The organism is Pseudomonas sp. HP_01, assembly GCF_055284355.1.
This window is the reverse complement of the sequence record NZ_JBTOPV010000006.1, coordinates 1-113,886: the sequence shown is the minus strand read 5'-3', so window position 1 is coordinate 113,886 and position 113,886 is coordinate 1. Positions and strand designations below refer to the sequence as shown.

Annotated in this window: 100 protein-coding genes, 3 tRNA genes, 4 pseudogenes and 1 riboswitch (1 of these 108 only partly in view); of the genes and pseudogenes, 64 read left to right on the top strand and 43 right to left on the bottom strand. The window is 61.9% G+C overall.

What is annotated here, in order from left to right; translation table 11 throughout:
- On the bottom strand, window positions 1-245 hold the start of the coding sequence (locus ACYAR8_RS05905) for a LysR family transcriptional regulator (RefSeq protein ID WP_463579346.1). Its footprint begins 685 nt before the window's first position; the window shows 245 of its 930 coding nt (coding positions 1-245); its start codon is at window positions 243-245; its stop codon lies off the left edge, out of view.
- Window positions 246-371: 126 nt separating this feature from the next.
- On the opposite strand from ACYAR8_RS05905, the gene ACYAR8_RS05900 reads away from it, so the two are divergent.
- Complete coding sequence (locus tag ACYAR8_RS05900; RefSeq protein WP_463579345.1) at window positions 372-1,367, top strand: aldo/keto reductase; 996 nt, start codon at window positions 372-374, stop codon at window positions 1,365-1,367.
- Between the two features lie 123 nt (window positions 1,368-1,490).
- Here ACYAR8_RS05900 and ACYAR8_RS05895 read toward each other — a convergent pair whose 3' ends face one another.
- The 3 genes from ACYAR8_RS05895 to ACYAR8_RS05885 form a co-directional block, all read right to left on the bottom strand.
- Complete coding sequence (locus tag ACYAR8_RS05895) at window positions 1,491-5,165, bottom strand: translocation/assembly module TamB domain-containing protein (RefSeq protein WP_463579353.1); 3,675 nt, start codon at window positions 5,163-5,165, stop codon at window positions 1,491-1,493.
- Window positions 5,166-5,179: 14 nt separating this feature from the next.
- Window positions 5,180-6,910 (bottom strand): autotransporter assembly complex protein TamA, encoded by a 1,731-nt coding sequence (locus tag ACYAR8_RS05890; RefSeq protein ID WP_463579344.1) that lies wholly within the window; start codon window positions 6,908-6,910, stop codon window positions 5,180-5,182.
- A gap of 66 nt (window positions 6,911-6,976) precedes the next feature.
- Complete coding sequence (locus ACYAR8_RS05885; RefSeq protein ID WP_463579343.1) at window positions 6,977-7,627, bottom strand: GNAT family N-acetyltransferase; 651 nt, start codon at window positions 7,625-7,627, stop codon at window positions 6,977-6,979.
- A gap of 222 nt (window positions 7,628-7,849) precedes the next feature.
- On the opposite strand from ACYAR8_RS05885, the gene xthA reads away from it, so the two are divergent.
- Together xthA and ACYAR8_RS05875 are read left to right on the top strand one after the other, a co-directional pair.
- Window positions 7,850-8,662, top strand: coding sequence for an exodeoxyribonuclease III (gene xthA, locus ACYAR8_RS05880; protein ID WP_108119321.1), 813 nt, complete (start codon window positions 7,850-7,852; stop codon window positions 8,660-8,662).
- Between the two features lie 140 nt (window positions 8,663-8,802).
- Window positions 8,803-10,149, top strand: a complete 1,347-nt coding sequence (locus ACYAR8_RS05875; protein ID WP_463579342.1) for a substrate-binding domain-containing protein — start codon at window positions 8,803-8,805, stop codon at window positions 10,147-10,149.
- A 51-nt stretch (window positions 10,150-10,200) separates the two neighbouring features.
- Here the strand turns inward: ACYAR8_RS05875 and ACYAR8_RS05870 are convergent, their stop codons facing one another.
- The gene (locus ACYAR8_RS05870) at window positions 10,201-11,433 is read right to left on the bottom strand and encodes an acyl-CoA dehydrogenase (protein WP_074883255.1); all 1,233 of its coding nucleotides are present in this window, start codon (window positions 11,431-11,433) and stop codon (window positions 10,201-10,203) included.
- Between the two features lie 156 nt (window positions 11,434-11,589).
- On the opposite strand from ACYAR8_RS05870, the gene ACYAR8_RS05865 reads away from it, so the two are divergent.
- The 7 genes from ACYAR8_RS05865 to ACYAR8_RS05835 all read left to right on the top strand — a co-directional run bounded on the left by ACYAR8_RS05865 (window position 11,590) and on the right by ACYAR8_RS05835 (window position 20,564).
- Window positions 11,590-12,537 carry a LysR family transcriptional regulator gene (locus ACYAR8_RS05865; RefSeq protein WP_074883252.1) on the top strand — a complete coding sequence of 316 codons (948 nt, stop codon included), beginning with the start codon at window positions 11,590-11,592 and terminating at the stop codon, window positions 12,535-12,537.
- Between the two features lie 371 nt (window positions 12,538-12,908).
- Window positions 12,909-13,289: a MerR family transcriptional regulator gene (locus ACYAR8_RS05860; RefSeq protein WP_108119323.1), complete on the top strand. Its 381-nt coding sequence runs from the start codon at window positions 12,909-12,911 to the stop codon at window positions 13,287-13,289.
- Between the two features lie 54 nt (window positions 13,290-13,343).
- Window positions 13,344-14,243, top strand: coding sequence for a hydroxymethylglutaryl-CoA lyase (locus ACYAR8_RS05855; protein WP_463579341.1), 900 nt, complete (start codon window positions 13,344-13,346; stop codon window positions 14,241-14,243).
- Between the two features lie 688 nt (window positions 14,244-14,931).
- Entirely contained in the window at window positions 14,932-16,095 is a 1,164-nt protein-coding gene (locus ACYAR8_RS05850; protein ID WP_463579340.1) for an isovaleryl-CoA dehydrogenase, read from the top strand.
- A 16-nt stretch (window positions 16,096-16,111) separates the two neighbouring features.
- Window positions 16,112-17,719 (top strand): carboxyl transferase domain-containing protein, encoded by a 1,608-nt coding sequence (locus tag ACYAR8_RS05845; RefSeq protein WP_463579339.1) that lies wholly within the window; start codon window positions 16,112-16,114, stop codon window positions 17,717-17,719.
- Between the two features lie 17 nt (window positions 17,720-17,736).
- Entirely contained in the window at window positions 17,737-18,588 is an 852-nt protein-coding gene (locus ACYAR8_RS05840; RefSeq protein WP_463579338.1) for a gamma-carboxygeranoyl-CoA hydratase, read from the top strand.
- Window positions 18,588-20,564 carry an acetyl/propionyl/methylcrotonyl-CoA carboxylase subunit alpha gene (locus ACYAR8_RS05835; protein WP_463579337.1) on the top strand — a complete coding sequence of 659 codons (1,977 nt, stop codon included), beginning with the start codon at window positions 18,588-18,590 and terminating at the stop codon, window positions 20,562-20,564. Before ACYAR8_RS05840 ends, ACYAR8_RS05835 begins: the two co-directional genes overlap by 1 nt.
- Before the next feature lie 315 nt (window positions 20,565-20,879).
- On the opposite strand, the gene ACYAR8_RS05830 is transcribed toward ACYAR8_RS05835, so the two are convergent.
- Complete coding sequence (locus ACYAR8_RS05830) at window positions 20,880-24,365, bottom strand: indolepyruvate ferredoxin oxidoreductase family protein (RefSeq protein WP_463579336.1); 3,486 nt, start codon at window positions 24,363-24,365, stop codon at window positions 20,880-20,882.
- Window positions 24,366-24,576: 211 nt separating this feature from the next.
- On the opposite strand from ACYAR8_RS05830, the gene ACYAR8_RS05825 reads away from it, so the two are divergent.
- The 3 genes from ACYAR8_RS05825 (at window position 24,577) to ACYAR8_RS05815 (ending at window position 27,326) form a co-directional block, all read left to right on the top strand.
- On the top strand, window positions 24,577-25,044 hold the full coding sequence (locus ACYAR8_RS05825; RefSeq protein ID WP_074883228.1) for an Lrp/AsnC family transcriptional regulator: 468 nt from the start codon (window positions 24,577-24,579) through the stop codon (window positions 25,042-25,044).
- A 442-nt stretch (window positions 25,045-25,486) separates the two neighbouring features.
- On the top strand, window positions 25,487-26,026 hold the full coding sequence (locus tag ACYAR8_RS05820) for a DUF4880 domain-containing protein (protein ID WP_463579335.1): 540 nt from the start codon (window positions 25,487-25,489) through the stop codon (window positions 26,024-26,026).
- 157 nt (window positions 26,027-26,183) lie between these two features.
- Window positions 26,184-27,326, top strand: coding sequence for a M14 family metallopeptidase (locus tag ACYAR8_RS05815; RefSeq protein ID WP_463579334.1), 1,143 nt, complete (start codon window positions 26,184-26,186; stop codon window positions 27,324-27,326).
- 112 nt (window positions 27,327-27,438) lie between these two features.
- Here ACYAR8_RS05815 and ACYAR8_RS05810 read toward each other — a convergent pair whose 3' ends face one another.
- From ACYAR8_RS05810 to ACYAR8_RS05800, 3 genes are all read right to left on the bottom strand, one after another.
- On the bottom strand, window positions 27,439-27,984 hold the full coding sequence (locus ACYAR8_RS05810; protein ID WP_463579333.1) for a cytochrome b: 546 nt from the start codon (window positions 27,982-27,984) through the stop codon (window positions 27,439-27,441).
- Complete coding sequence (locus ACYAR8_RS05805; RefSeq protein WP_463579332.1) at window positions 27,981-29,066, bottom strand: catalase family peroxidase; 1,086 nt, start codon at window positions 29,064-29,066, stop codon at window positions 27,981-27,983. Before ACYAR8_RS05805 ends, ACYAR8_RS05810 begins: the two co-directional genes overlap by 4 nt.
- Before the next feature lie 301 nt (window positions 29,067-29,367).
- Entirely contained in the window at window positions 29,368-30,963 is a 1,596-nt protein-coding gene (locus ACYAR8_RS05800; RefSeq protein ID WP_463579331.1) for a lactate dehydrogenase, read from the bottom strand.
- A gap of 303 nt (window positions 30,964-31,266) precedes the next feature.
- Between ACYAR8_RS05800 and ACYAR8_RS05795 the strand changes: the two genes are divergently transcribed.
- A complete protein-coding gene (locus ACYAR8_RS05795) occupies window positions 31,267-31,509 on the top strand; it encodes a hypothetical protein (protein WP_074883214.1) in 243 nt (80 codons plus the stop codon).
- A 38-nt stretch (window positions 31,510-31,547) separates the two neighbouring features.
- Here ACYAR8_RS05795 and ACYAR8_RS05790 read toward each other — a convergent pair whose 3' ends face one another.
- Window positions 31,548-31,997, bottom strand: a complete 450-nt coding sequence (locus tag ACYAR8_RS05790; protein WP_463579330.1) for a winged helix-turn-helix transcriptional regulator — start codon at window positions 31,995-31,997, stop codon at window positions 31,548-31,550.
- 47 nt (window positions 31,998-32,044) lie between these two features.
- Here ACYAR8_RS05790 and ACYAR8_RS05785 point away from each other — a divergent pair, with 47 nt between their 5' ends.
- Both ACYAR8_RS05785 and tspO read left to right on the top strand, forming a co-directional pair.
- Entirely contained in the window at window positions 32,045-32,980 is a 936-nt protein-coding gene (locus ACYAR8_RS05785) for an aromatic alcohol reductase (RefSeq protein WP_463579329.1), read from the top strand.
- 96 nt (window positions 32,981-33,076) lie between these two features.
- Entirely contained in the window at window positions 33,077-33,517 is a 441-nt protein-coding gene (gene tspO / locus ACYAR8_RS05780; RefSeq protein ID WP_074883205.1) for a tryptophan-rich sensory protein TspO, read from the top strand.
- Between the two features lie 6 nt (window positions 33,518-33,523).
- Here the strand turns inward: tspO and ACYAR8_RS05775 are convergent, their stop codons facing one another.
- A complete protein-coding gene (locus tag ACYAR8_RS05775; protein WP_463579328.1) occupies window positions 33,524-34,729 on the bottom strand; it encodes an MFS transporter in 1,206 nt (401 codons plus the stop codon).
- Between the two features lie 105 nt (window positions 34,730-34,834).
- On the opposite strand from ACYAR8_RS05775, the gene ACYAR8_RS05770 reads away from it, so the two are divergent.
- Both ACYAR8_RS05770 and ACYAR8_RS05765 read left to right on the top strand, forming a co-directional pair.
- Window positions 34,835-35,383 (top strand): TetR/AcrR family transcriptional regulator, encoded by a 549-nt coding sequence (locus ACYAR8_RS05770; RefSeq protein ID WP_074883200.1) that lies wholly within the window; start codon window positions 34,835-34,837, stop codon window positions 35,381-35,383.
- Window positions 35,384-35,474: 91 nt separating this feature from the next.
- Window positions 35,475-36,758, top strand: coding sequence for a leucine-rich repeat-containing protein kinase family protein (locus ACYAR8_RS05765; RefSeq protein WP_463579327.1), 1,284 nt, complete (start codon window positions 35,475-35,477; stop codon window positions 36,756-36,758).
- A gap of 575 nt (window positions 36,759-37,333) precedes the next feature.
- On the opposite strand, the gene ACYAR8_RS05760 is transcribed toward ACYAR8_RS05765, so the two are convergent.
- From ACYAR8_RS05760 to ACYAR8_RS05740, 5 genes are all read right to left on the bottom strand, one after another.
- A complete protein-coding gene (locus ACYAR8_RS05760) occupies window positions 37,334-38,038 on the bottom strand; it encodes a YebC/PmpR family DNA-binding transcriptional regulator (RefSeq protein ID WP_463579326.1) in 705 nt (234 codons plus the stop codon).
- A 192-nt stretch (window positions 38,039-38,230) separates the two neighbouring features.
- A complete protein-coding gene (locus ACYAR8_RS05755; protein WP_074883191.1) occupies window positions 38,231-39,004 on the bottom strand; it encodes an enoyl-CoA hydratase in 774 nt (257 codons plus the stop codon).
- Between the two features lie 84 nt (window positions 39,005-39,088).
- Entirely contained in the window at window positions 39,089-40,300 is a 1,212-nt protein-coding gene (locus ACYAR8_RS05750) for an acetyl-CoA C-acyltransferase (RefSeq protein WP_463579325.1), read from the bottom strand.
- 16 nt (window positions 40,301-40,316) lie between these two features.
- A complete protein-coding gene (locus ACYAR8_RS05745; protein ID WP_463579324.1) occupies window positions 40,317-41,084 on the bottom strand; it encodes a 3-hydroxyacyl-CoA dehydrogenase in 768 nt (255 codons plus the stop codon).
- A 178-nt stretch (window positions 41,085-41,262) separates the two neighbouring features.
- Complete coding sequence (locus ACYAR8_RS05740) at window positions 41,263-41,946, bottom strand: TetR/AcrR family transcriptional regulator (protein ID WP_463579323.1); 684 nt, start codon at window positions 41,944-41,946, stop codon at window positions 41,263-41,265.
- 332 nt (window positions 41,947-42,278) lie between these two features.
- Here ACYAR8_RS05740 and ACYAR8_RS05735 point away from each other — a divergent pair, with 332 nt between their 5' ends.
- Window positions 42,279-43,562 carry an MFS transporter gene (locus ACYAR8_RS05735; RefSeq protein WP_178086305.1) on the top strand — a complete coding sequence of 428 codons (1,284 nt, stop codon included), beginning with the start codon at window positions 42,279-42,281 and terminating at the stop codon, window positions 43,560-43,562.
- Between the two features lie 137 nt (window positions 43,563-43,699).
- On the opposite strand, the gene ACYAR8_RS05730 is transcribed toward ACYAR8_RS05735, so the two are convergent.
- Window positions 43,700-44,587: a DMT family transporter gene (locus ACYAR8_RS05730; RefSeq protein ID WP_074883175.1), complete on the bottom strand. Its 888-nt coding sequence runs from the start codon at window positions 44,585-44,587 to the stop codon at window positions 43,700-43,702.
- A 222-nt stretch (window positions 44,588-44,809) separates the two neighbouring features.
- Between ACYAR8_RS05730 and ACYAR8_RS05725 the strand changes: the two genes are divergently transcribed.
- Window positions 44,810-45,721, top strand: a complete 912-nt coding sequence (locus ACYAR8_RS05725) for a LysR family transcriptional regulator (protein WP_463579322.1) — start codon at window positions 44,810-44,812, stop codon at window positions 45,719-45,721.
- Window positions 45,722-45,860: 139 nt separating this feature from the next.
- Window positions 45,861-46,625, top strand: a complete 765-nt coding sequence (locus ACYAR8_RS05720) for a 2-keto-4-pentenoate hydratase (protein WP_463579321.1) — start codon at window positions 45,861-45,863, stop codon at window positions 46,623-46,625.
- A 229-nt stretch (window positions 46,626-46,854) separates the two neighbouring features.
- Here the strand turns inward: ACYAR8_RS05720 and ACYAR8_RS05715 are convergent, their stop codons facing one another.
- Entirely contained in the window at window positions 46,855-47,763 is a 909-nt protein-coding gene (locus ACYAR8_RS05715; protein ID WP_463579320.1) for a LysR family transcriptional regulator, read from the bottom strand.
- 108 nt (window positions 47,764-47,871) lie between these two features.
- Between ACYAR8_RS05715 and gcl the strand changes: the two genes are divergently transcribed.
- The 3 genes from gcl (at window position 47,872) to ACYAR8_RS05700 (ending at window position 51,570) form a co-directional block, all read left to right on the top strand.
- Window positions 47,872-49,647, top strand: coding sequence for a glyoxylate carboligase (gene gcl / locus ACYAR8_RS05710; RefSeq protein ID WP_463579319.1), 1,776 nt, complete (start codon window positions 47,872-47,874; stop codon window positions 49,645-49,647).
- 79 nt (window positions 49,648-49,726) lie between these two features.
- Window positions 49,727-50,509 (top strand): hydroxypyruvate isomerase, encoded by a 783-nt coding sequence (gene hyi, locus ACYAR8_RS05705; protein WP_463579318.1) that lies wholly within the window; start codon window positions 49,727-49,729, stop codon window positions 50,507-50,509.
- 158 nt (window positions 50,510-50,667) lie between these two features.
- Window positions 50,668-51,570 (top strand): 2-hydroxy-3-oxopropionate reductase, encoded by a 903-nt coding sequence (locus tag ACYAR8_RS05700; RefSeq protein ID WP_463579317.1) that lies wholly within the window; start codon window positions 50,668-50,670, stop codon window positions 51,568-51,570.
- A 219-nt stretch (window positions 51,571-51,789) separates the two neighbouring features.
- Here ACYAR8_RS05700 and ACYAR8_RS05695 read toward each other — a convergent pair whose 3' ends face one another.
- Complete coding sequence (locus tag ACYAR8_RS05695; protein ID WP_463579316.1) at window positions 51,790-53,112, bottom strand: OprD family porin; 1,323 nt, start codon at window positions 53,110-53,112, stop codon at window positions 51,790-51,792.
- An 18-nt stretch (window positions 53,113-53,130) separates the two neighbouring features.
- On the bottom strand, window positions 53,131-53,490 hold the full coding sequence (locus ACYAR8_RS05690; protein ID WP_463579315.1) for a hypothetical protein: 360 nt from the start codon (window positions 53,488-53,490) through the stop codon (window positions 53,131-53,133).
- Between the two features lie 257 nt (window positions 53,491-53,747).
- Between ACYAR8_RS05690 and ACYAR8_RS05685 the strand changes: the two are divergent.
- Together ACYAR8_RS05685 and ACYAR8_RS05680 are read left to right on the top strand one after the other, a co-directional pair.
- A pseudogene (locus ACYAR8_RS05685) lies at window positions 53,748-54,257 on the top strand (MCP four helix bundle domain-containing protein); the annotation flags it as partial.
- Window positions 54,258-54,887: 630 nt separating this feature from the next.
- A pseudogene (locus ACYAR8_RS05680) lies at window positions 54,888-55,385 on the top strand (methyl-accepting chemotaxis protein); the annotation flags it as partial.
- A 476-nt stretch (window positions 55,386-55,861) separates the two neighbouring features.
- Here ACYAR8_RS05680 and ACYAR8_RS05675 read toward each other — a convergent pair.
- Window positions 55,862-56,050, bottom strand: a pseudogene (locus tag ACYAR8_RS05675) (RidA family protein); the annotation flags it as partial.
- A 130-nt stretch (window positions 56,051-56,180) separates the two neighbouring features.
- Between ACYAR8_RS05675 and copC the strand changes: the two are divergent.
- The 5 genes from copC to ACYAR8_RS05650 all read left to right on the top strand — a co-directional run bounded on the left by copC (window position 56,181) and on the right by ACYAR8_RS05650 (window position 59,701).
- Window positions 56,181-56,567: a copper homeostasis periplasmic binding protein CopC gene (copC, locus tag ACYAR8_RS05670; RefSeq protein WP_463579314.1), complete on the top strand. Its 387-nt coding sequence runs from the start codon at window positions 56,181-56,183 to the stop codon at window positions 56,565-56,567.
- A gap of 4 nt (window positions 56,568-56,571) precedes the next feature.
- On the top strand, window positions 56,572-57,435 hold the full coding sequence (gene copD / locus ACYAR8_RS05665) for a copper homeostasis membrane protein CopD (RefSeq protein ID WP_463579313.1): 864 nt from the start codon (window positions 56,572-56,574) through the stop codon (window positions 57,433-57,435).
- Between the two features lie 106 nt (window positions 57,436-57,541).
- Complete coding sequence (gene ada / locus ACYAR8_RS05660) at window positions 57,542-58,663, top strand: bifunctional DNA-binding transcriptional regulator/O6-methylguanine-DNA methyltransferase Ada (RefSeq protein ID WP_463579312.1); 1,122 nt, start codon at window positions 57,542-57,544, stop codon at window positions 58,661-58,663.
- A gap of 145 nt (window positions 58,664-58,808) precedes the next feature.
- Window positions 58,809-59,258: an antitoxin Xre/MbcA/ParS toxin-binding domain-containing protein gene (locus ACYAR8_RS05655; protein ID WP_463579311.1), complete on the top strand. Its 450-nt coding sequence runs from the start codon at window positions 58,809-58,811 to the stop codon at window positions 59,256-59,258.
- On the top strand, window positions 59,258-59,701 hold the full coding sequence (locus ACYAR8_RS05650; protein ID WP_463579310.1) for an RES family NAD+ phosphorylase: 444 nt from the start codon (window positions 59,258-59,260) through the stop codon (window positions 59,699-59,701). The genes ACYAR8_RS05655 and ACYAR8_RS05650 overlap by 1 nt, the downstream gene beginning before the upstream one ends.
- Here ACYAR8_RS05650 and acuI read toward each other — a convergent pair whose 3' ends face one another.
- Both acuI and acuR read right to left on the bottom strand, forming a co-directional pair.
- A complete protein-coding gene (gene acuI / locus ACYAR8_RS05645) occupies window positions 59,702-60,685 on the bottom strand; it encodes an acrylyl-CoA reductase (NADPH) (RefSeq protein WP_463579309.1) in 984 nt (327 codons plus the stop codon).
- 48 nt (window positions 60,686-60,733) lie between these two features.
- Complete coding sequence (gene acuR, locus ACYAR8_RS05640; protein ID WP_074883136.1) at window positions 60,734-61,372, bottom strand: acrylate utilization transcriptional regulator AcuR; 639 nt, start codon at window positions 61,370-61,372, stop codon at window positions 60,734-60,736.
- 79 nt (window positions 61,373-61,451) lie between these two features.
- Between acuR and ACYAR8_RS05635 the strand changes: the two genes are divergently transcribed.
- The 7 genes from ACYAR8_RS05635 (at window position 61,452) to ACYAR8_RS05605 (ending at window position 69,251) form a co-directional block, all read left to right on the top strand.
- Window positions 61,452-62,528 (top strand): NAD(P)H-dependent flavin oxidoreductase, encoded by a 1,077-nt coding sequence (locus ACYAR8_RS05635; protein ID WP_463579308.1) that lies wholly within the window; start codon window positions 61,452-61,454, stop codon window positions 62,526-62,528.
- Between the two features lie 138 nt (window positions 62,529-62,666).
- The gene (modA, locus tag ACYAR8_RS05630; RefSeq protein ID WP_463579307.1) at window positions 62,667-63,434 is read left to right on the top strand and encodes a molybdate ABC transporter substrate-binding protein; all 768 of its coding nucleotides are present in this window, start codon (window positions 62,667-62,669) and stop codon (window positions 63,432-63,434) included.
- On the top strand, window positions 63,435-64,121 hold the full coding sequence (gene modB / locus ACYAR8_RS05625; protein WP_463579306.1) for a molybdate ABC transporter permease subunit: 687 nt from the start codon (window positions 63,435-63,437) through the stop codon (window positions 64,119-64,121).
- A complete protein-coding gene (gene modC / locus ACYAR8_RS05620) occupies window positions 64,118-65,206 on the top strand; it encodes a molybdenum ABC transporter ATP-binding protein (RefSeq protein WP_463579305.1) in 1,089 nt (362 codons plus the stop codon). Before modB ends, modC begins: the two co-directional genes overlap by 4 nt.
- Window positions 65,207-65,306: 100 nt before the next feature.
- Complete coding sequence (locus tag ACYAR8_RS05615; RefSeq protein WP_108119358.1) at window positions 65,307-66,377, top strand: DNA topoisomerase IB; 1,071 nt, start codon at window positions 65,307-65,309, stop codon at window positions 66,375-66,377.
- The gene (locus ACYAR8_RS05610) at window positions 66,374-66,547 is read left to right on the top strand and encodes a hypothetical protein (protein ID WP_175514128.1); all 174 of its coding nucleotides are present in this window, start codon (window positions 66,374-66,376) and stop codon (window positions 66,545-66,547) included. The genes ACYAR8_RS05615 and ACYAR8_RS05610 overlap by 4 nt, the downstream gene beginning before the upstream one ends.
- A 37-nt stretch (window positions 66,548-66,584) precedes the next feature.
- Window positions 66,585-69,251, top strand: coding sequence for an excinuclease ABC subunit UvrA (locus ACYAR8_RS05605; protein WP_463579304.1), 2,667 nt, complete (start codon window positions 66,585-66,587; stop codon window positions 69,249-69,251).
- A gap of 47 nt (window positions 69,252-69,298) precedes the next feature.
- On the opposite strand, the gene ACYAR8_RS05600 is transcribed toward ACYAR8_RS05605, so the two are convergent.
- Window positions 69,299-69,385 (bottom strand) — tRNA-Leu (locus ACYAR8_RS05600).
- Between the two features lie 232 nt (window positions 69,386-69,617).
- Here ACYAR8_RS05600 and sodC point away from each other — a divergent pair.
- Window positions 69,618-70,136 (top strand): superoxide dismutase [Cu-Zn] SodC, encoded by a 519-nt coding sequence (sodC, locus tag ACYAR8_RS05595; RefSeq protein ID WP_463579303.1) that lies wholly within the window; start codon window positions 69,618-69,620, stop codon window positions 70,134-70,136.
- A 174-nt stretch (window positions 70,137-70,310) separates the two neighbouring features.
- Here sodC and ACYAR8_RS05590 read toward each other — a convergent pair.
- The 6 genes from ACYAR8_RS05590 to ACYAR8_RS05565 all read right to left on the bottom strand — a co-directional run bounded on the left by ACYAR8_RS05590 (window position 70,311) and on the right by ACYAR8_RS05565 (window position 74,166).
- A tRNA-Cys gene (locus ACYAR8_RS05590) sits at window positions 70,311-70,384 on the bottom strand.
- Window positions 70,385-70,429: 45 nt separating this feature from the next.
- Window positions 70,430-70,505 (bottom strand) — tRNA-Gly (locus ACYAR8_RS05585).
- 61 nt (window positions 70,506-70,566) lie between these two features.
- The gene (gene pgsA, locus ACYAR8_RS05580; RefSeq protein WP_065990459.1) at window positions 70,567-71,127 is read right to left on the bottom strand and encodes a CDP-diacylglycerol--glycerol-3-phosphate 3-phosphatidyltransferase; all 561 of its coding nucleotides are present in this window, start codon (window positions 71,125-71,127) and stop codon (window positions 70,567-70,569) included.
- 32 nt (window positions 71,128-71,159) lie between these two features.
- Window positions 71,160-72,983: an excinuclease ABC subunit UvrC gene (gene uvrC / locus ACYAR8_RS05575; RefSeq protein WP_133774984.1), complete on the bottom strand. Its 1,824-nt coding sequence runs from the start codon at window positions 72,981-72,983 to the stop codon at window positions 71,160-71,162.
- On the bottom strand, window positions 72,984-73,628 hold the full coding sequence (gacA, locus tag ACYAR8_RS05570) for a response regulator transcription factor GacA (protein WP_065990451.1): 645 nt from the start codon (window positions 73,626-73,628) through the stop codon (window positions 72,984-72,986). It abuts the gene before it with no gap.
- A 187-nt stretch (window positions 73,629-73,815) separates the two neighbouring features.
- Entirely contained in the window at window positions 73,816-74,166 is a 351-nt protein-coding gene (locus ACYAR8_RS05565) for a helix-turn-helix domain-containing protein (RefSeq protein WP_074883115.1), read from the bottom strand.
- A gap of 81 nt (window positions 74,167-74,247) precedes the next feature.
- Here ACYAR8_RS05565 and ACYAR8_RS05560 point away from each other — a divergent pair, with 81 nt between their 5' ends.
- From ACYAR8_RS05560 to ACYAR8_RS05510, 11 genes are all read left to right on the top strand, one after another.
- On the top strand, window positions 74,248-74,478 hold the full coding sequence (locus ACYAR8_RS05560) for a DNA-binding protein (protein WP_463579302.1): 231 nt from the start codon (window positions 74,248-74,250) through the stop codon (window positions 74,476-74,478).
- Between the two features lie 587 nt (window positions 74,479-75,065).
- Window positions 75,066-76,151 (top strand): 3-deoxy-7-phosphoheptulonate synthase, encoded by a 1,086-nt coding sequence (locus tag ACYAR8_RS05555; protein ID WP_463579301.1) that lies wholly within the window; start codon window positions 75,066-75,068, stop codon window positions 76,149-76,151.
- A gap of 336 nt (window positions 76,152-76,487) precedes the next feature.
- Window positions 76,488-77,369, top strand: coding sequence for an esterase/lipase family protein (locus ACYAR8_RS05550; RefSeq protein ID WP_463579300.1), 882 nt, complete (start codon window positions 76,488-76,490; stop codon window positions 77,367-77,369).
- A 106-nt stretch (window positions 77,370-77,475) separates the two neighbouring features.
- Window positions 77,476-77,757: a peptidylprolyl isomerase gene (locus ACYAR8_RS05545; RefSeq protein ID WP_027898593.1), complete on the top strand. Its 282-nt coding sequence runs from the start codon at window positions 77,476-77,478 to the stop codon at window positions 77,755-77,757.
- Window positions 77,758-77,969: 212 nt separating this feature from the next.
- On the top strand, window positions 77,970-79,838 hold the full coding sequence (locus tag ACYAR8_RS05540) for an extracellular solute-binding protein (protein WP_074883103.1): 1,869 nt from the start codon (window positions 77,970-77,972) through the stop codon (window positions 79,836-79,838).
- On the top strand, window positions 79,838-80,902 hold the full coding sequence (locus ACYAR8_RS05535; protein ID WP_065990438.1) for a microcin C ABC transporter permease YejB: 1,065 nt from the start codon (window positions 79,838-79,840) through the stop codon (window positions 80,900-80,902). Before ACYAR8_RS05540 ends, ACYAR8_RS05535 begins: the two co-directional genes overlap by 1 nt.
- Window positions 80,902-81,924 (top strand): ABC transporter permease, encoded by a 1,023-nt coding sequence (locus ACYAR8_RS05530; RefSeq protein WP_463579299.1) that lies wholly within the window; start codon window positions 80,902-80,904, stop codon window positions 81,922-81,924. The genes ACYAR8_RS05535 and ACYAR8_RS05530 overlap by 1 nt, the downstream gene beginning before the upstream one ends.
- A gap of 1 nt (window position 81,925) precedes the next feature.
- Window positions 81,926-83,509, top strand: coding sequence for an ABC transporter ATP-binding protein (locus ACYAR8_RS05525; protein WP_463579298.1), 1,584 nt, complete (start codon window positions 81,926-81,928; stop codon window positions 83,507-83,509).
- A gap of 63 nt (window positions 83,510-83,572) precedes the next feature.
- Window positions 83,573-84,988, top strand: coding sequence for a sigma-54 interaction domain-containing protein (locus ACYAR8_RS05520; RefSeq protein ID WP_463579297.1), 1,416 nt, complete (start codon window positions 83,573-83,575; stop codon window positions 84,986-84,988).
- Window positions 84,989-85,246: 258 nt separating this feature from the next.
- On the top strand, window positions 85,247-86,638 hold the full coding sequence (locus ACYAR8_RS05515; protein ID WP_463579296.1) for a GntP family permease: 1,392 nt from the start codon (window positions 85,247-85,249) through the stop codon (window positions 86,636-86,638).
- A 10-nt stretch (window positions 86,639-86,648) separates the two neighbouring features.
- A complete protein-coding gene (locus tag ACYAR8_RS05510) occupies window positions 86,649-87,419 on the top strand; it encodes a 3-hydroxybutyrate dehydrogenase (protein WP_463579295.1) in 771 nt (256 codons plus the stop codon).
- A gap of 259 nt (window positions 87,420-87,678) precedes the next feature.
- On the opposite strand, the gene ACYAR8_RS05505 is transcribed toward ACYAR8_RS05510, so the two are convergent.
- Window positions 87,679-88,845: a PilT/PilU family type 4a pilus ATPase gene (locus ACYAR8_RS05505; RefSeq protein ID WP_463579294.1), complete on the bottom strand. Its 1,167-nt coding sequence runs from the start codon at window positions 88,843-88,845 to the stop codon at window positions 87,679-87,681.
- 211 nt (window positions 88,846-89,056) lie between these two features.
- Between ACYAR8_RS05505 and ACYAR8_RS05500 the strand changes: the two genes are divergently transcribed.
- Complete coding sequence (locus tag ACYAR8_RS05500) at window positions 89,057-89,332, top strand: peptidylprolyl isomerase (RefSeq protein ID WP_037009819.1); 276 nt, start codon at window positions 89,057-89,059, stop codon at window positions 89,330-89,332.
- Window positions 89,333-89,580: 248 nt separating this feature from the next.
- On the opposite strand, the gene kdgK is transcribed toward ACYAR8_RS05500, so the two are convergent.
- The 8 genes from kdgK to ACYAR8_RS05460 form a co-directional block, all read right to left on the bottom strand.
- Window positions 89,581-90,522: a 2-dehydro-3-deoxygluconokinase gene (gene kdgK, locus ACYAR8_RS05495; RefSeq protein WP_463579293.1), complete on the bottom strand. Its 942-nt coding sequence runs from the start codon at window positions 90,520-90,522 to the stop codon at window positions 89,581-89,583.
- 12 nt (window positions 90,523-90,534) lie between these two features.
- Entirely contained in the window at window positions 90,535-91,752 is a 1,218-nt protein-coding gene (locus ACYAR8_RS05490) for an amino acid deaminase (RefSeq protein ID WP_463579292.1), read from the bottom strand.
- Between the two features lie 40 nt (window positions 91,753-91,792).
- Window positions 91,793-92,557, bottom strand: coding sequence for an IclR family transcriptional regulator (locus ACYAR8_RS05485; RefSeq protein WP_108119373.1), 765 nt, complete (start codon window positions 92,555-92,557; stop codon window positions 91,793-91,795).
- Window positions 92,558-92,661: 104 nt separating this feature from the next.
- Window positions 92,662-93,048, bottom strand: a complete 387-nt coding sequence (locus ACYAR8_RS05480) for a RidA family protein (protein ID WP_074883073.1) — start codon at window positions 93,046-93,048, stop codon at window positions 92,662-92,664.
- 24 nt (window positions 93,049-93,072) lie between these two features.
- Window positions 93,073-93,864, bottom strand: a complete 792-nt coding sequence (locus ACYAR8_RS05475; protein ID WP_108119374.1) for an amino acid ABC transporter ATP-binding protein — start codon at window positions 93,862-93,864, stop codon at window positions 93,073-93,075.
- On the bottom strand, window positions 93,861-94,523 hold the full coding sequence (locus ACYAR8_RS05470) for an amino acid ABC transporter permease (RefSeq protein ID WP_074883069.1): 663 nt from the start codon (window positions 94,521-94,523) through the stop codon (window positions 93,861-93,863). The genes ACYAR8_RS05475 and ACYAR8_RS05470 overlap by 4 nt, the downstream gene beginning before the upstream one ends.
- 12 nt (window positions 94,524-94,535) lie before the next feature.
- A complete protein-coding gene (locus tag ACYAR8_RS05465; protein ID WP_108119375.1) occupies window positions 94,536-95,198 on the bottom strand; it encodes an amino acid ABC transporter permease in 663 nt (220 codons plus the stop codon).
- A 75-nt stretch (window positions 95,199-95,273) separates the two neighbouring features.
- The gene (locus ACYAR8_RS05460; protein ID WP_074883062.1) at window positions 95,274-96,122 is read right to left on the bottom strand and encodes a transporter substrate-binding domain-containing protein; all 849 of its coding nucleotides are present in this window, start codon (window positions 96,120-96,122) and stop codon (window positions 95,274-95,276) included.
- A gap of 583 nt (window positions 96,123-96,705) precedes the next feature.
- Here ACYAR8_RS05460 and ACYAR8_RS05455 point away from each other — a divergent pair.
- A complete protein-coding gene (locus tag ACYAR8_RS05455) occupies window positions 96,706-97,074 on the top strand; it encodes an NUDIX hydrolase (protein WP_074883059.1) in 369 nt (122 codons plus the stop codon).
- Window positions 97,075-97,091: 17 nt separating this feature from the next.
- Here the strand turns inward: ACYAR8_RS05455 and ACYAR8_RS05450 are convergent, their stop codons facing one another.
- A complete protein-coding gene (locus ACYAR8_RS05450) occupies window positions 97,092-97,376 on the bottom strand; it encodes a hypothetical protein (RefSeq protein ID WP_463579356.1) in 285 nt (94 codons plus the stop codon).
- Here ACYAR8_RS05450 and ACYAR8_RS05445 point away from each other — a divergent pair.
- From ACYAR8_RS05445 to ACYAR8_RS05420, 6 genes and pseudogenes are all read left to right on the top strand, one after another.
- Window positions 97,305-98,081, top strand: a pseudogene (locus ACYAR8_RS05445) (PAS domain-containing protein); the annotation flags it as partial. The gene ACYAR8_RS05450 and the pseudogene ACYAR8_RS05445 sit on opposite strands and share 72 nt — an antisense overlap.
- Window positions 98,061-98,615 carry a methyl-accepting chemotaxis protein gene (locus ACYAR8_RS05440; RefSeq protein WP_463579352.1) on the top strand — a complete coding sequence of 185 codons (555 nt, stop codon included), beginning with the start codon at window positions 98,061-98,063 and terminating at the stop codon, window positions 98,613-98,615. The pseudogene ACYAR8_RS05445 and the gene ACYAR8_RS05440, both read left to right, overlap by 21 nt.
- Before the next feature lie 151 nt (window positions 98,616-98,766).
- On the top strand, window positions 98,767-99,297 hold the full coding sequence (locus ACYAR8_RS05435) for a GAF domain-containing protein (RefSeq protein ID WP_463579291.1): 531 nt from the start codon (window positions 98,767-98,769) through the stop codon (window positions 99,295-99,297).
- A gap of 332 nt (window positions 99,298-99,629) precedes the next feature.
- Window positions 99,630-101,216, top strand: coding sequence for an ABC-F family ATPase (locus ACYAR8_RS05430; protein WP_074883050.1), 1,587 nt, complete (start codon window positions 99,630-99,632; stop codon window positions 101,214-101,216).
- A gap of 321 nt (window positions 101,217-101,537) precedes the next feature.
- Window positions 101,538-102,764, top strand: a complete 1,227-nt coding sequence (locus ACYAR8_RS05425; protein WP_463579290.1) for an MFS transporter — start codon at window positions 101,538-101,540, stop codon at window positions 102,762-102,764.
- A gap of 264 nt (window positions 102,765-103,028) precedes the next feature.
- Window positions 103,029-103,778, top strand: coding sequence for an endonuclease/exonuclease/phosphatase family protein (locus ACYAR8_RS05420; RefSeq protein ID WP_197985933.1), 750 nt, complete (start codon window positions 103,029-103,031; stop codon window positions 103,776-103,778).
- Between the two features lie 12 nt (window positions 103,779-103,790).
- Here ACYAR8_RS05420 and ACYAR8_RS05415 read toward each other — a convergent pair whose 3' ends face one another.
- A complete protein-coding gene (locus tag ACYAR8_RS05415; protein ID WP_175514125.1) occupies window positions 103,791-103,955 on the bottom strand; it encodes a hypothetical protein in 165 nt (54 codons plus the stop codon).
- Window positions 103,956-104,180: 225 nt separating this feature from the next.
- Here ACYAR8_RS05415 and ACYAR8_RS05410 point away from each other — a divergent pair, with 225 nt between their 5' ends.
- The 5 genes from ACYAR8_RS05410 to ACYAR8_RS05390 all read left to right on the top strand — a co-directional run bounded on the left by ACYAR8_RS05410 (window position 104,181) and on the right by ACYAR8_RS05390 (window position 109,336).
- The gene (locus tag ACYAR8_RS05410) at window positions 104,181-105,176 is read left to right on the top strand and encodes an aldo/keto reductase (protein WP_463579289.1); all 996 of its coding nucleotides are present in this window, start codon (window positions 104,181-104,183) and stop codon (window positions 105,174-105,176) included.
- Between the two features lie 60 nt (window positions 105,177-105,236).
- Window positions 105,237-105,959 (top strand): aspartate/glutamate racemase family protein, encoded by a 723-nt coding sequence (locus ACYAR8_RS05405; RefSeq protein WP_463579288.1) that lies wholly within the window; start codon window positions 105,237-105,239, stop codon window positions 105,957-105,959.
- 189 nt (window positions 105,960-106,148) lie between these two features.
- A riboswitch (cobalamin riboswitch) is annotated at window positions 106,149-106,345 on the top strand.
- 143 nt (window positions 106,346-106,488) lie between these two features.
- Window positions 106,489-107,490, top strand: a complete 1,002-nt coding sequence (locus ACYAR8_RS05400) for an ABC transporter substrate-binding protein (protein ID WP_463579287.1) — start codon at window positions 106,489-106,491, stop codon at window positions 107,488-107,490.
- A gap of 11 nt (window positions 107,491-107,501) precedes the next feature.
- Window positions 107,502-108,533: a FecCD family ABC transporter permease gene (locus ACYAR8_RS05395; RefSeq protein WP_463579286.1), complete on the top strand. Its 1,032-nt coding sequence runs from the start codon at window positions 107,502-107,504 to the stop codon at window positions 108,531-108,533.
- Window positions 108,530-109,336, top strand: coding sequence for an ABC transporter ATP-binding protein (locus ACYAR8_RS05390; RefSeq protein ID WP_463579285.1), 807 nt, complete (start codon window positions 108,530-108,532; stop codon window positions 109,334-109,336). Before ACYAR8_RS05395 ends, ACYAR8_RS05390 begins: the two co-directional genes overlap by 4 nt.
- A 542-nt stretch (window positions 109,337-109,878) precedes the next feature.
- Here the strand turns inward: ACYAR8_RS05390 and ACYAR8_RS05385 are convergent.
- Together ACYAR8_RS05385 and ACYAR8_RS05380 are read right to left on the bottom strand one after the other, a co-directional pair.
- Window positions 109,879-111,153 (bottom strand): glucarate dehydratase family protein, encoded by a 1,275-nt coding sequence (locus tag ACYAR8_RS05385; protein WP_463579284.1) that lies wholly within the window; start codon window positions 111,151-111,153, stop codon window positions 109,879-109,881.
- A gap of 31 nt (window positions 111,154-111,184) precedes the next feature.
- Window positions 111,185-112,471, bottom strand: a complete 1,287-nt coding sequence (locus ACYAR8_RS05380) for an MFS transporter (RefSeq protein ID WP_463579351.1) — start codon at window positions 112,469-112,471, stop codon at window positions 111,185-111,187.
- Between the two features lie 238 nt (window positions 112,472-112,709).
- On the opposite strand from ACYAR8_RS05380, the gene ACYAR8_RS05375 reads away from it, so the two are divergent.
- Window positions 112,710-113,618: a LysR family transcriptional regulator gene (locus ACYAR8_RS05375; protein ID WP_463579283.1), complete on the top strand. Its 909-nt coding sequence runs from the start codon at window positions 112,710-112,712 to the stop codon at window positions 113,616-113,618.
- The last annotated feature ends 268 nt before the right edge of the window (window positions 113,619-113,886 follow it).

Genomic DNA, 113,886 nt, shown 5'->3' with positions numbered 1-113,886 from the left:
ACCGATTCGGCCGCTGCCAGTTCGTTCAGCACGTTGACGCAACGGTGGTAATAGGCTTGACCGTCCGCCGTTGGAGTCACCTGCCGCGTGGTGCGCATCAACAATTGCACACCGAGCTGAGCCTCCAGCTGCTTGATCAAAATGGTCACCGACGCCCGGGGCATGTGCAGGCTGTCGGCGGCCCTGGCGAAACCGCCCAGCTCGACGATGCGCGTGAAGGCGCGCATCGCATTGAATTTATCCATGGTTAGTCACGGTTCCGCTGAGAGATTGTTTAGAAATAACCAATAGTGAAAGCACTTTTAGCCGGTTTATCCCGACGCTGTCGAGGCGCAAGAATGGTGATCCTCTTGATCGACAAGGCATCCATCATGCAAACGCGTCAACTTGGCAAAAATGGACCGCAGGTCTCGGCTATGGGCCTGGGCTGCATGGGCATGACTGACTTCTACACGACGGGCAACAACGCCGACGAAGCCATCGCCACCCTTCACCGGGCGCTGGAGCTGGGCGTCACCCTGCTCGACACCGCTGATATGTACGGGCCCCACACCAACGAAGAACTGCTGGGCAAGGCGCTGGCCGGCAAGCGTGACCAGGTGTTCATCGCCAGCAAGTTCGGCATCGTGCGCACACCAGGTGACGCCGGCGCACGCGGGGTCAATGGCAGTCCCGAATACATCCGCGCCGCGATCGATGGCACGTTGCAGCGTCTGAAAATCGACACCCTGGACCTTTACTACCAACACCGCATCGATCCGGGCGTAGCGATCGAAGAGTCGGTTGGCGCCATGGCCGAGCTGGTCAAGGCGGGCAAGGTGCGTTTTCTCGGTTTGAGTGAAGCGTCGGCCAGTACCCTCGAACGGGCGCACAAGGTGCATCCCATTGCCGCCTTGCAGACCGAATACTCCCTGTGGAGCCGCGACCCGGAAGAAAACGGCGTACTCGACACCTGCCGCCGTCTGGGCATCGCGTTCGTGCCGTACAGCCCGTTGGGACGCGGTTTTCTGACTGGCGCACTGAAAAGCCCGGACGACTTCGCTGCCGATGACTATCGCCGCAGCAGCCCAAGGTTCCAGGGCGAGAACTTCGCCAAAAACCTGCTGCTGGTGCAGAAGGTGGAACAACTGGCGGCCGCTAAAGGCATCACTGCCGGCCAACTGGCGTTGGCCTGGGTGCTCGCTCAGGGCAATGACGTCATTCCGATTCCTGGCACCAAGCAACGCAAATACCTGGAGGAGAACGTCGCTGCCCTGGACGTAACCCTCGAAGCGGCGGAATTACAGGCGCTGAAAGACCTGTTTCCGGTAAACGCTGTCGCAGGTGGCCGTTATCCCGATGCGGCGATGAAGCTGGTCAACGGGTGAGGCGGGTTGCTCGACAGCCGCTCAAATGGCGGCTGTTGAGTGGCTTCCTGGAACCGGCTGGTTGGCGGATACGCTTTCCCGCGAGCAAGCCGGCTTCCCACGACTCAGGTCGGCCGCGTGGGATCAAAAATCCCGCTTGTAGAAGATATCCAGCGAACTCGCCACGCCGCCCGCGACCTCCAGGTACACCTTTTTGCTCAGCAGATAGCGCAAGGTCAGCGTATTGGCCGGTTCGAACACCCCCACGCCGTAACGCAGGCTGAGCTTGTCGGTGATCTTGCCGCTGGCGACCACGGCGGTCTTGTCCCCGCTGCCCGAGGTGTCCAGATCGAAATCCTGAATCCCCAGCCCGGACGCCAGCTTGCCCGCCGTCGATGAACCGCCGGCCAGGCCCAGTGCCAGCGCCGCTTGGGCGACCATGTTGCTGTCTTCGCCGTTGGTGCTCAGCGGGCGACCCAGCACCAGATAGGACAGCGCCTGTTCCTGACTCATGGCCGGTTCGGAGAACACCGTGGTGGTCGGTTGCTCGGCGCTGCCGCTCAGGCGAATGCCGGCAATCACGTCGTCGGTCTGGCGAATGGCTTCGATGTCCAGATACGGCTGATCGACCGGCCCGGCGAACAACAGGCGAGCCTTGCGAATGGTCAGGCGCTGGCCGTAAGCGCGGTAGCGGCCGTCGTTGAGATTCAGCTCGCCGCGCGTGTCCATGTTGTCGCCGATGTGCACGTGCCCGACGAGATTGGCGGTCAAGCCAAAGCCGCTGAAACTCAAGGTTTCCTGGCCCACTTCGACGTTCACGTCCATGGCGATGGCCAGCGGGGTTTTGCCCTGTTTGGTCTGCTGGCCGACGATCACCGTGTCATCAGAGACTTTCACGGTAGAGGGCGGTAGCTGGCGCACGGTGATCTCGCCTTTCGGGATCAAGACCTTGCCCGACACCGCGAGCCGGTCGCCCTGCAGTGTGATCTTCAGGTCCGGCGCGGCCTCAAGCTTGGCGTAAGGCTCAACGGTGATCGGCAGGTGCGTGCCCTTCAGGGCAACGTCGACATCCAGCGCATCGGCCCAGGCCACATGCCCGCCAATGCTGCCCTGGCCCGCCGGGCCGCTGCGCCAGTTGCCGGTCAGATCAACGCGCTCGCCGGCGATCAGTGCCTGCACGTTGAGTTTCTCAAGACTCACCGGCAATTCGGGACCGGACACTTCAGCATCGTTGAGCGTGACAGTGCCGTTCACCTGGGGCGCCAGCAGGCTGCCGGAGATCCGCCCGCTGCCGTTGAGTTTGCCGTTGAGCTTTTCCACCATTGGCACGAAGGGCCGTGCGACCGACACATCCAGGCCGCGCAGAGTAAAGTCGCCGGTTACAGGCTTGCTCCTGGCGATGGGGTCGATGCTCAACCGGGCCAGCAACTCGCCGAGCTTGCCGCCCCGAAAATCGAGGCTGGTGTCGACTTTCTTCGGTGTCAGGCTGCTGGTCAGCTTCAGCGTGTCGTAAGGGAAGTCCAGCCACTGGTTCTTGTCCTTGACCCGCAGTGTTCCGCCACTGGCGTCGATGACCACCTGACCATTGGGGCCGGCAGCAGGCACGTCCAGCTGGATGTCCGCATTCAATGCGCCCCTCCAGGCGAAATCCTTGGGCAGCCATTGCGCCAGACTGTCCAGCGGGAAGCGCTTGAGGTGATAGCGCAGCCGTGGCTCCGGCAGCAGACGCTGGTCTTCGCCGCACAGGCTCGCAGGACCCGATACCCAGCAATGGGCACCGAAGTTGACCTTGCCGTCAGCCAGGCGCTCCAGCTTGGCCGGCTGTTGCAGCTTCCAGTCCTGCCCGCCGCTCTGGATGTCGCCGCTGGCCAGACGCCCGCGCCAGTTGCCTTTGTCCAGATTGCCATCCAGCGCGAGGGCCAGTTTGAGCAGCGGCCCCTGTAGGTCGAGTTTCACCTGCTGGCGTTTGATGTCGCCCTGGCCGTTGACGGTCAGCGCGCCCAGTGCGGTGTCGCCGGCTCGAATGCCGGTGGTCTTCAGGTCAACCGTCGCGCGCTGGGTGTTGTCGAGTTTCGCCGCCAGGGAGAGGGTTTGCAGCGTGTTTGCCTGAAAAGCCAGTTGGGTTCCCGTCAAGGCCAGTTGGCCTTGGGGCGCCTGGACCGTGCCGGCAACGTCGACGCGTCCTTTCATCTGGCCTTGCAAACCGGGCCACAGTTGACCCAGTCGAGCAAGATTGATGTCCAGTTGTCCGGCGATTTTCTGCTGGAGGCTGCCGGTGCCTTGAATCCGGTTGTCGCCCAGACGAATGTCCAGAGCGTTGAGACTCCATTTGTTGTCGGCGCCATCGGCCTTGGCCTGCAACACCGCAGGCTGGCCGCGCAGGCGCCCCTTCAGATCCAGATCGGCGTTCAGCGTCAGTTGTTCATTGCGCATCGAGCCCTTGCTGCGCAGCGGACCGGCCAGGGAGCCCGGCAATTCCGCGACCCAGTAAGCGGGATCGATGGCGCTGAGATCCAGTGCCGTGTCCCAGGCGATGCCATCGGCAAATTGCAGGTTGAGGTGACCGCTTGCCTTGCCCTGCCCGGCTGCCAGCTCAAGTTGAGGCAGGAAGATCTCCTGCAGATCACCGCTGAACGGGCTTTGAAGAGTGAACGGGCCGGCCGGGCCTTTGAAGTCGCCGGCGAAATGGCCGAGGTACTTGCCGTCGGTGTAGGACACCTCGCCGGTGAACGTATGCACGCTGACCTGCGGCTCGTCGATCAAGGGGTACAAGCGATGCCAGGGGAAGTCGAGCCAGTCAATCTTCGCATCGGCGCGCAGGCCCTGCTGCCAGTCCACCTTGCCACTTGCCTTGAGGCGCTGGTTGTCACTCGCCGTCAGGTCCAGGGCCGCAATGTCCGCGCCCTTGGCATCGACCCGGCCTTGTAATGCCAGCGCCACCGGGCCTTTTTCAGCGGGGAGGCTGGCGCTGCCGGTGATGGCGTAGCCCTGGGCGAGATCGCCCTTCGCGTTGAGAATCAGCTGATTGAGCTGCAGCGTGTCCGGCAGATCAGCGCTCGGCTTGAAGTTGTCGCTGGTGATGGCGATGTCTGCCGGCAGGTTCTCCACCAGCGGTTGCAACTGTCCCACGAGGCTCGCGTCGAGGTAGCCCTTGCTCTGCGCGTTCAGCTTCAATGTCTTGAGCAGGTCCCCTTGAATGTTCAGCGCCATGGACAGCGGCTGACCACTGACGTCTGGCAGCTTCAACTGCCCCTCAGCGGTCAGCGGCCAGTCACCCTCGGGTTTGAGCAGGCCCGACAGATCAAGCGCGATGTCATCGCGACCGGCGTGGAGCGAGTCAATCTTCAGCCCGTCAGCGGTCCAGTGGGCTGCCAGCTGCAGGTCGCGAACCTGTTCGGTGCCGTCCAGGTGCAGGCTGCCGATCTGTACGCGACCCAGCTGCAACGCCAGCGGCAGCTTGAGGTCCGGCAGCGTGATCGGGCCGCTGGCAGCCGCGTCGCTGGAGGGTGCAAATTGCAGCCTGATGTCGCCTGTCTGCAGGTTGTCGATGCACAGCGTCATGCGCGCCAGGCACGCCGGTGACCAGTCGAATATCGGTGCGTCCACTTCGACCTTGCTCTGGCCTTGCTGCCAGATCAGGTGATCCGCCTGCCATGCGCCGCCAAGGCGACCGGAAAACCCTTCGACCGAGAGGCCCGGAACAAGACCGAGGGCCCAACGGCTGCCGCTTTGCGTGCCGAGAAGAATGCTCGCCGTCAGCACCAGCAAAATGATCAGCGACAGCAGCGTAATCGCCGTTATGGCCGCTGCACGTTTCAACAAAGCCACATTCGTCACAGTTCAGGTCCCATCGAGAAGTGCAGACGAATGCCGCCGTCTTCATCCAGTGCGTGGGCGAGGTCAAGGCGCAGCGGCCCGACCGGCGATACCCAGCGCACGCCAATGCCGACGCCGGTCTTCAGGCTGGGCAAGTCCAGCGAATTGAACGAGTTGCCCTGATCGACAAACGCGGCCACGCGCCATTTTTCGGCGATGGAGTATTGGTACTCGGCGCTGCCGGCGATCATGTAACGGCCGCCGATCTTGTCGCCTTCGGAGTTTTCCGGAGACAGCGATTGATAGTCATACCCGCGCACACTCTGGTCGCCACCGGCGAAAAAGCGCAGGGATGGCGGGATCGATTTGTAGCCGTTGGTGGCACTGCCACCGACCTGCACCCGCCCAAGGAAACGGTGATTCTGCGCCACGGTGGTCAGCCCTTTGAGCATCACCGTGCCGTGCACGAGGTTGGCGTCCGAGCCCAGTCCTTCCTTGGCGACCTGGGTGTCGAACTGCAGACGGTAGCCATTGTGCGGGTCGATGCGGTTATCGCTGCGCAGGTACGAATAGCTGACGCCGGGCATGAGCAAGGTGCTGAGGCCTGCGTCGTTGCCCAGCCGGTATTCTTCGCGCTGCCATTTCAACGAAATCACCCGCTCCCAGCCGCTGGGCAGTTTGCTGTGCCATTCGGGCCCGACGGTCAGCAGTTTGCTGAGGCTGTCGGTGTCGGCGATTTCTTCGTATTGATAGCCGCCGGCGAAGCGCAGTTTGTCGGTCAGCGGCGGGTCCAGCGGGATGTCGTAGAACAGGCCGACGTTTTGCCGAGGGGCGGAGATCTCGGCTTCAGCGCCATAACTGTGGCCTTGGGGATTGACCCAGTGCCGCGTCCAGTTGGCTTTTACCCGCGGGCCGACGTCGGTCGAATAGCCGACGCCCAGCCCCATGGTCCGCGGTTTTCGGGTCTGCAACTGCACGTCGACCGGAATGACCTGGGCCTGGGCGTCGGTGGGCGATGCATTGACCCGCACGCCTTCGAAATAGCCGCTCGACTGCATGGCCTGGTTGAGCTCGGCGATCAGTTCGGAGTCGTAGGGCGTGTCCTGTTTGAACGGCACCATGCGCCGCAGCAGGTCTTCATCGAATGGCGCGTCGCCGCTGAAGGTCACTTTGCCAAGGGAGAAGCGCGGCCCGCTGTCGTAGACCAGTTCGATGTCGGCGACACCGGCGCGCGGATCAACGGACAGGCGCTGGGTCACGAACCGGCCATTGAAGAAGCCGTAGCGGGCGGCCTGGGTTTCGATGAGGTGCTTGGCGTCCTCATAGACGCCATGATTGAGCACTGCGCCGGGTTTCAGGGCGTCACCCATCGGCACCCGAAAGCGTCTGAGCTGGGCCGCCTGCCCGGTCACACGAATGGACACATTGCGCAGGTGCACAGGCTCGCCGGCCTTGACCTTCAGCAGCAGTTGCAGGTTGTTGTCGATGTGGCGGACTTCGCTGTCAATCTGCGCCTGATAGTACCCAAGGGCCTGAGCGGCCTTTTGCGCCTGCTCGACGGCCCCCACGCTGAAGCGTTCGAGCGCCGGCTCGTCGCGCTCGCCGAGGCTTCCCACATACCCTTCGATGTTGGATTTGAGCGCGGCATTGGACGGCTTGATCCGGACTTCCAACTGCGCATCGGCAAACGCCGTGCAGCTGGACAACATCAGGAGAAAGCCACTGGTGTATCGATGGGGAAACTTCATAGGCGCGAATGCTACACGAGCGACGCGGGCTGCTGAAACCCGCTCAAATTGGGAAGCTTGCGTAGCTCAAGCCACAGAGCCCAATGAAACCTGGGGGTTTGGGCGGAAAAATATGCGTTCTCGGACGGGTCCTACTTCCACTTCGCCGATTTCTTGATAACCGTGTCGATTGTAGAAATCCAGATAATGGCCATTTCCCGTGTCGAGGACGATGCCTTCCGAGTTTTTATCCTGACCGCACCAGTCATGCAACGCCAGAAGCAACTGCTCACCATAATGCTGGCCCTGAAAATCAGGATGGACGCCGAGCAGCGGAAGCACATGAACCGCTTCCGACGGCGCACAGGCCAGCACGTCATGGTAATACTCCAGGTAGCGCTGGGTCCCGCGCAGGCCGGTGCTTATCAACATGCGAATCCGCCAGGCCCAGCTTTCGGTAATGCCCAGCCGCCGCTGGGGAGGTGCAATCAGCGCAACGCCGACCAGACGGTCCGCCATGAACAGCCCCAACGCCGGCAAGTCCTGAAGAAAGTGCTGTTTGACCAGCGCACGGATGGTCGCCTTGACCCGGTGCTCGTAGCCGGAGCGGCCGGATTCGAACAGGTACGCGAAACTCGGCTCCTGACGGTAGGCGAGGTACAGCAGCGAGCGGGTTTCGCGGGAGTAGCCGCTGTCGAGCTGACGGATCTGCGCCGTTTCGCTAGGCAGTTCAGGCATGGTGTTCGTCCTTTTGATGAGCCCCGGGGCGGCCCCTCGGGTGCGCTCTGGGTGGTGGTCTTCAAGGCTTCGAGTCGCCGCCCGCCAGCGCAGTTCCCACGACTTGGCCGCCGACTCCAAATGCGCGCAGCCCAACCGCTGTCTCACAGAGCGCCTCTGACGCTGGCCGTCGCCGGACAGGTCGGCTAGCATCGCCGTTTGTTTTTGCCAGGACCGCCGCCCATGAAACTTGTGTCTTTTAATATCAACGGCCTTCGCGCCCGACCCCATCAACTGGCGGCGTTGATCGAGAAGCATCAGCCCGACGTCATTGGCCTGCAGGAAACCAAGGTCTCCGACGAGCAGTTTCCCCAGGCCGATATCGAAGCGCTGGGTTACCACGTGCACTTCCACGGCCAGAAAGGTCACTACGGCGTTGCCCTGCTCTCGCGTCAGCCGCCGCTGTCGATTCACAAGGGCTTCGACAACGACGATGAAGACGCCCAGCGCCGTTTCATCTGGGGCACCTTCGCCGATCGCAACGGCAATCCGGTGACGGTCATGAATGGCTATTTCCCACAGGGCGAGAGCCGCGATCACCCGACCAAATTCCCGGCCAAGCTGCGCTTCTACGCGGACCTGCAGAATCTGCTGGAAACGAAATTCAGTAATGACCAGCCGCTGGTGGTGATGGGTGACGTCAATATTTCCCCGGAGGACAGCGACATCGGCATTGGCGCCGACAACGCCAAGCGCTGGCTGAAAACCGGCAAGTGCAGCTTTCTCCCGGAAGAGCGCGAGTGGCTCGGCAAACTCAAGAACTGGGGCCTGGTGGACAGCTTCCGCCATCTGTACCCGGAAGTGGTCGATCAGTTCAGCTGGTTCGACTACCGCAGTCGTGGCTTTGAAGACGAGCCCAAGCGTGGCCTGCGCATCGACCTGATCCTCGCGTCCCACGGCCTGCAACCGCGCATCAAGGCAGCGGGCGTGGATTACCATTTGCGGTCGATGGACAAGCCTTCCGACCACGCGCCGATCTGGCTTGAGCTGGAATAACCGATCCATTGAATGATGAGCCGCACGGCGCCCTGCCTGCGGCTTGCTCCTCCCACGCGCACAAACCCGCGATCTGTCATCTGGCCGTCATCGGCCTGTCTTACTCTCCGGCCACCTCACCTCCTATAAAGATGCCGCACATGCTGCGCACCCTCGTTTACCTACTGCTGTCTTCAGTGCTCGCGGTGGCCACATCCGCGAACGCGGCTGCCCTGCCCGCGCCCACTGACGGCTCGCCGGCCTTGCGCATTCAGGGCTCGAATACGATTGGCGCACAGCTGGGGCCAGCCTTGGTCAGAGGCTTGCTGATGCAGCAAGGCGCACTGTCGATTCAGGAACAACCCGGCGCGCACCCCAACGAGCTGCGTATGACCGCCCAGGTGCCCTCGGGCCAGAACGTCAGCATCGACATCGCGGCCCACGGATCGAGCACCGGGTTCGTGGCTTTAAAGGAAGGCGTGGCGGATGTAGCGGCCTCCTCCCGCCCCATCAAAAAGACCGAAGCCACCGAACTGGCGGCCTTGGGTGACCTGCGCAGTCATGAGGCCGAGCAGGTCATCGCCATCGACGGCGTGGCAGTGATCCTTCACCCCGGCAACCCGCTGCGGGAGCTGAGCACGGTGCAACTGGCGAAGATCTTTTCCGGAGAGGTCCGCGACTGGGAGCAACTGGGCGGTACTGCCGGGACCATTCATTTATATGCGCGGGATCAGCAGTCCGGCACCTTCGACACCTTCAACGAGCTGGTGCTGGCCAAGTCCGGGAAAACCTTGTCAAAGGAGGCCAGGCGGTTCGAGTCCAGCGAAGAGCTGTCCGATCAGGTCAGCCAGGACCGCCAGGGCATCGGTTTTATCGGCCTGCCCTACGTCCGGCAGGCCAAGGCCGTGGCGATCATCGATGGAGATTCCAAACCGATGCTGCCCACGGTCAGTCTGATCGCCACCGAAGATTACCCGCTGTCACGCCGCCTGTATTTTTACCTCCCTCCCGAGTCGAGGCAGCGCTGGGCCAAGGCGCTGGTGCGATTCGCCCAGAGTCCACAGGGCCAGTCCATCGTGGCGCAGAACGGGTTCGTGGCGCAGACGGTTCAGGCGGTGAAAGTGCGGACGACGACGCAGATGCCACTGGCGTACCAGGATCTGGCCCGTGAGGCGGAGCGGCTGTCGGTGAATTTCCGTTTCGCCCAAGGCAGCGCGACCCTCGACACCAAGGCGATGGTCGATCTCAAGCGCGTGGTCGAGTACCTGAAGGCCCATGACAAACTGGATAAGAAGGTCACGCTGGTAGGATTTGGCGATGCCAAGAGCGACCCGGCGCGGGCGCAATTGCTGTCCAAACTGCGCGCCATGGCGGTACGCCGGGAATTGCTGAAACATCAGGTGGTACTGCGTGACGTGCGCGGGTTTGGCGACGAAATGCCCGTGGCGGCCAATGATGGCGATGAAGGCCGGATCAAAAACCGCCGGGTCGAGGTGTGGGTGGAATGAGGCGGTTCAGCCCTCCAGCAATGCACGGCTTACCGGCGACGTCGTGGTCGGTCACCGATGTTCGCTGCGCATCATTTCCTTCGGCACGTACTTGCCAATCTCGAACTTGCCAATCGCCGCGCGATGGACTTCGTCCGGCCCGTCGGCCAGGCGCAGGGTGCGCTGCATGGCGTACATGTAGGCCAGCGGGAAATCGCCGGACACTCCCGCGCCGCCGTGCATCTGGATCGCCCTGTCGATCACCCGCAGGGCGACGTTCGGCGCGACCACTTTGATCTGCGCGATCTCGCTTCTCGCCACCTTGTTGCCCACGGTGTCCATCATGTAAGCGGCCTTCAGGGTCAACAGGCGGGCCATGTCGATTTCCATGCGCGAGTCGGCAATCTTGTCGATGTTGCCGCCCAGTCGTGCCAAAGGCCGGCCAAACGCGGTGCGCTGCACGGAGCGTTTGCACATCAATTCCAGCGCGCGCTCCGCCATGCCGACCGAGCGCATGCAGTGGTGAATCCTGCCTGGGCCAAGGCGTCCCTGGGCAATCTCGAAGCCGCGTCCTTCACCCAACAGCACGTTTTCGTACGGCACGCGCACGTTCTCGAACAGCACTTCGGCATGACCGTGGGGCGCATCGTCGTAGCCGAACACCGGCAGCGGTCGTACGATTTTCACGCCGGCCGCGTCAGTCGGCACCAGAATCATCGAATGCTGCTGGTGACGGGGGCCGTCCGGGTTGCTCAGGCCCATGAAGACCATGATCTTGCAGCGCGGGTCACAGGCGCCGGAGGTCCACCATTTGCGGCCATTGATGACCCACTCATCGCCATCGCGCACCGCTGTCGCGGCCATGTTGGTGGCATCCGAAGAGGCGACATCGGGTTCGGTCATGGCGAAGGCCGAGCGAATCTCGCCGCGCAGCAAGGGTTCCAGCCACTGTTCCTTCTGCGCTTCACTGGCGTAGCGCACCAGCACTTCCATGTTGCCGGTGTCCGGCGCGGAACAGTTGAAGGGCTCCGGGCCCAGCAGCGAGCGACCCATGATTTCCGCCAGCGGCGCGTATTCGAGGTTCGACAGCCCTGCCCCGCGTTCGGATTCCGGGAGGAAGAGGTTCCACAGCCCCTCGGCCTTTGCCTTCGCCTTGAGCTCCTCCATGATCGCCGTCGGTTGCCAGCGGTCGCCTTCGGCCACCTGGCGCTCGAACACCGGCTCTGCCGGGTACACGTAGGTGTCCATGAAGGCAGTCACGCGCTCGCGCAGTTCCTGAACCTTGGGGGAGTAAGCGAAATCCATGGGCTGCTGCCTTCTGTGAGGTGTTATCAGGTCGTGATCCGATGCTAGAACAGCGCCCCCCATTTATCTAACCTATTCTCGGCGTGTATAAACATTCATAACCGATATATGATTCGGCGCATTCCAAACAACAAGAACTGCACGAGGCGCACAGCAATGAACCTGAGCAAGGTCGATCTCAATCTCTTTATTGTGTTTGACGCCATCTACACCGAAGCCAATCTGACCCGCGCCGGTCAGATCGTCGGCATCACCCAGCCTGCCGTGTCCAACGCCCTTGCACGCCTGCGCGAAACCTTCAACGATCCGCTGTTCGTGCGCACCGCTCAGGGCATGGTGCCCACGCCGATGGCGCAGAACATCATCGGCCCGGTGCGCAACGCCCTGTCGCTGCTGCGGGTGTCTGTGCAGGAGAGCAGGATTTTCAATCCGCTGCAGGCCAACAAGAATTACCGCATCAGCATGACCGACCTCACCGAAGCGGTGATTCTGCCGGCGCTGTTTCAGCGGTTGCGGCGTCTGGCGCCCACCGTGACCATCGAAAGCTTTCTGTCCAAGCGCCGGGAGACCACCAAGGAACTCGCGGCGGGCCGCCTGGATTTCGCCGTCGACGCGCCGCTCAATACTGATCCCCAGGTGCGCCACGTCAAGCTGATGGAAGACCGCTACGTGTGCGCCATGCGCCGCGGCCACCCGCTGGCAAACAAGGAGGCCATCAGCCTGGATGACTACCTCGGCGTTGCGCACATTCACATATCCAGTCGGCGCAGCGGCTTGGGCTATGTGGATCTCGCGCTGGGGAAAATGGGGATCCAGCGCAAGGTCGCGTTGCGTTCGCAGCATTACCTGATGGCCTCGCAAGTGCTGCAGCAGACCGACATGGTGATGACCGTTCCCGAGCGCTTCGCCCGCCGCAACGACCTGCATTTCGTGTACTTGCCGGTGAACGACGTGCCAACCGTGGAAACCCATCTTTACTGGCACGAAAGCACCGATCAGGACCCGGCGAACCGCTGGATGCGTGAGCAGATCATCGAACTTTGCCAGTTGGTGACGGCGCAGGAACGCAAGTTGGGCAAGACCCTTGAAGCAGCGGTGAAGTAGGTCTTGTGTTCCAGCCAGTACCTCGGGTGCATGCGGTCCTGCGATTTGATGCTCCATCCATCGCCATCGGTTGCACGCGGGCTTTTAGTGGGACCGGCTTTAGCCGGGAAGAGGCTGGTCTGAACACCATCAGTTTTGATGCGTGGCTGCAGACGCGGCTTTTGTAGGACCGGCTTCAGCCGGGATGAGGCCCCTGTGGACACCATCAATTGTGCGGTGTGGCTGCTGGCCCTTTCCCGGCTGAAGCCGGTCCTACATTCAAAACGCGGTCCTGCGATTGGCAAAAGCTGTCCAGTGCTTGATAACGCCACTTGACGTTAACGTAAAGCCCCACTTACGTTACGCCCAGGCCTTCCGTATCGAGCACTGCCATGACCGCCACCACGTACAGCATTTCCGACCTCGCCCGCGAGCTGGACATCACTACCCGGACCATCCGCTTCTACGAAGAGCAAGGCATGCTCACCCCCGAACGGCGCGGGCTGGAGCGTGTTTATTCGGCCCGTGACAAAGTCACCCTCAAGCTGATTCTGCGCGGCAAGCGCATCGGCTTCTCCCTCGCCGAGTGCCGCGATCTTATCGGTCTGTACGACCCCGCCGGCGGCAACCACAAGCAACTGAGCACCATGCTGGAGAAGATCGCCGAGCGTCGCGCCCAGCTGGATCAGCAGCTCCTGGACATCCAGCAGATGCAGCTGGAGCTCGACACAGCCGAAGAACGCTGCAAGGCAGCACTGGAAATATCCAGCTGATTCAGTCCCATAGAACAACAACCTAAAGCCAAATCTTTCAGGAACGATGCCGCTATGTCTCTCCCTCAACGTGTGCGTCTGGTCGAAGTCGGCCCCCGGGATGGCCTGCAGAACGAATCCCGCCCCGTCAGCGTCAGCGACAAACTGCAATTGGTGCATGACCTCGCCGACGCCGGCGTCAGCTACATCGAAGCGGGCAGTTTCGTTTCGCCGAAATGGGTGCCGCAGATGGCCGGCTCCGCTGAACTGTTCACCGGCATTCAGCGCAAGGACGGCGTGACCTACGCCGCGCTGGCGCCCAACCTGCGCGGGTTCGAGGACGCGCTGGCCGCCGGCGTGAAGGAAATCGCCGTGTTCGCTGCCGCCTCGGAGTCGTTCTCCCAGCGCAACATCAACTGCTCGATCAGCGAGAGCCTGGACCGGTTCCTGCCAATCATGGAAGCCGCACGCCTGCGCGGCATCAGCGTTCGCGGCTATGTGTCCTGCGTGCTGGGTTGCCCCTATGAAGGTGACATTGCGCCGAGGCAAGTGGCGGCAGTCGCCAACGAGCTGTATGCCATGGGCTGCTACGAGGTTTCCTTGGGCGACACCATCGGCACCGGCACGCCGGGCGCCACCCGCACCCTGTTCGACGTGGTGGCCGGGCAGATCCCGCGCGGCAAACTGGCCGGGCATTTCCACGACACCTATGGCCAGGCGCTGGCAAACATCTATGCCAGCCTGCTGGAAGGTATTCAGGTGTTCGACAGCTCCGTGGCTGGCCTCGGCGGATGCCCCTACGCCAAAGGCGCGACGGGCAACGTGGCCAGTGAGGACGTGGTTTACCTGCTGAACGGCCTCGGCATCGACACCGGCATCGACCTGGACAAACTGATCGCAGCCGGTCAGCGCATCAGCGACATCCTCGGTCGGGCAAACGGCTCACGGGTGGCGAAGGCACGTCTGTCGGCCTGATGTGCGACAAGTTGTCACACAGTGTTACCCTGCCCACCATCGCGTTAAGGGAAACGGGTAACACGGAAACACCTGGCGACAGATTCAGCCCTGAATCCACGCGGGTGAAACCCGCAAAGCCCCGGAATCCGGGAATTTTGAAAAGTTGGCATGGCTTCTGCTATCTCTTACGCACAACAAAAATAACAAATGCAATAACCCAATAAAAACAAGACGTATCGGCTCTGACATAACAAGAACAACACGGACAGAGACGCAGCTAACTGATTTTTTTGGAGTGGATCGCTCTACTTGAGGCCTTGGCCTCATGACCGGACTGAGAACAATAAAACTGCGTTCAGGCAGCTACCAGACCAGTCGGATCGAAAGATCGAAGCGGATCAGCGCTCAAAAAAATACGTTTGCTCTTGGCCCCGTTTGGGGGTCGCTCAAAAAAGCAAAAAAGGCTGGTCGCCAAAAACAACAACAGGCCACCTAACAATAAAAACGAGCATGCAATCGAACTTGAAGGGGAGCCCAGGCTCCCCTTCGTGCTATCCGGCATTTGTAAACCTCTCCCCCTTCCGTAACTCCCTGCCCTACGCGTTGTTCCCGTTGACATCACCACGACCGCAGGCTTACGTTAACGTAAAGGTGACACACATTTTTACCCCTGACAGCCCTCCAATAACAATACGGGATGCAGTCCATGAATTACCCCACGCTTAATTTCGGCCTCGGCGAAACCCTCGACATGCTGCGCGACCAGGTGCGCGCCTTCGTTGCTGCCGAGCTGGCTCCGCGCGCTGCACAGATCGACAAGGACAACCTCTTCCCCGCCGACATGTGGCGCAAGTTCGGCGACATGGGCCTGCTGGGCATTACCGTGGATGAGGAATATGGCGGCGCGGGCCTCGGCTACCTCGCCCACGTGATCGCCATGGAAGAGATCAGCCGGGGCTCTGCTTCTGCGGCGCTGTCCTACGGCGCCCATTCGAATCTCTGCGTCAACCAGATCAACCGCAACGGCACGGCCGAACAGAAGGCACGCTACCTGCCCAAACTGATCAGCGGCGAGCACGTGGGCGCCCTGGCCATGAGCGAACCCAATGCCGGTTCCGACGTGGTCTCGATGAAGCTGCGCGCCGACCGCCGCGGCGACCGCTTCGTCCTCAACGGCAGCAAGACCTGGATCACCAACGGGCCTGACGCCAATACTTACGTGATCTACGCCAAGACCGACCTGGAAAAAGGGGCCCACGGCATCAGCGCGTTCATCGTCGAGCGCGACTGGCACGGCTTCTCTCGCGGCAACAAGTTCGACAAGCTCGGCATGCGCGGCTCCAATACCTGCGAGCTGTTCTTCGATGACGTCGAAGTGCCGGAAGAAAACCTGCTCGGTGCGCTCAACGGTGGCGTGAAGGTGCTGATGAGCGGCCTGGATTACGAACGCGTCGTGCTCTCGGGCGGGCCGGTCGGGATCATGCAGGCGTGCATGGATGTGGTGCTGCCGTACATTCACGACCGCAAACAGTTCGGCCAGAGCATCGGCGAGTTCCAGCTGATCCAGGGCAAGGTTGCCGACATGTACACCCAGCTCAACGCCAGCCGTGCCTATCTGTATGCCGTGGCCCAGGCCTGCGAGCGCGGCGAGACCACGCGCAAGGACGCCGCCGGGGTGATCCTCTACACCGCCGAACGGGCGACCCAGTTCGGCCTGGACACCATCCAGATCCTTGGCGGCAACGGCTACATCAACGAATTCCCGGCCGGGCGACTGCTGCGGGACGCCAAGCTCTACGAGATCGGCGCCGGCACCAGCGAGATTCGCCGGATGCTGATCGGGCGCGAGCTGTTCAACGAAACCCGCTGACAGCGCCGGAGGCTCCATGACCACTCTGCACACCCTGATCAACCCGCGCTCGCCGGAATTCGCCACCAACAGCGAGGCCATGCGCAAGCAACTTGACGCGCTGCACGGCCTGCTCGACCACGTCCAGCGCGGTGGCGGTGCCAAGGCGCAGGAACGCCACACCTCCCGGGGCAAGCTGCTGCCGCGGGAGCGAATCAATCGCCTGCTGGACCTGGGTTCGCCTTTCCTCGAACTCAGCCAGCTCGCCGCCCATGACGTGTACGGTGAAGACGTCCCGGCCGCAGGGCTCATTGCGGGCATTGGCCGGGTCGAAGGCGTCGAATGCATGATCATCGCCAACGATGCGACGGTGAAAGGCGGCACCTACTACCCGCTCACCGTGAAAAAACACCTGCGCGCCCAGACCATCGCCCAGCAAAACCGCCTGCCGTGCATCTACCTGGTGGATTCCGGCGGCGCCAACCTGCCCCGTCAGGATGAAGTGTTCCCGGACCGCGAGCACTTCGGCAGGATCTTCTTCAATCAGGCCAACATGAGCGCCGAGGGCATTGCGCAGATCGCGGTGGTCATGGGCTCCTGCACCGCCGGCGGCGCCTACGTGCCGGCCATGGCCGACGAAACCATCATGGTCCGCGAACAAGCGACCATCTTTCTCGCCGGGCCGCCGTTGGTGAAAGCCGCCACGGGCGAATTGGTCAGCGCCGAAGACCTTGGCGGGGCCGATGTGCACTGCAGGGTTTCCGGGGTCGCCGATCACTACGCCGATAGCGATGATCACGCACTGGCGCTGGCACGGCGCTGCGTGGCCAACCTGAACTGGCGCAAGCTCGGCCAGTTGCAGACCCGCCCGCCCCAGGCGCCTTTGTATGGCGATGACGAGCTGTACGGCGTGATCCCGGCGGACGCCAAGCAGCCGTTCGATGTGCGCGAAGTCATCGCGCGGCTGGTGGACGGTTCGGTGTTCGATGAATTCAAGGCGCTGTTCGGCACCACGCTGGTGTGCGGCTTCGCCCATCTGCATGGCTACCCGATCGCTATCCTCGCCAACAACGGCATCCTCTTCGCCGAAGCCGCGCAAAAAGGCGCGCACTTCATCGAACTGGCCTGCCAGCGCGGCATTCCGCTGTTGTTCCTGCAAAACATCACCGGCTTCATGGTCGGCCAGAAGTACGAGGCCGGCGGCATCGCCAAGCACGGCGCCAAGCTGGTGACTGCCGTGGCCTGTGCGAACGTACCGAAATTCACGGTGATCATTGGCGGCAGCTTTGGCGCGGGCAACTACGGCATGTGTGGCCGCGCCTACGACCCGCGCTTTCTGTGGATGTGGCCCAACGCGCGCATTGGCGTCATGGGCGGCGAACAGGCCGCCGGCGTGCTGGTGCAGGTCAAGCGCGAACAGGCCGAACGCAGCGGCCAGACCTTCAGCGCCGAGGAAGAAGCCGCGTTGCGCCAGCCGATCCTCGATCAGTACGAGCATCAGGGCCACCCCTGGTATTCCAGCGCCCGATTGTGGGACGACGGTGTCATCGACCCCGCCCAGACCCGCGACATTCTCGGCCTGGCCATCAGCGCCTCGCTCAACGCCGCCATCGAACCGACCCGCTTCGGCGTGTTCCGGATGTGACCCGAGAGAATCGCCCCATGAATGATTTCGCCACCCTCGACATCGTCCTCGACCCTCGTGGGTTCGCCACGCTCTGGCTCAATCGGCCGGAGAAAAACAACGCCTTCAACGCGCAGATGATTCGCGAGCTGATCATTGCTCTGGATCAGCTGCAGAAGGACGACAGCCTTCGCTTTCTGCTGTTGCGCGGACGCGGCCGACACTTCAGCGCCGGTGCCGACCTGGCCTGGATGCAGGAGTCGGCCAACCTCGACTACAACACCAACCTGGGCGACGCCCGCGAGCTGGGCGAGTTGATGTACAACCTCGCCAAGTTCAAGGCGCCGACCTTGGCCGTGGTGCAAGGCGCGGCCTATGGCGGCGCACTGGGCCTGATCAGTTGCTGCGACATGGCCATCGGCGCTGAAGACGCGCAGTTCTGTCTGTCGGAAGTGAAGATCGGCCTCGCCCCGGCAGTGATCAGCCCGTTCGTGGTGCAAGCCATCGGCGAACGTCACGCGCGACGCTATGCGTTGACCGCTGAACGTTTCGACGGCAACCGGGCGCGGGAAATCGGCCTGCTGGCCGAGTGTTACCCGGCCGCCGAGCTGGAGCAGCACCTGGAACACTGGATCGCCAACCTGCTGCTCAACAGCCCCCAGGCCATGCGCGTCAGCAAAGACCTGCTGCGCGAAGTCGCCGACGGTGAGCTGACCCCTGCCCTGCGCCGCTATTGCGAGAACGCCATTGCCCGCATCCGCGTCAGCGCCGAAGGCCAGGAAGGTCTGCGCGCGTTTCTGCAGAAGCGCGAACCTGCCTGGCGCGGCGAGCCCGGAACGCTATCTCAAACACTACAAGCCCTGCGTGCCCCACAAGGAGAGTCGCACTGATGAGCGTTCCGCACACACCACCGCTGAATTCGGTGCTGATTGCCAACCGCGGCGAAATCGCTTGCCGGGTCATGCGCACGGCCAAGGCCATGGGTCTGACCACCGTCGCCGTGCACAGCGCCACCGACAGCAACGCGCGGCACGTCCGCGAGGCCGACATCGCAGTGAATCTCGGGGGCAGCAAGGCCAGCGAAAGCTATCTGCAAATCGACAAGCTGATAGAGGCTGCCAAGGCCAGTGGCGCCCAGGCCATTCACCCCGGTTACGGTTTTCTCTCGGAAAACGCAGGCTTTGCCCGCGCGGTGGAACAGGCCGGCCTGATTTTCCTCGGCCCGCCCGCCTCGGCCATTGACGCCATGGGCAGCAAATCGGCCGCCAAATCGCTGATGGAAACCGCTGGCGTGCCGTTGGTGCCCGGCTATCACGGTGATGCCCAGGACGCCGCGACCTTCCGCGAAGCGTCCGCCCGTATCGGCTACCCGGTGCTACTCAAGGCCACCGCCGGCGGTGGCGGCAAGGGCATGAAGGTGGTCGAGCGCGACGAGGACCTGGCCGAAGCACTGGCGTCGGCGCAACGTGAGGCTCAGTCGTCGTTCGGCGATTCGCGCATGCTTGTCGAAAAGTACGTGCTCAAGCCGCGCCATGTGGAGATTCAGGTGTTTGCCGACCAGCACGGCCACTGCTTGTACCTCAACGAGCGCGACTGCTCGATTCAGCGCCGTCACCAGAAGGTCGTCGAAGAAGCCCCGGCGCCGGGCCTGACCCCACAGATGCGTCAGGCCATGGGCGAAGCGGCCGTGCGTGCGGCCCAGGCGATCGGCTACGTCGGCGCGGGGACGGTGGAGTTTCTGCTGGACGCGCGAGGCGAGTTCTTTTTCATGGAAATGAACACGCGCTTGCAGGTCGAGCACCCGGTGACCGAGGCAATTACCGGGCTGGACCTGGTGGCCTGGCAGATTCGCGTGGCCCAGGGCGAGCCGCTGCCGATCACCCAAGCCGAAGTGCCGCTGAACGGCCATGCGATTGAGGTGCGGCTGTATGCGGAAGATCCGGCCAACGACTTTCTGCCCGCCACCGGGACGCTGGCGCTGTATCGCGAATCGTCTGCGGGGCCGGGACGCCGCGTTGACAGCGGCGTCGCGGAAGGTGACGAAGTTTCGCCGTTCTACGACCCGATGCTCGGCAAACTGATCGCCTGGGGCCAGACCCGTGAAGAAGCGCGCTTGCGGCTGCTGGCGATGCTGGATGAATTTGCCATCGGCGGTTTGCGCACCAACCTCGCGTTCTTGCGTCGCATCATCGCCCACCCGGCCTTCGCCGACGCCGAGCTGGACACAGGTTTTATCCCTCGCTATCAGGATGAACTGCTGCCAGCGGCCGAGGGTTTGACGGCGGACTTCTGGCAGTTGGCGGCCCAGGCTTACCTGAGCACTGCACCGGTGACGGCCAGAACGGACGATGCCCATTCGCCCTGGTCGACCCGCTCTGGCCTGCGCCTCGGCGGCCCTTGCGAAGTGACGTTGCGCCTGGCGTGTGGCGCAGAGTCTCGAAGCATTGTGCTGCCGAGTGACTCCCGGCAGGGCGTTCGGCTGAACGGCGAGCATTTGCTGATCGAACAGGACGGCGTGCGCCGGCAGACGATTGCGATCCGTCGGGCCGACACTTTGTACCTGCGCTGGCAGGGCGACGTGCACGCGGTCCGCGCGGTTGACCCGATTGCTGAGGTGGATTCGAGCCACGGCCATCAAGGCGGCCTCACCGCCCCCATGAACGGCAGCATCGTTCGAGTGTTGGTCAGCGTGGGCGAACAGGTGCAAGTCGGCACACCGCTGGTGGTGCTGGAAGCCATGAAAATGGAACACAGCATCCGCGCGAACACCGCCGGCACCGTTGCAGCGCTGTATTGCGCCGAAGGCGAGATGGTCAAGGAAGGGGTGGTGCTGGTGGAGCTGGAAGCTATGGTACAGGCCGAATGATCGACTGCTGGCTGGCTGCAATCTAATGTGGGACCGGCTTTAGCCGGGAAGACGTCGGTCATGACACCGCTAGATTGAGGGTGTTAACACGGGCCTCTTCCCGGCTGAAGCCGGTCCCACTAGAAGCATCTCGTGCAGTCAGTGAGATCGGAGTGAACTCGACGTGTGGGACCGGCTTTAGCCGGGAAAGCGTCAGTGGTCACACCGCAAACCTAGGGGTGTTAACACGGGCCTCTTCCCGGCTGAAGCCGGTCCTACCAAGATATCGCGTGCAGCCAGTGAAATGAGGAGGCCTGAACGACCTCCTCCTGGTTTTTACGCCGCTACTTCATACAACTTCAGCACTTCCACCTCGCCACTGACCAGACTCTGGCGCATCCGCGCCGCCTGCAGTGCCGCCGCTTTCATCGCGCTTTCCTTGACGTGACCATAACCGCGAATGCGTTCCGGTAGCCGCGCCAGGTTCAAGACGGTATGCCGGTTGCTGGCACTCAGGTGGCCGAGGATCAACTCGATGTCGCCCACGTAAGCGTCGATCAACTCGCGTTCCTGCCGACGCTCGACGCTGCGGCCGAACGGGTCGAGCACCGTGCCGCGCAGGAATTTGAATCGCGCCAGGACATCAAACGCCTTCAGCATCCACGGCCCGAAACTGCGTTTGCGCGGCACTCCACTCTTCGGATCACGCTTGGCCAGCCAGGACGGTGCCAGGTGAAACTCGATGCGGTAATCGCCTTCGAACTGCGCTTCCAACTGACGGGTGAAGTCGCCATTGCTGTACAGCCGCGCCACTTCGTACTCGTCCTTGTAGGCCAGGAGCTTGAAGTAGTTGAACGCCACCGCCTCGGTCAACGCCGGTGGCTGGCCCGGGAACAGCCGCGCTTCGGCATCCCGCACACGATTCACCAGCGTCAGGTAACGCTCGCTCAACGCGCCATTCTGATAGGCGATCAAGCCGTGGACGTTGCGCGTGACGCGCTCTTCCAGGGTCAGGTGTTCAGGGTCCGGCGTGGGCTGGCTCTGCGGATTGGCCGCCGCTTGCACCGCCGGCAGGTCAAACGCCGCACGACGCCCCCACAGGAACGCCTGCTGATTCAGATTGACCGCCACCCCGTTAAGCTCGATGGCTTTTTCGATGGCCGCAGAAGTCAACGGAATCAGCCCCAACTGAAAGGCATAACCCAGCATGAAGAGGTTGCTGGCAATGCTGTCGCCCATCAGTTTGGTCGCCAGATCCGTCGCCTGCACAAAGTGGGTTTTTTCAGCGCCGACGGCTTCGCGGATGGTTTGCATCATCGCTTCGGCCGGGAACTCGGCGTCGGGATTGCGGGTGAATTCAGCGGTCGGCGTCTGCTGGCTGTTGATCACCGCATGGGTCTTCGCGCTGTTGAGCTTGGCGATGGCATCGGGGCCTGACGCCACCAACAGGTCACAACCCAGCAGCAGATGCGCCTCACCGGCGGCAATCCGCACGGCGAACAGATCTTCCTGCCGCGCGGCGATACGAATGTGACTGACCACTGGCCCAAACTTCTGCGCCAGACCGGCCTGGTCGAGCACGCTGCAGCCCTTGCCTTCCAGGTTGGCGGCGTAACCGAGCATTGCACCGACGGTGGTCACGCCCGTGCCGCCCACACCCGGCAGCAGAATGTTGTACGGCTGGGCGAGGCTCGGCAGCGTCGGCTGCGGCAGTTCAGCGAACGCCTGGGCCTGCTTGGGCAACTGCGGCTTGCGCAGCTTGCCGCCATGCACGGTCACGAAACTCGGGCAGAAGCCCTCGACGCAACTGAAGTCCTTGTTGCACGCGCTCTGGTCGATCTCGCGCTTGCGCCCTTCAGGGGTTTCTTTCGGCAGCACCGACAGGCAACCCGACTTGACGCCGCAATCGCCGCAGCCTTCGCACACGGCCGGGTTGATGATGGCGCGCTTGTCCAGATCAACCATCGTGCCGCGCTTGCGGCGACGGCGTTTTTCAGTGGCGCAGGTCTGGTCGTAGATGATCACCGACACGCCTTTGAACTCACGCAGCTCGCGCTGCACGGCGTCAAGGTCGCTGCGGTGGTGGAAGGTGGTGATCGGCGCAAACTGCTCGCGGCTCGGGTATTTCTCCGGCTCATCGGAGACCAGCGCAATGCGCTGAACGCCTTCGTTGAACACCTGCCGGCTGAGCTGATCGACGCGCAGGACGCCGTCGATGGGCTGGCCGCCCGTCATGGCGACGGCGTCGTTGTAGAGAATCTTGTAGGTGATGTTGACCTTGGAGGCGACCGCCGCCCGAAGCGCCAGGTGCCCGGAGTGGAAGTACGTGCCGTCGCCGAGGTTCTGGAACACGTGGGGCGTTTCGGTGAAAGGCGCCTGGCCAATCCAGGTCACGCCTTCGCCGCCCATTTGGGTGAAGGTCTCGGTTTCCCGGTCCATCCAGATGGTCATGTAATGACAGCCGATGCCGGCCAGGGCGCGACTGCCTTCCGGTACGCGGGTCGAGGTGTTGTGCGGGCAGCCCGAGCAGAAATGCGGTGTGCGCAGGGTGCTGAACAACGGCGCAGCAAGGGCTTTTTCCTTGTCGGCCAGAAACTGCAGGCGTGCCTCGATTTTCGGACTGCTGTAGATCGGCGCAAGGCGTTTGGCGATGACCCGGGCGATCATCGCCGGCGTCAGTTCAGCCAGATTGGGCAACAGCGAACGGCCCTCTTCATCGAATTCACCGACGACGCGAGGGCGCTGATCCACCGGCCAGTTGTACAGCTGACCGGTGAGCTGATCCTCGATCACGCTGCGTTTTTCCTCAACCACGAGGATTTCGTCCAATCCCTCAGCAAAGCCATGCACCGACACCGGCTCCAGCGGCCAGCTCATGCCGACCTTGAGCACACGAATGCCCACCGAAGCGCACAGGTCTTCGTCGATGCCCAGCTCTTCCAGGGCCTGACGCACGTCGAGGTACGACTTGCCGGTGGTGATGATGCCCAGGCGCGGCTGTGGCGAATCGATCACCACTTTGTTGAGATTGTTGGCCCGGGCGAATGCGCGGGCGGCGTAGATTTTGTAGGTATTAAGCCGGGCTTCCTGAGCCAGGGGCGGATCGGGCCAGCGAATGTGCAGGCCGCCTTCGGGAATCTGGAAGTCTTCCGGGATATGCGTCTGGATGCGCAGCGGATCGACCTCGACCACGGCCGAGGAATCGACGTTTTCGGCGATGGTTTTCATTGCCACCCAGCACCCGCTGTAGCGCGAAAGCTCCCAGCCGATGATGCCGTAATCGAGGATTTCCTGGACGTTGCTCGGATTTAGTACCGGGATCATCGAAGCGATGAAGGCGTGCTCGCTCTGGTGCGCGATGGTCGAAGATTTGCAGCCATGGTCGTCGCCAGCGAGGATCAGTACGCCGCCATTTTCGGCGACGCCGGCGGAGTTGCCGTGCTTGAACACGTCGCCGCAGCGGTCAACGCCCGGACCCTTGCCGTACCAGAGGGCGAAGACGCCGTCGTATTTGCCGTGGGGGAACAGGTTGACTTGCTGACTGCCCCAGACCGCCGTCGCGGCGAGCTCTTCGTTGACGCCGGGCTGGAAATGAATGGCGTTCTGCTGGAGATAATCCTTGGCGTCCCAGAGGCTCTTGTCGAGATTCCCCAATGGCGAGCCGCGATAGCCCGAGATGAACCCGGCTGTGTTGAGCCCGCGGGCTTCGTCGCGCTGCTTCTGCAGCATCGGCAGGCGGGTCAGCGCCTGGGTTCCGGTCAGGTACAGATTGCCGGTTGCGAGTCGGTACTTATCGTCCAGACGAATATCAGCCAGGGACATTCAGGCACTCCTTTGTTTTTATTAGTGCGTTTTGAATGCGGCGCCAGCGGCGTTTGCAGCCTTGCCGGCGCCTCGCCGTCAGGACGGTTCAGCCCGACGGTCACAGACAAAATACTGCCTGCCCGGCACAGGCTTTTTCTTCCTAAATCGGCGCGAATCTGCTCATATCGTGCATGGCCGTTCCCGTTCAAGAATAAAAAAGGGTCAATTCATGCAGGTCAAGCTCAGCCCCATCGATCGCAAGATCCTTCGTCTGTTGCAGCACGACGCCGATCTCTCCGCCGCCGAGATCGCCGAGCGCGTCGAACTCTCGCAATCGCCCTGCTGGCGGCGCATCAATCGTCTGGAAGAAGAAGGCGTTATCGAGCGCAAGGTCGCCCTGCTCAACCCGGCCAAGCTAGGGCTGACCATGACCGTGTTCGTCGACGTCAAGCTGTCCGGACACGGGCGCAAGTACCTGACGGAGTTCGAGGAAGCGATCACCGGATTTCGCGAAGTCCTGGAGTGCTACACCATGGCCGGCGACATGGATTTCCTGCTCAAGGTGGTGGTGCAGGACATCGCCAGCTACGAGCGTTTTCTGCGCGACCACCTGCTGCAAAGCCCCCATGTGCAGGAGGCGCATTCGAATATCGCGATGAGTGTGGTGAAGCGCACGACAGAATTGCCGATTGACTAGGCTGCCGATGGGTGGCTCAGAGGCGAAGACAAAATCCGCCCACGGGCAAAACTCTTTTCACAGGGGCGCGAAAAAAGGATTGACTCTCAAATGGGAATGATTATTATTGAGCGCAACCGGTCGCGAGACTGGTTGGTAACCCAGAAGCCTTAGGTCGGCTTCCGGATTATCTCCTCATCAGGCTAATCACGGTTTTTGACCCGGCTTATAGCCGGGTCTTTTTTTTTATGCCCTTTTCGGGTCTGGGTTCGGTCGGGTGCTGCGTCTTCAGGCTAATGAAGAGGATTCGACAGTGATCTGTCTTTCGATGGCGCGCATCATAGCAAATGGAGCGAGCGATGGGCCGATGCTGCTGTCAAAAACTGACACATTCAGTAAAAGATTCCGAATTCACGACGTTGTTTTCCGCGACCGCCGCTATTCAAACAGTGAGCAAGACGCAATGACGCAGCTCCTCGACTCGTTGATAACCAACTCTCCCGTGTCGCCCGCCCTGGGCGCGAGCGCCGAAACCGACCTGTACCGACGCCGTCTGCAGCGGCTGCCGCGCAGAGTTCTGCAGGTCTTTCTGCTGAGCCGCCTCGACGATTTTTCCTACACCGATATCGCCCAGTTGCTTGACGTGGACGCTGCCACCGTCGAGCGCTGCATGACCGCAGCGCTTGAACGTTGCGTCAGCGAATCCGCCGAACATGACCCTGCCCGAGCCATTTTGCTTCAGGCCCTGCGCTGGTACGTGCACCTGCAAAGCCCCCAGGCCACCGCCAGTCAGCGCATCGAGTTCCGTCACTGGCTCGACGCCGATCCCCGGCACCTGGCGGCGTTTCAGAACAGCGAGCAGTTCTGGCGCACGTTGCAGGGTCCGGCCGAAATTCTGGGCGCCAGCGGCTGGCATCGACGCAAACCCCGTGTCTATTTCGGCTGGGTGCTGGTGACGATGCTGATGTGCGGCCTGCTGGTCACCGCCGAGGCTTACAGCTGAGTCCTCACCCTGACTCTTTGGCGAACTATTCTGTCGCTGTCGTTCAACCTGATGCGTGTAAAGTAATTGTCATAACAGCCCAGTGGGGCGATCAGGCCCGGCCTGGATTGCCTCCCGATGGCCTCGTAATGGCAGATCATGCAATCAGGACGCTCCCGTGACTCAAACCGCCCTTAATATCTCCGCCGATTTCGACAGCGGCAACATCGTCGTTCTGGATGCCAGCAACCCGAAAGCGGTGCAACTGGCGATTCGCCCCGACACCCGCAGCGCGCATTTCCAGTGGTTCCACTTCAAGGTCGACGGCCTGCAGATCGGCGAGACCCACGGCTTCAGCCTGACCAACGCGGGCCAGTCGAGCTACAACCGTGCCTGGACCGGCTACAACGCAGTAGCCTCCTACGATCAGAAAACCTGGTTCCGCGTGCCGAGCCAGTTCGATGGCAAGGCGTTGAACTTCGAGCTGACGGCAAGCGAATCCCAGGTGTGGTTCGCCTACTTCGAACCCTACAGCCGCGAGCGCCACGACTGGCTGGTGGATGAGGCGCTGAACAAGGCCGGCACCGAGCTGCTGGCCACCGGCAAGAGCGTCGAGGGCCGGGACATTCCGCTGCTGCGCAAGGGCGACGGCGCTGCGGGCAAACGCAACATCTGGATCATCGCGCAACAGCACCCCGGCGAGCACATGGCCGAGTGGTTCATGGAAGGCGTCATTGAACGGCTTCAGGAAGACGACCCCGAGCTGCAGGCCTTGCTGGCCTCGGCAGACCTGTATCTGGTGCCGCACATGAACCCGGACGGCTCGTTTCACGGCCATCTGCGCACCAACGCTCAAGGCAAGGACCTCAACCGTGCCTGGCAGGACACGACACCCGAGCTCAGCCCGGAAGTGTTCTTCGTCAAAGAGCAGATGGAAAAATACGGCGTGGACATGTTCCTCGACGTCCACGGCGATGAGGAAATCCCCTACGTCTTCACCGCCGCCTGCGAAGGCAATCCCGGGTACACCGACAAGCAGGCGCAACTGGAAGCGGATTTCCGCGCGCGGCTGAGCGGCTTGACCCGGGACTTTCAAAGCAAATACGGCTATCCGCTGTCGGCGCCGGGCCAGGCCAACATGAACCTGGCGTGCAACAGCGTCGGTGAGCGTTACAAGTGTCTGTCGCTGACCCTGGAAATGCCGTTCAAGGACAACGATGACGCCCCCGATGTCGTCACCGGCTGGTCGGGCCAGCGCTCGAAACAGCTGGCCCGCGATGTGCTGACCACCCTGGGGCAGATGGTTTCCGTCTTGCGCTGAATCGCAGCCTGATTCGGATACGCTGACCGGAGCCCGGAAACAACATCGCCAGCGGGGTTAAGCCCACTGGCGATGTCGTCTGCCTTATTCACAGCAGGCAATCACTGCAAGATCAACCCCGCGATTTCCCCCGCAGCATGCTGTCCAGCACTTCATCCCTCCTCACCCAGCCGTGAAACAGCGCGGCGGCCAGATGCGCCAGAATCGTCAGGAAGAACAGGTACGCCAGGTAGGCGTGGGCCTTGCGCAGCAGCGCGAAGGTGTCCGGGTTCGCCGTGACGATGGAGGGCAGCCGCACTGAGCTGCCGAGCATGACCGGATCTCCGGCGGCGGAAATCATCGCCCAGCCAATCAGCGGCATCGCCAGCATCAACCCATACAGCACGTAATGGGACAGCTTGGCGGCGAGCGCCTGAACGGCGGGCAAGTCGGCCGGTAGCGGCGGCGTTCGAGTGGTGACACGCACGATGATCCTGACGATGACCAGCAGCAGAATCGCAATGCCCAAGGGCTTGTGCAGGTTCAGCAGCCACTCGTGCCGCTCCGACACCGAGGCCACCATGCCGGCGCCGATGAACAGCATGGCGATGACCATCAGCGCCATCAGCCAGTGCAGCAGGCGCGCCAACGGGGCGAAATGCTTGACGGGCGTACTCATGGCTGTTTCTCCTGGGCGGGCTCGGCTTTCAACTGATCCACTTCACTGGTGCGGCGCCTATAAGACGCGGCATAGGCGGCTGACCGTGCGGCGAGCAACGGGTCATCCGAGCCCTCGATGCCACTGGGCAGGATCAGCGGATCGTAATTGATGTCGCGGCAGTCGCCATTCAGTTGCGGGCTGTCGGCGTTGATCACCAGCGTCCCGGCATCCACGGTCTTGTGTTCACCGGACCAGGCTTTGGATGCGTCGTTGGTCGGGTCCTGGGGGTTGGCCAGGGTCAGAATCAACTTCCAGCGCTGGGGACCGCTGGCCAGTCTTTCGGTGAGGTCCTTGTCCAGATAGTCCTTGGCGTCGGGCGCAGGTGCGGCATCGCTCGCTTCCGGCACCAGACTCCAGCGCACGGGTTGACGCTTGCCGTTGGCATCCACCAGCACGAACGCGTTGACGCTGTTGTAGGTCTCGGTGACGAAACTGGCCGAAGGCTTGGCCGTTTTGACCCAGGCCAGAAACGGCTGGGCTTCCGGGTGCGCGGCAAAGAACGCCGGGGGTTTCGCAGGGTCGGGCTTGCCGGTCTTGGGGTCAGGCCCGGTCGCGATTTGCAGATCAATGAAGGCCTCGGGCGTGCCGACCGGAAACACCGGCATGCTGTTCATGCCCGTGCGCCATTGCTGACCGTTGGGCTGGGTGAACTGGACGGCAAAACTGCGCAGGGGCGCGGCGCTGTCGGGGGAATACGGATTGCCGGTGGGCACAGCCAGACGACCGATCACCGGTGTGCGGCCGCTGGCGAAGACTTCGGCTTTGGACAAACTGGCAGCAGCACCGTTGCTCTCGAAGTAGCCGGCGACGCAGATGCCTTTGGGGTGATTACGGCGATAGCCGGGATGCACACCGTTGTTGCGTTCGAACACGTCAACCACCCGGGCAGGCGTCAGCCGCTGTGGGTCGAGGCTGCCATTGACGTAGGCGAAGGCGCCAGCGGCGACCAGTACGACCAGGCCAATGCCGGCCAGGCGCACCATTTTTTCGGAATTACTGAGCGGGGGTTTACGGGGATACGGTGGCTCGCGGTCAATCATCGATAACACTCCGGGCTTCTAGCCTCTGGGAACAGCAACGTGCTTGGCACGTTTGTGTATAGCCGGATGCTTGAGGTTTGTCAGGTTCAGGGCGGGGAGCGGTGAGCCGCCGGAGCACGGCCAGAATCTGCGGCTGATCACACTGGGCCCTTCCCGGCTGAAGCCGGTCCCACTAAAAGCATCGTGCGCGGCCAATGGTTCTGGCAGTGTCCCAATGTCAGGAACGGCGCGCCCTTGGTGGAACCGGCTTTAGCCGGGAAAGCGGCGGACGGCGCGCTGCAAAACTGAGGCTATACCGCTATCAGCCGTTCAGCTTCGACGGCTCGCTCTGCAGCAACACCTTGGCGTGAATGCCGGCCAGCGTGTCTTTCAGGGTCGACGTGCCACGGCCCTGCTTCGCCTCTTTGTCCTGTTGCAAGGCCTGCTGCAGTACGCTGAGGAAACTCTGGGTCCTGGAGGTGGACACCGGCGTGTGGGTGTCTTTTTCCAGGCGACCCATCACGTACTTGGCAATGCGCGTCGACTGGCTGGCGGACTGGCTCAGCGTCGCATCGACCAGTTCGCCTTTTTTATAGCCGATGCTGGCTTTGCTGCTCGCCTGGTCGCTGATCTGGTAATACAGGTAATTCTGCGTGGTGGGGTCGGTGCTCAACGCCAGCTTCTGCCCGCCTGGCAGCGGTTTGTGATAGCTGGCAGTCAGCTGGGATTGCTGATCCTGGACAATAGTCCGGTTCATCTGGTCGCGGCCTTTGGACTGGGTCGTCTGCGACAGGGTGTAGGCGAAGCTGTCCAGCTCGCCTGGGCGGCCCGGATTGCCCTCCACGCTCTTCTCGCTGACCGATGCGCTGAAGTCGCCGAGGCCGGTCAACAGGCCGTGATCGGTGTCCGTCAGTTCGATCGAGCTCACCGTCTGCGCCGCCGTGGAGACGCGGGTGTCCGGGTAGTTGGAGTGCAGCGTTTTGAACGCGTCCTCGAACATCGACAGCAACTGTGCGTCGCCGTCGCCACGCTTGCGCGCCGCCTCGATCTGGCTGACATAGCCGTCCAGCGCTTTCGCCTGCTGAGCACTGTCACCCCGAATGGCCGCGTTTTTCAGGTCCACCGAAAGGTCGAGATTACCCAGCGCGCCACTCATGCGCACCGAACGCTGGTCGGCGTCGGCGTGCAGTTCAAGGGTCTGGGCGCTGCCGTCTTCGAGTTTAAAACTGCTTTTCAAATCAACGGAAGCGAAGGCCTTGGCGTAGAAATGGGTCAGGGCGTCGAGTTTCAGGGTCGGCGGTTTGGAGGTCAGGCCGTCGATGGCTGACTGAAAACCGTCCGCCATGGCATTCAGCGCGTTGAGCTCGTCGTCGCTGAGGTCGCCGCCGCTCACTTGGGCCTGCACCGCCAGGCCGTCGTCCTGACTCGAGAGGCTCAGCTCGATGGTTTTGCCGCTGGCGGTTTTCAGGGTCAGGCTGATGCTGTTGGCCGGATTGCTGTGCAGGCGGTCCTGGGCGGCAGCGAGCTCTGCAGGCTCCAATGCTTTGCCGGTCGTCGAGCGCAGCACCGATTGGGAAATATTCTGGCCGGTCTGGGCCAACTGACTGAGCAGCGTCGCGCCCAGGCCCTGGAAGCGACCCGCTGTGGAGGAGGTGCCGAAATTACCCATCATCGCCAGGGAGACTTTGTCCTGGCGGGTGTACTCCCAGGCGGGCGGTACGCTGGCGTCAGGCATCAGCCCACGGACGTTGTAGATCAACGGGGCGCTGACCTTGTCGTCCTGGCCGAGCATCACGACGGACGACGGCGTGGCGGTGGTGATGCCAGCAGCGGCATTGTCATTGAGCGCGACGGTGGCCGCCGGTTTGATCACCGGCATCAACTGCGCGGCTGAGCTGACCGAAGAAATCGCTGACATGGCACTTCCCTGTTCAAGTGAGTAATAGACTTCCTGAACAGGGTGTCGGCGGACGCCTTTGTAACTTGAGCGATACAAACCCGAGGCATTCGGGCTACCAAGGGATAAAAATCAATCGCCTTTGGTGACGCTGTTGAACGCAGCATGGGTTAAAAGCGACAAGGACAAGGCGTGCCATTTCACTATTTTGTTTCCGCTGGTGGGATCTGCGCCGTAACTCGGCCACAATACGCCCCGATCCCAGGCTCCAGGGCTTTATGCCTTTCGGTTCGCCGCATAACCCGACACCCCCAGGACTGAGCAATGCCCCAAGAGCGAATCGCTGCACTTCGGCTTCCCAAACCCATTCAAGGTGCGATCGACGATCTGGTGCGTGCGTTGAACGCCGCCACCACCAAGGAGGACCTCGAACGGGAGGCCGCCATGGAGATCAGTTTCATTCTTAGCCTGGAGACGAGCAGACGTCTGCGCCCGGCCGATGTTGAAACCCTGTACATGATCTTCGACGACGCCGTGCAAGAACGGCTCAGCCAATTGGCCAACTGATCCTGACCCGACTGCTCGCCGACTCCCTCACTCGAACCTCACGCGGGTGCTCCGTCATACCGTCGGCGCGCCGCTGTAAAACCTTCCGCCTGCTCGACCACCCAGGTCCATAACGGGATCATCTGCACCAGCAAGCCCATGCCCAGCTCCGTCAGTGCATATTCCACCCGCAGCGGTTTCTCGCCGAAGTCATGGCGACTGATCAGCCCGTCGCGCTCCAGCTGGCGCAGGGTGTGGGTGAGCATGCGCTGGGTGACGCCGTGCAGCTGGCGACGCAGCTCGGCGTGGCGCAACGGGCTGGTCACGCCCAGCGCATGCACCACACCCAGTGACCATCGGTTGCCGGAGTGGCCGAGAATATCGCGCTTGAGGCCGTCTTCATCGTCGCTGAGTGCCCGACAGGCGCTCTGCGAACGCCGCACGATTTCCTGCGCATCCAGCCCGCTCGGTATCACCGCTGTGCCTACTTTTTGCCCGCTGATGTCCATGACAAGATCCCCAGCCTCACGTTAAGTGCGTCAAACAGGGGTTCACCATGCAGGCTGATATTTCAAACGTCAAACAACACATTCTGGTCCTTGGCGCCGGCGAACTGGGGCTCGCGGTGCTGCGCGGCCTCGGGGCCCGGTCTGCCGAATCGGCGGGCGTGAGCGTGCTGTTGCGTCAGGCCAGCGTCGAAAATGGCTGCCCGGAAAAGCAAAAGGAAATAGCTGCGATCAAGTCCCTGGGTGTGGCCATTGAGGTGGCGGACATCGCCGTGGCGTCGGTGGCGGAACTTGCTGCGGTACTCAGCCGCTACGACACGGTGATCAGTTGCGTGGGCTTTGGCGCCGGCCGAGGTACCCAGCGCAAGCTGACGCAGGCCGCCCTCGCCTCAGGTGTCAAACGCTACATTCCCTGGCAGTTCGGCGTCGACTACGACGTGATCGGGCGTGGCAGCCCCCAGGACCTGTTCGACGAGCAACTGGATGTGCGCGACCTGCTGCGCACTCAGTCCCGAACCGAATGGCTGATCATTTCCACCGGCATGTTCACCAGCTTCCTGTTCGATCCGGCGTTCGGAGTCGTTGATCTGCCTGGCGGCCGGGTCAATGCACTGGGCAGCCTGGACACGGCGGTCACGGTGACAACGCCGGAAGACATCGGCAACCTCACCGCCGCCATCGTGCTTCACCGCCCGCATTTCATCAATCAAGTGGTGTATACCGCTGGCGATACCCTCACCTACGGCGACCTGGCTGACCTGCTTGAGCGCGTCACCGGACGGACATTCGAGCGCCGAGCCTCCAGCGTGCAGCAGTTACGGGCGGCCCTTGAGGAAATGCCCGACGACAACCTGCGCAAGTACCGGGCGGTGTTCGCCCTGGGGCAAGGCGTGGCGTGGAACGTGGCGCAGACCTTCAATGGCCAGCAGGCTATCGCGGTCACTGATGCCGAGGGTTGGGCACGCGCGCACCTGCCGCGAAGTTAATCTGTGCACACAGGCAGGATTTTTCCGGCGCATAAGCATCCAATGCCGAGACGGCCCCACGGCCCGCACTTTAATGGTTTCAGCAAAGGACCCCACATGACCTTCTATATTTTTCTTATCGCCTGCTGCGCGGCGGCCAGCACCGGCATCATTTTCAAACCCGGCAGCTGGTACGAGTCGCTGCAAAAGCCACGTTTCACCCCGCCCAACTGGCTGTTTCCGGTGGCCTGGACAACGATTTATCTGCTGCTGGCCTGGGCCGGTTATCGCCTGACTCTGATCCCTGGCAGCCAGACCGTGCTGGCGTTGTGGGCCGCGCAGATTGCCCTGAACACCCTGTGGACGCCCGTATTCTTCGGCGCTCGCCGTCTGATGGCGGGCATGATCATCATCTCGCTGCTGTGGCTGGTGGTGGCCGCCATGGTCGTGCTGGGGATCCAGCTGGACCTCATCACCGGGCTGATCCTGTTTCCGTATCTGGTCTGGCTGACCGTGGCGGCGGCCCTGAACTTCTCGATCCTGCGTCATAACCGGTAAGGCGAATCAGCCAGCCCTGGCCCGGCCGGCTTGCTGAATCAGCAGACCGGCCAGCGCCGACACCGCCAGCAAGACCACCACTCCACCGTAGACATTGGTGGTGGTCACCAGCCCAGCCGTCTTGATCGACACACCGGCCAGCAGCGCCGGAATGCAGAACGCCAGGTAACTCAGGGCCAGGAAGGCCGCCATCAACGCGCCCCGCTCGTGGGCGTGGGCCAGCGGCAGCAACAGGCGCAGGGCGCCGAGGAAACTCGCCCCGAAGCCGATCCCCGCCACCACCGCGCCGGTAAAGAACAGCCACAACCAGCCCAGATTCACCGCCGCCAGAATCACTGAAACCCCGACCGCGAGAAAACTGCAGCCCACCAACAAGGCCAGACGGGGCGCGCGCAGACGCAGGTTATGGATCGAAATCGCGCCACTGAGGGTCAGCGCTGCAACGGCAAAACCACCGTTGAGGACTGAGCTCGACCCGGTCGCAGCCGTCAGCAGCGACGGTGCCAGCGACAGGAAGAATCCGCCCAGCGCCCAGGCGGCGATGTCGGCCGGCAGCACCAGCAACAACGTCCCCCTCGCCTGCGCAGGTACGCCGAGCCGCGGCCGCAGGGTTTTCAGCACGCCCGGCTGCGGCGTCACCGTTTCAGCGATCCGCAACAGATACATCGCCTGACCCACAAACGCCGCGAGAAGCACGCCATAGGCGAGGCCCATGGGCAGCGGCGCGTACTCCACCAGTGCGCTGGTGCCGAGGGCGCCCAGCGCCATGCCGAACATCGGTGTGATGCTGTTGAGCAGCGGACCCTGCTGCGCATCGCTGTCGAGCATTGCAGCACCCAGCGCGCTGGTCGCAATGCCCGTCGCCACGCCTTGCAGCACTCGCGCGACGATCAGCCAGATGACGTCGGTGGCGGCGATGAACAGCAGCATCGAGACGATCTCCAGCAGCAGCCCGATAAAGATCACCGGGCGGCGGCCGAGGTAATCCGACAGGGAGCCGAACACCAGCAGCGTCGCCAGCAGGCTCAGGGCATACACCGAGAAAATCACCGTCAACAGGGCCGAGGAAAAACCCCACGCTTGTTGATAGAGGTGGTAAAGCGGCGTGGGCGCACTGGACGCGGCGAAGAAACACAGCAGCACAAAAGCCAGAAAACCCAAGTGGCTCCGCCCCCGACCATCGACTTGCGGGTTCTGCAAAGAATCAGACACGAGTACACTCTCCCGAAAAAGCACACCACAAAAGCTATTAATTAGCTTTAGCAGTGTGCGAGCAGCGTCTGCTTAAAGCAAATACTTTGTGTTAGGGTCCGCAGCATGGCTATCAAAGAAGGCATTCGCACCGGCGGCCGCAGTGCCCGGGTGCAGACATCGATTCACGCGGCGGTTCGCGATCTGCTTCAGGAGCAGGAGCGTTCGGCCCTCAGCGTGCCCATGATTGCGGCCCGGGCCGGTGTGACGCCGTCCACCATTTACCGGCGCTGGGGCGACCTGACTTCCCTGCTGGCCGACGCCGCTGTCGAGCGTCTGCGCCCCGACGAGCCGGTGGATTGCGGCAACCTGCGCGACGATCTGCGCACTTGGGTCGAGGTCTATCTCGAAGAAACCAATTCGGCGCCCGGCCGCGAGATGATGCGCGACGTGGTTTCCAGTAGCGCGACCCTCTGCTCGGGCAAGTGCCTGAACATGGTCCGCGATCAACTGCAGATCATCATCGACCGCGCCCGGGACCGCGGTGAACAGAGTCCTTCAGCGGATGAACTGGTCGATGCCGTTGTCGCGCCCATGGTCTATCGCATTCTGTACGCCGAATCGGCACCGTCCCTTGAGCGCATGCATCAGTTGCTGGATCGCTGCCTGAGCTGATCCTTCGCCACTTGTGCTCGCGGCCGAACGAGCATCGGCCGCGACGACTGGGTATCATGGACGGCCATCGATCACAGGCGCCCTTCCCCCCATGCACACCCTTGCAGACCTGCGTGCCGGCAAACTGGCAGGCATCACGCGGCTCAACCTCAGCGCCGACCTCGTTGAATTCCCCGAGGAGATATTCAGCCTCGCCGATTCGCTGGAAGTGCTGGACCTCAGCGGCAACCGGCTGACCGAATTGCCCGCCGACCTGCACCGTCTCAAGCGCCTGAAGATCCTGTTCTGCTCCAACAATCCTTTTACCCGCCTGCCGGAATGCCTAGGCCTGTGCGAGCAGCTGTTCTTCGTCGGCTTCAAGGCCTGTGAGATCGTGGATGTTCCCGCCAGCGCGTTGCCACCCTCGCTGCGCTCGCTGGTGCTGACCGACAACTGCATCGAGAACCTGCCTGAAGCCATCGGCGACTGTGCGCACTTGCAGAAGGTCATGCTTGCGGGCAACCGGCTGCGGCAACTGCCGCAATCACTGGCCCGCTGCCAGCGCCTGGAATTGGTGCGGATCGCGGTCAACGACCTCCATGAACTACCGCGCTGGTTGCTGGAAATGCCGGCGCTCGCGTGGCTGGCTTTTGCCGGCAATCCGCTGAACGACATCCACACCGAAGCGCCGATCCGGCAGATTCCGTGGCCGCAACTGGCGCTGCAACAGGTGCTGGGCGAAGGGGCTTCCGGAGTGATTCAGCAAGCGCAGTGGCGCCCGAATGCCGACGCGTCGGCGCTGGACGTTGCCGTGAAGCTGTACAAAGGCGACGTCACCAGCGACGGCTCGCCGTTGAACGAGATGCAGGCCTGCATTGCGGCGGGCCGTCATGCTCATCTGATTCCGGTGCTCGGGCAAATTCAGGACCATCCGCAGGGCGCTCGCGGCCTGGTGATGGAGCTGATTTCGCCTTCTTTCGTGACCCTCGCACGCCCGCCGACCCTAGAAACCTGCACCCGTGACACCTATGCCGGCACGCGGCTGAGCGTTTCGACCGTGAAGCGAATGGCTGCCGGAATTGCAGCGGCGTGCGCCCATTTGCACGCCCATGGCATCAACCACGGCGACCTGTACGGTCACAACATCCTCTGGAACGAGGATGGGGATAGCCTGCTGGGGGATTTCGGCGCGGCGGCGTTTTACCCGGATGAAGAAACCGGACGAAGGCTGGAACGCATTGAAGTCCGGGCGTTCGGGGTATTGCTGGGAGAATTGCTGGATTGCTGCCCGGAGAGCGATTCGCAGACTGCAGCGCTACGGGCGCTGGAGCAGCGTTGCGTGCAGGCGCAGGTGATGCTGCGACCCGGGTTTGCGGAGATAGACAGGCAGTTTTAAACCCTGAAGACTTGGGTGTGACGACCGGCCCCTTCCCGGCTAAAGCCGGTCCCACTAAAAGCCCGCGGTGTGCCAGTCAGCCACATACAACGCACCCGGTGTGCCAGTCAGCCACACACAACGCCCGCGGTGTGCCAGTCAGAACCATGCATGCATGGAGGCGTGTCAGCGAGACCCGATCCAGAGGACGCCGCACAACCTGTGGGACCGGCTTCAGCCGGGAAGAGGCCAGCATCGACGCCCTGGATTTCTCCGTGTGCCCACCGACGCATTCCCGGCTAAAGCCGGTCCCACTAGAAGCCCGCGGTGTGCCAGTCAGCCACATACAACGCACCCGGTGTGCCAGTCAGAACCGCGCAACGCACGGGGTGTGCCAGTCAGAACCATGCAATGCATGGGGGCGTGTCAGCGAGACCCGATCCAGAGGACGCCGCACAACCTGTGGGACCGGCTTCAGCCGGGAAGAGGCCAGCATCGACGCCCTAGATTTCTCAGTGTGCCCATCGACGCATTCCCGGCTAAAGCCGGTCCCACTAAAAGCCCGCGGTGTGCCACTGGGACCGGGTCAGTCAGCCTTATCCGGCCAGACCGACGTACACGTTTTGCACGTCATCGTGGCTGTCGATCGCTTCGAGGAAGGCTTCGACCTCGGCCATCTGCTCTTCGCTCAGGCCTTCAACCGGGTTTTTCGGGCGGTAGCCGATTTTGGCGGATTCAACGGTGAAACCAAACTCAGGCAGTGCCTTGCATACGGCGTCGAGGTCGGTGGTGTCGGTGTAAAACGTCGCAACGCCCTCTTCGCCTTGCTCAACGTCCTGGGCGCCGGCTTCGATGGCGGCTTCCTCGGCGTCCGCTTCGGGTGATGCGGCAGCCGCATCGATCATGCCCAGGTGATCAAAATCCCAGGTAATCGAACCCTCGGCACCAAGCTGGCCCTTGCGGAACAGCACGCGGATCTCGGACACGGTACGGTTGATGTTGTCAGTCAGGCACTCAACGATGACTGGCACTTTGTGCGGCGCGAAGCCTTCGTAGGTGAGTTTCTCGAAGTGAACGTGCTCGCCGAGCAAACCGGCGCCTTTCTTGATGGCGCGTTCGAGGGTTTCGCGGGGCATCGAAGCCTTCCTGGCCTGCTCGACCACCAGACGCAGGCGCGCGTTCATGTCGGGGTCAGCGCCGGAGCGCGCGGCAATCATGATTTCCTTGGACAGCTTGCCGAAAATACGCCCCTTGGCGTTGGCTGCCGCTTCTTTGTGTTTGACCTTCCACTGTGCGCCCATGATTGCTCTCTTGTTCCGGTGGCGATAAATCGCTCGGATCCGACGCATCCTGCACGCCGGGCCGATGACGATAAACGCTGAAAATAGGGGGATCGATAATGACAGGCCGGGGCTGAACCGCGGCGACCGGCGCATTTTATACACGCTGGCGTAAGAAGACACCCCTGAGACGCGCCACCGCCCTGACCTGAATCAGCGATGCTTGAACGCCGGCTCGCGCTTCTCGATGAACGCCGCCATGCCTTCCTTCTGGTCCTCGCTGGCAAACGCCGCATGGAACACCCGGCGCTCGAAGCGAATCCCCTCGGCCAGGCTGACTTCAAAGGCGCGATTCACGCTTTCCTTGACCATCATGGCCACCGGCAACGACTTCGCCGCAATGCCGGCTGCCACTTTAAGCGCCTCATCCAGCAACTGCTCTTGCGGCACGATGCGCGCCACCAGCCCGGCACGCTCTGCTTCGACGGCGTCGATCAGGCGCCCGGTCAGGCACATTTCCATGGCCTTGGCCTTGCCGACCGCGTGGGTCAGGCGCTGGGTCCCGCCCATGCCCGGCAGCACGCCCAGCTTGATTTCCGGCTGACCGAAGCGCGCGTTGTCCGCCGCCAGAATAAAGTCGCACATCAGCGCCAGCTCGCAGCCGCCGCCCAAGGCAAATCCCGAAACGGCAGCAATGATCGGCTTGCGGCGATTGGCCACCCGATCGCTGTCGCTGAACAGGTCGTCCAGATAAATCTGCGGGTACTTCAGCTCGGCCATTTCTTTGATGTCAGCCCCGGCAGCAAAAGCTTTCGCCGAGCCGGTCAGGACGATGCAGCCGATGCCGTGATCGCGTTCCAGTTCATCAAGGGCGTGATTGAGTTCGCTGATGAGCTGCGCATTCAGGGCGTTGAGCGCCTCTGGGCGATTAAGGGTCAGGAGCGCAACACGACCTCTGACTTCTTTTAGGATTGTCATGTAATTCATTGTTTTATAAACCTTTTCTATTTCGTGAGCCAAACAGCCGCATTCACAGAATCAAGATGCAAAACATGGCTTAAGGCATTGATATCAAACGACAAGTTCAAGGGCCATCGCAGTCGCTTCGCCGCCACCGATGCAGATCGCCGCAACCCCTCGCTTCAGTCCACGCTGCTTCAACGCCGACAGCAACGTCACCAGAATCCTTGCCCCCGATGCGCCAATGGGATGGCCCAATGCGCAGGCGCCGCCATGGACGTTGACCTTGTGATGGGGCAGCTCCAGGCGGGCCATGGTGACCAGTGCAACGACCGCGAACGCTTCGTTGATCTCGAAAAGGTCCACGTCAGCCACGGACCAGCCGGTCTTGCTCATCAGTTTGTCGATGGCGCCTACCGGTGCGGTCGGAAACAGCCCGGGCTCACTGGCATAGGCGGCGTGGCCATGGATGACCGCCAGCGGCGTGAGCCCGCGTCGCCGGGCTTCGGACTGGCGCATCAGGATCAGGGCTGCAGCGCCGTCGGAGATCGAACTCGAGTTGGCGGCCGTCACCGTGCCGCCCTCGCGGAACGCCGGTTTCAGCTGAGGGATCTTGTCCAGCTTCGCCTTGGGCGGCTGTTCGTCCTGGCGAATGGTCTTGCGCTCCTTGCCGACCGTGACTTCCACCGGAACGATTTCAGCGTCGAACCAGCCGCGCGTCATGGCTTCCTGCGCCCGGGTCAACGAGGCGACCGCAAAACCGTCCTGGGCCTCTCGACTGAAATTTTCCAGCCCGGCGCACTCTTCGGCAAAGGTGCCCATCAGTCGACCTCGATCGTAGGCATCTTCGAGGCCGTCGAGAAACATATGATCGATGATCTGGCCGTGGCCCATGCGGTAACCGCTGCGGGCTTTCTCCAGCAAATACGGTGCGTTGGACATGCTCTCCATGCCGCCGGCGATGACCACGTCGGCGCTGCCGGCCAGTAGCATGTCGTGGCCGAGGATGGCCGCCTGCATGCCCGACCCGCACATCTTGTTCAGCGTGGTGCAGGTCGTGGCGTCGCTGAGCCCGGCGCCCAATGCCGCCTGACGCGCCGGCGCCTGACCCAGTCCGGCCGGGAGCACACAACCGAACAGCACTTCATCGACCTGCGCTGCATCGATCCCTGCGCGCTCAACCGCAGCGCGGATGGCGGCGGCGCCCAGTTGCGGCGCGGTCAGACTTTTGAGATCGCCCTGAAAGGCGCCCGTGGGCGTGCGCGCAGCGCTCACGATCACCACGGGGTCGTCGTTCAACGTCTGGCGTTTGTTCAAAGACATGATGGAGTTTCCTCGATTAGCGAGCGGCCATGCGCAAGGCGCCATCCAGTCGGATCACTTCGCCGTTGAGCATGCTGTTTTCGATAATGTGGCGCGCCAACGCGGCGTACTCTTCGGGCTTGCCAAGGCGTGGCGGGAATGGCACGCCGGCGGACAGGCTCTCGCGCACCTGGGGGGTCATGCCGGCCATCATCGGGGTTTCGAAAATGCCCGGGGCGATGGTCATGACGCGAATGCCGTACCGAGCGAGTTCACGGGCGGCGGGCAAGGTCAGGCTGACAATGGCGCCCTTGGAGGCTGCATACGCCGCCTGGCCGATCTGGCCGTCATAGGCCGCAACCGACGCCGTGTTGATGATGACCCCGCGCTCACCGCCGGCATCGGCCGTGCTTTCGGCGATGGCCACGGCGGCCAGGCGCAGCAGGTTAAAGCTGCCGATGAGGTTGACGTTGATCACCCGGCTGAAACTGTCGAGGCCATGGGGGCCTTCTTTGCCGAGGATTTTCTCGGCGCCGACGATACCTGCGCAGTTGATGACGCCGTTGATCTGGCCGAACGCACTCAGCGCCGCGTCCACCGCGGCCTGAACGGCGCTCTCCTGGGTGATGTCGCTGACGCTGGCGCGGGCCTTGCTGCCCAGCTTTGCTACCTGGGCCGCGAGCGCCTCGGCGTTGACGTCCACCAGCATCACGCTGGCCCCTGCGTCGATGAGCATCTGTGCGCTGGCCGCACCCAGCCCGGACGCGCCGCCACTGACCAGAAATACCTTGCCGTCGATCTGCATGATTGTGTCGTCCTTACACTTTTCTTGTTGGAGTGGCGAAATACTCCGCTCTGCCGCGCCGATGGGCAATGGTCAAAGCGCGCAGACCGCCTGGCGGTTTTGGCCAGTGGCGATCCGCGCGGTTGGGCGTTGCGACATCGTTGGGTCCTCAGGCAAGCGTGGCGTTGGACTTGGCCGGTTAGGGCAGCAGGTAACGCATGACCGCCTCACAGATCATCGCTTTCTGCCGCGCCTTGACGGCTCGGTCCTCCAGGTCGATCTGGAAAATTTCGGAAAACGTATGGCGGTTGGACACGCGATAGAAGCAGAACGAGCTCATCAGCATGTGCAGGTCAACAGCCTGTACGCCTGACCGGAACACGCCGGCCTCCTCGCCGCGCCGCAAGGTGTGGTCCAGCGCCTGCAAGACATTCCGGCTCAGCTCGCGGATGGCCGGGGACTGTTTGACGTTGACGCCGTTGTGGATGTTTTCGATGCAGACGATGCGCACGAAATCGACGTTGCGGTCGTGGTGATCGAAGGTGAACTCCACCAGCCGCCTGATGGCTTCGTCGGGCGCAAGCACATCCAGGTCAAGGCTGCTTTCCGTGGTGCGAATGTCGCCGTAAAGCTTCTCCAGCACTTCGGTGTACAGCTGCTCCTTGCTGTTGAAATAGTAATAGATCATCCGCTTGGAGGTTTGCGTGCGCTCGGCGATCGCATCGACGCGGGCGCCAGAGAGCCCCTGGGCGACGAACTCGGCGACGGCGGCCTGAAGGATGTCGTCGCGGGTTTTTTCCGGATTGTTCTTGCGGGACTTGCGCGGCTGCTCGGGACTTTCATCAGCGGGCGCTTCAACGAGACTGTCGTCAACGGTTTTCATGCGGGGCTCACGACCACGGTGGGATCGCGGGATTATGGGCTGCACCCGTGGGTTTCACCAGACCGCAAGGGTCGGGCAGCAACACGTCGGCACCCGCTTCGAACCGATGAGGCTCGAACCTGGCGGGTGTTCGTGGGATTATTCGCGCCGCTGGACGCGACATCAGATGAAATGAACCGTCCGGTTAGCTTCATGACGCTTTGCGGGCCCAATCCAGGCCCTGACAGCGCAGACACCACCATAACAATTCCAAAACAGGCTTGATGCTTATGCGTTCCCCTTCTGCTTCGCCTGCCCCGGCCACCTCCCGCCCCGCGCATCCCCATGCCGGCATGAACGAGAAGATCCGCAGCGCCCTGGCCGTCGGCAAAACCCGTTGGGGCATGCTGGCACTGGTGTTTTTCGCCACCACCCTGAACTACATCGACCGCGCCGCGCTAGGCGTGATGCAGCCGATCCTGGCGGCGCAGATGAGCTGGACGGCGATGGATTACGCCAACATCAATTTCTGGTTCCAGGTCGGTTACGCCATCGGTTTTCTGCTGCAAGGGCGTTTCATTGATCGGGTCGGCGTCAAGCGTGCGTTCTTTCTCGCGGTGCTGCTGTGGAGCGTCGCCACCGGCGCCCACGGTCTGGCGACTTCAGCCGCAGGCTTTATGGTCTGTCGGTTCATTCTCGGCCTGACCGAAGCGGCCAATTACCCGGCCTGCGTCAAGGTCACCCGGCTATGGTTCCCGGCCGGCGAACGCGCCGTGGCCACGGGCTTTTTCAATGCCGGCACCAACGTCGGCGCAATGGTCACTCCTGCCTTGTTGCCGCTGATCCTGACCGTATGGGGCTGGCAGGCGGCGTTCATCTGCATGGGTTCGCTGGGTCTGGTCTGGGTCATCACCTGGGGGCTGACGTATTTCAACCCCCACGAACATCCGACGGTGCGCGCCAGTGAGCGGGCCTACATCAACGGCGATGCCGAGCCTGAAACGGAACCTGAAGCGGAAAAGATACCGCTCTCGCGCATCCTGAAGATGCGCGGCACCTGGGCCTTCGCCATCGCCTACGCCCTCACCGCACCGGTGTTCTGGTTTTACCTGTACTGGCTGCCGCCGTTTCTGAACCAGCAATACAACCTGGGCATCAGCGTGACGCAGATGGGCATCCCGCTCATGCTGATCTGGCTGACCGCCGATTTCGGCAGTGTCGGTGGCGGCATTCTGTCTTCGTGGCTGATCGGCCGGGGCATGCGCCCGATGACCGCGCGCCTGCTGTCGATGCTGGTGTTCGCGCTGACGATCATTGGCGTGGTGTTCGCCGCCAACGCCAGCGGTCTGTGGGTTGCCGTGGCGGCCATCGCCCTGGCGGTGGGCGCGCATCAGGCCTGGACCGCGAACATCTGGAGCCTGGTCATGGATTACACGCCCCGGCACATGATCAGCACGGTCTTCGGGTTCGGCGGCATGTGCGCGGCCATCGGCGGCATGTTCATGACGCAGATCGTCGGCGCCGTCCTGACCGCGACGCACAACAACTACAGCGTGCTGTTCACCCTGATCCCGGTGATGTACTTCATTGCGCTGATCTGGATGTATTTCATGGCGCCGCGCGAGGTGGCGCCGTAAACCGTTAGAAGTGGGTTGAATCCGCAGGCGCCGACTGGCTGGTGAACCGGTTTGTACATCACCCCTCAGGCGCCTGACCCGCCCTCTTCGCGAGCAAGCTCACTCCTACAGGGGGCGTTGCGCGGGGCGATGCTCCCTCAGCCGCCCTTTTTGCGCTGTTGCCACGCCGCCGCCAGACCGCTGAGACAGATGATCGCGATGCCGGCCTGTGCCACGAGGGATGGCGAGTGGTTGAACACGATGTAACCCCACAGCCCGGCAAAGACGATCTGGCAGTAACCAAACGGCGCCAGCATGGCCGGCGCGGCGAAGCGGAAGGCCTGGGTCAGCATCAAGTGCGCGACCATGCCGCAGGTGCCCAGCGCCAGCATGAACGGGATGTGCTTCCACTCCGGCGACTGCCAGAAGAACGGCACGATGGCGCTCATCAACAGGGTGTTAAACAGCCCGGCGAAAAAGTTGCTGGTGGTCGGGCTGTCGTGGGCCGCCACCAGACGGGTGAGCAATTGGTAGCAGGCGAAACAGAATGCCGAGCCCAGCGGCAGTAACACCGCCGGCCGGAACAGCTCGCCCCCGGGATGCACGATCACCAGCACACCGCTGAAGCCCACCAGCACGGCGATCCATTGACCGCGGCTGACCGTCTCCTTGAGCAGCGGCACTGACAAGGCCGTGACCAGCAGCGGCGCAAGAAAGTTGACCGCCGTCGCTTCGGCGATGGGGATGAACATCAGGCCACTGGTGAACAACAGACTTGTGCCCAGCAGACACACCGCGCGTAACGCCTGCAAGCCCGGGCGCTTGGTACGCAGCACGCGCAGGCCCGCCGAGGGCATGAAAATGCACGCCATCAGCCCCGTGTGCACCACATAGCGCACCCAGACCACCATCATGATCGGGTAGATGCCGGAGAGGTATTTGGACAGCGTGTCATGACTGGAGAACAGAAAGGTCGCAAACAGGATCAGTGCGATGCCTTTCAAGGGCTGGTTGACGCCGGAGAGCGGCGTGCTGGTGGTGCTCATCTGCGTTCCTTTGGCCGTGCGTGAATGCGGGTCTGTCCCTTGCCGTGTCGAGCGCCGGCTTTCGTTCAAGGCGTCCAGCGTCAGCAAGAATATAGAAGGCGTCGCCGGAGCACCAAGCAAACATGACCGCCCGGGTGTTTTTCTGACCGTCTGGATCAGACCTTTCCGCTCGCCCGGATTTGCCGCAGACTGCGGCTCTCGTTGGCTCGGAACGGACACTCAGTGGACCGCATTCAGGAAATGACCCTTTTCGCCGCCGTTGCCGAAGGCCCCAGCTTCGCGGCGGTGTCGCGCAACCTGAACGTGTCCACGGCCACCGTCACTCGCGCCGTTGCGCAACTGGAAGCGCGGCTCGGCACCTTGCTGATCGTGCGCACCACCCGGCAGTTGCGCCTGACCGAAGCCGGCGTGCGCTTCGCCGACGATTGCCGACGCTTGCTGGCCGATCTGCACGAGGCCGAAAGCGCCGCCGCCGGCATTCATGCGGCGCCGCGCGGGTTGCTGACCATTACTGCGCCGCAAGTGTTCGGCGACCTGCACGTCACGCCGGTCATGACGGAATACCTGAGTCAGCATCCCGAGGTTCAGATCCGGGGCCTGTTGATGGACCGGATTGCCGGACAGCTGGAAGAAGGTATCGACGTCTCGGTGCGCATCGGCGACTTGCCCGACTCCTCCATGACCGCCATTCAGGTCGGCACCGTCCGGCGCATGGTCTGCGCCTCCCCTGCTTATCTCGCCGCCCATGGCACTCCCCGGCACCCCCACGAACTCATCGAGCGCGAAACCGTGTCAGTAATGATCACCGGCCGCAGCCCCGCGTGGACCTTCCGCATCGACGGCCAGCACCAGGAAGTGAAGGTGCAGTCGCGCCTGTCGATGACGTCGTTCACTGCCTCCATCCACGCCGCCATTGATGGCTGGGGCATGACCCAGGTGCCGTCGTATCAGATTCGCCGCCAGGTGCAGGCGGGCACCTTGTGCGCCGTGCTCGAAGACTTCGAGGTCACGCCGATGCCGGTGTATGTGGTTTATGTCGAGGGGCGACGGGGGTCGTCCAAAGTGCGCTCGTTCGTTGATTTCTGCGTTCAGCGTTTGCGCGCGGACCTGGCGTACAGCGCCGGGCGAGTTTGAGCGCGGGCACGGGTCCGCAGCCCAGCCTCTGCCGAGCGGTTGAAATAGGGTTAGAGTAGTCACGCTGGCTCCGCCGTCCCCCGCCTGATCGGCAACGGAACCGGGGCGCTTTCCATCAATTGTCTGAAGGAAGATCCGCGTGAATCCATCGTCTCACCCAGCGAACACTGCCGAATTGATCGTTGCCGCCATGGGCGCCGGTCAGAAAATCACCGAAATCCGCCTTGAACACGTGCCCGCCGATGCGGCCAGTGCCTACGCGCTGCAGCGCGAGATTCTGCGCCTGCGCGAAACGTCTGTGGGCGGCTGGAAGGTCGGCGCCAAGTCGCCGACCGGGCCAATCAATGGCGCGCTGCTGCCGGACGACGGTATTTTCGCCAGCGGCAGTCAAGTTGAATGCGTCGACTACCCCTCGCCAATCCTGGAGCTGGAGATCGCCTTTCGTCTCGGTCGCGAGTTCACCCCTCGCGATCAGGCGTATTCGGATGAAGAAGTGTTGAGCAGCATCAAGACCATGGGCGCGACCATCGAAGTGGTGTCGAGCCGCTTTGCCGCCTGGCCGAAGATCGAGCCGCTGCTCGCCTTGGGCGACCTGCTCAACCATGGGGCGCTGATTGTTGGCGAATTCGTTGATTACGACGCCACCTTTCCCTTCGTCGAGCCTGCGCTGAGCTTTACCTATGGTGACGAAGACATCGTGCCGGGGGATGGTGCCAATCCGGCCGGCGACCCTCGGCGACTGCTGCCGTGGCTGGTCAATCACCACACGCAGAACGGGCTGAGCGTGACGCCGGAGATGGTGATCACGACCGGGTCCTATACCGGGATGTACAAGACCCGCGGGCCGGGTCTGGCGATTGGCGAGATACGCGGGCTGCCACCGGTGTCGGTTGAGTTGATTTAACCGCCTCGCTCGCCATTGGTGGGACCGGCTTTAGCCGGGAAGACGTCGGTGCATCCGGCCTATCTTTAGCGGCAGTTACGGCCCCTTCCCGGCTGAAGCGGGTCCTGCTGAAAGCATCGTATGCTTTCTGACCTGTTCCCGGCCGGAGCCGGTCCTACCGACCGCGCACGACCTGTGGGACCGGCTTTAGCCGGGAAGCTTTTGATTTGGGTGACTAGGGGATGACAGCTCATCCCTGCCGCCAATACCCCGGGCGGTTGTACACCTCCTTCAGAAACGCGATGAAAAACCGCACTTTCGCCGGCAGGTAATGCTGCTGCGGGTACACGCCCTGGATGTCGTAGCCGGGCAAGGCGAATTCATCCAGCACGGTGACCAGCGCGCCGCTTTCCACTTCGTTCTGAATCTCCCACGTCGACCGCCAGCTCAGGCCCAGCCCGCGCTTGGCCCAGTCATACAACAGCTCCCCATCGTTGCAATACAGATTGCCCGCGACCTTGATTGCCACCGGCTTGCCCTCGCGCTGGAAGGTCCAGCCCCGGTGCTGCCCGCCTTGCAGGTTGAACGACAGGCAATTGTGCCGCGCCAGATCCTCAAGCGCCTGGGGACAGCCGTGCTCCGCGAAATACGCTGGCGAGCCACAGACCACACGCTTATTGGCGTACAGCTTGATCGCAACGTAGTTCGGGTCGAGCACCTCGCCGATGCGGATGCTCATGTCATAGCCCTCGCGCACCAGATCCACCACGTTGTCAGTCAGGTTGAATGACAGCTGCAAATCCGGGAACCGCGCCTGAAATTCGGGCGCGTGGGGCGCGACGTGCTGACGGCCAAACCCTGCCGGCGCCGAGACCACCAGGTGCCCGCGCACGCTGCTTTCGTTCTCGCTGATGCTGGCGTCCAGTTCCTCGAACGACTGCAATACCAGCTTGGCATTTTCCAGGTACGACTCGCCGGCATCGGTCAGGGTCAGGCCCCGCGTCGAGCGATGAATCAGCTTTACGCCCAGGCGATCCTCCAGCGCGCTGAGCCGCCGGCCCATGATCACCGGTGTCACGCCCTCCACCAGCGCAGCTCCGGCGAAACTGCCACGGGTGGCTACCAAGACGTAGCTACGCAATTCCCTATAGCGATCCATTCGATACTCCAGATACCGATAGAACGGATAAAAACAGCCATTCACAAAGCATCGCATTCAAATCAGGCTGTTTACGTACAAAGACTATCGAGTTCGGGAGACTAACAAATGACCGTCATGAGAGCCATCGAAGCCGCCGTTCTGGTGATGCGTCGCGAAGGCGTTGACACCGCCTTCGGCATTCCGGGCGCCGCGATCAACCCGCTGTACGCCGCCTTCAAGAAACTCGGCGGCATTGACCACGTGCTGGCGCGCCACGTCGAAGGCGCTTCGCACATGGCCGAGGGTTACACCCGCGCCATCGCCGGCAACATTGGCGTGTGCATCGGCACGTCGGGCCCGGCCGGCACCGACATGATCACCGGTCTGTATTCAGCCTCCGCCGACTCGATTCCGATTCTGTGCATCACCGGCCAGGCGCCCCGTGCACGTATGCACAAGGAAGACTTCCAGGCCGTGGACATCGCCAGCATCGCCGCACCGGTCGCCAAATGGGCCACCACGGTCATGGAACCCGGCCAGGTGCCGTACGTGTTCCAGAAAGCCTTTCAGTTGATGAGCAGCGGTCGGCCCGGTCCGGTATTGATCGACCTGCCCTTCGATGTGCAGATGGCCGAGATTGAATTCGACATCGACGCCTACGAACCGCTGCCGGTGGTCAAGCCCCAGGCCAGCCGCAAGCAGATCGAGAAAGCCCTGGCGATGCTCAACGCTTCCGAGCGTCCGCTGATCGTGGCCGGCGGCGGCATCATCAACGCCGATGCGTCAGAGGCGCTGGTGGAATTCGCCGAGCTGACCGGCATTCCGGTGATCCCGACGCTGATGGGCTGGGGCACGATCCCCGACGATCACCCACAGATGGCCGGCATGGTCGGGCTGCAGACCTCGCACCGCTACGGCAACGCGACCATGCTGGCGTCCGATCTGGTACTGGGCATCGGCAATCGCTGGGCCAACCGCCACACCGGCACCGTGTCGGTGTACAGCGAAGGGCGCACATTCATCCACGTCGACATCGAACCGACGCAGATCGGCCGGGTGTTGACGCCGGATCTGGGCATCGTGTCCGACGCCGGCGCAGCCTTGGCGATGTTCATAGAAGTGGCGCGGGAGTGGCACACCGCCGGCAAGCTTAAGGACCGCAGCCACTGGCTTGCGAGCTGCCAGGAACGCAAGCGCACGCTGCAGCGCAAGACCCATTACGAGAACATCCCGGTCAAGCCGCAGCGGGTGTACGAGGAGATGAATCAGTATTTCGGCAAGGACACCTGCTATATCAGCACCATCGGCCTGTCGCAGATTGCCGGCGCGCAATTCCTCCACGTCTACAAGCCGCGTCACTGGATCAATTGCGGACAGGCCGGGCCGCTGGGCTGGACCATCCCGGCGGCGCTGGGCGTGGTCAAGGCCGACCCGGGTCGCAACGTCGTCGCGCTGTCGGGGGATTACGACTTCCAGTTCATGATCGAAGAACTGGCCGTCGGTGCGCAGTTCAAGCTGCCGTACATCCACGTGGTGGTGAACAACTCATACCTGGGCCTCATCCGTCAGGCCCAGCGCAACTTCGACATCGATTACTGCGTGCAGCTGGCGTTCGACAACATTAATGCGCCTGAGCTGGAAGGCTATGGCGTCGATCACGTCGCGGTCGCCGAAGGCCTGGGCTGCAAGGCGATTCGCGTGCTCGACCCGGCGCACCTGCAGGCCGCCTTCGCCCAAGCATCCCGCCTGATGCAGCAGCACCGCGTACCGGTGGTGGTGGAGATCATTCTCGAGCGCGTCACCAACATTGCGATGGGCACCGAGATCAATGCGATCAACGAATTCGAGTCGCTGGCCGAAACCCGCGCCGACGCCCCCACCGCCGTCAGCCTGCTGGACTGATCGCGCTCGGCTTACTTCAAACAAGCGCTCATAACAAGAACCCGGAACAAAAACCCGGAGCACGAACAAGGAGTACGTCATGCCCCGTTTATGCGCCAACCTGTCGATGCTGTTCACCGAAGTGGAGTTTCTGCAACGCTTCGAAGCCGCCGCCAACGCCGGTTTCAGCGGCGTGGAGTACCTGTTTCCCTATGACTTCAGTTCCGCCCAGATCAAGGCCGAGCTGGACCGCAACCGGCTGACTCAAGTGCTGTTCAACCTGCCGGCAGGCGACTGGGCCAACGGTGAGCGCGGCATCGCCTGTCACCCCGATCGGGTCGAGGCGTTCTATGCCGGCGTTGACCTGGCCATCGCCTACGCCAAGGTCTTGGGCAACACCCGGATCAATTGCCTGGCGGGGATCAAGCCCGAGGGGTTCGACGACGGGCTGATCGAGAAGACCTTCGTCGACAACCTCAAGTACGCCGCCGACCGTCTGCAAGCCCAAGGCATCGATCTGGTCATGGAAATGATCAACACCCGGGACATTCCGGGGTTCTACCTCAACACCACGGCCCAGGCGCTGGCGATTCGCGAGAAGGTCGGCAGCCGCAATCTGTCCCTGCAATACGACATCTACCACATGCAAATCATGGAAGGCGAGCTGGCCCGTACCCTCGAAAACCACCTGCCGGCGATCCGCCACGTGCAACTGGCGGACAACCCCGGCCGGCACGAGCCCGGCACCGGCGAAATCAACTACGGCTTTCTGTTCAAGCACCTGGACCGGCTGGGTTATCGCGGCTGGATCGGTTGTGAATACACGCCGCTGACCACCACCGAGGCGGGTCTTGGGTGGCTGAAAACCCATAATTTCATCTGATAAAGATTCTTGTAGGAGTGAGCTTGCTCGCGATTGCGGTGGGCTGTTGACATGCGTTGGCTGATAAATCGCAATCGCGAGCAAGCTCACTCCTACAGGGAGAAACATTGAGGCATGTACGCAACCCATCTGCCTCCTCCAAACAAGGGAAACATCTCATGGCTAACATCGGCTTTATCGGCACCGGCATCATGGGCTTGCCCATGGCAGAAAACCTGCAGAAAGCAGGTCATCAATTGATCCTTTCCCGGCATTTCGCTGCCCCGCCCGCGTCACTGGTGGACGGCGGAGCGACGGTGCTGGCCAACCCGCGGGAGGTGGCGCAAGAGGCGAAATTCGTTATCGTCATGCTGCCCGACACGCCGCAGGTCAACGACGTGCTGTTCGGCGAGTACGGCCTGAGCGAAGGCACCGCTGCCGGCAACGTGGTCATCGACATGAGTTCGATCTCGCCTTCGGCGACCAAAGGGTTCGCCGAGAAGATCAACGCAACCGGGGCGCAGTACCTCGACGCACCGGTGTCGGGTGGCGAAGTCGGCGCCAGGGCGGCCACGCTGAGCATCATGGTCGGCGGCGAGCAGGCCACTTTCGAACGCGCCCTGCCCCTGTTTCAGGCCATGGGCAAGAACATCACCCTGGTCGGCGGCAATGGTGACGGCCAGACCGCCAAGGTCGCCAACCAGATCATCGTCGCGCTGAACATCCAGGCCGTGGCCGAAGCTCTGCTTTTTGCGTCGAAAAACGGCGCTGATCCGGCCAAGGTGCGAGCGGCATTGATGGGCGGGTTTGCCTCATCGAAGATTCTGGAGGTGCATGGCGAGCGGATGATCAAAGGGACGTTCAACCCGGGCTTCCGGATCGCGCTGCATCAGAAAGATCTGAACCTGGCCCTCGAAGGCGCGCGGGACCTGGGGCTGAATCTGCCCAACACCGCCAACGCCCAGCAAGTGTTCAGCACCTGCGCGGCGTTGGATGGGAGTGGCTGGGATCACTCGGGGCTGATCAAGGGGCTGGAGCACATGGCGAATTTTTCGATTCGCGGGGATCACAGGCCTGACTGACGGGCATCGAGAGATGTGTCGTCCATACCGGCCTCTTCCCGGCTAAAGCCGATCCCACTAAAAGCAGCGGCATACACTTTGTGGGACCGGCTTTAGCCGGGAACAGGCCCGTCCTGACACATCCGGCACGGCAAAAACGTCAATAAAAAAAGCCAGGCCTCCTCGCGGACAGCCTGGCCTTCTTCTACAGCGGAGTTTCTAAATCACCCCGCCACCCGATCAGAAAATATTGATCGGGTAATCCGCAATCAAACGAAATTCCTTGACGTCACCATCAGGCTGATCGCCGTTGGCGGTGTGCCAGGCCTGACGCATGCGCAAGGACAGATCCTTGGCCGGACCGGACTGCACGACATACTTCGCTTCGAGGTCGGTTTCGTGGTGATCGCCGTCATCGCCATATCCGGTGTAGGTGCTGTTCGACGGAATATGGGACCCGTCGATGTTATCACCGTGGATATAACGAACCATGAAACTCAGCCCTGGCGCGCCGTAACTTGCCATGTTCAGGTCGTAGCGCGCCTGCCATGACTTTTCACCCGGACCGTTGAAGTCGGAGTACTGCACGGAGTTGGCCAACAGTATCGAATCGCCAGTGTCGCCCCCGCCGTTATTACCAAAAGCCACATAATCGAACGGCGTGTCGCCATGCACTTTCTGATACGCCAGGGTCACGGTATGAGCGGTCAGGAATGAATACGCAGCGGCCAGCGACCAGGTCGTGTTGCTGATATCACCGGCCTTGGCGGCACCGCTGTCATTGGTGCGATAGATATTGAAGTCGAAGTTCAGTGACTGCTGATCAGAGATCGGCATCGTGTAGTTGGCATTGGCGTAGTACTGATGCCAGACGTCCTTGAGGTCCGAACCATAAAGGCTGACCGAAAGGTTATCGCTGAGCGCATATTTACCGCCCGCGTAATCAATGCTGCTGGCTTCAACGTTGGCATACGCCGCCCAGATGCCGTGATCATTGTTGGTCGTGACCGGGCCGTTGCTGCTGGTGAAATGACCGGCATCAAGGTCCAGGTTAGCGATATCACTGCTCAGCAGGTTAAAACCGGTCGCGGTTTGCGGGAACAGGCGCGAGCCACCTGCGGCAAACACCGGCGCCTGGGGTTGCAGATTGCCGTAGCGCAATTCGGTTTTCGAGATGCGCATCTTCAGCGCCCCGCCGGCCGTGCCGAATTCATCCTGGGGATTACCATGGCTGTCCACGGGCAGGTTGCCAGTGCCGGTGGTCCCGCCGCCGCCATCAAGCTTCAAGCCCCAATAACCGTAGGCATCGACGCCAAAACCCACAGTGCCCTGGGTAAAGCCGGAACTGAAATTGCCCAGCACGCCCTGGGTCCAGTCCTTGCTGTCGTCCTTGGTGTTCTTGTTGTCCCGATTGAAATAATAATTCTTCAGGTGAACAGTCAGACTGCTGTCCTCGACGAAGCCCTTGGCCTCCGATTGATCACTGACAACCGCGGCCGTTGCCAATTGACTGACACCCAGCGAAACCGCCAGCGTCATCAGATTCCATTTTACGAAAGTCATTGTTATCCCCTGTCTCGATTAAAGCCCAGCGCGTGCGCGCCCCTGGAAGCGGGGCACTGTTTTACATTCACACGATTCAGCGCTGGAGCGGGCATTGCGGCAGATGGAAACGAAACACACATGCCATTGACTGGACGGCGGTTCCAGCCAAAGGAGCACATTGATTATTGTTGATGCCCATACTGCCTGCGGTAATTCACACACGCAAAGGGCGAAAATCTTGTAGCACTGTCCGACCGGCGCGGTTCCCAACCAGTCTTGATAGTCACTATCAATGTTCGTAATGGTCGAAATCTTTGAACGGGTGTTACCGTCGTCGGCGATGAAGAACACGACTCGATTGCCGGATGACTCCGCAGCGTCAGGCAGTTGAATCATGCTCCGCTTCATCATTCCTTTGGTAAGACTTTTAGCCACCTCACGTCAGTGCGGTGGCTTTTTTTATGCCTTCAGGTCAAGCGTTGGAGCCACTTGCCGGGAGCTCGAAACGTTAGAAAAATTCCCTCAGTAAGTACCAACGGACGCTATTACCTCCATAGGTAAATTCTCTACGCAAGGCCCTGAAAACTCCGATATAAAGCGCACCAAGTAATAGCGTTCCAATATCATGGACGCCTCCATTTCAGGTGCATCTTATGTTCAGAGATCTTTCGATTGCCAAGCGCCTGGGGTTGGGCTTCGGGCTTGTCCTTGCGCTGATGATCCTCGTGACGCTAGTAGGCGTTAACAGGGTAGGTTTGATGGAATCCGCCCTGACCGACGTCAGTGAGGACGCTAGCGTCAAACAGCGTTACGCGATCAACTTCCGCGGCAGCGTCCACGACCGCGCCATTGCCCTGCGCGATGCCGTGCTGGTGCGCAACGACGCCGGGCTCGCCACGCACTTGCGTGACATCGAGCGCCTGGACGGGCTTTACCAAGCCTCCGCCGCGCCCATGGACCGCATTTATCAAACCAAGGGCGCTTCGCCCCGTGAGCAAGAGCTGCTGGCCAACATCAAGACGGCCGAACGCACAGCGCTGAGCGTGACCAAAAAACTGCTGAAGCTGCGCCAGCAAGGCGAGATCGATCAGGCCCAGACGCTGCTGATGGAGCAAGTGTCCGGCGCCTACAAGGACTGGCTGGCCCGCATCAACGCACTGATCGACCTCGAAGAAGCGTCCATTGGCGGGCACATCACGTCGGTTCGGGCCACGGCCTCGCAATTCGCTTCACTAATGCTGCTGTCCACCGGCATCGCCGTGGTGCTGGGCATCATTGCCTCGCTGCTGATCATCCGCAGCCTCAAGTCGACCCTCGGCGCTGAACCCCATCAAGTTGCAGCGTCCATCCGTCGTCTGGCGGCCGGCGAGCTCACTGACAAGATTGAAACGTCCTACCCCGACAGCGTAATGGGCGCGCTCAAGGCGACCAGCCTGCACTTGTCGGCCACCATCACCGAAGTACGCTCGGCCGCAGCAGCATTGACCCACTCCTCCGCCCAGCTGCTGTCCAGTTCCGACAGCAACAGCGAGCAAATGCGCCTGCAGGCCAGCGAAACCCAACAGATGGCGACCGCGATCAATCAGATGGCCACCACCGTAAAAGAAGTGGCGAGCTACGCCAACCAGGCCGCGAATGCCACCCAGAACGCCGATCAGGAAGTCGAGAACGGCAAGCGCGTGGTCGAAGGGACCGCGCAGGCAATGGATCAACTGGCGCGCAAGCTGGAAAGCGCCGCGGATTCGGTGGGCCAGGTGTCCAGCGACAGCCGCGCCATCGAAAACGTAGTGGCGGTAATCAACTCCATCGCCGAACGCACTAACCTTCTGGCCCTTAACGCCGCCATCGAGGCCGCTCGCGCCGGTGAAGCGGGCCGCGGTTTCGCCGTGGTCGCCGACGAGGTTCGCTCCCTGGCCAACCGCACCCAGGAGTCGACCCAGGAAATCCGCGACATGGTCGGTCAGTTACAAACGGGGGCGGTGAAGACCGCCGACCTGATGCGCGAAAGCCGCGAAATGGCCCAGCGCACCGTCGAGCAGACCCACGAAGCGCAAACCGCGCTGGTGAAGATCCGCCACGAAGTCGGCGCGCTCAATGACATGAATGCGCAGATCGCCAGCGCCGCCGCGCAGCAACGGGCGGTGGCCGATGACGTCAGCGTCAACATCAACCGCATTCACGATTCGGCACTGGAAACCGCCGTCGGCTCCAATCAGGTGGCACTCTCCAGTCGCGAACTGTCGACCCTGGCCGACGTGCTCACTGACCGCGTAAGCTTCTTCAAGGTCTGACCGCCCAAGGCTGCGTCGCACACGCGGCGCAGCCTTTCATCGCATCATCACTGCATCACCCCGCCCCTTGCCTGACCCTCTGACAGCGTATCGATCCTGACGGCGCACACCGACCGCGTACACCCAGTGGGATTGGCAAGCCTAGACCGTGGGACCGGCTTTAGCCGGGAAGGCGTCGGCAGTCACACTACAGAATTTATGGTGTTCACACTGGCCTCTTCCCGGCTGAAGCCAGTCCCACTAATCGACCGCGTACCCCCAGTGGGAACGGCTTTAGCCGGGAAGGCATCGGCAGTCGCGCTGCAGAGTTTATGGTGTTCATACTGGCCTCTGACCGGCTGAAGCCAGTCCCACTAATCGACCGCGTACCCCAGTGGGACCGGCTTTAGCCGGGAAGGCGTCGGCAGTCGCGCTGCAGAGTTTATGGTGTTCATACTGGCCTCTGACCGGCTGAAGCCGGTCCCACTAAAAACCAGTCAGTCTCTGGGCCTAAGCGCCGCCACCGCTTCGATCTCGATCAGCATGCCGTCCAGCGCCAGGCGAGGGACGGGGATGAGTGTGCATACCGGCTTCATAGTGCCAGCCCATGCGAGATCAGCCTGCTCGACCCATAGACGCAACCGCTCTTCCGAGTGATCAACCATCAGCAGCGTCAGTTCGAAGATATAGTGCCGGCTTAATCGCTGGAGTCCCTCTGCACTTTCTGGTCTAGTAGCGATCCGATCATCCCGAGTCGACCGTCGTCGATTCCGTCATCCATTCGCTGCAACTGCCGCCCTAGCAAAGGTCCCGCCGATGTCTGCCAAACGTTTCAAGCACGCCCTCTCCTGCCTGTCCCTGCTGGCCTGTCTGACCTCCACTGCTGCCTTTGCCCACGCCCATCTGGAAAGCCAGCAACCCGCTGCCGACAGCGAAGTGAGCGCGCCTAAAGAACTGCGCCTGACCTTCTCCGAAGGCGTAGAAGATAAATTCACCAAGGTGGTGATCAGCCTGGACGCGCCCGACACGCCGACGGAAATCATCCAGACGCGCAGTGTCGAAACCGATCCCAACAACCAGAAAGTCCTGATCGTGACCCCGGCCGTGCCGATGGTCCCGGGCAAATACAAGGTGGAATGGCACGCCGTATCGGTGGACACCCACAAGAGCGAAGGCACGTACCGCTTTCAGGTGACGCCATAACCCCATGCACGAAGGACTGATCCTGTGCCGCTTCATCCACTTCGGCGCAGTGCTGTTGCTGTTCGGGGTCGGCGCGTTCCGCAGCCTGTTGTTTGCCCGGCACCTGCAACCTTTTGAAGCCAGCCCGGCAGCAACTCGCCTGAGTCGGCTGACCGGCTGGCTTGCCGCCATTGCCCTGGCGAGCGCTGTGGCCTGGCTGATGCTGACGGCAGCTTATCTGAGCAGCGACTGGAGCAGCGCGATTGATCCTTCTACTGTCGGACTGGTGCTGGGCAGTACCTGGTTCGGTCACGTGTGGGTGGTTCATCTGCTGCTGAACGCGCTGGTGGTCATCCTCAATTCCCGCGTAAAGCCAAGCGTTTTACTGGTTCTCAACACCCTGTTGCTGCTGACCCTGGCGCCGGTCGGTCACGGCGCGATGTTCGATGGACTGAAAGGCCAGTTGTTGATCCTCAACCAGATGCTGCACCTGCTCGGCGTCGGCACATGGCTCGGCGGCTTGCTGATGCTGGTCCTGCTGCTGCGGGCTGCTCATGGCGTCGACCTCGCGGTGGTATTGCGGCGTTTCAGCGGCATCGGCTACGCACTGGTGGCGGTCATCATCGCAACGGGCTTGATCAACGTTCGTGCACTCAGCGGCGGGATCTGGCCAGAGCCTGCGTTTGCCGGGTTCGGCCTGGTGCTGGCCGTCAAAGTAACCATGGTGGTGGGCATGCTGTTGCTGGCCGCGCTGAACCGGCAATTGGCCCGAGCGGTTGATTTGCCGATGGCGCGCCTGAGGCTGAGCGTATTGCTGGAAGGCCTGTTTGGCGCGGGTGCGCTGGCGGCGGTGTCGTTGCTCGGCACCTTGCCGCCGATGCTGGGCTGATCGAACAGGCTGACATGAAGGCAAAAGTTTGAGCGCAAGACTCGGAGTGTCGCCTTCCATCACAGCAGCTAACGTACAGGCCAGTGAACCGTCAGAGAGCCGCACAATGAGCCGCCAACCGAGCAATCAGTCCTCCGAAAGCGTCGAGCTCGATCCGCGCTGGAACGCCGTGGTGTCCCGGGATGCCAGCGCCGACGGGCTGTTCGTCTACGGCGTACGCACCACCGGCGTCTACTGCCGCCCCGGCAGCAGCGCACGCTTGCCACGCCCGGAAAACGTGGTGTTCTTTGACAGTGCCACCGAGGCCGAAGCCGCCGGGTTTCGCCCGAGCAAACGTGCCGCCGCCGACCGCACCGGTCTGGCTGAGCAGCATGCCGCCGTGGTCGCCGGGGCGTGCCGACTTATCGCCGAAGCGGAATGGCTGCCGACCCTCGCCGAACTGGCTGCCCACGCGTCCATGAGCCCCTGGCATTTCCACCGCGTCTTCAAGGCGGTTACCGGCCTGACGCCCAAGGGCTACGCCAACGCCCACCGCGCCGACAAGGTGCGCACCAAACTGACCGGCAGCGGGCGCATCACTGACGCCCTGTACGACGCTGGTTTCAATTCCAACAGCCGCTTTTACGAAGCCAGCGCAGGATTGCTGGGTATGAGCCCCACGGACTACCGCAAGGGCGGCGTCGCGCTAGAGATTCGATTTGCCGTCGGAGAGTGCTTTCTGGGGGCGATTCTGGTGGCCCAGAGCACCAAGGGCGTGTGCGCCATTCTGCTCGGCGATGACCCCAATCGATTGGTGCAAGACCTGCAGGATCAGTTTCACAGCGCCACGCTGATCGGCGGCGATGCCGACTTCGAGCGGCTGATGGCTGAGGTGGTGGGGTTTATCGAGGCGCCGAAGCTGGGCCTGAACCTGCCGCTGGATTTGCAAGGCACCGCCTTTCAGCAGCGGGTCTGGCAGGCCCTGGCGCAGATCCCGCCGGGCACCACCGCGAGCTACGCGCAAATCGCCCAGCGTATCGGCGCGCCGACCGCCAGTCGCGCGGTCGCCTTGGCCTGCGCGGCGAATCACATCGCCGTGGCGATTCCCTGTCACCGCGTGGTGCGCGGTGATGGCGCGTTGTCGGGTTATCGTTGGGGTGTGGAGCGCAAGCAGGCGCTTCTTGATCGCGAGGGTCGAGCAGCGGAGCAAGCATCCGGTCCAACAGCGAACGTCGCAAAGACCCGCTAGAAGCTTCCCGGCTAAAGCCGGTCCTACAAATGAAGCCGGGCATGCGAAAACTGCCAGGCATGCAAACGCCGGTAACAGCTTCTCGCTTGAGAAACCCTGACAGCGGCGTAAGGTCGCTGCACCGGATCTCACAAGGAGCATGGACGTGCCTTCGACTCTTCAAGCAGCGATAACCGACACCGCCCCCTCATTCTGGTTGATCGCCGACCAGCTCAACGCACGCAACGAAACCGAACGGCTGGACTACATCCGCTCGGGCTTCCCGCCCGGCTGGGTCAAGGTGCTGCGCAACGCCTTCCGCCTCAGCAACAGCCAGCTCGAAGCCTTGCTGGCCAGCTCGGTCTCCACCCTGGAACGCCGCCAGCGTCAGCAACGGCCGCTAGACATCGTCGGCTCCGAACGCCTCGACCGGGTCGCCGCCCTTGCCACCCACGCCGCCGAACTCTTCGAAGACCAGAACACCGCCCGCCGCTGGATGGTGGCCTCCAACCGCGCACTCAACGGCCAGACACCCATCGCCCTGTGCGAAACCGAAATCGGCGCGCGCCAGGCACGCCGGGTGCTCAGCGCCTTGCAGCATGGCGGGGTCGTCTGATGCAGGCCTGGAGGATCAGCAAGGAGAGTGCCGCGAACGATCTGTCCGGCACGGGCGCCGCGCAGTTCGGCGGGCGCTGGAGTCATGCCGACCAGCCGGCGGTCTACCTGGCGCTGAGCGCGTCAGGCTGTGCGCTGGACACGCTCATTCAATGCGCGAACCTGCCGCAGCCAGGTTTCCAGCTCGTTCACCTGCAGTTGCCGGATGACCCCGGGCTGTATTGGCAGCCTGCTCTCGCACAACTGCCGCCCGGGTGGGACGTCACGCCGGCGGATCGACCCAGCATGGATTTCGGCGGCGCCTGGCTGGAGCGGCGCGAGCAACTCGGGTTGATCGTGCCGTCGGCGACCATCACCCACACGCGCAACCTGCTGCTCAATCCCCGTCACCCCGCCATGGCGCAGGTCAGGGTGCTCGACGTGCGCCCCTTCACCTGCGGCTGATCAGCGCCGGGTATCGACCACGATGCGCCCGCGTACCTGCCCGTCCATGAGCAGGTGCGCGGTTTCAACCACTTCACTCAAGCCGATCTCCCGGCTGATCAACGGCAGCAGCGACACATCGAGATCCCGGGCCAGACGCGCCCAGGCGTCGATGCGGTCCTGGCGCGGGCGCATGACACTGTCGATGCCGGCGAGGGTCACGCCGCGCAGAATGAACGGCGCGACCGACGCCGGAAAGTCCATGCCCTGGGCCAGACCGCAGGTGGCGACCGTGCCCCAATACCGAGTGCTGGCGCAAATGTTGGCCAGGGTGTGACTGCCCACCGAATCGATCGCCCCGGCCCAGCGCTCTTTCGCCAATGGCTTGCCCGGTTCGGCCAGCGTGGCACGATCGATGATTTCCGCTGCGCCGAGGGACGTCAGGTAGTCGCTCTCGCCCAAGCGGCCGGTGGAGGCCACAACGCGGTAGCCGAGCTTCGCCAGCAGTGCGATGGCGAAGCTGCCGACACCGCCATTGGCCCCGGTCACCAGCACATCACCCTTGTCCGGGGTCACGCCGTTTTTCTCCAGCGCCATGATCGCGAGCATTGCGGTGTAGCCCGCCGTGCCGATGGCCATAGCCTGCGCCGGCGTGAATGCGCTTGGCAGCGGTATCAGCCATTTGCCCTGCAACCGCGCCCTCTGCGCCAGCCCGCCCCAGTGCCCTTCGCCGACGCCCCAGCCATTGAGCAGCACTTGATCGCCGGGTTTGAAGTCAGGATCGCTGCTGTCCTCGACCGTGCCGGCCAGATCCACGCCGGGCACCATCGGAAACTGCCGCACGATCGGGCCTTTGCCGGTGATCGCCAGGCCGTCCTTGTAATTCAATGTGCTGTGGCTGACGCGAACAGTGACGTCGCCTTCGGGCAACTGACTGTCATCGATGTCTGTCACCTCGGCTCGGTAGCCGTGGTCGTCTTTGTTGATCAGGATGCCTTTAAACATTGCCCTTCTCCTATTTAGACCGCTCGTCTATAACCAGACCTGAAAACATCAGCGCGGCAATCCGCGCAGAAATCCGATGATGAAGGTATTGAGCGGCTGCTCGTTCTGCACCAGTCGAGCCCGCAGCACGGCACCCTCCCAGCCGATCCAGAAATACGCCGCCAGCTCTGAGCAGTCGGTGCGTGACGGCAGTTCGCCCGCAGCGATCGCCGCCTTGAAGCACACCGTCAGGCGCACCTGCCAGTCGAGGAAAACTTTTTCCAGCGCCTCACGAAAGCCCGCTGGCAGGACGCTCACCTCTTGGCCCATGTTGCCCACCAGGCAGCCGCGCCGAAAATCGTGGCGGGCGATGTTGACCTTCGATTCCTGAACGAACCCGGCCAGCCGTTCCAGCGGCGACAGCGTTTCATCCAGCAGCCAGCGATCCAGGCGCCGGGCGAAGTAGCTGGCGTAGCTGTCGAGCACCGCGAGGCCGAACACCTCTTTGCTGGCGAAGTAGTGATAGAAGGAGCCTTTGGGCACGCCGACGCGTTTAAGGATGCCGTCGATGCCCGTGGCCATGAAGCCCTGTTCGGTCAGTATCTCCACGCCGCAGCGGATCAGCGCCTCGCGGGTGTCGAAGTCATCGGGGCGTGCCACTTTGGGTGGGCGGCCGGGGCGTCGGGGTTTTGCAATGATATCGTTCATGGGGTTGCATATTAGACCGAGCGTCTATTAAATCAACCGCATCTTTGCTCTTGCTCTTTTCGCTTTGGAGACTCTGCCAATGATAGCCTGGCCCGATACCCGCCTGCTCAAACTGCTGGACATCGAACTGCCCATCCTGCAAGCGCCCATGGCCGGGGCGTCCGGGTCGGCGATGGCCGTCGCGGTCGGCAAAGCCGGTGGCCTGCCCTCGCTGCCCTGCGCCATGCTGACCCGGGCGCAGATTCGCGAAGAAGTGGCGCGGATCCGCGCGGGCACCCATGCGCCGCTGAACCTGAATTTTTTCTGCCACCAGAATCCTCTGCCCGATACACAGGCCGACGCCGACTGGAAAGACCTGCTCAAGCCCTACTACAACGAACTGGGCGCCGACTTCGATGCCCCCACTCCCACATCCAATCGCGCGCCCTTTGATGAGGCGGCCTGCGCCTTGATCGAAGAGCTGAAGCCGGAAGTGGTCAGCTTCCATTTCGGTCTGCCCGAGGCTGCACTGCTGGCGCGGGTAAAGGCCACCGGTGCGAAGGTGCTTTCTTCCGCGACCACTGTGGAAGAAGCTGTGTGGCTCGAAGCGCGGGGTTGCGATGCGATCATCGCCATGGGCTACGAGGCTGGCGGCCATCGCGGCATGTTCCTCAGCGATCAATTGCACACCCAGGTCGGCACAATGGCGCTGGTGCCGCAGATCGTCGATGCGGTGACGGTGCCGGTCATCGCCGCCGGCGGCATTGCCGACAGTCGCGGGATCGCCGCCGCGTTCATGCTCGGCGCGTCAGCGGTTCAGCTCGGCACGGCCTACCTGTTCACCCCTGAAGCCAAGACGTCGGCGCTGCATCAGGCGGCACTGAGCCGTGCCCAGGACAGCCAGACGGCTATCACCAACATCTTCACCGGTCGCCCGGCCCGGGGCATCGTCAATCGCATCATGGGTGAGATCGGGCCCATGGCCGCTGCCGCGCCGGCCTTCCCCACCGCGGGCGGCGCGTTGATGCCGCTGCGCAGCAAGGCTGAAGCCCGAGGCGACGACGGTTTCATGAATCTCTGGGCGGGTCAGGCAGTGGGCATCAAGCACTCGCTGTCGGCAGAAGAACTCACCCGGACGCTGGCCATTGGCGCCCTTGAACGGCTGGCCGGGCGTTAGGTCAACGAGATAAAACCCCAGCGCGGCAAGATCCGGCTTCCGCGCGGAGAAGAGTCGCTATATATTTCGCTGCATAGCGTTAGACCGACGTCCGGTTGGCTTTCTTCCTCATTCCGTTCGCTAGCCCGGAGCCGTTCCATGCACGCAGTTTCAAATCGCGTCACCCTCACCTCGCTGGTTTTCGCCTGTGCCGCGCTGTCGTCGGGCACAGCGCTCGCCGATGAGGTTCAGGTGGCCGTCGCCGCCAATTTCACCGCGCCGATCCAGGCCATCGCCCAGGACTTCGAAAAAGACACTGGTCACAAGTTGATCGCCTCTTTCGGCGCGACCGGCCAGTTCTACACCCAGATCAAAAATGGCGCGCCGTTCGAAGTATTCCTCGCCGCCGATGACACCACCCCGGCCAAACTGGAGAGCGAAAACGAGACGGTGAAAGGCTCGCGCTTTACGTACGCGGTGGGCACTTTGGCGCTGTGGTCGGCCAAAGACGGCTATGTCGACGACAAGGGCCAGGTGCTCAAGGACGGCAAATTCGAACACCTGTCCATCGCCAACCCGAAAGCCGCCCCCTACGGCCTCGCCGCCACCCAGACCCTGGAGAAACTGGGCCTGACCGAAGCGACCAAAAGCAAGATCGTCGAAGGCCAGAGCATCGCCCAGGCCTATCAATTCGTGCAGACCGGCAACGCGGAACTGGGTTTCGTCGCCCTCTCCCAGGTGTTCAAGGACGGCAAGCTGACCGGTGGCTCGGCGTGGATCGTGCCCGCCAACCTGCATGAGCCGATCAAGCAGGACGCGGTGATCCTCAACAAGGGCAAAGACAACGCCGCCGCCAAGGCGCTGATGGATTACCTCAAAGGCCCGAAAGCCGCCGCGATCATCAAGTCCTACGGGTATCAGCTGTAAATGCTGCTGGGCAGTGCCGACCTCGCGGCCATCTGGCTGACGCTGAAACTGGCGTCCCTGACCACCGTGATTCTGCTGATCGTCGGCACGCCCATCGCGCTGTGGTTGTCGCGCACTCGCTCATGGCTGAAAGGCCCGATCGGCGCGGTGGTGGCGCTGCCTCTCGTGCTGCCGCCCACGGTGATCGGCTTTTATCTGTTGCTGTTGCTCGGGCCGAATGGCGCGATCGGGCAACTGACCCAGAGCCTGGGGCTCGGCACGCTGACCTTCAGTTTCACCGGGCTGGTGATCGGCTCGGTGCTGTATTCCCTGCCGTTCGTGGTGCAGCCCTTGCAGAACGCCTTCGTCGCCATCGGCCCACGCCCCCTTGAAGTGGCGGCTACGTTGCGAGCAGGCCCCTGGGACACGTTCTTCTCCGTGATCCTGCCGCTGGCGCGCCCTGGCTTCATCACCGGGGCGATTCTGGGGTTCGCCCACACCGTGGGTGAGTTCGGCGTGGTACTGATGATCGGCGGCAATATCCCGGAGAGAACCCGGGTCGTGTCCACGCAAATCTACAACCATGTCGAAGCCATGGAATACGCCCAGGCCCATTGGCTGGCAGGGGCGATGCTGGTCTTCTCCTTTGTCGTGCTGCTGGCGCTGTACTCCAGCGGCAAGGCCCGGTCGGCGTGGAGCGGCGCATGAGTTCGACGATTGATGTTCGATTGAAGCTGGCGTTTGCCGGGTTTGCCCTGGATGTCGACCTCAACCTGCCCGGTCGCGGCGTCTCGGCGCTGTATGGCCACTCAGGTTCCGGCAAAACCACCTGCCTGCGTTGCATCGCCGGGCTGGAAAAGGCGGCCGACGGCTATATCCGCGTCAACGGTGAGGTTTGGCAGGACAGCGCCAACAACATCTTTCTGCCCCCACACAAGCGCTCCCTGGGATACGTGTTCCAGGAAGCGAGCCTGTTTCCGCACCTCGACGTCGAGGGCAATCTGCGCTTCGGTCTTAAGCGCATTCCCGAGCGCGACAGGCGCATTACGTTGCAGCAGGCGACCTTGCTGCTGGGCATCGATCATTTGCTCAGCCGCACCCCCGACAAACTGTCGGGCGGTGAACGTCAGCGGATCGGGATCGCCCGCGCGTTGCTGACCAGCCCGCGCCTGCTATTGATGGACGAACCCTTGGCGGCGCTGGACGCGCAGCGCAAAAGCGAAATCCTGCCCTACCTCGAACGCCTCCACGACGAGCTGGATATTCCGTTGATTTACGTGAGCCACGCCCAGGATGAAGTGGCGCGACTGGCCGACCATCTTGTCCTGCTCAGCGACGGCAAAGCGCTGGCCAGCGGCCCTATCGGCGAAACACTGGCGCGGCTGGATCTGCCGCTGGCGATGGGCGATGACGCGGGCGTGGTAATCGAAGGCAGCGTGCTGGCCTACGACGCCGCTTATCAGCTCATCACCGTTCAACTGCCACGCAGCCAACTGAGTATTCGCGTCGCCCATTCCGCCTTGCTGCCCGGCAAGCCGCTGCGCCTCAAAGTGCAGGCACGGGACGTGAGCCTGAGCCTGCAACCCGACGCTCAAAGCAGCATCCTCAATCGCCTGCCGGTCACGGTCATCGAAGAGATCGCCGCTGACAACGCCGCCCATGTGCTGGTACGCCTCGATGCTGGCGGCTCGCCGCTGTTGGCACGGATTACCCGCTACTCCAGGGATCAGCTGCAGCTGGCACCCGGGCAGACGCTCTGGGCGCAGATCAAATCAGTCGCGCTGCTGGCGTAGGCGAGCAATCACCCGTCCGATTCATCAGTATGCAATTAGTCGGCACGACTGCGCAGCGCCACGGTCAATGCAAAAAGACCCGCATTCAGGACTGCCTTTCATGCCGGACACAATCCACAGCGAAGACCTGCCCAAAGATCTGCACTACGTCGACGACGGCCAGCCCGGATTTACCCGCAAGATCCTGCGCGGCAAGTTCGCCTACTTCGACACCGACGGCGAGCGCATCCGCGACGAGGACGTGATCAAGCGCATCAACGCGCTGGTGATCCCACCGGCATACACAGACGTGTGGATCTGTGCCGACCGCCAGGGCCATCTGCAAGCCACCGGCCGTGACGCTCGCGGACGCAAGCAGTACCGCTATCACCCGCGCTGGCGCGAGATTCGTGACGAGAACAAGTACTCGCGGATGATCGCCTTCGGCCAGGCGCTGCCCAAAGTGCGCAAACAGCTGGAAGCGCAGCTGGCCAAACCCGGCATGGGCCGCGAGAAAGTCATGGCGGCGGTGCTGTCGCTGCTGGACCAGACGCTGATCCGCATCGGCAACAGCCAGTACGCCCGGGACAACCGCTCCTACGGACTGACCACGTTGCGCAACAAACACGTCGACGTGAAGGGCAGCAAGATCTACTTCGAATTTCGCGGCAAGAGCGGCGTCGAGCACCGGCTCAGCGTCACTGACCGGCGTTTGGCGAACATCATCAAGCGCTGCATGGAATTGCCTGGTCAGAACCTCTTCCAGTACCTGGATGACGACGGCCAGCGGCATACCGTTTCCTCACACGACATTAACCAGTACTTGCACACCCTCACCGGCGCCGATTTCACTGCCAAGGATTACCGCACCTGGGCTGGCAGCGCGATGGCACTGGCGACCCTGCGCAAGCTGCACTGGGAACCGGAAGCGGATGCGAAGAAACACGTCGTGTCCATGGTCAAGGAAGTCGCGCGGCTGCTGGGCAACACCCCGGCGGTCTGCCGCAAGTGCTACATCCATCCGGCGGTGCTGGAGGCCTTCGCGATGGGTGAACTGTCCAAGCTGCCGCGCATCCGCCAGCGCAAAGGCCTGCGCCTTGAAGAAGTGGCGCTGGCTGGGTTCCTCCAGGGCCTGCAGGCCGCCGAGGTCATTCGTGAAGCATCCGAAGAACTGACAGGAGAAACCGCATGACAACCCGCAACGCTCATATCCCCGGCGAAAAACTCAACGACCCCGACGCGCGCCCAGCCGACGTGGCCGATGATCGCGATCGCACCGACGACGTGCGTGAAGACGAGCCGCTGACCGGCGGCGATCACGACGACGCCGGGCACACGCCCAAAGTGCCCCTCGCCGAGTAAACCCGTTCTTGTATTTCAGGATTCAAAGGCCTCACCCATGACCACACCGCCGCACCTGCCAGACGACGCCCGCCCTTCTTCCTTCACCGTCGATGCTAACCGCCCCGGATTCGTCCGGGTGCGCGGTGCCCGTGAGCACAACCTCAAAAACGTGGACATCGACATCCCCCGCGACTCGCTGGTGGTGTTCACCGGCGTGTCGGGCTCCGGCAAATCCTCGCTGGCGTTCTCCACCCTGTACGCCGAAGCCCAACGCCGCTACTTCGAATCCGTTGCGCCCTATGCCCGACGCCTCATCGATCAAGTGGGCGTGCCCGATGTCGACTCCATCGAAGGCCTGCCCCCGGCCGTCGCGCTGCAGCAACAGCGCGGCACGCCGAGCACGCGCTCCTCGGTTGGCAGCGTCACCACTCTGTCCAGCCTGATCCGCATGCTCTACTCCCGCGCCGGCACTTACCCGCCGGGCCAGCCCATGCTCTACGCCGAAGACTTCTCGCCCAACCTGCCCCAGGGCGCTTGCCCCGAGTGCCACGGCCTGGGCCGGGTCTATGAGATTCCGGAAGAGCTGATGGTGCCGGACGATTCGCTGACCATCCGCCAGCGCGCCATCGCCGCGTGGCCCCTGGCGTGGGGTGGTCAGAACCAGCGCGACATCCTCGTGACCCTGGGTTACGACGTCGACACCCCGTGGCGTGACCTGCCGAAAAAGGACCGTGACTGGATTCTGTTCACCGACGAACAGCCCAACGTGCCGGTATATGGAGGCCTGACCCCGGAAGAAACCCGTCTGGCACTCAAGCGCAAACTCGAACCCAGTTATCACGGCACCTTCACCGGCGCCCGGCGCTACGTGCAACACACCTTCGCGACCACGCAGAGCGCGCTGATGAAAAAGCGCGTTTCGCGGTTCATGCGTGGCAGCCCGTGCCCGTTGTGCGATGGCAAACGCCTGAAGCGCGAAGCCCTGTCGGTGACCTTTGCCGGCCTCGATATCGGTGAATTGGCGCAGATGCCGCTGCTGCGGCTGGCCGAGGTCTTGCGTCCAGTGGCGGCGGGCGTTTTTGAAAATGAAGAGCGCGGGAGCGCGGTGCTTGATCGCAAGCAGATGGCCGAGGCGAAAAAGAAGCGCGTCACTGCAGGCGGCTCGGCCCACGACGCAGCACCCGATGTGCGTGCGACACCCAACTTGTCTGTCGAAAAACGTCTCGCCGCCCAGCGCATCGCTCAGGATTTGCTGGCGCGGGTCAGCACCCTCACCGAGCTGGGGCTCGGTTATCTAGCGCTGGACCGCAGCACGCCTTCGCTGTCGTCCGGTGAGTTGCAGCGCCTGCGCCTGGCGACGCAGCTGGGGTCGCAACTGTTCGGCGTGATCTACGTGCTGGACGAGCCTTCTGCGGGCCTGCACCCGGCGGACAGTGAATCCCTGTTCACTGCGTTGCAACAGCTGAAGGCGTCGGGCAACTCACTGTTCGTCGTCGAGCACGATCTGGAAACCATGCGCCGCGCCGACTGGTTGATCGACGTCGGCCCTGCCGCTGGAGAGCATGGCGGCCACGTGCTGTACAGCGGCCCTCCCGAAGGCCTGGCCGAGATTGAAGCCTCGCAAACGCGCCGGCATTTGTTCGCTGAGCACGTCGAGGTGCGCGCCGCAAGACGGCAGCCGACCGACTGGCTGCGCCTGGAAGGCATTACCCGCAACAACCTCAATTCACTGAGCGCGGAGTTTCCGCTGGGCTGCTTCACCTCGGTGACGGGCATCTCGGGTTCCGGTAAATCCAGTCTGGTCAGCCAGGCATTGCTGGAGCTGGTGGCCGCGGAACTAGGACGCCCGGTTGCGGAGGTCGACGCAGAAGAGTCCAGCCTGGAAGACGATGTGCCACAACCCACCGGCGGGCACATTGCGGGCGGAATGAGCGCGATCAAGCGTCTGGTGCAGGTTGACCAGAAACCCATCGGCCGCACCCCGCGTTCCAATCTTGCGACTTACACCGGGCTGTTCGACAGCGTGCGCAAACTGTTCGCCGCGACGCCCGACGCGCAGAAGGCCGGCTACGACGCCGGACAGTTCTCGTTCAACGTCGCCAAAGGCCGCTGCCCGGTGTGCGAAGGCGAAGGGTTTGTCAGCGTTGAATTGCTGTTCATGCCCAGCGTCTACGCGCCCTGCCCGACCTGCCATGGTGCGCGCTACAACCCGGACACCCTGGCCATTCGCTGGAACGAGCTGAGCATCGCCGACGTGTTGCAACTGACGGTTGAGCAAGCGGTGGATGTATTCGCCGAGCAGCCCGCCGTGCTGCGCTCGCTGACAGTACTGCGTGATATTGGTCTGGGGTACCTGCGTCTGGGTCAGCCTGCAACTGAGTTGTCCGGCGGTGAAGCCCAGCGCATCAAGTTGGCGACGGAGCTACAGCGCAGCCAGCGCGGCGCCACCCTGTATGTGCTCGACGAACCGACCACAGGCCTGCACCCCACCGATGTGGATCGGCTGCTGACGCAGCTGAATGCGTTGGTGGATGCGGGGCATAGCGTGGTGGTGGTCGAGCATGAAATGCGCGTGGTTGCGCAGAGTGACTGGGTGATCGACATCGGGCCGGGGGCTGGGGACAAGGGGGGGAATGTTGTGGCGTGTGGTACGCCTGAGGAGATTGCCGACGTGGAAGAGAGCCGGACGGCGCCGTTTTTGCGGAAAGTGTTGCGGGGGTAAAGACGAAAAAGGCACTTGAGGTTGCCCTCAAGTGCCTTTTTTCTGAATGGTGCCCCGAGCCGGAGTCGAACCGGCACATCCTTTCGGACGACGGATTTTAAGTCCGGTGTGTCTACCAATTTCACCATCAGGGCGGTAGCACATATCAACCTTGACCTTCGCGAGCCATGTCGCGAGGCCTGCTGACAAGAGTGGGGAATATATACATCCCCAGCCTTGGAGGCAAGTTCAAAGCTTTCGGATTCAATTGGTTACGTTTGTTTACCGTCGCAGGCTCGATACCTGTCTATGCTTTCTCGCAGCTTAGGGTGACTCGTTGTCGTAGCTGTGCTGCCCCTTTCTTTTGACGAACCAAATGAGGTGTCTATGAAATCCGCTTTGTGGCTGAGCCTGATTGGAGCATTTACGGTGAGCGCTCAGGCGGCATCGCTGAATGTCCCGATGAACCTGGTGAGCGCTGATGGCGCCCCACAGCCTGTTGGCGAGGTGACCATCAGCGAGACCGCTTACGGGCTGGTGTTCACCCCCGAGCTGAAATCTCTACCCGCCGGGATTCACGGTTTTCATGTTCACGAAAAGTCGAGTTGCGATTCGGGCATGAAAGACGGCAAAAAAGTCGCGGCACTCGCAGCAGGCGGCCACTTCGACCCAGCGAAAACTGGCAAGCATCTGGGGCCCTATGGCGAAGGCCACTTGGGTGACCTGCCAGCGGTCTACGTCAACGCCGATGGGGTGGCCAACTATCCTGTGCTCGCACCACGCCTGAAGAAGATTTCCGACGTCAAAGGTCACGCGCTCATGATCCATGTCGGCGGCGACAACCACTCCGATATGCCCATGCCATTGGGCGGTGGCGGTGATCGGATGGCGTGTGGTGTTATCTGATCGAACTCAAGCGCGCTTGATGTCAGTTGAACCGGTAACGGAGAAGAGTGGCTTGGGACGTGAGCTATCGCTTCATACAGTGTTGCGGAAGCGATAGCCAGAATTGCGGAAGTGACTCACCAAACGCCACCCACAAAAAAGCCCGTAAGACGTTGATCTTACGGGCTTTAAATGTGGAGGCCGAGGTCGGAATCGAACCGGCGTAAGCGGATTTGCAATCCGCGGCATAACCATTTTGCTACTCGGCCTCAAACGTTCAACGATCCAACCACTACCGCTAAACGCATACAAACTGGAGCGGGAAACGAGACTCGAACTCGCGACCCCGACCTTGGCAAGGTCGTGCTCTACCAACTGAGCTATTCCCGCTTTGTGTGGGCGCCATTCTATACACTCAAATGACCCCGTCAACCCCTTGATTTAAAAATACTTATTTTTCATCTGTGGTCGTGCGCAGATGCGGCCATGCGGCGCGAAGGTATTGCACCATTGACCACAACGTAAGGCCCGCCGCGATCATCAGCAGCACATAACCCAACACCACCCAGAAGGTAAACGCAGGCGGGTTGGCCAGCAGGATGACCAGCGCAAGCATTTGCGCCGCGGTTTTCCATTTACCCAGGTTCGACACGGCCACTTGGGCTCGCGCACCCAGCTCGGCCATCCACTCGCGCAACGCCGAGATAACGATCTCTCGACCGATGATCACGGCGGCCGGCAAGGTTAGCCAAAGGTTGGCGTGAGCCTGCACCAGCAACACCAGCGCAACGGCCACCATCAGTTTGTCAGCCACCGGGTCGAGAAAGGCCCCGAACGGTGTGCTTTGCTCCAGGCGTCTTGCCAGATATCCATCCAGCCAGTCGGTCGCGGCTGCCAGGGCGAACACCGAACTGGCGGCCATGTAGCTCCAGTGGTACGGCAGATAGAACAACAGAATGAAGATCGGAATCAGCAGGACACGTAATACGGTGATCAGATTAGGGATATTCATCGGCACAACTGGCTACGAGGTGAGCGAGCATTCTACTCGCTGTGCAGGTTTGCATAAATCGACTCTGCGAGCTTTTTGCTGATTCCCGGCGCCTTGGCAATTTCTTCGATGCTGGCCCGGGACAATTCCTGAAGCCCGCCGAAGTGCTTGAGCAGGTCGCGACGCCGAGTCGGCCCCACCCCTGCCACCCCTTCCAGGGTTGAGGTTCGACGGGTTTTACCGCGTCGCGCACGGTGCCCGGTGATGGCAAACCGGTGAGCTTCGTCACGGATTTGCTGGATCAGGTGCAGCGCGGGGGAATCGCCCTTGAGGGTGAACTCATGGGCGGCATCGTTCAAGTACAACGTCTCGAAACCAGCTTTGCGCGTAGCGCCCTTGGCGACACCCAAGAGGATCAGGTCGGGGATGGCCAGTTCGTTCATCACGTCGCGGGCCATGCTCAACTGACCCTTGCCGCCGTCCACCAGCAAGATGTCGGGCAATTTACCCTCGCCGTCCTTGATTCGGCTGAAGCGACGGGTGAGTGCCTGGTGCATGGCAGCGTAATCATCCCCCGCCGTGATGCCTTCAATGTTATAGCGGCGGTAATCCGACTTGATCGGGCCTTCGGGACCGAACACCACGCACGACGCCACGGTCGCTTCGCCGCTGGAATGGCTGATGTCGTAGCATTCCAGACGCTGCGGCGGCTCCTCGAGCTTGAGCACCTGAGCCAGCGCTTCAAAGCGCGCGGTGACGTGCTGACGATTGGCAAGCCGCGCCATCAACGCCTGCTCGGCATTGGTCACCGCCAGTTGCTGCCAGCGCGCGCGGGTGCCACGCACACGGTGACTGATGATGATTTCTCGGCCGCGGGAAGCATCGATCGCGTCGATCAGCGCGGGGAAATCCTCGCTGACCACGTTGACGATGACCTCGCCCGGCAATTCGCGCTCGCCGCCGCCCAGGAAATACTGGGCCAGGAAGGCGGACATGACCTCGCCCACCTCCTCCTCGATGCCGACCTGGGGGAAGAAGTTTTTGCTTCCCAACACCCGCCCGCCGCGCACGCTGATCAGGTGCACACAGGCGCCGCCCGGATTGACGAACGCCGCCACGACATCGACGTCGCCGGTACCGCCGTCCATGCTCTGCTGGTCCTGGACGCGACGCAGCAGGCCGATCTGATCACGCAGCTCGGCGGCGTGCTCGAAATCGAGGTTCATCGCCGACTTTTCCATCAGCGCATTGAGTTCGTCGGTGAGGGCATTGCTGCGGCCTTCGAGGAACATCACCGAGTGACGCACGTCCTCGTTGTAGATTTGCGGCTCGACAAGGTTCACGCACGGTGCTTTGCAGCGCTTGATCTGGTATTGCAGGCAAGGCCGGGTGCGGTTCTTGTAGAAGCTGTCTTCGCACTGACGAACGTGGAAGGTCTTCTGCAGAATGCTCAGGCTTTCGCGAATCGCGCCGGCGCTGGGGTAAGGCCCGAAGTAGCGGCCTTTGGCCTTTTTGGCACCACGATGGATGCTCAACCGCGGGAATTCGCCATCGGACAGGTGCACGTAGGGGTAAGACTTGTCGTCGCGCAACAGGATGTTGTACGGCGGTCGCGACTCCTTGATCAGGGTTTGTTCCAGCAACAGCGCCTCGGTTTCATTGGCGGTGATGGTGGTTTCAACCTGGGCGATCCGCGCGACCAACGCACCGGTTTTCGGGGCATGACCGGTCTTGCGGAAATAGCTGGCGAGGCGCTTCTTTAAATTCTTGGCCTTGCCGACGTACAGCAGCTTGCCGTCGATATCGAACATCCGATATACGCCGGGGCGGCCACTGCAGGTGGACAGAAAAGCACTGGGATCAAACGGTTGGGTCATTTATGCGCTGGCGTCGACCATGCCGTGACGGACGGCCAGCAAGGCCAGCTCCACGTCACTGCTAATCGACAGCTTCTCGAATATGCGGTACCGGTAGGTATTCACGGTTTTGGGGGACAGGCAAAGCTTGTCGGAAATCGTCTGCACTTTCTGGCAGCCGACAATCATAAGGGCAATCTGGATTTCCCGCTCGGACAAGAGATCGAACGGCGAATTGCTGGTCTGCGGCTGGAATGACTTGAGCGCCAGTTGCTGGGCGATCTGCGGGCTGATGTAACGCTGCCCTGCAAACACCAGGCGAATGGCCTGGACCATCTCGGTCAGGCCGGCGCCTTTGGTCATGTACCCCGCCGCGCCCGCTTGCAACAGGCGTGTAGGGAAAGGGTCTTCTTCGCACACCGTGACCGCCACCACCTTCATGTCGGGATGGCTGCGGATGAGCTTGCGCGTGGCTTCCAGTCCGCCGATGCCGGGCATCTTGACGTCCATCAGCACGACGTCGGGTTTCAGCTCGCGGGCCTTCTGCAACGACTCTTCGCCGGACTCGGCCTGCCCCACCACCTGCAAGCCTTCTATGTCGGCCAACATGCGCGTGATACCTGTCCGAACCAGATCATGGTCATCGACAACCAGCACCCTAATCAAGCAGACACCTCACCGAACGATTCATGACGATTAACCGCCACGTAAGCAAAAAGAAAGTAAGCGATCTGCTCTGGAGCCCTGAGCGGGCATGTGTACCAGATGATCTACAACGATGCTGACAAACTATCATCATCGGTCGTGAAACTTGAAAAAAACTTCAAACGCACGACTTTTACATTCGCAAGCCTCAGAGCTTTTTGTCCGACGTATAGGTGCTCTGGTACTCCGCCAGGGTGGTGGTCAACCGACAGATGGCATCTTGCTCTTCCTTCCCTAGATTGCGATAACTACCCACCATCCACTCCTCGTTTTCGCTCAGGCCGACGATGGGCACCGGGGTGCGGGAACCCGTCAACACGTACAGTACGTCTACACCGCGATGGGCGACGCGGGCCAGATAGTCGGCCTTGGGGGTGCGTTCGCCGTTTTCGTACTTGCCCTGCGCGTTGGCTTCCACGCCACCGATTTCACCGAATGCGCGTTGTGAAAGCCCCAAGCGCTCGCGCTCTTCCCTAATTCGGGCACTTATTCCACTCATTTGAATGCATAGCCTTGTTGACATCACTCTTTTGAGTGATAGAATCGAAATAATTTGAACGAACTTGAACGGTTTTGAACTATGCCCGGAATCCGCACCGCCGCACAAGCCAAGGCTTGGCTGGAACAGCAGGGCAAATCGGTTCAAGAGTTTGCCAGGGAGCACAACGTGGACCCGGCAACGACCTATCAAGTGTTGTCCGGGCGCAAGAAAGGGCGCCGGGGTGAGTCGCACAAAGTTGCGGTACTGCTAGGGATGAAGATCGGCGTGATACCGCCCGCTTCCGCTACTTTGGAAGTGCCAGAGGGCTGAACGACGTTTTGCAGTTTTAACCGTTGCTAATCACCACGCGTTCCCCAATCACCCCCATTGTAATTTCCAATTGAAGAACCCGCGGGGTCTGAAGTAAGCTCGGCGGCATTCCACGGAGACAGACCATGTTGCCTTCCCTTCCCTCTCAGTTCTTCTGCGCCGCCGACGGTTCACGTCTGGCCGGGCGTGCGGCTGCCTGGAATGCAACGGCGTGTTCGATTCCCGCATCTTATTTTTATGGGTATTGGTTTAGCCACTGGCGCGCCTGATACCCACACGGCGCCCTGAACTTCGGGACGCCCACGAGAGATAACTCTCACCCCCGGTCGGCTTCCCGACCGGGGGTTTTGTTTTTCTGGGCCACCTACTTTTGATTGTCGATTCGAGGAAATGCACATGAACCAAACAAACTATTACCGCAACGACAGCAACTTCGCCTGGCGATTTAGCAACCTCCGATCGGGACAGCCTGCCGCCTCCGATCGGTCACTGACAGGTGGCATCGCCCTACTCACAGCCAATCCGGCCAATTGTCGAACACCCCAGTAGGTCCGCGCGGGAATACCCGCCGACCAGGAAGCCAGCACATGAATTCGCCCGTCGTCAGCAACACCCTCATCGATCTGCCCTCCAGCGCCGTCACCCTGAGTGACAACCGCCCTGCCCCGAAACGCCTGCCCACGCCGTTCGCGCTGAAACATCAGCTGCCGCTGGACGCTGCCATGACCTTACAGGTTGCCGCCCAACGCCAGTCGATTCGCGCCATTCTCAACGGAGAAGATTCGCGCCTCCTGGTGGTCGTCGGCCCGTGCTCGATCCACGATCCCCACGCCGCCCTCGAATACGCCGAGCGCCTGGCCCGCCTGGCTGCCGAGGTCAGCGACCAGATGCTCCTGGTGATGCGCGCCTATGTCGAGAAGCCGCGCACCACGGTTGGCTGGAAAGGCCTGGCTTACGATCCCGCGCTGGACGGCAGTGACGACATGGCCGAGGGCCTCGCCCTGTCGCGGCAGTTGATGCGTGAGATGGTCCGCCTCGGCTTGCCGGTGGCCACGGAGTTGTTGCAACCGATGGCGGCAGGCTACTTCGATGACGTCTTGAGCTGGGTCGCCATTGGCGCAAGAACCACCGAATCGCAGATCCACCGGGAAATGGCCAGCGGCCTCGGTGTACCAACGGGCTTCAAGAACGGCACCGACGGCGGCATCTCCGTGGCCTGCGACGCGATCCGCTCGGCGGCCCACGCCCACCGCCATTTCGGCATGGATCCCCAAGGGCATCCCGCGATTATCGAGACGTCGGGCAATCCCGATACCCACATCGTGCTGCGCGGCGGTCACAGCGGGCCCAACTATGATGCCGCTAGCGTTGCAGCAGTGAATGCCAGTCTGGCGAAGCACCGCATGGCCGCGCGCATCATGGTCGATTGCAGTCATGCCAATAGCGGCAAGGATCCGCTGCGCCAGCCGGCGGTCTTCAACGACGTGCTGCAGCAACGACTGGCCGGTGACCGGACGCTGATCGGCATGATGCTGGAAAGCCACCTGTTCGAGGGCTGCCAACCGTTGAGTGCTTCCCTCAAATATGGCGTGTCGGTGACGGATGCTTGCCTGGGCTGGGAGTCCACCGAGCGCCTTCTGGGCGAGGCCGTGAACAAACTGCGCTACAGGTAGCTCTGCAGTCACTCTTGCAGAAGCGTCATCAGTAACGTTTGCACACAGGAAGCCGGCGCCGGCCGTGTCGTCGGCTTCCCTCAGAATCGTCGTCGTTGTCAGCCACGGTCCGTCACCGCGAAGACGCCGATCGTGGGAAATCGTCCCGCGCCCCCTGCGCATTTGCAGCGCAACGCCAGCGTCTTTTCCAGCCTCCCCGTCACACAAGGCCTGTAGCGGTTTAACGCTTTCCACAACCTGCACCTACCGGCCCGTTGCCGCACTCCTGCGCGCCCTCCCCGCCGTATCACCCCTGGTTAAGCTCGATCCTTCATTTTCATCGAAGGAATGACCGACATGTACAAGGAAGTCACGACCAAGTACCCCATTTTGCTGGTCCACGGCTTGTTCGGCTTTGACCGGATCGGCGCGGTTGAAATGTTCCATGCCATCCCCGAGGCGCTGGAGAGAGCCGGATGCAGGGTCCACGTGCCGGCGCTGTCCGGGGTCCACGACAACGAAACCCGCGGGAAGCAATTGATTGATCAGATCGAGCGCTTTCTGCGCCGCACCGGTTACCTGAAGGTCAACCTGATCGGACACAGCCAGGGCGCGCTGACCTCCCGCTATGCCGCTGCGATGCGTCCGGATATCGTGGCGTCGGTCACTTCCGTGAGCGGGCCCAATCACGGCTCGGAGGTGGCCGACCGGGTGCGTCGGGCGCTGACGCCCGGGCAGATGCCTGAAGCGGTGGCATCGCGGCTGACCGCAGGTTTTGCCCACTTCCTGGCGCTGCTGAGTGGTAATTCGGCGCTGCCTCAAGACCCGATTCAGGCACTCGATGCGCTGACGACCGAAGGCGTAGCGGCATTTAACTGCACGTATTCCCAGGGGCTGCCATCGACGTGGGGCGGCGAAGGCGCAGAACGGGTCAACGGCGTCCACTATTACTCGTGGAGCGGCTGCATCGACGGCTCGTTGTTGTCCGAAGGCCGCAATGCCCTGGATCCATTGCACCTGGCGTTGCGCAGTTATGCGCTCCTGTTCGAGAAAGAAGCGGCGTCCAATGACGGCCTGGTCGGCCGCTTCAGCTCCCACCTGGGCAAGGTGATCCGCTCCGACTACCCGATGGACCACGTCGACTCGATCAATCAGAGTGCCGGCCTGGTGCGCAAGCAGGTCGATCCAGTAAAGCTGTACGTGGACCATGCCGCTCTGCTGTTTAGTAAAGGCCTCTAATCAACAATGTCGTCTGTCACGACAAGACAAAGGCGCCTGAACTTTCTCGGGAAACGCGGCCCTTATTCGAGTACGCTCGTTTCTTTTTTTCACAGGAGTTACTCAAATGGCCAAAGCCACTGCCCGCCACATCCTCGTATCCAGCGAAGAGAAGTGCAACGAACTCAAAGCACAGATCGAAGGCGGCGCTGATTTTGCCGAAGTCGCAAAATCCAACTCCAGCTGCCCGTCCAGCCGTCAAGGCGGCGACCTCGGTTCCTTCGGCCCGGGTCAAATGGTCAAGGAATTCGACACCGTGGTGTTCAGCGCACCGGTGAACGTTGTCCAGGGCCCGGTGAAAACCCAGTTCGGTTACCACCTGCTGGAAGTGACCAGCCGCCAGGACTGATCCCCCGCGCTGCTGCACGGACGGCCCGCCCTTGAAAGCGGGCCGTTTGTTTATCGGATGCTTGCTCCAGAGCAGTATTGTCCGGTTACAAAGACTCAGGCTTTGCGGTACCTTGCCTGCGGGGTAATCAATAAAAAAACCGGACCGGCCACCCGCGCCGTCATGACCTTCAACCCTGATGTTGCTCGCCAATGTCAGTCAGGATTCGTGCAATGCGTTTTGTTTTGTCATCGCTGATGGTCGCAACATTCGTCTTCGTTTCAGGTTTTCAGGTCTTGTCCGCCGCCCCTCAACACGCGTTGACTGTTTACGGTGAGGCGCCGCGCTATCCGGCGAATTTCGGGCATTTCGATTACGTGAATGCCGATGCCCCGAAAGGCGGCAGCATGCGCCGCTCGGCGCAGGAAATCGGTCAGTTCGATCACATCATGCCGTACCTCGACAAAGGCACGGGCGTCGCTCAGGTCAATGGCTTGCTGTACGCGCCGCTGGCGGTCAGGTCGCTGGACGAGCCGTACACCGTGTATGGCCTGATCGCAGAGAAAATGGAGCGCGCCCCCGACGGCCTTTCATTGCGTTTCTACCTGAGCCCTAAAGCCAAATTCTCCGACGGCTCGGCCATCACCGCCGAAGACGTGCGCTATACCTATAACCTGCTGATGACCCAGGGCAGCCTGTCGTACCGCACCGAGTTTCAGGACGTTAAAGGCGTCGAAGTCGAGTCGCCGACGCAGATCCGCTTTGATTTCAAAAGCAGTGAGAGCCGCACATTGCCGCTGGACCTGGCCTCGCTGCCGGTGTTCCCAGAGCATTGGTGGAAGGACCGCGACTTTGCCAATGGCGGCGGCTTCGAGATTCCGGTAGGCAGCGGGCCGTATCGCATCGGCAAGGTCGACCCGGGGCGCAGCATCACCTTCGAACGCAACCTGGACTGGTGGGGCAAGGACCTGCCGGTCAATCGTGGCCTGTACAACTTCGATCACTTCAGCGTCGAGTATTTCGGCGACACCGACGTCGCCCGTCAGGTGCTGCGTGGTGGCGGCTATGACTACAACCGCGAATATTCTGCCACCGGTTATTCCATTGGCTATGACAGCCCGGCCTTGAGCGAGGGCCGTCTGCAACGGGCACACCTGGCCAAGGGCGCCGTGCAGAGTTCTCAAGGCTTCGTCTTCAATCTGGACCGTCCGAAATTTCAGGACCGCCGCGTGCGTCAGGCGCTGGCGCTGCTGTGGGATTTCGAATGGACCAACAAGCAGATGATGCGCAACGTTTATGTGCGCCAGAACAGCTACTTCTCCAACAGTGACCTGGCGGCGACGGCGCTGCCCACCGCATCCGAGTTGAAGATTCTCGAACCGTTGCGCGGTCAGGTGCCGCCGGAAGTATTCACCACGGTATTCCACACCCCGAAAACCGATGGCAGCGGCTTCATTCGCGACAAACAACTGCAAGCCCTGGCGCTACTCGAAGAGGCCGGATGGATGCCCCAAGGTGACAAGCTGGTCAACGCCCAGGGCGAGCCGTTGAGCTTTACCTTTCTCAACGGTCAGAGCGGCTTTGAGAAAATCCTGTTGCCGTACAAGCGCAATCTGGCGCAGATCGGCATCGATTTCGAAATCCGCCGCATCGATTCGGCGCAGTACCTGAACCGGGTCATGGCCCGGGATTACGACATGATCGTCACCGGCTACGGCGTTTCGACCTCCCCGGGCATGGAGCTGTACAACAACTTCGGCTCGAAGGTCGCCACCGATCCCGGCTCCAGCAACTACATGGTCTTGCGCGACCCGGCCGTTGACACCCTGATTGAAGGTTTGGCCAAAGCCGATAGCAAGCCGGCGATGGTCGATTACGCCCATGCCCTGGACCGTGTTCTGCAGTGGGGCTTCTACTGGATTCCCAACTATTACCCGCCCGGCTCGTCCACCGTCTGGTGGAACCGCTTCGGCATTCCCAAGGTGCAGGCCAGCAACAGTGAGGCCATCGACACCTGGTGGGAAGTCAGCCCCCAGGCACTGACCAACGAAGAGTTCGCCCAACAACGAGGCGCTTCGGCCATTCCCTCGGAGGTCAAGTAATGCTCGGCTACCTGATGAGGCGCCTGCTGCTGATCATTCCGACGCTGCTGTGCATTCTGCTGGTCAACTTTTTCATCGTGCAGGCCGCGCCCGGCGGCCCCGTTGAGCAGGCCATTGCCAAGCTTCAGGGCGTGGCCGGCGGCACCATTGGCGCCGGCCACACCGAAACCATGAACGCCGGTCAATCCCGGGCCAGTCGCGGGCTCGATCCCAAGCTCATCAAGGAAATCGAACACCAGTACGGGTTCGACAAGCCCTTGCATGAGCGTTTGTGGCTGATGCTGAAGAACTACGCGCAACTGGATTTCGGCAACAGCTTCTTTCGCGGCGCCAAGGTCACGGACCTGATCCTGCAGAAGATGCCGGTGTCCATTTCGCTGGGGTTATGGGCCACGTTGATTACCTACCTTGTGTCGATCCCCCTGGGCATCCGCAAGGCGGTCAAGCACGGCAGTCACTTTGATATCTGGAGCAGCACGGCAATCATCATCGGCTACGCAATGCCGGCCTTTCTGTTCGCCATGCTGCTGGTGGTGGTTTTCGCCGGGGGCACGTCGCTGAGCTGGTTCCCGGTGCGCGGGCTGGTGTCCGAGAACTTTGATCAACTGAGCACCCTGGGCAAGATCGCCGACTACTTCTGGCACCTGGTGTTGCCGGTGACGTCGCTGGTAATCGGCGGCTTCGCGACGCTGACCATCCTGACCAAAAACTCTTTCTTGAACGAAGTCACCCGCCAGTACGTGGTCACCGCCCGCGCCAAAGGCCTGAGCGAGCGGCGGGTCCTTTACGGCCATGTGTTCCGCAACGCCATGCTGCTGATCGTTGCCGGCATTCCCCAGGCGTTCATCAGTGTGTTCTTTGCCGGTTCGTTGATGATCGAAGTGATCTTCTCCCTAGACGGCCTCGGCCGCATGAGTTACGAAGCCGCCGTGTCACGGGATTACCCGGTGGTGTTCGGTTCGCTGTTCATCTTCACGCTGTTCGGGTTGCTGATAAAGCTGGTCGGGGACATCTGCTACACCCTGGTTGACCCCCGAATCGACTTCAGCGCGAGGAATGCGTGATGCGCAGACTGTCCCCGGTGGCTCGCCGTCGCTTCGAGCGCTTTCGCACCAACCGCCGCGGCTGGTGGTCGCTGTGGCTGTTCTGCGGGCTGTTCGTGCTCAGCCTGTGCGGCGAGCTGATTGCCAACGACAAACCCTTGGTGCTGAGTTATCAGCACCATCTGTACTTCCCCGCCTTCAAGCGTCACACCGAACAGGAATTCGGCGGCCAGCTGCCGTTTCAGCCGGACTACCGCAGCGATTACGTGCGCCAGCTGATCAGCAAGGGCGATGGCTGGATGCTGTTTCCGCCGATCCCGTTCAGCGATGACACACCCAACTATGACCTGAACAAGCCGGCGCCGAGCCCGCCCTCCTCGGTCAACTGGCTGGGTACCGACGATCAGGCCCGGGACGTGCTGGCGCGGGTCATATTCGGCGCGCGGGTGTCGATTCTGTTTGCCCTGGCGTTGACGTTTATCAGTGCGCTGATCGGCATCGCTGCCGGCGCATTGCAGGGCTATTACGGCGGCTGGGTGGATTTGCTCGGCCAACGCCTGCTGGAAGTCTGGTCCGGTCTGCCGGTGCTGTACCTGCTGATCATTCTGTCGGGCTTCGTCGAACCGAATTTCTGGTGGCTGCTGGGGATCATGGCGCTGTTTTCATGGCTGGCGCTGGTGGACGTGGTGCGCGCCGAGTTCCTGCGCGGGCGCAACCTGGAATACGTCAAAGCGGCGCGCGCGCTGGGACTGAGTGATCGCAAGGTGATCCTGCGCCACATTCTGCCCAACGCAATGAACGCGACCCTGAGCTATCTGCCTTTCATCCTGACTGGGGCGATCTCTACGCTGACTGCGCTGGATTTCCTTGGCTTCGGCATGCCCGCCGGCAGCGCGTCACTGGGCGAACTGATCGCCCAGGGCAAACAGAACCTGCAGGCGCCATGGCTGGGCTTCACGGCATTTTTCACACTGGCGCTGATACTGTCGCTGCTGGTGTTTATTGGCGAGGCCCTGCGGGATGCCTTCGACCCGAGGTCCTGAGATGTCCGAAAACCTGATCGAAATCCGTGACCTCTCGGTGTCCTTCAATGGCCACGCTGTGGTCAAGCACCTCAGCCTGGACATTCCGGCCGGCGAGTGCCTGGCACTGGTCGGCGAGTCGGGCTCGGGCAAATCGGTGACCGCCCACTCGATCCTCCAGTTGCTGCCCCAGGCCGGCACACTGAGCACCGGCAGCATTCGCTATCGCGGCAAAGAGCTGCTCGGCGCCGACGGCAACGTCATCCGAGAGCTGCGGGGCAATCAGATCGCGATGATCTTTCAGGAGCCGATGACCTCGCTGAACCCGCTGCACACGGTGTCTCGGCAAATCGGCGAGACCTTGCTGCTGCACAAGGGCCTGGCAGGCAAGGCGGCCCAGGCGCGGATTATCGAACTGCTGGAGCTGGTCGGCATTCAGCACCCGAAAAAGCGACTGAAGGCCTACCCCCATGAGTTGTCCGGCGGCCAGCGCCAGCGGGTGATGATCGCCATGGCGCTGGCCTGCGAGCCGGAACTGCTGATTGCCGATGAGCCCACCACGGCGCTGGATGTGACCGTGCAGCGCAAGATCCTCCTGCTGCTCAAACAGTTGCAGCAACGGTTGAACATGTCGCTGTTGCTGATCAGCCACGACCTGAATCTGGTGCACAGCATCGCACAGCGGGTGTGCGTGATGCGCGCCGGGGAAATCGTTGAGCAGTCCAATTGCCAGTCGCTGTTCAAGAACCCCCAACATCCCTACAGCCGCTTGCTGCTGGACGCGGAGCCGGCGGGCGAGCCGTTGCCCCGGGACACCCGCGAGAAGGTGCTGGAGGTCGATAACCTGCGCGTCTGGTTCTCCCTCGGCGGCGGGATTTTCAACCGGCACCATGAATACCTGAAAGCCGTCGATGACATCAGCCTGAGCATCGAGCGCGGCAAGACCCTGGGCATCGTCGGCGAATCCGGCTCGGGCAAGTCGACACTTGGTCAGGCCATTCTGCGCTTGCTGGAATCCCGTGGCAGTATCCGCTTCAAGGGCCATGGGCTGGACAGCCTCAACCAGAAGCAGATGCGCCCATGGCGCAAGCAGATGCAGGTGGTGTTCCAGGACCCTTACGGCAGCCTCAGCCCGCGCATGTCGGTGGCACAGATCATCAGCGAGGGCCTGGAAGTGCACAGTGACCTGGACAAGGCCAGCTGTGAGGCCGAAGTGATTCGCGCGCTGGAAGAAGTCGGCATCGACCCGTCGAGCCGGCACCGTTACCCCCATGAATTTTCCGGCGGGCAGCGGCAACGTATCGCCATTGCCCGCGCCCTTGTGCTCAAACCTGCCTTGATATTGCTCGACGAACCGACCTCCGCGCTGGATCGTACCGTGCAGAAACAGGTCGTCGCGTTGCTGCGTCAATTGCAGGAGCGACACGGCCTGACCTACCTGTTCATCAGCCACGACCTGGCCGTGGTCAAGGCGCTGGCCCATGACCTGATCGTGGTCAAGGACGGCAAAGTGGTCGAGCGCGGCGCGAGCCACGACGTGTTCGATGCGCCGCAGCATCCCTACACCCGGGAATTGCTGGCGGCGGCCCACCCCGGTTTCAATTGAAGCTCGTCCCAAACAGTAGTCTGTGCGGCCAGATGCCGAGGAACAGGAAGGATGGAACCGCACATGAACAACAATGAAACCCTGAAGGATTACCGGCGCGTTCGGCGACTGGCAATCCGTTCGCTGTTCGAGATCATCGAGCAGTCCAGTGAAGGCACGGTCATCGTTGACCGCGACGCCCGCATTGTCTGGATCAATGAACGCTACGCGCGCCGCTTTGGCCTGGAAGACCCCAGTCGCGCGGTCGGTCAACCCTGTGAGCAGGTGATTCCCGGTAGCCTGCTGCGGCAGGTAGCGAGTAACGGTCAGCCGATTTTGCTGGACATGATGGACACGGCGAAGGACCCGCTGGTGGTCATGCGCCTGCCGATCCACGACGATGGCGGCGCGGTGATCGGTGCCATCGGTTTCGCGCTGTTCGACGAGCTTCAGGCCTTGTCGCCGCTGCTCAAGCGCTATTCCAGCATGCAGCAGGAACTGGCTTCGACCCGCTCGCTGCTGCGCGCACGCCAGGCCAAATACAGTTTTGCTCACTTCATTGGCACCAGCGCCGCCAGCCTGGAAGTCAAACGCCGCGCACGGCGCAGCGCCAGTACCGATTCCCCGGTGTTGCTGCTCGGTGAAACCGGCACTGGCAAGGAACTGCTCGCCCATGCCGTGCACAACAGCTCGCCGCGGGCACACAAACCCTTTATCAGCATCAACAGCGCGGCGATTCCCGAGGCGTTGCTGGAGGCGGAGTTCTTCGGCACGGCCCCGGGTGCGTTCACCGGTGCCGACCGCAAGGGGCGCAACGGCAAATTGCACCTGGCCGAGGGCGGCACGCTGTTTCTCGACGAAATCGGCGACATGCCGCTGCCGCTGCAGAGCAAGCTGCTGCGCGTGCTGCAGGAAAAAGAGTACGAGCCGGTGGGCTCCAACGTGATGATCAAAAGCGATGTACGCGTGATCGCCGCGACTTCCACCGACCTTGAAGCGGCGATCAAGCGTGGCGAGTTTCGCGCCGACCTGTATTACCGGCTGAGTGTATTGCCCATAAAAGTGCCGCCATTGCGCGAGCGTCTGGATGACATTCCAGCGCTGGCCGAAGCGATTCTCGAGGACCTCCACAGCCATCACGAACTGGCGCCCGCTGCTGTGGTGGCCCTCGCTCAACACGCCTGGCCGGGCAATATCCGCGAGCTGCGCAACGTGCTGGAGCGTGCCGCGCTGCTCAGCGACGATTTGCAGCTCAGCCCCGCCGACATCCTTGCCGCCATCGGCACGCTGGTGCCGGTCGCCAGCCCGCCGGTGGCGGCGTGGTCAGCGTCCAATGACCAGACCTACAGCGAGGCGCGGCGCCATTTCGATCGGGAGCTGATCCAGGCGAAGCTGGCGCACTGTGCGGGCAACGTGATTCTCGCGGCGCAGCAGCTGGGGTTGGGGCGTTCGACGTTGTACAAGAAGATGGCCGCGCTGGGTATTGCCGAATCTCAATAAAGAGACGGGCTGTCTACCTTCCGGGAGAACGGGAAAAAATGCGCGTTCCAGAGCGGTTGCGATGAAAGACCGTTAACTCTTGTGAGCCCGTGTCCCCGCCATAGCAGTCTCATAATCGGGACATACGAGATTCCGACCCAAAACATTTCAGCCTAAAGCACTTTGAAATCAGCCACTTAGCGTAATGGCATGAAAGTAGCTATACCTCCTGTTGCGCGGCCTTGCCGCACCCAAAACAAAAACAACAGGAGACACTCGATGAGTGTGATCATCGCTTTAGCGGCGCTTACGCTGCTGATGCTGGCCGCCTACCGAGGTTACAGCGTCATTCTCTTTGCGCCCATCGCGGCCCTCGGCGCCGTACTGCTCACCGATCCCTCTGCCGTAGCGCCCGCCTTCACCGGCGTGTTCATGGACAAGATGGTCGGCTTCGTCAAACTCTACTTCCCGGTGTTTCTGCTGGGCGCCGTGTTCGGCAAGCTGATCGAGCTGTCGGGATTCTCGCGCTCCATCGTCGCGGCTGCCATTCGCCTGCTGGGTACACGCCAGGCGATGCTGGTGATCGTGCTGGTCTGCGCGCTGCTGACCTACGGCGGCGTGTCGTTGTTCGTGGTGGTGTTTGCGGTCTACCCGTTCGCCGCCGAGATGTTCCGCCAGAGCAACATTCCCAAGCGCCTGATTCCGGCGACCATCGCCCTGGGCGCATTCTCGTTCACCATGGACGCCCTGCCCGGCACGCCGCAAATCCAGAACATCATCCCGTCGACCTTCTTCAACACCACGGCGTGGGCTGCGCCGTGGCTGGGTCTGATCGGCACGGCGTTCGTGTTCAGCGCCGGCATGCTGTTTCTGCAGCGCCAGCGCAACCGGGCTCAACGCGCCGGCGAAGGCTACGGCACCGAATTGCGCAATGAGCCGGACACTCCGGATGACATCGCGCTGCCCAACCCGTGGATTGCGCTGGCGCCGCTGTTGCTGGTCGGGATCATGAACCTGCTGTTCACCCAGTGGATTCCCCAGTGGTACGGCAAGACACACACCCTGGCGCTGCCGGGCATGGTCACGCCGGTGCAGACCGACATCGCCAAAATCACCGCGATCTGGGCGGTGGAAGCGGCGCTGCTTGTGGGGATTGTGTTTGTGCTGTTGTTCGCCTTCAGCACGGTGAAATCCAAGCTGGCCGAAGGCAGCAAGGGTGCAGTCAGCGGTGCACTGCTAGCGGCGATGAACACGGCGTCGGAATACGGTTTTGGTGCGGTGATCGCTTCGTTGCCCGGATTCCTGGTGCTGGCCGACGGGCTCAAAAGCATTCCCAATCCCTTGGTCAACGAAGCGATTACCGTGACCCTGCTCGCCGGGATCACCGGGTCGGCGTCCGGAGGCATGAGCATCGCCTTGGCGGCGATGTCCGACAGCTTTATCGCGGCGGCCCACGCGGCGAACATTCCGCTGGAGGTGTTGCACCGCGTCGCGGCCATGGCCAGCGGCGGTATGGACACGCTGCCGCACAACGGCGCGGTCATCACCCTGCTGGCGGTCACCGGCCTGACCCACCGCGAGGCCTATAAGGACATCTTCGGCATCACGATCATCAAGACACTGGCGGTGTTTGTGGTGATCGGCGTTTTCTATGCAACCGGCATCGTATGAGGAATTGAACATGAGTCTGCAAGGCAAAACCGCACTGGTCACCGGCTCCACCAGCGGCATCGGCCTGGGCATCGCGCTGACGCTGGCCAAGGCCGGCGCAAATCTGGTGCTGAACGGCTTCGGCGATGCGTCGGCAGTGATCGAACAGGTCAAACAGTACGGCGGGAAGGTCGGCCATCATCCCGCGGACGTCAGTGATGTGGCGCAGATCGCCGACATGATTGCCTATGCCGAACGCGAATTCGGCGGCGTCGACATTCTGGTCAACAACGCGGGTATTCAGCACGTCGACGCGGTGGAGGATTTTCCGGTGGAGCGCTGGGACCAGATCATCGCCATCAACCTGTCGTCGGTGTTTCACAGCACGCGGTTGTGCCTGCCGGGGATGCGTGCCAAGGGCTGGGGCCGCATCGTGAACATTGCCTCGGTGCACGGCCTGGTGGGTTCGACGGGCAAGGCGGCGTATGTGGCCGCCAAGCACGGCGTCATTGGTCTGACCAAGGTGGTCGGCCTGGAAACCGCTGCCAGCAATGTCACCTGCAACGCTATCTGCCCGGGCTGGGTGCTGACGCCGCTGGTGCAGAAGCAGATCGATGATCGCGCCGCTGTGACGGGCGACCTGGAACAGGCGAAGCATGACTTGCTGGCGGAGAAGCAGCCGTCGCTGGAATTCGTGACCCCTTCGCAGCTGGGTGAGCTGACGTTGTTTCTGTGCAGTGAAGCCGGGGCGCAGGTGCGGGGCGCGGCGTGGAATATCGATGGCGGATGGCTGGCGCGATAAGAGCGGCAAGCCCTGTAGGACTGGCTTTAGCCGGGAAAGCGTCGGTGGCTTCACTTCTAAATGTGTGTTGCTCAAACCGGCCTCTTCCCGGCTGAAGCCGGTCCCACTGAAAAGGCATGCGTGCAGCCGTCGAAATGGCTGCAGGCTCGCCATTCGTCCCGTTGAAGCCGGTCCCACCAGGGCACGCGGACATTTGTGGGACCGGCTTTAGCCGGGAAGGCGTCGGTGATGACACCGCAAAATCATCGACGAGAAAACCTCAACTCCCTGGCTCGTCCCGCTCGTCCACCAGACCCCAATCCTTCACATTCACCTGCGCGGCAGGCTGAGGCGCGCGGGGCGCAGTGGCAATCGTGGATGGCCCGTCTTCGCTGTGCAATTTCAACCGCAGGCGCACGTTGTTGGCCGAATCCGCATTCTTCAGAGCTTCGTCTTCGGTGATCGCGCCCTCCACGGCCAGGTCATACAGCGCGTTGTCAAAGGTCTGCATGCCCAGGTTGGTGGACTTTTCCATGATGCCCTTGAGTTCGGTCAATTCGTTGCGGTGGATCAGGTCACGAATCGTCGGCGTACCGAGCATCACCTCCACCGCCGCACGGCGCTTGCCGTCGGTGGTCTTGACCAGCCGCTGGGAGACGAACGCCTTGAGGTTGTTGCCCAGGTCATGCAATAGCTGAGGACGGCGCTCTTCGGGGAAGAAATTAATGATGCGGTCCAGCGCCTGGTTGGCGTTGTTGGCGTGCAGGGTCGAGATCGCCAGGTGGCCGGTGTCGGCAAACGCCAGGGCGTGCTCCATGGTCTCGCGGTCGCGGATCTCGCCGATCAGAATCACGTCCGGCGCCTGACGCAGCGTGTTTTTCAGCGCCGCGTGGAAGCTTCGCGTATCGACGCCCACTTCGCGCTGGTTGATGATCGAGCGCTTGTGTTTGTGGATGAACTCCACCGGGTCTTCGATGGTAATGATGTGGCCGCTGGCGTGACGGTTGCGGTGGTCGATCAGCGCGGCCAGCGACGTCGATTTACCCGAACCTGTGGCGCCGACGAACAGCACCAGACCGTGCTTCTCCATGATCACATCGAGCAGGATCGGCGGCAGGTGCAGGTCTTCGAATTTGGGGATGTCGAGCTTGATGTTGCGCGCCACGATCGACACTTCGTTGCGCTGCTTGAAGATATTGATCCTGAATCGCCCGACACCGGACAGGGAAAACGCCAGGTTCATTTCCAGCTCGCGCTCGAAATCCACGCGCTGCTCGGCGTCCATGATGCCGTTGGCGATCAACGCGACGTCACCGGGCTTGAACGCTTCAGTACCCAGCGGCTTGAGTACGCCGTTGAACTTGGCGCAAGGGGGCGCGCCGGTGGACAGGTAGAGGTCCGATCCATCCTGGGTGGCAAGCACTTTCAACAACGCCGGAAAATCCATAAGGCAACACCACACAAGAGATTTGAGGAGACAGCAGGCCTACAGTGTGTCGACCGTCGACCGGTTTCAACGTTCGGGCTGTTTAACTGGCCCTGGCAGGCCTGTCCTGGCGCCGAGACACACGTTTGTCCGGTCAAGGTGTGGGAAATTACCCGAAATCGCGCAGCAAAGGCATAATGCGCGGCTTTTTTATCGAGACTTCCGGTGCATCATGAAAGCCCAAGCCCGCCACATCCTGGTCAAGACCGCTGAAGAAGCCGAGCAACTGAAGCAGCGCATTGCCAAGGGCGAAGCCTTTGACGTGCTGGCGAAGAAGTATTCGACGTGCCCGAGCGGCAAGCGCGGCGGCGACCTGGGTGAGGTACGGCCGGGTCAGATGGTCGGCGCGATTGACCAGGTGATCTTCAAAAAGCCGTTGCGGACCGTGCATGGTCCGGTCAAAAGCAAGTTCGGGTATCACTTGGTGCAGGTGTTTTATCGCGATTGAGGGGTACAGCCGCAACCCTTGCAGCGATCTCACGGTCCCCTTCCCGGCTGAAGCCGGTCCCACTACAGCATGGCGTGCATTCAGTGGGATGGGTGGTGAGGGCCAACTGAAGAAACGCGGACCCCTTGTGGGACCGGCTTTAGCCGGGAAGAGGCCCGAATGCACACCCTCGATTTCGCGGTGTGACACATGACGCCTTCCCGGCTAAAGCCGGTCCCACAGAGTACGCGTGGGCACAATGAGCTGCTTCAGACCGGCATCACACTCCTCGGTATCAACGCCCCCGGGTGCTGAATCACCAGGCTTGCCAACTGATGTCCGGCGTTGGCCGCATCTTTCGGACCGCCGCCGCGCAGACGCCGGGCCAGATAGGCCGCGCTAAACGAATCCCCCGCTGCCGTGGTGTCGATGACTTTCTGCACGGTATGCGCAGGCACTTCATAACGTCGGTCGTCGACACTGACCAGACAGCTCTGCGCACCGCGCTTGACCACCACCTCGCTGACGCCCAGGTCCCGATAGGTCTGCAAAATCTGCTCGCCGTCGGTGTAGTCGAACAGCGCCTGCTCGTCCTCCTCGGTCAGCAGCGCCAGATCGACTTCGTGCATGACAGCACGATAAGCCTGCCGCGCTTGCTCAACGCTGCGCCACAAGCGCGGACGGTAATTGTTGTCGAACACCACCCGCGCCCCTCGGTCCCGGGCATCGCCAAGGGTCGACAACAGCCGCGCCCTGCCCGTTTCACCCAGCACCGCCAAGGTGATGCCGCTGAAATACAGCACGTCGTAATCCGGCAGCGCGGCCAGCACCGGCTCGGCCGCCGGGGTGGTAAAGCATTCGCGCACGGCTGCCTCGTTGCGCCAGTACAGGAAGCGCCGCTCGCCATTGGCGTCGGTCTGAATGCAATACAGACCCGGCAGTCGCCCCGGCAAGCGCTGTACCCGACTCAGGCCAATGCCCTCTTGCGTCCAGACCTGGCACATGGCGTCGCTGAAACTGTCGTCGCCCAGCGCCGTGACGTAATCCACCTGCGCCGCCGAACCCAGCAAGCGCGACAGGTACACCGCGGTGTTCAGCGTGTCGCCGCCGAAGCTCTGCTTGAGCGTGCCGTTGGCGTGCTGTTGCAACTCGATCATGCATTCGCCGATCAGGGCGACGCGGGGATAGCTGTGACTGACCATTTCACTCATTGCAAACTCCTGTCAGAAGCAGGTATCGAAGGATTCGATGACGCGCAGGTCATCGCCGACCAAGCACCCCGTGCGCCATTTGTCGAAGGTCAGGCACGGGTGCGAAGTGCCAAACGAAATGATATCGCCAACCTTCAACTCGCAGCCCGGCGCAACCGTCATGAACGCGTGCTGGTCCATCACTGCCGTCACTGTGCACGCGCTGACATCCTCGCCACTGGCTGGCATGACGCCCGTGCCCGCGTCTGGTGAATACCGTTTGATCGGGTTGGGCATGCCGGCGTCAAACGCCACGTCGCGCTTGCCCATGGCAATCACCGCAAAGCCCGGCTCGGGCATCGACTGCACGTGGGCCCAGACTTCCATCGCCGGGCGCAAGCCCTCGCTCAGGTCGTGCCGTCGGTCGAGCACGCAGCACTGCGCGTCTTTGTAGATGCCGTGGTCGTGAACCACGTAACTGCCGGGCCGCAACACGCTGAGGAAACGCTCGCGCACCTGCTGCTTGTCGAATTCCTCGGCAATCAGGTCGTACCAGGCCGAACCCGAGGCCGTGACAATCGGCCGCTCCAGCGCAAACGCGCCCTTGTCCTGCAGCGTGACGGCCAGCCGTACCAGCGACGTGGCGAACGCGCGAATGCCGCTCACGGCCTGTTCGCCATGGATCACGCCTTCGTAGCCCTCAATACCGGTCAGCTTCAGCGCCGGTTGTGCAGCAATCGCGTCGGCCAGGGCCATGACCTCGGTTTCACTGCGGCAGCCGCAACGTCCGCCGACCACACCGTACTCGATCATCACATTCAGGTTCAGGCCCTTGGCGGCGAAGAACTCGCCCAGCGCCTTGACGTTGTCCGGATGATCAACCATGCAATGAAAGTCGAACATCCCGTCAGAGAGCATCTCGGCGATGATCGCCATGTTCGGCGCGCCGACCAGTTGATTGGCCATCAGCACTCGACGCACGCCATGGGCGTAGGCCGCGCGGGTCTGCACCGCCGTGGCAAGGGTCATGCCCCACGCGCCGTGCTGCAATTGCCGGAGAAACAGCGCCGGGACCATGCTGGTCTTGCCATGGGGTGCCAGTTCGGCGCCGCTGTCGCTGACGAACTTCTGCATCCAGCGCAGGTTGTGCTCCAGCGCCGTGTCGTGGATGACCAGCGCGGGCAGGCTGACGTCGCGCACCAAGTGGTCGCCGGGTTGCGTGGCGCCCTTTTCAATCGCGGCAATGCTCATCTCTGTTCTCCTGAATTTTTTGTTCGTGTGTACGGCAACGCTATTCGATGACGCGCCGGGCCAGGCCGTTGGCGCTGTCGATCAACACGCGACGGTAATGATCGTAGTGGGCCGTGGCATCGGCCCGCGGGGCGACGATGCACAGGGTCGCAATGCAGATGCCCTGTTTGTCCCGCACGGGTGCGGCGAAGCAATGGGTGAAGGTGTCGGCGATGCTGTCGAAGGAAAAGAAGCCTTCGTCATGGGCCTTGCGGATCTCGGCCAAGAACGTCTCGATCGGCAGGCGCTTGCCGTCCGGCAGGATGAAATCCTCGTCGTCGATCAGGTCGACGATCGCCTGATCGGTGAGGTGCCCGAGCAGCAGACGGCCCGAAGCGGTCCACGGGATGGGCGCGTCCTCGCCGATGTCCGACGAAATACGGAAATGCCGCGCGCCCTCTTTCATCAGCGCGACGGTGTATTTGCGGCCATTGAGCAGGCACATCTGCGCGGTTTCCCGGGTCTGCTCGACGATTTCACCCAGGCTGACTTCGGCCTCGCGGGTGAAGTCGAAATGGCGCAGATGCGCCTGCCCAAGGAAGTACAACTGCCGGCCCAGGTACACGTGGCCGTCCTTGCCGACGGTCTCGAGGATGCGCCGTTCCAGCAGCGAACTGACCAGCTCATACACCGTCGATTTCGGGCTGCCGATGCCGCTGGCGATCTCGTTGGGCCGCAACGGCGTGCCGGTTTCCTTGAGAAAATCCAGAATATCGAACGCCCGGTCTAAACCACGGGCCCGGCGTTTGATGGTGTCTTCGGTCATAGGAGCAGCTCCAGGCTAAAAGGAAGTTTCAAGCTGCAAGCTTCAAGCGGCAAGTGTTGCATCAGCGCTCTGCCGGCTTGCAGCTTAAAGCTTGCCGCTGCTACCTACTTCTTCTTGTAGGCAATGCAGTCGATCTCGACTTTGCAGTCGACCATCATGTTGGCCTGCACGCAGGCACGGGCCGGTGCGTGCTCCGGGGAGAAGTACTCGCCGAAAACCTTGTTGAAGCTCCAGAAATCACGCGGGTCTTCCAGCCACACGCCGACGCGCACAACGTCTTCCAGGCCATAACCGGCCTCGGTCAGAATCGCCACCAGGTTCTGCATGGTCTTGTGGGTTTGCTCGACGATCCCGCCGTTGATGATCTCACCGTTTTCGGCCGGCACCTGACCCGACACATGCAGCCAGCCATCGGCTTCGACGGCCCGGGCGAATGGACGTGGCTGGCCGCCACCTGCGGTACTGCCGGCGCCGTAACGAGTAATGCTCATGAAAATCTCCTTTGATCGAGCGTCTTAAAAACGAATGTTCTTGAGGAATTCAGCCAGACGCGCTGACTTGGGTTGTTCGAATAATGCCTTGGGCGGGCCCTGCTCTTCGATGCGGCCCTGGTTCATGAACACGATCTGATCGGACACCTCATAGGCGAAGCGCATCTCGTGGGTCACCAGCAACATGGTCATGCCCTCTTCCGCCAGGCCCTTGATCACGCTGAGCACCTCGCCGACCAGTTCCGGATCGAGCGCCGACGTGACTTCATCGAACAGCATCAGGCTCGGGTTCATCGCAATGGCCCGGGCAATCGCCACCCGCTGCTGCTGGCCGCCGGACAACTGACCGGGAAAGTGATTGCGCCGCTCCAGCAGGCCGACGCGCTCCAGCCACTTTTCGGCCAGCGCGATAGCTTGATCCTTGGGTAGCTTTTTCACTTTGAGCAGGCCGAGGGTGACGTTCTGCAGGGCGGTCAGGTGCGGGAACAGGTTGAACTGCTGAAACGCCATCCCGGTCATCGCCCGGTGCTGCGCAATCAGCTTCTCCGGATGGCGCACACGCTTGCCGCTGACGTCGCTGTAGCCGATGTCCTGACCTTCGAGACGAATGTGGCCGCCCTGAAACTCTTCCAGCAGATTGACGCACCGCAGCAGCGTGGTTTTGCCCGAGCCGCTGGAGCCGATCAACGTGACCACGTTGCCTTTGTTCATCTTCAGGTCGACGCCCTTGAGCACTTCGACCGGGCCATAGGATTTGTGCAGCCCTTCGATGCTCAACAGAGCCGGGGCGGCAGGTGCGGTTTGAGTCTGTGTCATGGCAAGGCCACCCGTTTTTCGATTTGCCGCCCAAGAAGCTCGATGGCGTAGTTGATGACGAAGAAGAGAAAGCCGGCGAACAGGTAAAACTCAAGGGTCATGAAGTTACGCGCGATGACCTGCTGAGTGCTGAGCAGCAGCTCGGCCACGCCGATCACCGAGAGCAGTGTCGAGGCCTTGACGATCTCCGTCGACGAATTGACCCAGGTCGGCAATATCTGCCGCAACGCTTGAGGCAACAGCACATAACTGAGGGACTGGGGAAACGTCAGGCCGATGGCCTTGCCCGCCTCCAGTTGCCCGCGCGGGATGGCCTGCAACGCGCCGCGCACGATCTCTGCCACGTGGGAGCCGCAAAACAGCGTCAGCCCCAGCGCACCGGCCTGGAACGCGCCGATCTGCCAGCCCAGCGCCGGTGCCATGTAAAAGCAGGCCAGCACCAGGACAAACACGGGCGTGCCGCGAATCAGATCGACGTAGGCGCGAAACGGCAGGCGCGCCCACCATTTGCCGTAGGTCAGGATCAGCCCGGCGAACACGCCAATCACTGTCCCGAACACGATCGCCAGGCCCGCGCACTGCACGCTGGTGAGAAACCCCGCCCACAGCGCCTCCCGGGCGATCCACAATTCATGCAACCAACTGGGTTGTTCGTACATGCTCCGGGCCTCCTAGCGGCGAATTGCCAGACGCTGCTCGAGGTAACGCAGCAGCATGGCAATCAGGTAACAAGCCGCGACGTACAGCGCCGTGGTCACCAGCCAGGTTTCAATCACCCGGTAGCTCTCGACGTTGATCTTGCGCGCGTAATAGGTCAGTTCCGGCACGGCGATGGCGGCGGCCAGGGACGTGTCTTTGAACAGCGAAATGAAGTTGTTCGACAGCGCCGGCAGCACGTTGCGCAACATCACCGGAACGACGATGTACGCGCGCACCTGCCATTCGCCGAGGCCGATCGCCAGCCCCGCTTCGCGCTGGCCTTTGTGAATGCTCAGCAGCCCTGCGCGGAACACTTCGGTCAGGTACGCCCCGGCATACAGCGAGAGGGTGACGATAAACGAGGGGATCTTGTCCAGACGAATGCCCAGGCTGGGCATGGCGAAGTAGATCAACAGGATCAACACCAGAATCGGCGTGTTGCGCACGACGGTGACGTAAATCGACGCCACGATGCGCAGCGCCCGGTAGCGGGACAGCATCGCAAACGCCGCCATCATGCCGATGACGCAACCGATGGCGATGGAAATCAGGGCCAGTTCCAGGCCGAGCCCCAGCCCTGCCAGCAGACTGGGGAAATCCCGCCAGACCGCTGCAAAATTCAGCTGATAATTCATGGTCAGCAGTACCTGGGGCGGGACGGCACCACGGCCGTCCTCGCCCCCTTCAGTGGGCGACGCACGCGGCGCGGGTTATTTGTATTCCATCGGGAAACCGATCGCAGGGGTCGGCAGGTCCACGCCGAACCACTTCTTGAACGACTCGGCGTACATCGGGAACTCAACCCCGGTCATGGCTTCATGCAGGGCGGTGTTGACGAAGTTCAGCCAGTCCTGATCACCACGCTTGACGGCGCACGCGTAGGTTTGCGGGCTCCAGGCGAACGCGGGCGAACGATAGCGACCGGGGTTCTGCACCATCAGGTATTTCACCGACGACTGATCGGTAGCCGCCGCATCGGCACGCCCGGAGTTGATGGCCTGGTACATCAGATCGACGCTGTCGTACTGGTCGACCTTCGCCTTGGGCAGCGCCTGATGCACCAGTTCTTCGGCGTAGACGTTCTGCAGCACGGCAACGGTGACACCATCGCCGGCGCCTTTCAGGTCATCGATTTCCTTGTACTTACTGTTGGTCGGCAGCAGCAGCGCAACGCCTTCCCGGTAGTAAGGCAAGGTGAACGCCACCTGCTGGGCGCGGCTCGCGGTGACGGTGATGAACTGGCAGCTCATGTCGACCTTATCCGTCAACAGGTTCGGGATTCGGGCGTCGGAAGACTGGACCACGAACTCGACCTTGCTCGGGTCATTGAACAGACCTTTGGCGACGATGCGCGCGATGTCGATATCAAAACCCTGCAACTTGCCGTCTGCACCCTGGAAGTGCCAAGGGGCATTGGTGCTCCCCGTACCCACAATGAGATGGCCGCGCTGCAGGACGTTGTCCAGCTTGCTGTCGGCCGCATAGGTCGTTGTTACGAACGTCGCTGCCGTTATCAGGGCCAATGCACAAGCTTTCAAAGAAAGGGATCCGCGCCGCATGAGAGAAACTCCGCCGGTTGTATTTATTCCGCTATAGCGGAACCTTGTTTGCCACAACGGAATAGACAGCAGAAAGTGTGCCACAGAGTCGCGTGGCAAAAGAAGCCCGGGGAATTGTTGGAGGTTTCAAGGACTTGCCTTGAAATTCAAGGGGCACACGCCGGAAACAGGGGATTACAGGTGGCATGTAGCGCTACGGATCACCCCACGGAATGGGAAGCGGGCCCCACTGGTGTGCGCGCTGCGCCAATAGTGCGCACGAACGTTTGGTGCTGATGCGCCGTTCATCGCGCCATGGGCACCTTCCCCCGTGCAGGAACCCTAAGCAGCGCGGCAAGCCAGCATTGTCATCAAGGCTCATGGGAGCGTTCCGCCCACCAGGGCTAAAAAAACGCCGTTGGGCCGGTTAACCCTGAATCTTCCCCAATCCGACTATTGTTTTCGTAACACCCGCCGATTTATTACGGTCAAGGGAACATTGGCACCCTTAGTGCTTCAAACGTCTTTATGAAGCTTTTATGACAACCGCGTGAACATGCATGGACGGCAGGCGCTTTTACGGTTGTAGGGTGGAGGAACCCCAATGAAAGAACGAGCCACAGTTATTTGCCGCAGGGACAACCAGATCCTTTACGTGCGCAAATCCAACGCCCGGTGGAACCTCCCGGGCGGCAAGGTTGAAGCCGATGAATCGCCTGCGCAGGCGGCTGCCCGCGAATTACGCGAAGAAACCGGGCTGATCCTGGAAGACCTGGCGTACATCACCCGGTTCGAAGGCAGCACCGTGTTGCATCACGTGTTTGAAGTGTCGGTCACGATGATCGTAACCCCGGCGCCCCATAACGAAATTGCCGACTGCAAGTGGTTTACCAGCAAAGAGTTGGGCGATCAGAAAGTCAGCCCGGCGGCGAAGTCCATCGTGAAGGCTTTTCTGACCAATGCTATTTATTAAGTGTTGTTGAGAGGCGTTCACAGGTTTTTCACATCGGGGGCGGTAATCTTAACTTGCTCCTCCAAGACTGACTTTAAGCCCGCACCCCCCATCGCGGGCTTTTTCTTGTCCAGAATTCCTTGCCAGCGCCCTCCTTTTCTCCCCGCCTGATCTATAAATATTCTGACGACCGGGCTTAATTTCGGCATATGAACGCCGACATTTAAGTGAGCATACCCAAGGAGCGGCAGATGTTTAATTCCAAAATCAAAAAGCAAGTGTCCACTCTGAGCTCGGAGCTGGTCACACTCAAAAATTTTCACGACGCTCTCATGCAGGAGATGCTGTCGCTGACGGTGGATGCCGAATTGCGCATCACGGACGCCAATAGCAAGTTCTGCGCTGCCATCGGCTATTCCCGTGACGAACTGGTCGGCCAGCCCATGGCGGCGTTCATTCCGACCTATGTTGCAACGATGCCGTGTTTCCGCAATTTCAAGGCGGCGGCGGCCAGTGGCACCCCGGTAACCGACGACTACCGTTTCATCAGCAAGAGCGGTTCGCTGATCTGGGTTCACGCCAGCTGGTCGCCATTGAAAAATGAGCTGGGTCAGCTGGTCGCGCTCAAATGCCTGGCGACCAACGTCACCAGCCAAATCAACAAGGCGCGGGAAAACGAGTCGTTCATTAACGCGCTGCTGCGCTCCACGGCGGTCATCGAATTCGACCTCGGCGGGCACGTATTAAAGGCTAACCAGTCCTTCCTTCAGGAAATGGGCTACAGCCAGGATCAGATTCTGGGCAAGCACCACAGCCTGTTCTGTGACCCTAAATTCGCCGCCACCGAAGACTACAAAACCTTCTGGAAACGCCTGAACAACGGCGATTTCGTGGCCGACCGGTTCAAGCGCATCAACAGCCGTGGCGAAGAGGTCTGGCTCGAAGCGACCTACAATCCGGTGCACGATACCCAGGGCGAGCTTTATAAAGTGGTGAAATTCGCCACCGTGATAACCGATCAGGTCCGTCGCGAAGCGGAAATCAGCGTGGCGGCCGGCACTGCCTTTGAGATATCCCAACGCACGGACGTCTCGGCGCAGCGCGGCGCGGCAGTGATCAACAGCACCGTGGAAACCATGAACGGCATCGCCGACCAGATGCTCTCTGCCTCCCATGGCATGGAAGCGCTGGGCAAGCAGTCGCTGCTGATCAGCACCATCGTGCAAACCATCGGCGGCATCGCCCAACAGACCAATTTGCTCGCGCTCAACGCCGCCATCGAAGCCGCGCGCGCCGGTGAGCAAGGCCGTGGCTTTGCCGTGGTGGCCGATGAAGTGCGTCAACTGGCCGGGCGCACCAGCACCGCGACCGAAGAAATCGTCACTGTGGTGCAGCAGAACCAGAAGCTGGTGGATGACGTGGTCAGGGACATGGGCAGCACCCGCGCCCAGGCGGAACAGGGTCTGTCGCTGGCTAATCAGGCCGGCAGCGTGATTGTGGAAATTCAGGAAGGCGCGCGGCAAGTTGTTGGGGCGGTGCAGCGCTTTAACCACCAGCTTTGACAGCGGCCACCCACGCCCTCGACTCGGGTGACCCATGACAAATGGTCGCAGCGCGCTGAGCGGGAGATACGCCTGCCCTACAAAATGCTAATCTGCGCCACATATGTGGCCCCATCCGGGTATGCCACCCCACGTTGACATGGAGCCGACAATGGCTTTGGATTCCCTGCTCTGCCCGGATTTGCTGACCATTGCCGAGCGTTCGGCGATCGCCGAGGTTGAAGCGACGACGAACGTCCTCAGGCTCGTGACGCGGCTGACCGGTATGCGCTTCGCTGGCATTGCCAAGTTCACCGACTCCGAGTGGGTCGCCTGCGCGGTCTACGACGAGATTCACATTGGCATCCAGGAAGGCGAAGTGCTGGAGCTGGAAACCACGCTGTGCAACGAGCTGATCGAAAACCCAAAGGCACTGATAATCCCCAGCATCAGCAGAAACGAGCGCTATGCCGGGCGCCCCGTGGTCAAGAAATACGCCATCGAAAGTTACATTGGCGTGCCGATCAGCCTGCCCGATGGCCAGCTGTTCGGCGCGTTGTGCCTGCTCGACTCCAAAGCCAGCACCTTCGAAAGCCCTGACCTCGTCGAAACCCTCGGCCTGTTCTCCCGACTGATCGGCTGCATCGTGTTCTCCCATTACTCCACGGTGAACAAAGTCAGGACGCAGGTCGAGCACGCTTGATCAGGTGATCCTCACCGGCGAGCGGCGGTAGGTGGATAACCAAGACGGTGTTACACTGCCGCGCCTTGAATTCGCATGCGCCGCTTGAGCCTTTCACGGGGTCGCGGCGCGCGCCCCTGACCTGTGCGTCTTCTGCCGCACAGCAAGCGTGGTCGATGCATCTCGGTCACCCGCTGAACCCGTATCGGACGCTGCTCCCGTTCACCCATCTTCATCAGGTCATGTCGCCGTCATCGGTGACGTGCAGGCTGCTGGTTGGATCACGAGCAATCGCCACCAGGCGTCAAAGGCCATCGCCAATCAGCCCCTTGTAAACAATCCAGGATAAGCAATTGATTTCCACAGCTAACATCACCATGCAGTTTGGCGCCAAGCCGCTGTTCGAGAACGTTTCGGTCAAATTCGGCGGTGGCAACCGCTATGGCCTCATCGGCGCCAATGGCTGTGGCAAGTCCACCTTCATGAAGATCCTTGGCGGCGACCTGGAGCCGTCCGGCGGCCAGGTAATGCTCGAACCGAACGTGCGTCTGGGTAAATTGCGCCAGGACCAGTTCGCCTATGAAGACTTCTCCGTCATCGACACCGTGATCATGGGTCACGAAGAGCTGTGGAAGGTCAAGGCCGAGCGCGATCGCATCTACTCGCTGCCGGAAATGACCGAAGAAGACGGCATGGCCGTTGCCGAGCTGGAAACCGAGTTCGCTGAGATGGACGGCTACACCGCCGAATCCCGTGCCGGGGAATTGTTGCTCGGTCTGGGCATCGGCATCGAGCAGCACTTCGGCCCGATGAGCGAAGTGTCCCCTGGCTGGAAACTGCGCGTGCTGCTGGCCCAGGCGCTGTTCTCCGATCCTGAAGTGCTGTTGCTCGACGAACCGACCAACCACCTGGACATCAACACGATTCGCTGGCTGGAAAACATCCTGACCCAGCGCTCCAGCCTGATGATCATCATTTCTCACGACCGTCACTTCCTCAACAGCGTGTGCACCCACATGGCTGACCTGGATTACGGCGAGCTGCGCCTGTTCCCGGGTAACTACGACGAGTACATGACCGTGGCGACCCAGTCCCGCGAGCAGTTGCTGTCGGACAACGCCAAGAAGAAAGCCCAGATCTCCGAGCTTCAGTCGTTCGTCAGCCGCTTCTCGGCCAACGCCTCGAAAGCCAAGCAGGCCACTTCCCGCGCCAAGGCGATCGACAAGATCCAGCTGGCCGAGGTCAAGCCTTCGAGCCGCGTCAGCCCGTTCATCCGTTTTGATCAGAACAAGAAGCTGCACCGTCAGGCGGTCATCATTGACCAAATGGCCAAAGGCTTCGACGGCAAGCCACTGTTCAAGAACTTCAGCTTTCAGGTCGAAGCGGGCGAGCGCGTTGCGATCATCGGCCCGAACGGTATCGGTAAAACCACCCTGCTGCGCACTCTGGTCAACGAGCTGACCCCGGATGCCGGCACGATCAAGTGGACCGATGCGGCAGAGCTGGGTTACTACGCCCAGGACCACGCACACGACTTCGAAGACGATGTCACCCTGTTCGACTGGATGGGGCAATGGACTCAAGGTGAACAAGTCATTCGCGGCACCCTGGGCCGGATGCTGTTCTCCAACGACGAGATCCTCAAGTCGGTCAAGGTGATCTCCGGTGGTGAGCAAGGCCGCATGCTGTTCGGCAAGCTGATCCTGCAGAAGCCGAACGTGCTGATCATGGACGAGCCGACCAACCACCTGGACATGGAATCGATCGAGGCGCTGAACCTGGCGCTGGAGAACTACCCGGGTACGCTGATCTTCGTCAGCCACGACCGCGAGTTCGTATCGTCCCTGGCCACTCGGATCATCGAGCTGAGCCCAAGTGGCGTGACCGACTTCAGCGGCACCTACGACGACTACCTGCGCAGCCAGGGCGTCGCCTTCTGATCAGGGCCCTGCGCTGACAGAGTGAAGCTGAAACCAGGGAGCCCCGTCCATCGTGACGGGGCTTTTTTGTGACAGTGGAACCGGCTTGAGCCGGGAAGAAGCCAGGCCAGGCGCCCACAATCCTGCGGTGTGACATCCGACGCTTTCCCGGCTAAAGCCGGTCCCACTGGAATCACGCGGTGAGTGAGTGGGACCGGCTTCAGCCGGGAATGCGCCAGGCGAGGCACCCTCTGATCCCGGAGAAAAACCGTTAGCCAGCTTTCATTTCCCGACACCTCGGGCGATGATGCGGCACTCCCACCGCTCCAGCGAAGCGTCCCCATGTCAGCCGCCCTGCCCCCCGATACGCCTGCCAATTCGCCCGCCCGTGACGCCCGTTCAATGGCAATCACGCTGCAAATCGTCTCCATCGTCGTCTACACCTTCATCGCCTTCCTGTGCATCGGGCTGCCTATCGCGGTGATGCCCGGCTATGTGCACGACCAACTGGGCTTCAGCGCGGTGGTTGCGGGGCTGGTGATCGGCGCGCAGTACCTGGCGACGCTGTTGAGTCGCCCGGTGGCCGGACGCATCTGCGACACCATCGGCACCAAGCGCGCCATCGTTTATGGGCTTTCAGGCATCGCGTTGAGCGGCGTGCTGACCCTCGCAGCGATATTGCTGGAGCGTTTCGCCGGCGTCAGCCTGACGATCCTGATCATCGCGCGATTGTTCCTCGGCGCGTCCCAGGGCTTGATCGGCGTGGGCACCATCAGCTGGTGCATCGGCCAGGTCGGTTCGGAGCACACGGCTCGCTCGATTTCCTGGAACGGCATCGCCTCTTACGGCGCCATCGCCATCGGCGCCCCCCTCGGGGTGGTGATGGTCGGGGCGCTGGGCTTTGCCAGCCTGGGCGTGGTGCTGTTCGTGCTGGCGGCCGGGGCACTGCTGTTGATCCGCAACAAACCGGCAATTCCGGTGGTGCGCGGCGAGCGCCTGCCGTTCTTCTCGGTGTTCGGCCGAGTGGCGCCATTTGGCCTGAGCCTGACCCTGTCCTCCATCGGCTACGGCACGCTGACGACGTTCATCACGTTGTTTTACGTGGCCCGCGGCTGGGAAGGCGCGGCCTGGTGCCTGACGGTGTTCGGCATCTGTTTCATCGTCGCGCGTTTGCTGTTCATCAATGCGATCAACCGCTTCGGCGGCTTTCGCTCGGCGATCGTCTGCATGACCGTCGAAACCCTCGGGTTGGTGCTGCTGTGGCTGGCCCCCGACACCACCTTCGCCCTTATCGGCGCCGGGCTGACCGGTTTTGGTTTGTCGCTGGTGTATCCCGCGCTGGGCGTCGAGGCCATCAAGCAGGTACCCAACAGCAGTCGCGGTGCCGGACTCAGCGCTTATGCAGTGTTCTTCGATTTGGCGCTGGCCATCGCCGGACCGCTGATGGGCGCGGTGGCGCTGGGCATGGGCTACGGCTGGATTTTCTTCTTTGCGGCCTTGTTGTCGGTGGCGGCGTTGACGCTGGCGGTAGTGCTGTCGCGCAGGACGCCGATCGACACGCGGGTGTAGAGGACGCGCGGTATAAAGGCTTCCCGGCTAAAGCCGGTCCTACAGAGCGCACGCGTTGACAGTAGGACCGGCTTCAGCCGGGAAGAGGCCGGCGATCCTGCAACAGGTCTTACTGGCGGTTGAAATCTATCGGCTGAAGCCGGTTCTACAAAAGCTGAACTGCCGCCTCGCGTCCCGGTCGGAATAGCACATCCCCCGAACAGGAGTGAGGGCGTGACCCCCGATCCCGCTGGCTCGAACGCTACCCCTCCAGACCCGGCCACGCTGCGTGAAGTCCACAAACTGCGCGTGCTGACCGTGAACACCCACAAGGGCTTCACTGCACTGAACCGGCGTTTCATCCTGCCGGAGTTACGTGAAGCCGTGCGCAGCACCGGTGCCGACCTGGTGTTTCTCCAGGAAGTCCTTGGCGGCCATGACCGCCATGCCGCCAAGTACGAAGACTGGCCCGACACGCCGCACTACGAATTTCTCGCCGACAGCATGTGGACGGACTTCGCCTACGGCCGCAATGCGGTTTACCCCGACGGCCACCACGGCAACGCGCTGCTGTCCAAATACCCGATCCTGCATTACCGCAATCTGGACATCTCGATCACCGGACCGGAACGCCGGGGCCTGTTGCATTGCGTGCTGCAAGTGCCGGGGCACGCCGAAGTCCACGCGATTTGCGTGCACCTCAGTCTGCTGGAAAGCCACCGTCAGTTGCAGCTGAATCTGCTCTGCGACCTGCTCGACTCCCTGCCCGAAGACGCCCCGGTGGTGATCGCCGGCGATTTCAACGACTGGCAGCTGCAGGGCAACAAACGTCTGCAGCGCTGTGGCTACCTGCATGAAGCCTTCGAGCGCAGTCAGGGGCGGCTGGCCAAGACCTACCCGGCACGTTTCCCGATGTTGCGACTGGACCGCATCTACCTGCGCAACGCCACCAGCCACGATCCGAAAATTCTCGGCACGCGGCCGTGGACGCATTTATCCGATCACCTGCCGCTGGCGGTCGAAGTGCATCTGTAATGAACTGCGCCCTTATTTATCCGGATCAATCAGGGGAACAGTGGCGTCACGATCAAACTGGGAGCCCGGGTCTTCGTTTCCCGGGTCCATGTCGGCATCGAAGGCTGTGTCTTCGTCATCTGGCTGATGCTCAGGGTGCGGTGCAAGGGGTGCAGCGTCGGGGGAGTGAGATTGCATGGGATTTCCTCTCGTTTCGGTAGGTTCGACAAAGGCTCAGTCTGGTGCGTTGAGCTTAGCAGGCGCCTCAGGTGCAACAAGACCGGTCCCCACCAGGAAGAACCCCTGCACCAATCAACAGTCAGTAAAGAAGCCTCGCCGGCTTCATCGCGCTGTTTTCAGTCCGGCAAATGCGGCGCAAGGCGTCGCGCATCCACACACGCTTCACCCCACAGGACACCTTCCATGAGTCTGCACGACAAAATCATAGGCCGCCTGGGCTTCGGCTCCGCGCCCCTTGGCAACATGTTTCGCACCATCGACGAAGAGGAAGCTGCGGCCACCGTTCAAGCTGCCTGGGACCAGGGCATTCGCTATTTCGACACCGCTCCGATCTACGGCGCCGGGCTGTCCGAACAGCGTCTGGGCAAGGCCCTCGCCGGCGTCCCCCGCGAGCAGTACACCCTGAGCACCAAAGTCGGCCGGCTGATCTCCGACGAGATCGACACCGAGACCCGCAGCGGTCCGTTCGCCGAAGGCCTGAAAAACAAGATCGTCACCGACTACTCCGCCGACGCCACGCTGCGTTCGATTGAAGCGAGCTTGAAGCGTTTGAACACTGATCGGCTGGACATCGTGTTTGTCCACGACGTCGCCCAGGACGCCCATGGCGATGCCTGGATCGAGCATTTCAACATCGCACGCACCGGGGCTTTCCGCGCCCTCACCCGCCTGCGCGAAGAAGGCGTGATCAAGGCTTGGGGCCTGGGCGTCAACCGCGTTGAGCCGTGCGAACTGACGCTGGACTTGGAAGAAGCGCAGCCCGATGGCTTTCTGCTGGCCGGCCGTTATTCGCTGCTCGATCATGACCAGCCGCTGCAACGGCTGTTCGACAAGGCTCGCCAGCACAATGCCGAGTTCGTTGTCGGCGGCCCTTACAGCTCCGGCGTGCTGGTGGGCGGCAAGCATTTCGAATACCAGGAAGCGTCCCAGGCGATGCTCGACAAAGTGGCGCATATTCAGGAAATCGCTCGGCAGTATCAGGTCGACATCAAGTCCGCAGCACTGCAGTTCGTCCTCGCCAATCCGCTGGTAGCCGCGGTGATTCCGGGTGCCAGCCGACCCTCGCGGATCATCGAAGACGTCACCGCGCTCAACGCACAGGTGCCGGATGGTTTCTGGCAGGCCATGCGCGATCAGGGCTTCATTGCCCTGCAGGCGCCAGTTCCCGGCAAAGACTGATATCGTGCCCAACGACGCCGGGCCAGACGCCCGGCTTTGTTTCCTGCGCGAGATCTGTCCATGCGAATTCTGATCGTCAACGTCAACACCACCGAATCCATGACCGAGACCATTGCCGAGCAGGCCCGCAGCGTGGCCTCCCCCGGCACCGAAATCATCGGCCTGACCCCGCGCTTCGGCGCCGAGTCGGTGGAAGGCAATTTTGAGAGTTATCTGGCCGCCATCGCGGTGATGGATCGGGTCATGTCCTACGAAGGGCCTTATGACGCGGTGATTCAAGCGGGTTACGGCGAGCATGGCCGCGAAGGCTTGCAGGAATTGCTCGACGTACCGGTGGTGGACATCACCGAAGCGGCGGCCAGCCTGGCGATGCTGCTAGGGCATAAATACGCGGTAGTCACCACGCTGGACCGCACCGTGCCGTTGATCGAAGACCGCCTGAAGCTGGCCGGGGTCTACGAGCGCTGCGCGTCGGTACTGGCCAGCGGCATGAGCGTGCTGGAGTTGGAGGAATTCCCGGAGCGAGCGGTCGAGGCGATCGTTGACCAAGCCATCGAAGCGGTGACTCGGGACAAGGCCGAGGTGATCTGCCTGGGCTGTGGCGGCATGGCCGGGCTGGATCAACTGATCCGCGATCGCGCTGGCGTGCCCGTGGTGGATGGCGTCACCGCGGCCGTCGCGCTGGCGGAATCGTTGGTACGACTTGGACTGAAGACCTCGAAAGTACGGACCTACGCCACGCCACGGCCGAAGAAGATCGTCGGTTGGCCGTTTAAGCAGTAGGCGCCCATTGTTCAGCACACGCAGATTGAAGGCGAACGTATAACCTGTGGGGGCGAGCTTGCTCGCGAAGACTGCATCCCGGCCGCTGAAGATTTAGCGAATGTGCCGGCCTCTTCGCGAGCAAGCTCACTCCCACAGGTAATAGCCTCTGCCACACCGCCGCTGCATTCGCCTCCACCCGCCGAATCGTTTAGTATCCCCGCCGCCGGTTTCCACTCGGAATTAATAGGGAATCCCCAGGCGCGTGCCTTCGCGCTGAAACGGAACTGTCCCCGCAACTGTAGGCGCTGAGCTCTGTTTCCTGTTTGCCACTGGGTCACCCCGGGAAGGCCGAAGCAGAGCGATGAAGCGCCAGTCAGGAGACCTGCCGGCCAGCATATTCATTCACCGGCGGGGTGTCCGGGGAAGGACTCCCGTTCGTGCGTCGTTCGCGCACGCTGTGCGCGCCTTTATCTTTGGGGCGCCTGTCGGGATGGACTTTCCAGCGCCTGCTTCGCCATGCATTCAGGCTTTCTGGAGATCGCTGTTCATGCCGCTGCGCCGCCTCGCTGCCCTGCTCGTCACGCTGACCTTGCCCACCGCCGCGCTCGCGGCGTCGACGGTTTACCCTTTAACAGTGGACAACTGCGGCGAAGCGTTGACCTTCCCCCACGCCCCGCAGAAAACCGTGACCATCGGCCAGGCCGCCACCGAGATGTTGTATGCACTGGGCCTGGGCCCTAACGTGGTCGGCACGTCACTGTGGTTCAACCCCGTCCTGCCCCAGTACCAAACCCTCAACGAGCGCATCGAGCGCCTCGCCGACAATGCGCCGAGCTTCGAATCGGTGATCGGCAAACGACCGGATTTCGTCCCGGTGCAGTTTGAGTGGATGGTCGGGCCACAAGGCGCGGTCGGCACCCGCGAGCAGTTTCGCGATTTGAGCATTCCGACGTACATCCTGCCGTCCGATTGCGAGGGCAAGAACAATCGGGTCGGCGCCGACGGCACGCGCCTCGAAGCCTTCCGCATCGACACGCTGTACAAAAGCCTGCGTCAGCTGGCGCAGATTTTCGACGTACAGGGCCGTGGCGAGCAGCTGATCACGGATTACCAGAACCGGCTCGCCCAGGCCGTGGCGCAGGCAAAAGCCCACGCCAATCCGCCCGTCTCGGCGGTGTTCTGGTTTTCCAGCCCGGACCTCAACGTCGACCCCTACGTGGCCGGGCGCAAGGGCATTCCCAACTTCATGCTCGACACCCTCGGCATGCGTAACGTCATCGACTCCGATGAGGAATGGCCGACCGTGGGATGGGAAACCATCGCCAAGGCTAACCCGACCGTGCTGGTCATCGCGCGCATGGACCGTCGCCGCTTCCCGGCTGACGATCACGAGAAGAAGCTGGCCTTCCTCCGCTCTGACCCGGTCACCCGCAACATGGATGCGGTGAAGCACAATCGCATCGTGATCATGGACGCCAGCGCCATGGAGTCCAGCGTGCGCCTGTTCGACGGCATCGAACAACTGGCCCAGGCCACTCAAGCACAATGACGTCAGTCAGCATGCCTCGGTCGAGCGTCGTCCGAATCTTCGGGCATGGCGCCTGGGCCATCGCGTTGCTGGCGTTGGCGGTGCTGGCGGGCGTGGCCATCGGCGAGACGTCGATCAGCCTGCCGGTGATCGTTCAGGTGCTGGCCAACAAGCTGTGGGCCGCAGGCTTTCCCCTCGATCCCATCGATGAGGGCATTGTCTGGAATTACCGCCTGACCCGGGCCATCGTGGCCGCCACCTGCGGCGCAGGGCTGGCGGTGTCGGGCGTGGTCTTGCAATCGCTGCTGCGCAACCCGCTGGCCGATCCCTATTTGCTGGGCATTTCCGCCGGCGCTTCGACCGGCGCGGTGCTGGTGGCGATCATCGGCATCGGCGCCGGAACCATTTCCCTGTCCACCGGCGCGTTTGCCGGCGCGATCGCCGCCTTCGCGCTGGTTGCCCTGCTCGCCCGCTCCTCTCGGGGCCAGACCGCTGCCGGCCAGATCATCCTGGCGGGCATCGCCGGGTCCCAGTTGTTCAACGCCCTGACGTCATTCCTGATCACCAAGTCCGCCAATGCCGAGCAGGCCCGCGGGATCATGTTCTGGTTGCTGGGCAATCTCAGCGGCGTGCGCTGGTCGTCGGTGGCGCTGTCGGTACCGGTCGTGGTGCTCGGTTTGCTGGTGTGTCTGTGGCATCGGCGCGCGCTGGATGCGTTCACGTTCGGCAGCGATTCGGCCGCGTCACTGGGCATTCCGGTGCGCCGGGTGCAGGCCGTGCTGATCCTGACCGCCGCGCTGATGACGGCGGTGATGGTGTCGATCGTCGGCTCCATCGGCTTCGTCGGCCTGGTGATTCCCCACGCGGTGCGCCTGATGGCCGGTGTGCGCCATGCGCGGTTGTTGCCTCTCAGCGCCTTGATCGGCGCGCTGTTCATGATCGCCGCCGATGTGCTGTCGCGCACGTTGATCAAAGGTCAGGTGTTGCCGATCGGGGTGATCACGGCGCTGGCGGGCGCGCCGGTCTTCGCGATGATTTTGGTCCGTGGGAATCGTCCTCGATGAGCGCCCGTCAGGAGGTGCCCGGCGCCATGCTCGAAGGCAGCGACTTGAGTTACTCGGTCAAGGGCGCGCCACTGCTTAGCGGGGTGAGCCTGGCGATTCGGCCGGGGGAAAACCTGGGGGTCGTCGGGCCCAATGGCTCGGGGAAGTCGACGCTGTTGAAGTTGCTGGCGGGGATTCAGGCGCCGTCTCAGGGCGAAGTTCGCCTGGGCGGGAAGCGCTTGTCGGCGCTGAGCCGGCGGGACATTGCGCGGCAGGTGGCGGTGGTGGAGCAGCATGCGCAGACCGGCGATTCGATCAGTTTGTTGCAGGCGGTTGAGCTGGGGCGTACGCCGTGGCTGTCGGCGCTGGCGCCGTGGGGCGACGACGATGACCGGATTGTGGCGCAGGCGATTGCGGATGTGAGTTTGCAGCACCTGGCGCATCGGGCGTGGCATACGTTGTCGGGTGGGGAGCAGCAGCGTGGGCATATTGCACGGGCTTTGGCGCAGCGGCCGCAGGTGTTGTTGCTGGATGAGCCGACGAATCATCTGGATATTCAGCAGCAGTTGTCGATTTTGCGGTTGGTGCAGGATTTGCCGGTGACGACGGTGGTGGCGTTGCATGATTTGAATCAGGCGTTGGGGTGTGATCGTCTGGCGGTGATGGATGGTGGGCGGTTGGTGGCGTTGGGGTCGCCCTTTGATGTGTTGTCGCCGGCGCTATTGGGTGAGGTTTTTGGCGTGCGGGGGCATTGGTTGGTTGATCCGTTTGACGGGGCCCGGGTTTTGCGGTTGCGGGCGCCAGAATCAACGGCGTCGGCCTAACGGCCTCGTTTTCGCCTTCGGCGAGTTACTTGGAAAAGCACCCCAAGTAACCAAGGGTGCTTGCTCCTGGTTGGGTTCCTCCTTCGTCGGAATACCCTCACTCCGACGACACTCCGTGGGCCCGCGCCGAACGGACATCCATGTCCTGACGGCGCTCTCGCCGCATCCATGCGGCTCGGCCCACTCCGCGTCGTCTACGTTCGGCCTGCACCAAAGTCGCGATTGGCGGTGCCTGGACCTTCTGCGCAGGAAGATCAAAAGCAGGTCAAAAGCAAAGCAAAAGCAGATCAAGAGCAGATCAAAAGCAGATCAAGAGCAGATCAAAAGCAAAGCAAAAGCTTCCCGGCTGAAGCCGGTCCCACTGACTGCACGCGTTGCTTTTTAGTGGGACCGGCTTTAGCCGGGAAGAGGCCGGTATGGGCAACGGGAATTTCGCTGCCCAACGCTGATCGTACCCACGCTCCGCGTGGGCATGCATCCCGTGACGCTTCGCGTCATCCCGCGTTTCGGCCTCATGCCCGCTGATAGCTCCCACCCCCACCTCAATACCTCGGCTTCACCGCCTTCCACTCCGGTTTGTATTTCTGCATCTGCCGCACATCGTCCCGCTGGCGAATGCCGCACGTTAGAAACTGGTCGTTGAGTTTGCCCAGTTGGTCGTAGTCCAGTTCAAGGCCCAGCCCGGGCTCGCGGGTGAGGTGGACGCAGCCGTCGATGATGGGCAGTTTGCCGCCTTTGATGACTTCTTCGTCCGGTTCTTGCCACGGGTAGTGGGTGTCGCAGGCGAAGTCGAGGTTGGGGACGGCGGCGGCGACGTGGGTCATGGCCATGAGGCTGATGCCCAGGTGGGAGTTGGAGTGCATGGAAACGCCGAGGCCGAAGGTGTCGCACATTTTTGCCAGCGCCTGGGTGTCGCGCAGGCCGCCCCAGTAATGGTGGTCGGCGAGGACGATCTGCACGCTGTTCAGCGCGACGCTGCGGCGGAATTCGTCGAAGTCGGTGACGACCATGTTGGTCGCCAGCGGCAGGCCGGTACGCTTATGCAGTTCGGCCATGCCTTCCAGCCCGGGGGTCGGGTCTTCGTAGTATTGCAGGTCGTCGCCGAGCAGTTCGGCCATGCGGATCGAGGTCTCCAGGGACCAGTTGCCGTTCGGGTCGATGCGCAGCGGATAGCCCGGAAAGGCCTTTTTCAGCGCCTTGATGCACGACACCTCGTGTTCCGGGTCCAGCGCCCCTGCTTTGAGCTTGATGCTTTTGAAGCCATACGCGTCGATCATCCGCCGCGCCTGGGCGACGATCTGTTCTTCACTTAGCGCTTCTCCCCAGCTGTCTGGCGCGTAGGGCGAGTCCGCGTGTTGGGCATATTTGAAGAACAGGTACGCACTGAACGGCACGCGGTCGCGAACGGCACCGCCGAGCAGGTCAACCAGCGGCAGATTCATCGAGCGCGCCTGCACATCCAGAAAGGCGACTTCAAACGCCGAGTAGGCATTGCTCACCGCTTTGCTGGCGTGGGAGCCCGGCGCCAATTCAGCACCCGCTACCGAAGTGGGTTTGTTAGCCGCCACCGTGGCTTTAACCACCGCCCGCAGTTGGTTGAGGTTGAACGGGTCCATGCCGATCAACTGACTCTGCAACTGCTGTTGAATCGCCAGGGCCGGCGCATCGCCGTAGCTTTCGCCGAGGCCGAGGTAGCCGTTGTCGGTTTCTACCTCGATGATCGAGCGCAGGGCAAACGGCTCGTGGATGCCGCTGGCGTTGAGCAACGGCGGATCGCGGAAGGCAATCGGGGTGACGGTGACGCGTGTGATTTTCAAATGACTTCTCCCGGTCAATCAGGGTGTGAGGCTAGGGTTTAACGCTTGACGTTGAGCTGAGCGAGGTGGATGCGTGCAGCGGCCCAGCGTCTTCAGGCTTTGGGCGATGCGGGTCGCCTTTGGGCGTGGTGCGGGCGAAGAAGATCACCACGGCCGCCACCAGCGAGGTCAGCGCCAGACCGTACATGCCGCCTTGAATTGAGCCGGTTTTTTGCTCCAGAAAGCCGAATGCGGTGGGCGCCACGAAGCCGCCGAGGTTGCCGATGGAATTGATCAGCGCAATCACCGCCGCTGCGACGCGCGCGTCCAGATAGCCTTGGGGAATGGGCCAGAACAGCGCCGACGCCGCCTTGAAACCGATGGCCGCAAAACAGATCGCAACGAAGGCGAAGATCGGCCCGCCGACGGTGGACATGAACATCCCGCAGGCAGCAATCACCAGCGTCACCGCGACCCACGCCTGTTGATGCTTGAACCGTGCGGCCAACGCCGCGAAGCCGTACATGGCGATGATCGAGATGATCCACGGGATCGAATTGAACAGGCCGACTTCGAAATCGGTGAGGCTGCCCATCTTCTTGATCATGCTCGGCAACCAGAACGTCGCGCCGTAGATGGTCAGGGCCACGGAAAAGTAGATGAAGCAAAACAGCATGATCTGCCGGTCGGCGAGCAGCTTGAAGATCGACGGCTTGACCACTTGCGCCGCTTCCCGGGCGCGCTGTTCGGCGTCGATGGCGCTGATCAATGCGCCCTTCTCTTCTTCGCTCAGCCATTTCGCCTCGCGAGGGTGGGACTGCAGCCAGAACCAGACGAAGCCGCACAATGCGATGGAGGCGAAGCCTTCGATGATGAACATCCACTGCCAGCCGTGCAGGTTCATGCCGCTGACGCCGAGCAAGGCGCCGGACACCGGCCCGGAGATCACCGACGCAATGGCCGAGCCGCTGAGAAAGATGGCCATGGCCTTGCCGCGTTCGCTGGAAGGCAGCCACTGGGTGAAGTAATAAATGATGCCCGGGAAGAACCCCGCTTCTGCCGCGCCGAGGATGAAGCGCAGCACATAGAAGCTGGTTTCGCCGCGCACGAAGGCCATCGCCATCGCCGCTGCGCCCCAGGTGAACATGATGCGCGTCAGCCAGGCGCGGGCGCCGAACCGTTGCAGGAGCATGTTCGACGGGACTTCGAACAGCGCGTAGCCGACGAAGAACAAACCGGCGCCGAGCCCGTAAGCTGCAGCGCCAATGCCCAGATCGGTTTCCATGTGGCTGCGGACGAAGCCGATGTTGACGCGGTCGATGTAGTTGACGATGAACATGATCACGAACAACGGCAACACATGGCGCTTCACTTTTGCGGCCGCGCGGGCCAGTACGGTGGGATCTGCGCTGTGAAGGGGTTCACTGATGGGAACGGTGCGGTTCAAGGTGCGACTCCCGGTCTTTGTATTTTTTTTGGGATGAGCGTGGGAAATGCAGGTAGTGAACCGATCATGGACCGGCACATTGTTCCCGTCTAATCTAGATTGACTGTTGATTGATACCCGGAATAGATCAATGTTCGAGCTTGCCCAACTGCGCTGCTTCACCACCGTCGCCACCGAACTCAACTTCCGCCGGGCTGCCGAACGTCTGAACATGACCCAGCCGCCCCTCAGTCGGCAGATCCAGCTGCTGGAGCATTCGCTGGGCGTTCAGCTGTTCAACCGCAACACCCGCAGCGTCGCGTTGACCGCAGCGGGTCGGGCGTTTTTCATCGAAGCGCAGACGCTGCTGGAGCGCGCGCATCAGGCCGCTATCGCGGCGCGACGCTTTGCCGAAGGCGACATCGGCTCGGTGACCATCAGCTTCGTCGGCAGCGCGGTGTACGAGTTTCTGCCACGGGTCATCGCCGAGGCCCGGCAGAACCAGCCCCACGTGAAAATCTCCCTGACTGAGCTCAATACCTATCAGCAACACGAAGCCCTGCGCGCCCGGCGCATCGATCTGGGCATCGTGCGCGCGCCGCTGCTGCAGCCCGGTTATGAAACCGAATGCCTGGTGCGCGAGCCGTTCGTGCTGGCCGTGCCCAGCAGTCATCCGCTGGCGAACGCCGAGCACATCAGCGTGCAGGACCTCGACGCTCAGCCCTTCCTGATGTACTCGCACTCGGCTTACCCGCCGTTCAACGAATTGCTCACCGGCATGTTTCGCTCGGCGCAAGTGGCGCCCGAGTACGTGCAGTGGCTGGGTTCGTCGCTGACCATTCTGGCGCTGGTGAATGCCGGCATGGGCCTGGCGCTGGTGCCGCGTTGCGCCACCAATGTGGTGTTCAAGGGCGTGACGTTTCGCGACATCGATCTGGGTGAAGGGGTGCAGAGCGAGCTGCACCTTGTCTGGCGGTCTGACAACGACAACCCGGCGTGCCAGATGCTGCTGGAGGCGATTCGCGCGGCGGTGAAGGCCGAAGGGCGCACAGCGCAGTAGGACCGGATGGAACGCCGACTTGTGGGACCGGCTTTAGCCGGGAAAGCGTCAGTGGTTACACCGCAAAGGTGACGGTGCCTGCACTGGCCTCTTCCCGGCTAAAGCCAGTCCCACTAAAGCATCCGCGTGCATTCAATGGGACTGGCTGGAACGCCAGCTTGTGGGACCGGCTTTAGCCGGGAAAGCGTCAGTGGTTACACCGCAAAGGTGACGGTGCCTGCACTGGCCTCTTCCCGGCTAAAGCCAGTCCCACTAAAGCATCCGCGTG

Coding starts and splice junctions, on each gene's coding strand:
- ACYAR8_RS05800 (WP_463579331.1), bottom strand. CDS start 30,963: ATGTCAGCGATTTCTTCGGTCAGCTCAGCCGCGCAGTTGATGCCGGTG.
- sodC (WP_463579303.1), top strand. CDS start 69,618: ATGAAATCCGCTTTGTGGCTGAGCCTGATTGGAGCATTTACGGTGAGC.
- ACYAR8_RS05395 (WP_463579286.1), top strand. CDS start 107,502: ATGCCTCGGTCGAGCGTCGTCCGAATCTTCGGGCATGGCGCCTGGGCC.
- ACYAR8_RS05515 (WP_463579296.1), top strand. CDS start 85,247: ATGAGTGTGATCATCGCTTTAGCGGCGCTTACGCTGCTGATGCTGGCC.
- gcl (WP_463579319.1), top strand. CDS start 47,872: ATGACCGTCATGAGAGCCATCGAAGCCGCCGTTCTGGTGATGCGTCGC.
- ACYAR8_RS05375 (WP_463579283.1), top strand. CDS start 112,710: ATGTTCGAGCTTGCCCAACTGCGCTGCTTCACCACCGTCGCCACCGAA.
- ACYAR8_RS05840 (WP_463579338.1), top strand. CDS start 17,737: ATGAATGATTTCGCCACCCTCGACATCGTCCTCGACCCTCGTGGGTTC.
- ACYAR8_RS05470 (WP_074883069.1), bottom strand. CDS start 94,523: ATGTACGAACAACCCAGTTGGTTGCATGAATTGTGGATCGCCCGGGAG.
- ACYAR8_RS05805 (WP_463579332.1), bottom strand. CDS start 29,066: ATGATTGACCGCGAGCCACCGTATCCCCGTAAACCCCCGCTCAGTAAT.
- acuI (WP_463579309.1), bottom strand. CDS start 60,685: ATGTTTAAAGGCATCCTGATCAACAAAGACGACCACGGCTACCGAGCC.
- ACYAR8_RS05870 (WP_074883255.1), bottom strand. CDS start 11,433: ATGGATTTCGCTTACTCCCCCAAGGTTCAGGAACTGCGCGAGCGCGTG.
- ACYAR8_RS05505 (WP_463579294.1), bottom strand. CDS start 88,845: ATGGATTTTCCGGCGTTGTTGAAAGTGCTTGCCACCCAGGATGGATCG.
- ACYAR8_RS05835 (WP_463579337.1), top strand. CDS start 18,588: ATGAGCGTTCCGCACACACCACCGCTGAATTCGGTGCTGATTGCCAAC.
- ACYAR8_RS05520 (WP_463579297.1), top strand. CDS start 83,573: ATGAACAACAATGAAACCCTGAAGGATTACCGGCGCGTTCGGCGACTG.
- ACYAR8_RS05855 (WP_463579341.1), top strand. CDS start 13,344: ATGTCTCTCCCTCAACGTGTGCGTCTGGTCGAAGTCGGCCCCCGGGAT.
- ACYAR8_RS05390 (WP_463579285.1), top strand. CDS start 108,530: ATGAGCGCCCGTCAGGAGGTGCCCGGCGCCATGCTCGAAGGCAGCGAC.
- ACYAR8_RS05500 (WP_037009819.1), top strand. CDS start 89,057: ATGAAAGCCCAAGCCCGCCACATCCTGGTCAAGACCGCTGAAGAAGCC.
- ACYAR8_RS05885 (WP_463579343.1), bottom strand. CDS start 7,627: ATGCCTGAACTGCCTAGCGAAACGGCGCAGATCCGTCAGCTCGACAGC.
- ACYAR8_RS05740 (WP_463579323.1), bottom strand. CDS start 41,946: ATGAAAACCGTTGACGACAGTCTCGTTGAAGCGCCCGCTGATGAAAGT.
- ACYAR8_RS05900 (WP_463579345.1), top strand. CDS start 372: ATGCAAACGCGTCAACTTGGCAAAAATGGACCGCAGGTCTCGGCTATG.
- ACYAR8_RS05380 (WP_463579351.1), bottom strand. CDS start 112,471: ATGTTCATCGTCAACTACATCGACCGCGTCAACATCGGCTTCGTCCGC.
- copD (WP_463579313.1), top strand. CDS start 56,572: ATGCACGAAGGACTGATCCTGTGCCGCTTCATCCACTTCGGCGCAGTG.
- ACYAR8_RS05760 (WP_463579326.1), bottom strand. CDS start 38,038: ATGGGCGCACAGTGGAAGGTCAAACACAAAGAAGCGGCAGCCAACGCC.
- ACYAR8_RS05490 (WP_463579292.1), bottom strand. CDS start 91,752: ATGAGCATTGCCGCGATTGAAAAGGGCGCCACGCAACCCGGCGACCAC.
- ACYAR8_RS05890 (WP_463579344.1), bottom strand. CDS start 6,910: ATGAAGTTTCCCCATCGATACACCAGTGGCTTTCTCCTGATGTTGTCC.
- ACYAR8_RS05820 (WP_463579335.1), top strand. CDS start 25,487: ATGACGCAGCTCCTCGACTCGTTGATAACCAACTCTCCCGTGTCGCCC.
- ACYAR8_RS05410 (WP_463579289.1), top strand. CDS start 104,181: ATGAGTCTGCACGACAAAATCATAGGCCGCCTGGGCTTCGGCTCCGCG.
- ACYAR8_RS05405 (WP_463579288.1), top strand. CDS start 105,237: ATGCGAATTCTGATCGTCAACGTCAACACCACCGAATCCATGACCGAG.
- ACYAR8_RS05550 (WP_463579300.1), top strand. CDS start 76,488: ATGTACAAGGAAGTCACGACCAAGTACCCCATTTTGCTGGTCCACGGC.
- ACYAR8_RS05785 (WP_463579329.1), top strand. CDS start 32,045: ATGCAGGCTGATATTTCAAACGTCAAACAACACATTCTGGTCCTTGGC.
- ACYAR8_RS05770 (WP_074883200.1), top strand. CDS start 34,835: ATGGCTATCAAAGAAGGCATTCGCACCGGCGGCCGCAGTGCCCGGGTG.
- modC (WP_463579305.1), top strand. CDS start 64,118: ATGAGTTCGACGATTGATGTTCGATTGAAGCTGGCGTTTGCCGGGTTT.
- ACYAR8_RS05635 (WP_463579308.1), top strand. CDS start 61,452: ATGATAGCCTGGCCCGATACCCGCCTGCTCAAACTGCTGGACATCGAA.
- modB (WP_463579306.1), top strand. CDS start 63,435: ATGCTGCTGGGCAGTGCCGACCTCGCGGCCATCTGGCTGACGCTGAAA.
- ACYAR8_RS05555 (WP_463579301.1), top strand. CDS start 75,066: ATGAATTCGCCCGTCGTCAGCAACACCCTCATCGATCTGCCCTCCAGC.
- ACYAR8_RS05425 (WP_463579290.1), top strand. CDS start 101,538: ATGTCAGCCGCCCTGCCCCCCGATACGCCTGCCAATTCGCCCGCCCGT.
- ACYAR8_RS05875 (WP_463579342.1), top strand. CDS start 8,803: ATGCTGCGCACCCTCGTTTACCTACTGCTGTCTTCAGTGCTCGCGGTG.
- ACYAR8_RS05465 (WP_108119375.1), bottom strand. CDS start 95,198: ATGAATTATCAGCTGAATTTTGCAGCGGTCTGGCGGGATTTCCCCAGT.
- ACYAR8_RS05830 (WP_463579336.1), bottom strand. CDS start 24,365: ATGTCCCTGGCTGATATTCGTCTGGACGATAAGTACCGACTCGCAACC.
- ACYAR8_RS05560 (WP_463579302.1), top strand. CDS start 74,248: ATGCCCGGAATCCGCACCGCCGCACAAGCCAAGGCTTGGCTGGAACAG.
- ACYAR8_RS05480 (WP_074883073.1), bottom strand. CDS start 93,048: ATGAGCATTACTCGTTACGGCGCCGGCAGTACCGCAGGTGGCGGCCAG.
- ACYAR8_RS05750 (WP_463579325.1), bottom strand. CDS start 40,300: ATGTCTTTGAACAAACGCCAGACGTTGAACGACGACCCCGTGGTGATC.
- ACYAR8_RS05715 (WP_463579320.1), bottom strand. CDS start 47,763: ATGGATCGCTATAGGGAATTGCGTAGCTACGTCTTGGTAGCCACCCGT.
- ACYAR8_RS05860 (WP_108119323.1), top strand. CDS start 12,909: ATGACCGCCACCACGTACAGCATTTCCGACCTCGCCCGCGAGCTGGAC.
- ACYAR8_RS05865 (WP_074883252.1), top strand. CDS start 11,590: ATGAACCTGAGCAAGGTCGATCTCAATCTCTTTATTGTGTTTGACGCC.
- ACYAR8_RS05825 (WP_074883228.1), top strand. CDS start 24,577: ATGCAGGTCAAGCTCAGCCCCATCGATCGCAAGATCCTTCGTCTGTTG.
- ACYAR8_RS05730 (WP_074883175.1), bottom strand. CDS start 44,587: ATGAGCACCACCAGCACGCCGCTCTCCGGCGTCAACCAGCCCTTGAAA.
- ACYAR8_RS05610 (WP_175514128.1), top strand. CDS start 66,374: ATGACAACCCGCAACGCTCATATCCCCGGCGAAAAACTCAACGACCCC.
- ACYAR8_RS05605 (WP_463579304.1), top strand. CDS start 66,585: ATGACCACACCGCCGCACCTGCCAGACGACGCCCGCCCTTCTTCCTTC.
- ACYAR8_RS05545 (WP_027898593.1), top strand. CDS start 77,476: ATGGCCAAAGCCACTGCCCGCCACATCCTCGTATCCAGCGAAGAGAAG.
- ACYAR8_RS05435 (WP_463579291.1), top strand. CDS start 98,767: ATGGCTTTGGATTCCCTGCTCTGCCCGGATTTGCTGACCATTGCCGAG.
- kdgK (WP_463579293.1), bottom strand. CDS start 90,522: ATGAGTGAAATGGTCAGTCACAGCTATCCCCGCGTCGCCCTGATCGGC.
- ACYAR8_RS05525 (WP_463579298.1), top strand. CDS start 81,926: ATGTCCGAAAACCTGATCGAAATCCGTGACCTCTCGGTGTCCTTCAAT.
- ada (WP_463579312.1), top strand. CDS start 57,542: ATGAGCCGCCAACCGAGCAATCAGTCCTCCGAAAGCGTCGAGCTCGAT.
- ACYAR8_RS05485 (WP_108119373.1), bottom strand. CDS start 92,557: ATGACCGAAGACACCATCAAACGCCGGGCCCGTGGTTTAGACCGGGCG.
- ACYAR8_RS05700 (WP_463579317.1), top strand. CDS start 50,668: ATGGCTAACATCGGCTTTATCGGCACCGGCATCATGGGCTTGCCCATG.
- pgsA (WP_065990459.1), bottom strand. CDS start 71,127: ATGAATATCCCTAATCTGATCACCGTATTACGTGTCCTGCTGATTCCG.
- ACYAR8_RS05845 (WP_463579339.1), top strand. CDS start 16,112: ATGACCACTCTGCACACCCTGATCAACCCGCGCTCGCCGGAATTCGCC.
- acuR (WP_074883136.1), bottom strand. CDS start 61,372: ATGAACGATATCATTGCAAAACCCCGACGCCCCGGCCGCCCACCCAAA.
- ACYAR8_RS05455 (WP_074883059.1), top strand. CDS start 96,706: ATGAAAGAACGAGCCACAGTTATTTGCCGCAGGGACAACCAGATCCTT.
- xthA (WP_108119321.1), top strand. CDS start 7,850: ATGAAACTTGTGTCTTTTAATATCAACGGCCTTCGCGCCCGACCCCAT.
- ACYAR8_RS05535 (WP_065990438.1), top strand. CDS start 79,838: ATGCTCGGCTACCTGATGAGGCGCCTGCTGCTGATCATTCCGACGCTG.
- ACYAR8_RS05475 (WP_108119374.1), bottom strand. CDS start 93,864: ATGACACAGACTCAAACCGCACCTGCCGCCCCGGCTCTGTTGAGCATC.
- ACYAR8_RS05460 (WP_074883062.1), bottom strand. CDS start 96,122: ATGCGGCGCGGATCCCTTTCTTTGAAAGCTTGTGCATTGGCCCTGATA.
- ACYAR8_RS05530 (WP_463579299.1), top strand. CDS start 80,902: ATGCGCAGACTGTCCCCGGTGGCTCGCCGTCGCTTCGAGCGCTTTCGC.
- uvrC (WP_133774984.1), bottom strand. CDS start 72,983: ATGACCCAACCGTTTGATCCCAGTGCTTTTCTGTCCACCTGCAGTGGC.
- ACYAR8_RS05695 (WP_463579316.1), bottom strand. CDS start 53,112: ATGACTTTCGTAAAATGGAATCTGATGACGCTGGCGGTTTCGCTGGGT.
- ACYAR8_RS05755 (WP_074883191.1), bottom strand. CDS start 39,004: ATGAATTACATGACAATCCTAAAAGAAGTCAGAGGTCGTGTTGCGCTC.
- modA (WP_463579307.1), top strand. CDS start 62,667: ATGCACGCAGTTTCAAATCGCGTCACCCTCACCTCGCTGGTTTTCGCC.
- ACYAR8_RS05765 (WP_463579327.1), top strand. CDS start 35,475: ATGCACACCCTTGCAGACCTGCGTGCCGGCAAACTGGCAGGCATCACG.
- ACYAR8_RS05745 (WP_463579324.1), bottom strand. CDS start 41,084: ATGCAGATCGACGGCAAGGTATTTCTGGTCAGTGGCGGCGCGTCCGGG.
- ACYAR8_RS05565 (WP_074883115.1), bottom strand. CDS start 74,166: ATGAGTGGAATAAGTGCCCGAATTAGGGAAGAGCGCGAGCGCTTGGGG.
- ACYAR8_RS05615 (WP_108119358.1), top strand. CDS start 65,307: ATGCCGGACACAATCCACAGCGAAGACCTGCCCAAAGATCTGCACTAC.
- ACYAR8_RS05510 (WP_463579295.1), top strand. CDS start 86,649: ATGAGTCTGCAAGGCAAAACCGCACTGGTCACCGGCTCCACCAGCGGC.
- hyi (WP_463579318.1), top strand. CDS start 49,727: ATGCCCCGTTTATGCGCCAACCTGTCGATGCTGTTCACCGAAGTGGAG.
- ACYAR8_RS05735 (WP_178086305.1), top strand. CDS start 42,279: ATGAACGAGAAGATCCGCAGCGCCCTGGCCGTCGGCAAAACCCGTTGG.
- ACYAR8_RS05650 (WP_463579310.1), top strand. CDS start 59,258: ATGCAGGCCTGGAGGATCAGCAAGGAGAGTGCCGCGAACGATCTGTCC.
- tspO (WP_074883205.1), top strand. CDS start 33,077: ATGACCTTCTATATTTTTCTTATCGCCTGCTGCGCGGCGGCCAGCACC.
- ACYAR8_RS05850 (WP_463579340.1), top strand. CDS start 14,932: ATGAATTACCCCACGCTTAATTTCGGCCTCGGCGAAACCCTCGACATG.
- ACYAR8_RS05400 (WP_463579287.1), top strand. CDS start 106,489: ATGCCGCTGCGCCGCCTCGCTGCCCTGCTCGTCACGCTGACCTTGCCC.
- ACYAR8_RS05415 (WP_175514125.1), bottom strand. CDS start 103,955: ATGCAATCTCACTCCCCCGACGCTGCACCCCTTGCACCGCACCCTGAG.
- ACYAR8_RS05790 (WP_463579330.1), bottom strand. CDS start 31,997: ATGGACATCAGCGGGCAAAAAGTAGGCACAGCGGTGATACCGAGCGGG.
- ACYAR8_RS05690 (WP_463579315.1), bottom strand. CDS start 53,490: ATGATTCAACTGCCTGACGCTGCGGAGTCATCCGGCAATCGAGTCGTG.
- ACYAR8_RS05810 (WP_463579333.1), bottom strand. CDS start 27,984: ATGAGTACGCCCGTCAAGCATTTCGCCCCGTTGGCGCGCCTGCTGCAC.
- ACYAR8_RS05795 (WP_074883214.1), top strand. CDS start 31,267: ATGCCCCAAGAGCGAATCGCTGCACTTCGGCTTCCCAAACCCATTCAA.
- copC (WP_463579314.1), top strand. CDS start 56,181: ATGTCTGCCAAACGTTTCAAGCACGCCCTCTCCTGCCTGTCCCTGCTG.
- ACYAR8_RS05540 (WP_074883103.1), top strand. CDS start 77,970: ATGCGTTTTGTTTTGTCATCGCTGATGGTCGCAACATTCGTCTTCGTT.